Consider the following 111,503-nt stretch of genomic DNA (forward strand, 5'->3'; position numbering starts at 1 on the left):
TGGGAAAACGCTTGCGCAGCTGCGCCACCGGGGCGGGCAGCACGTAGCGCGCCTGGGTGTGGGTGGTCGCGATCGACAGCGTGCCGGCGTCCTGCTTGGAGAACTCCTCGCCGATGCGCTTGAGGTTGTTCACCTCGCGCATGATGATCTCGATGGACTTCAACACCTGCTCGCCGGGCTCGGTGACCCGTTTCAGGCGCTTGCCGTGGCGGGCGAAGATGTCGACGCCGAGTTCCTCCTCCAGCTCCAGGATGGCCTTGGAGATGCCGGGCTGGGAGGTGTAGAGCGCCTTGGCCGTCTCGGTGAGGTTCAGGTTGCGGCGCACCGCCTCCTGGACGAAACGGAACTGGTGCAGGTTCATATTTCGGCCTGATCTGAAATTGGCCGAAATTATGTCACCCGGCTATGTTGACGTGTGGCTGAGGGTGTATGCCGCGCGGGCCATCGCGTCGATCAGCGCCGCGGTCTCGCCGACGGCGGGCGTGAGCTGCCAGCGCACCTGCGGGTGGCGCCCGGCGAGCTGGGCGAGCAGCGCGGGCAGGTCCTTGCGCACGTGGCCCCCGGCACCGAGGAACAGCGGCACCACGCTGACGACGCTGCAGCCGGCTGCGGCCAGCCGGTCGCCGGCTTGCGCCAGGTCCGGCGCCATGAACTCCAGGAACGCCAGTTCCACCGCCGCCTGCGGCGCCAGCGCACGCAACCGCTCGGCGGTCGCCTCGAAGGGCCGCGCCCACTGCGGGTCGCGCGCACCGTGGGCGAACAGCAGGATGCCGAGGCGGTGCGGGGCGCTCATCGGTTGCGTACCAGCCAGTTGAAGGCCAGCAGCGACAGCACCAGGTAGACCGCGCTGGGCGTGGCCGCGGCGATCCAGGGCGTCCAGTTCTGCAGCAGCCCGATGTGGCCGAACACGTTGTTCAGCAGCACGAAGCTGATGCCCAGCATGATGCCGCCGAACACCTTCAGGCTGATGCCGCCGGAGCGCCCGTGCAGGTAGGCGAACGGCAGCGCCAGCGCCACCATCACCAGGCAGGCCAGGGGGTAGAGCGCCTTGCGCCAGAACTGCAGCTCGTAGCGCTGCGGCGACTGCTCGTTGTCGGCCAGGTGCGAGGCGTAGCGGTACAGGTCGATGGTGGACATGGTCTGGGGGGGTTGCACGGCCGCGGCCACCACCGAGGGCGACAGCGAGCTGGGCCAGTCGTAGATCGCGTAGACCTCGTCCACCAGTTCCAGCTCGCCGGGGCGCACGTCGGGGCCGGTCACCGGCTGCCAGTGGCTGCGCCGCAGCTCCTCGAGCCGCCACACCGGCCCGGGCATGATCTTGGCGCGCGGCGCGCTCATCCAGGACACCAGCCGGCCTTCGCCGTCGAATTCGTAGATGTGGACGTCGCGCAGGTCGCCGTCGGCCGAGATCGCGGTGAGCTGGATCGAGTAGCTGCGCTCGCCCTCCGGCGTGACGCGGTGGTCCTTCAGCCAGGCGCTGGCCTGTCCGAACGACGCGCTGCCGCGCGACTGGGCGCGTGCGGCCTCGGCGTGCTTGTCGCTCCACGGCGCGAGGTAGTCGCCGACCACGTAGGTCAGCACCGCGAACCCCATGCCCAGCCCCATCAGCAGTGCCAGCGCCGATCCCGGCCCCAGCCCGCTGGTGCGCAGGATCGTGAATTCCGACGACTGTGCCAGCCGCGCCATCGCGTAGATGGTGCCGATCAGCACCGCGATCGGCAGCAGCTCGTACAGGCGCCCGGGCATCTGCAGCAGGCAGTACAGCACCGCCGAACCGAGCGCATAGCCGCGCCGGCCGACCTTCTCCAGCTCGTCGATGAACTCGATGAAGAAGAACAGCGCGAGGAACGCCACCGTGACGAAGGCCACGGCGGTCAGCACGTCGGTGTAGATCAGTCTGCGGACGGTTTTCATGGCGATGCCGTCATGCCGCCGCGGTGCGCGGCCGGCCCAGGCCGAACAGTCCGGCGACGCCCCGTTCGCGCCAGCGCAGCACCAGCCAGCCGGCCAGGGCCGCGCCGCCGTGCACCAGCAGCAGGGCCTTGAGCGGGGTGAGCTTGCCGCCGGCCACCCAGCCCTGGGTGAGGTTCAGCAGGTTGAAGTAGACGATGAAGGTCAGCAGCGCGAACAGCAGGTTCCAGCTGCCTCCGCGCCGCGGGTTGGACGCCGACAGGCCGACGCCCAGCACCAGCAGGTTGAAGGCCGTCAGCGGCAGGCCGATGCGCCACACCAGTTCGCCCAGGTTCCGCGCGCTCGGGTGGCGCCACAGCTCCAGCGACGAGCGCGCCTTGGGTGGCAGGTTCTCGTTGCGTGCCACGGCCTTCTCGCCGGCCAGGATGCGGAAGGTCTCGAACTGCGCGATGTTCTTCTCGTCGGTCTCGAAGTCGCGGTCCACGCGCTGGCCCTGGCTCAGCACCAGGAAGCGGTCCTCGCCCTCGAGCTCGATGCGTCCCGTGGTGGCCGAGGTCACCGCCTCGCGGTTGTCGGCGCGGATCAGCACGAACACGTTGCGCCCGGTGCGCCCGTCCTCGGTGTTGCGCTCGATGAAGAACACCCGGTTGCCGTCGCGCGAGGACTGGAACTGCCCCGGCGCGACGCGCGACAGGTCGGAGCGTCGCTCGTACAGGTCGCGCAGGTCCGCGTTGCGCTGGTTGGCCCAGGGCCAGACCAGCAGCGCCAGCACCGCGATCACCGCCAGCACCGGCGCGGCCAGGCGCAGCACCGGGCGCAGGAAGCGGCCGAGCGGCACGCCGCTGGCGAACCAGATCGTCATCTCGCTGTCGCGGTACATGCGCGACAGGCAGCTGACCACGGCGACGAACAGCGACAGGCTCAGCAGGGTGGGCAGGTGACCGAGCACCGTGTAGCCCATGGCCAGCACCACGTGCTGCGGCGCGATCGAGCCGCTGGCGGCCTGGCCCAGCGTGCGGATCAGCATCATCGTCAGCACGATGGTCAGCAAGACCACCAGCGTCGCACCGAAACTGCGCGCCAGCTCTCGACGGACGGAGGAATCGAATAACATCGATGAATTCAGGTCAACGCGACATTATGGACTTCAGATTTCTCTCCCTGCCTGCTGCGGGCCTTGCCGACATCGCAGCCGACGCGCTGGTCGTGGTGGTCGCCGGTGACGTCAAGAAGCAACGCCTGGACGGTGCACTGGCTGCCCTGCTCAAGGAGGCCGTCGCGCAAGGCGATTTCGAGTCGAAACCCGGCCGCGTGCTGTGCCTGCACCGCCCGCAGGGCGTGCGCGCGCCGCGCCTGGTGTTCGCCGCTGCGGCCGATGCCAGTCCCAAGGCCTTCAGGAAGGCGGCGGCCGATGCGGTCAACGCGCTCAAGAGCGGCGGCACCCGCCATGCCGCCTTCGCCGCGGCCACCCCGGAGGGGCTGACGCCCGGGCATGCCGAGGCGCTGGTCACGGCGGTGTCGGAGGCGCTGTACGTCTACCGCCACACCAAGCCGAGCGCCCCGCCGGCGCCGCGCCTGAACAAGGTGTCCCTGGTGGGGGACAAGGCCGAGGCCAAGGCGCTGCAGCAGGGGCTGGCACGCGGCCAGGCCATCGCCGCCGGGGTCACGCTGGCGCGCGAGTGCGCGAACCGGCCGGCCAACCACGCCACGCCGACCTTCCTCGCCGAGCAGGCGAAGCAGCTGGCCAGGCAGTTCGGCCTGCGCGTCGAGGTGTACGACCGCAAGGGGGTCGAGAAGATCGGCATGGGCGCCTTCCTCGCGGTGGCGCAGGGCTCCGAGCAGCCGCTGCGCTTCATCGTGCTGCGCTACGAGGGGGCGGGCAAGACCAAGGCGCCGACCGTGCTGGTGGGCAAGGGCATCACCTTCGACACCGGCGGTATCTCGCTCAAGCCGGCCGCCGAGATGGACGAGATGAAGTTCGACATGGGCGGGGCGGCCAGCGTGCTGGGCACCTTCCGCGCCATTGCCGAGCTCAAGCCGCGCATCAACCTGGTCGGCCTGATCCCGGCGTGCGAGAACATGCCCGACGGCCGCTCGGTCAAGCCGGGCGACGTGGTCACCAGCCTGTCGGGCCAGACCATCGAGATCCTCAACACCGACGCCGAGGGGCGCCTGATCCTCTGCGACGCGCTGACCTATGCCGAGCGCTTCAAACCGGCCGCCGTGATCGACATCGCGACGTTGACCGGCGCCTGCGTGATCGCGCTGGGCCATCACCGCTCGGGCCTGTTCACTGCCGACGACGAGCTGGCGCACGCGCTGAGCGAGTCGGGCCAGCAGGCGCTCGATCCGTGCTGGCGCATGCCGCTGGACGAGGAGTACGACGAGGCGCTCAAGAGCAACTTCGCCGACGTCGGCAACGTGGGCGGGCGCGCCGGCGGCGCGATCACCGCGGCGATGTTCCTGCGCCGCTTCGCCGGCAAGTACCGCTGGGCCCACCTGGACATCGCCGGCACGGCCTGGAAGAGCGGGGCCGCCAAGGGCGCCACCGGTCGCCCGGTGCCCCTGCTGACCCACTTCCTGCTGCGCCAGTCCAGCTGAAGGAGCGTGCCCGGGTGACCGAGATCGCCTTCCACTTCAACGTGCCGGACAAGCTCGGCTACGCCTGCCGCCTGCTGCGCAAGGCGTACCGCAGCGCGGCGGAAGTCGGCGTGCTCGGTCCGGCACCGTTGCTGGCCGAACTCGACCGGGCGCTGTGGAGTTTCGACCAGCTCGAGTTCATTCCGCACGCCTCGACGAAGCAGTCCGGCGGCGTGGTCGGCCGCTACACGCGGGTCTGGCTGGCGCCTTCGGCGGCCGACGTGCCGCACCACGGCGTGCTGGTGAACCTGGGCGACGAGGTGCCCGAAGGCTTCGAGCGCTTCGCGCGGCTCATCGAGATCGTCTCCACCGACGAACGGGACCGCCAGGCCGCGCGACGCCGCTGGCGCCACTACGGGGATCGCGGCTACACGATCCAGCGACACGAGGTGGGGGCGGCGTCATGAATCGGCCGATGCTGTCGGACAGGAGGGGGGGGCGATGAACGCGGGCAGACCCGTGCCGCCCCGGCATGTGCCCACCCTCACCGAGGTGGTGCAGCCTGGTCCGGATCAGGGCGCGGCGCCGGCCGCGCCCGCACCGCAGCCGCAACCTGCGCTGCAAGCCGAGCCGCAACCGGCGGTCGCGCCGTTGTTGGAAGGGCCGCCCAAGCCACCGGCCTTCCTGCTTGCCGCCGAGGGCGAGGACGCGCTGACGCAGCGCGTGCTGGCAGACCTGCAACGCCAGATCGACCTGATGCTGGAATACCGCCTGCGCGAGACCCTCACGCCCGCGCTGGCACGCATGGCCGACCAGCTGATCCGCGACACCCGCGTCGAGCTCGCGGCCACCTTGCGCGAGGTGGTGGCCCGCGCCGTGGCCCAGGAGCTGGCCCGCCTGCGGCAGCGCTGAGGCGCCGCGGCGTTTTTCCCCCCTGCCTTGCACGTGCGGCCACGAGGTGGCCTGCCTCTTGCTTCAACGGCCCCCGAACCTCTCGGGTGGATCCGGTATTTGCCCGAAGGTTGACCCGCGAGGGACGGTTTCCTTAGAGGATTCCCGCAGGAAACCGGAAATCTTTTCGAGTATTGTTCCGGCCGTTGAGTAATCAAATCCGAGTCTCAACTTTTCCCACTAGGAGGCTTTTCATGCAATTCAAATACAACCTGGTCGTAGGCGCGGTCGCCCTGGGCCTGGCTGGCGTGGCGCTGGCCCAGGATGCGGTGGTGCGGATCGGTCACGTCGGTCCGACCAGCGGCAACATTGCGCACCTCGGCAAGGACAACGAGCTCGGTGCCCGCATGGCGATCGACGAACTCAATGCCAAGGGCGTGACGATCGGCGGCAAGAAGGTCAAGTTCGAATTGCTGGCGGAGGATGACGCGGCCGACCCGAAGCAGGGCACCGCCGCCGCCCAGAAGCTGGTGGACTCGGGTGTCCATGGCGTGGTGGGCCACCTGAACTCGGGTACCACGATTCCCGCCTCGAAGATCTACAGCGACGCCGGCATCCCGCAGATCTCGCCGTCGTCGACCAACCCGCGCTACACCCGCCAGGGCTTCAAGACCACCTTCCGCGTGGTGGCCGATGACGTGCACCTGGGCAACACGCTCGGCAAGTACGCCGTCAACACCCTCAAGGGCAAGGCGATCGCCGTCATCGACGACCGCACCGCCTACGGCCAGGGCGTGGCCGACGAGTTCGAGAAGGGCGTGAAGGCCGCCGGCGGCACCGTCGTGGCGCGCGAGTTCACCCATGAGAAGGCCACGGACTTCACCGCCATCCTGACCTCCATCAAGGCCAAGAAGGCCGACATCGTCTTCTACGGCGGCATGGACGCCGTGGGCGGCCCGATGCTGCGCCAGATGAAGTCGCTGGGCATCAACGCCAAGTTCATGGGCGGCGACGGCATCTGCACGGGTGAACTGCCGAAGCTGGCGGCCGGCACGCTGGCCGACGACCAGGTGGTCTGCGCCGAGGCCGGTGGCGTCGAAGGCGAAGAGAAGAAGGCGATGGACGACTTCAAGGCCGCCTTCAAGAAGAAGTTCGGCATCGACGTGCAGCTGTATGCCCCGTACGTCTATGACGCCGTGATGGTCATGGCCACCGCGATGCAGAAGGCCGACTCCTGGGACCCGGCCAAGTACCTGCCGGTGCTGGCCAAGACCGACGGCTACAAGGGCGTGACGGGCACCATCAGCTTCGACGAGAAGGGTGACCTGAAGAACGGTGCGCTGACGCTGTTCACCTATCGCGGTGGCAAGCGCGAGCAGATCGCCGTGGTCCGCTGATCAGGTTCCTGCCTGAAACCGGGAACGGGCGCCCCCTGCGGGGCGCCCGTTTTGTTTTGTCGTGCCCGCCGCCGCGGACCGCCATGGGGCGTCGCATGCGCCGCGATGGCGCGCCGTGGCGATGCGCGAACAAGTGTCCCGCCACGGGGCGGCACGCGACTCAGGTCGTGGCTGCGCAGTCCGTGCGTCCTGCCGCCTGCGGCCGCGATGCCACGGCACCCGCCAGCCGCTCGACCAGCGCGTCGACCTCGCGCTCGGCCTGGGCCAGGCTGGCCTGCAGGCGCTCGTCCGCGAACTCGTCGTACTCCACCGCGACCGTGTGCATCTCGGTGATGCCGATGTAGCCGAACGCGGTGCGGATCGACGGCTCGACATGGTTCATCGATTCGATGCGCCCGCCGGGCCCGTAGCCGTGGTCGCCGCGCGAGCTCAGCACCACCAGCCGCTTGCCGGCGTCGGCCAGCAACGGCCAGTAGGGATCGCCGCGGCGGCTGCGGTCGAAGCCGAAGGTGCGGCCGACCCGCACGATGTTGTCGATGTAGGCCTTGAAGCCGGCCGGCACGCCGAAGTTGTACATTGGCACGCCGGCGACGATCAGGTCGGCGCCCAGCAGTTCGTCGACCAGCGCGTCGCTGTCCTTCAGCACCTCGCGCATCCAGGGTTCACGCCGGTCCTCGGGCGTGAACGCCGCGTGGATCCAGCGCCCGGTGACCGGCGCGGGCGGGGCGGCGCCGACGTCGCGGTAGCGCACGCGGTCCTGGGGGCGCAGGGCCTGCCAGCGCGCCACGAAGCGGGCGCTCAGGCGCCGGGTGTGGGAGCCGTGGGGCTGCGCATTCGAACGCCCCGGGCGGGCGCTGGCGTCGATGTGAAGCAGGGTGAGCATGGAGACCTCCGTGAATGGGTGAATCAGATTGACCTGTCCAGGTCGTCAATCTCCCATCCAGGACAAGAGGCGACAACCGATAAGATCTTGCCCGTCGGATGAACGCGATTCACTCATGAACACCCCGCGTCGCCTGCCGCCGCTGTCGCAGCTGCGTGCGTTCGAGGCGGCTGCCCGGCTGGGCAGCTTCAAGCGTGCCGCGCAGGAGCTGTCGGTCACGCCGGCGGCCATCAGCCATCAGGTGAAGGCACTGGAAGAGCAGCTCGGCCTGGCGCTGTTCGAGCGGCGTACCCGGCAGGTCGTCCTCACCCCGCCGGGGCGGCAGCTGCTGCCGGCGCTGAGCGCCGGTTTCGACACCATGGCCGAGGCCGTGGCCGCGCTGCGGGCGCAGCGCCAGGCGGCCAGCGTCACGCTCTCGACCACGCGCGCCTTCATGGCGCAATGGCTGCTGCCGCGGCTGGCGGCGTTCCGTGCCCGGCACCCCCGGATCGAGCTGTACCTGCACGCCGACGAAGCGCCGGTGGACGTGGCGGCCGGGGAGGCCGACCTCGCCATCCGCTACGGCACCGGGCCGTGCCCCGGGCGGCGGTTGCAGGTTCAGCAGGCGGCAGGCGCCGCGAGGTTCAGGCGGCCTTCGTGCCGAGCTGGCCGAGCAGGTCCGGCTGGACGATCTCGATCCAGTAGCCGTCGGGGTCCTTGATGAAGGCGATGTCCTTCATCTTGCCGTCCTCGGGGCGCTTGACGAAGGCCACGCCGTTGGCGTCGAACCACTTCACTGCGGCGGCCAGGTCGGGCACCGAGATGCACAGGTGGCCGAAGCCCTGCGGCTGGGCGTTGCCGTTGTGGTAGGCGAAGTCGGGGTCGGACTCGGTGCCCCAGTTGTGGGTCAGCTCGAGCACGCCGGTCTGCGAGAACATCCACGTCGTGCGTTCGGCGTCGGAGGCGGGCAGGGCGTCCGCGTCCTCGACGAACTTGAGGAAGTACAGCGAGAACTTCATGTCTTCGAAGTCCAGGCGCCGCACCAGGGTCATGCCGAGCACCTGGGTGTAGAAGGCCACCGACACCGCGGGGTCCTTCACGCGGATCATCGAGTGGTTGAAGCGGAAACCGGCCGGACGGCCGCTGGGGGAAGAGCTCATCGGGATACTGCGTGAGGGAATGATGGACGGGGAGGGCGGGCCGAGCCCGGCGGGGCCGCGGCGCGCCGCAGGAAGAAGCGCGGCAGTATAGGCAGGCCTTCGCGTTCCGGCAGGGCCTCAGGCAGTACCGCTGCCGCAGGCGCGGGTTTGCGGGCGCGGCCCGCGAGGACCGGGTGGCTGCGTCAAGCCGCCGCGCCGGCGGCCGCGGCCGCGCGGGACTGCGCCAGCGCCACGCGCAGCTCCTGTTCGACCGCCCGGCGCCGCGCAGGCGTGGCCTGCGTCCCGACCTCGAGGACGCGCCCGCGTTCGCGCAGCACGATGGGTGCACCCGCATCGGTGGCACGGTCCAGCGTCACCCAGCGCAGGTCGAAGCGTTCGACCGACTCGGCGCCCCGCCAGCGGCGGTGCACCTCCAGCCCGTCGGGCGTCAGCGTGAGCGTCTCGCCGTCGCGTGCACGCCGGGCGTACTGCACCATGGCCACGGCGATCACCGCCACGTTGACGAGCGCGTACGGCGCGACCAGCGGGAAACCGGCACCCCACATCGCGAGGGCGAGGGCCAGCGTCATCGCCGCCAGCACGCCCAGCGCCAGGACGCACTGGCGCGGCGTGAGCGAGCAGTTGCGGCGCAGGTCCCAGTGCGGCAGGGGCGCTTGCGCCCAGCCGGCAGGCGGTGGGACGTCGGGCGGCACTGCAGGCGCAGGGGCGGCGGTGGCAGCAGGCGGCATGGCGTTCGGAAGGCGGCAGGTGCTGGGCCCGGCACCCGTCATCCGTGGCAAGGCGGCGGCAGCGGGCGAGCCCGATTGTGCCGCAGGGGCCGGAAGGCAGGGCGCTGCCGTGGAGACCCCGGCCCCCCGGGAGCGGCCGTCGTCCGGAAGGGGTGCCAAGGTGTCGACGGACATGGCGCATCCGCCGGACGGGCGCGGTGCCTGTGCTGCGGCGCATGCGCTTGCCGCCACGCGGCCCTTCCTGCGTCCCTGGACGTGTGCCGCGATCGGGCTGGGACTGCTCTGCTGACGGCCTGCGCCCACCCTGTTGCAGTCGCGGCCAGGCAGTCTCGCCGCGGAGCACCAGCTGCGTGCTGCACCCGCCCGCGTCGAGGCCGGCCAACAAAAAAGCCCCGGCAGGCGGGGCTTGGATGGGCTCTTGCGAACCCGGGGTGGCGCAGGCCGCGCATTTGTTGGCGGAGAGAGCGGGATTCGAACCCGCGGTGGGCTATTAACCCACACACGCTTTCCAGGCGTGCGACTTAAACCACTCATCCATCTCTCCGGGGTGACCGGACGCCGCAGCCGATGGGATGAGATGCCGCCGCGGCGAAGCCCGCTATTGTAGCGAAGAATCAGCGCGGTGCGCTGCCCTGGGCGTTGCGCATCAGGCTCATCGCCGTGCCGATCAGCGCGGAGACCTCGGTCATGTTGCCCGGCACGATCATGGTGTTGTTCTTCTGCGCCAGCTGGGCGTAGGCCTCGACGGCCTTTTCGGCCACCTTCAGGTTGACCGCGTCCATGCCGCCCGGCTCACGGATCGCCTCGGCGATGCGGCGGATCGCCTCGGCCGTGGCGGTCGCCACCGCGGTGATCGCGGCGGCCTCGCCCTGGGCCCGGTTGATCTCGGCCTGCTTCTCGCCCTCGGACTTGGCGATGAAGGCCTCGCGCTCGCCGGTGGCGATGTTGATCTGCTCCTGCTTGCGGCCCTCGGAGGCGGCGATCAGCGCGCGCTTCTCGCGCTCGGCGGTGATCTGCTGCTGCATCGCGCGCAGGATCTCGTTGGGCGGGGTCAGGTCCTTGATCTCGTAGCGCAGCACCTTCACGCCCCAGTTCAGCGCGGCCTCGTCCAGCGCCGAGACGACGGCAGCGTTGATCGCCTCGCGTTCCTCGAAGGTCTTGTCCAGCTCCATCTTGCCGATCACCGAGCGCAGCGTGGTCTGGGCCAGCTGGGTGATCGCGACGATGTAGTTGGACGAGCCGTAGCTGGCGCGCATCGGGTCGGTGACCTGGAAGTACAGGATGCCGTCGACCGTCAGCTGGGTGTTGTCCTTGGTGATGCAGACCTGGCTGGGCACGTCCAGCGGGATTTCCTTCAGCGAGTGCTTGTAGGCCACCCGGTCGATGAAGGGCACCAGGAAGTTCAGGCCCGGCGTCAGCGTGGCGTGGTAGCGCCCCAGGCGCTCGACCACCCAGGCGTGCTGCTGCGGCACGACCTTGATCGAGCGGATGATGAAGATGGCTGCGATGACCAGCAGCACGATGGCGACTTCCATGGGTTCCTCTCCTTCTTTGGTGCGGCAGTCGGTATCGTCGCGTTCACTCCGGCGGGCGCCGGACGATCAGGATGTTGCCCTCGACGGCACGGATCACGTGCTCGCCGGGCTGCGGCAGGTCGGCGTCGCCGTAGCGGGCGGTCCACTGCGCGCCGCGGTACATCACCCGGGCGGTGCGGTCCTCGCCCCACCGGGAGACGTGGACCCGCTGGCCGATGTCGAGGATCAGCTCGGGGTTGGCGGTGACCGGCGCGGGCGGCGGCTGCTTCTTGCGGTGCACCCGCCAGGCTGCCACCGCGCCCCCGCCGATGATGGCCGCGGCCGTGACCTGCAGCGGCAGGGACAGCCCGGCGTGGGCGGCCAGCGCGCCGCCGGCCAGGCCGAGCGCGAGCATCAGCAGGTAGAACGTCCCGGTGGCCAGTTCCGCCGCGACGGCGATGCCCGCCAGCACCCACCACCAGGTGGCTGAGCCGAAATCCATCGGTGTTCCCTCCTTCTCGTGTGTTCCCGGTCACGACCCGGGGGCAGTGTACGCCGTGGCCGGCGCGGCCAGGGGCGCGCACGGCGGCCGCCGGCGGCCTCGGGGATCGCCGGGGTCGGCCTTGCCCTAGTGCATCGCAGCCGGGCCCGCAAAGTTCTACACTTCGCGATTCGCCGTTTTCAGCCTGATTCCCGAGGCCGCCCCATGATGCGCTTTCGCTTTCCCATCGTGATCATCGACGAGGACTTCCGCTCGGAAAACGCCTCCGGCCTGGGCATCCGGGCGCTGGCCGAGGCGATCGAGAAGGAGGGCTTCGAGGTGCTGGGGGTGACCAGCTACGGCAACCTGTCGCAGTTCGCCCAGCAGCAAAGCCGTGCCAGCGCCTTCATCCTGTCGATCGACGACGAGGAGTTCGGCTCCGGCTCGAAGGAGGAAGTGGACGCGGCGCTGAAGAACCTGCGCGCCTTCGTCAGCGAGATCCGCTTCAAGAACGCCGAGATCCCGATCTACCTGTACGGCGAGACCCGCACCTCCGAGCACATCCCGAATGACGTGCTCAAGGAGCTGCACGGCTTCATCCACATGTTCGAGGACACGCCCGAGTTCGTGGCGCGCCACATCATCCGCGAGGCCCGCAGCTACCTGGATTCGCTGGCGCCGCCGTTCTTCCGTGCCCTGGTCGGCTACGCGCAGGACGGCTCCTACTCGTGGCACTGCCCGGGCCACTCCGGCGGCGTGGCCTTCCTGAAGAGCCCGATCGGCCAGATGTTCCACCAGTTCTTCGGCGAGAACATGCTGCGCGCCGACGTCTGCAACGCGGTGGAGGAGCTCGGCCAGCTGCTCGACCACACCGGCCCGGTGGCCGCGTCCGAGCGCAACGCCGCGCGCATCTTCAACGCCGACCACTGCTTCTTCGTCACCAACGGCACGTCGACGTCGAACAAGATGGTCTGGCACCACACGGTGGCGCCGGGCGACGTGGTGGTGGTGGACCGCAACTGCCACAAGTCCAACCTGCACGCGATCATCATGACCGGCGCGGTGCCGGTGTTCCTGACGCCCACGCGCAACCACTACGGCATCATCGGCCCGATCCCGCAGAGCGAGTTCAGCCGCGAGGCGATCGAGAAGAAGATCGCCGCCAACCCGCTGCTCAAGGGCGTGGACCCGAAGAAGGTCAAGCCGCGCATCCTGACGATCACGCAGAGCACCTACGACGGCGTGCTCTACAACACCGAGACCATCAAGTCGATGCTCGACGGCTACATCGACACCCTGCATTTCGACGAGGCCTGGCTGCCGCACGCCGCGTTCCACAAGTTCTACGAGGGCATGCACGCGATGGGCAAGGGCGCGGCCAAGACGCGCGACTCGCTGGTGTTCTCGACCCAGTCCACGCACAAGCTGCTGGCCGGCCTGAGCCAGGCGTCGCAGATCCTGGTGCAGGACTCGCAGAACCGCAAGCTGGACCGGCACCTGTTCAACGAGGCCTACCTGATGCACTCGTCCACCTCGCCTCAGTACGCGATCATCGCCTCGTGCGACGTCGCTGCGGCGATGATGGAAGCCCCCGGCGGCACCGCGCTGGTGGAGGAGAGCATCCGCGAGGCGATGGACTTCCGCCGCGCGATGCGCAAGGTCGAGAAGGAGTTCGGCAGCGACTGGTGGTTCAAGGTCTGGGGCCCGGACAAGCTCGCCACCGAAGGCATCGGCGAGCGCGAGGACTGGATCATCAAGGGCGCCGAGAAGTGGCACGGCTTCGGGGACCTGGCCGACGGCTTCAACATGCTGGACCCGATCAAGTCCACCATCGTGACCCCGGGCCTGGACCTGGACGGCCAGTTCGCCCGCACCGGCATCCCGGCGTCCATCGTCACCAAGTACCTGGCCGAGCACGGCGTGGTGGTCGAGAAGACCGGCCTGTACTCGTTCTTCATCATGTTCACCATCGGCATCACCAAGGGCCGCTGGAACACGCTGCTGACCGCGCTGCAGCAGTTCAAGGACGACTACGACAAGAACCAGCCGATGTGGCGCATCCTGCCGGAGTTCTGCGCCCAGCACCCGCGCTACGAGCAGATGGGCCTGCGCGACCTGTGCCAGGCGATCCACGAGATGTACGCCAAGAGCGACATCGCGCGCCTGACCACCGACATGTACCTGTCGGACCTGCAGCCGGCGATGAAGCCGAGCGACGCCTACGCGCGCATCGCGCACCGGGAGACCGACCGGGTCGAGATCGACCGGCTGGAAGGGCGGGTGACCACCTCGCTGCTGACGCCGTACCCCCCGGGCATCCCGCTGCTGATCCCGGGCGAGCGCTTCAACAAGAAGATCGTCGACTACCTGCGCTTCGTGCGCGAGTTCAACCGCAAGTTTCCCGGCTTCGACACCGACGTGCACGGCTTGGTGCAGGAGGTCGACGACGCAGGCAACGCGACCTACTACGTCGACTGCGTCAAGAGCGTCTGATGCCCCGGCCGGCAGGCCGTCGCCCCATGAAGAAAGGCCCGCATCGTGCGGGCCTTTTGCATGGAGCGGCGGAGGGCTCGGGTGCTCAGGCGGCCGGCGGCTCGGCGGCGCCGCCCATCACCTGGCTGAAGCCGGCATCCACGTAGGTGATCTCGGCGGTCACGCCCGAGGCCAGGTCCGACAGCAGGAAGGCGGCGACGTTGCCGACGTCCTCGATCGTCACGTTGCGGCGCAGCGGGGCGTTGGTCTCGACGATCTCCAGGATCTTGCTGAAGCCCTTGATGCCCGAGGCAGCCAGGGTCTTGATCGGGCCGGCCGAGATGCCGTTGACCCGGATGCCCTTGGGGCCGAGGCTGGCGGCCAGGTAGCGCACGCTGGCTTCCAGCGAGGCCTTGGCCAGGCCCATGGTGTTGTAGCTGGGCACGTAGCGCATCGCACCCAGGTAGCTCAGCGTCAGCAGCGCCGCGTTGGGGTTGAGCATCGGCGTGGCGGCCTTGGCCATCGCCGGGAAGCTGTAGGCCGAGATCTCGTGCGCCACCCGGAAGGCCTCGCGCGACAGGCCGTCCAGGAAGTCGCCGGCGATCGCCTCGCGGGGCGCAAAGCCGATCGAGTGCACGAAGCCGTCGAAGGTCGGCCAGGCCTGGCGCAGGTCGGCGAACAGCTTCTCGATCTGGGCGTCGTCGGCGACGTCGCACTCGAACACGAGTTCGGAGTCGAATTCACGGGCAAATTCGGTGATCCGGTCCTTGAAGCGCTCGCCGACATAGCTGAACGCCAGTTCGGCCCCCTCGCGCTTGCACGCTTTGGCAATGCCGTAGGCGATCGAGCGGTTGGACAGCAGGCCGGTGATCAGGAGGCGTTTGCCAGCGAGAAATCCCATGATGTCTCCAGAAGTGAAGAATCCGCGATTTTCGCATGGCCCCGGGGCGGGGGCCACGGGAAGCTGCAAGGGCGGCAGCGGAATCCCGGCTGCCACCCGGGGGATAAACCGGGCCCGGGTCTTGCTTTGCCCTGCAGGGCAACGTACAATCCAGGTTTCGCTAAGTCATGGTCAGTGGGCGGAGGAATCCAGCCCATTTTTTTTGCTCGGGCGGATTTTCCTTGGGGCTCAAGGCTTCGGGCGGGAGGCGGCATGCCTTTGCGCCCGTGCCGCGCAGCGGGGTTCAAGGCGGATTGGCCGGGTGTCTTGAGAGCTGGAGTACGGTCGGAAGTGGCAGGTCAGGCAGGTTGGCAGGCGCTCGTCGAGCGCACGGTCGTCGGGTTGGGCTACGAGGTCGTGGATCTCGAGCGCAACGCGCGGGGGCTGCTGCGCGTGTTCATCGACAAGGTCCCTGGCGACCCGACCGGCGAATTCATCACCGTCGATGACTGCGAGAAGGTCACCCGGCAGCTGCAATACCTGCTGGAAGTCGAGGGTGTGCCTTACGAGCGGCTCGAAGTATCCTCTCCCGGTCTGGATCGCCCGCTGCGCAAGCCCGCGGATTACCAGCGTTTTGCCGGCCAGGAGGTCGACATCACGCTGAAGGTCCCGTTCCAGAACCGCAAGAAGTATCGCGGCGTGCTGGAGGCCGAGGGGGACGGCTGGCGCCTCGTCTTCAACGACGGCAAGCAAGATCAAGCCCTGAGTTTTTCGATTGACGAGGTGCGCGAGGCCCGGCTGGTGCCGGTGGTGGACTTCAAAGGCCGCCGCGGCAGGAACGCAGCGCCGGCTGACGCGCCCTCAGCCAACGCACAAGAAGACGGAGGTCAAGTTTCATCATGAACCGCGAACTGTTGATGCTGGTCGATGCCATCTCGCGCGAGAAGAGCGTGGACCGCGAAGTGGTGTTCGGTGCCGTCGAGGCCGCGCTGGCGTCTGCGACCAAGAAGCTGTACGACGGCGAGGTGGACATCCGCGTCTCCATCGACCGCGAGACCGGCGACTACGAGACCTTCCGTCGTTGGCACGTGGTGCCTGACGAGGCCGGGCTGCAGCAGCCCGACTCGGAAATCCTGCTGTTCGAGGCCCGCGAGCAGATCCCGGACATCGAGGTCGACGACTACATCGAGGAGCCGGTGGAGTCGGTGCCGATCGGCCGCATCGGCGCGCAGGCCGCCAAGCAGGTGATCCTGCAGAAGATCCGCGACGCCGAGCGCGAGCAGCTGCTCAACGACTTCCTGGCGCGCGGCGACAAGATCTTCGTCGGCACGGTCAAGCGCATCGACAAGGGGGACCTGATCGTCGAGTCCGGCCGCGTGGAAGGCCGCCTGAAGCGCTCGGAGATGATCCCGAAGGAGAACCTGCGCACCGGCGACCGTGTGCGCGCGGTGATCCTGGAGGTCGACCGCACCGCGCGCGGCCCGCAGATCATGCTGTCGCGCAGCGCGCCGGCGTTCATGGTCGAGCTGTTCCGCCAGGAAGTGCCCGAGATCGAGCAGGGCCTGCTGGAGATCAAGAGCTGCGCCCGCGACCCCGGCTCGCGCGCCAAGATCGCCGTCGTCTCGCACGACAAGCGCGTCGACCCGATCGGCACCTGCGTGGGCGTGCGCGGCTCGCGCGTGAACGCCGTGACCAACGAGCTGGCCGGCGAGCGCGTGGACATCGTGCTGTGGTCCGAGGACCCGGCGCAGTTCGTGATCGGTGCGCTGGCGCCGGCGAACGTGCAGTCCATCGTGGTCGACGAGGAGCACCACTCGATGGACGTGGTGGTCGACGAGGAGAACCTCGCGATCGCCATCGGCCGTGGCGGCCAGAACGTGCGCCTGGCTTCGGAGCTGACCGGCTGGCGCATCAACATCATGACGGCGGAGGAATCCCAGGCCAAGCAGGCCGAGGAGACCCAGGCGATCCGCACGCTGTTCATGGAAAAGCTGGATGTGGACGAGGAAGTCGCCAACATCCTGATCGAGGAAGGCTTCACCAGCCTGGAGGAAGTGGCCTACGTGCCGATCCAGGAGATGCTGGAGATCGAGGCCTTCGATGAAGACACCGTCAACGAGCTGCGCAACCGTGCCAAGGACGTGCTCCTGACGATGGAGATTGCCAAGGAAGAGAAAGTCGAGGAAGTGTCGCAGGACCTGCGCGATCTGGAAGGCCTCGATGCCGAGACGATCGCCAAGCTTGCCGACGGGGGCATCCACACCCGCGACGACCTGGCCGATCTGGCCGTCGACGAACTGACCGAGCTCACGGGCATGGACGAGGCGCGTGCCAAGGCGCTGATCATGAAGGCCCGGGAGCACTGGTTCGCCGTCTGACGCCGTCCGTGCCCATCGCGCTGTCTGCCACCCACTGAACTCGCTCTGCCCAAGGACACACACAATGGCCGTTACCACAGTCGCACAGTTCGCCTCGGAGCTGAACCGCCCCGCGACGGCGCTGCTCGAGCAGCTCAAAGCCGCAGGGGTTGCGAAGGCTTCGCCGGAGGACTCGCTGACCGAGGCAGACAAGGAACGTCTGCTGGAGTTCCTGCGCTCGTCGCACGGCACTGCCGGTACCGAACGCAAGAAGATCACCCTGACCAAGAAATCCACCACCGAGATCAAACAGGCCGACTCCTCGGGCAAGGCACGCACGATCCAGGTTGAAGTCCGCAAGAAGCGGGTGTTCGTCAAGCGCGACGACCCGGTGCCTGCGCCGGCCGCGGCGGACGCGTCCGCGCCCAAGGCCCCGGTGGTCGACGCGGCCGAACTGCAGCGCCGCGAGGAAGAGGCCAATCGCCAGGCCGAGCTGCTGCGCCGCCAGGAGGCCGAACTGGCCGAGAAGCGTCGCGAGCGCGAGGAACAGGAACGCCGCGAGCGCGAGGCGGCCGAAGCCGCGGCCCGCGCCCGCGAGGAGCAGGAGCGCGCTGCCGCCGAAGCCGCCGCGCGTGCCGCCGAGGAAGCGCGCAAGGCCCAGGAGGCCGCTGCCGCCGCGCAACAGGCCGGATCCACGCCTGCCCCGGCGCCTGCGGCGGAAGCCGCGCCTGCCGCCCCGGCCCCCGCGCCTGCACCGGCCCCGGCGGCCGAGCCGGCCAAGCCCGGCGTGCGCGTGGTGCGCGCGGCCGACCTCGAGGCCGAGGAGAAGGCCCGCCTGGCGGACCTGGAGCGGCGCCGCAAGGCGGCCGAAGCCGAGGCCGCGGCGATCCGCGCGATGATGGCGGCGCCCCGCCGGGTGCTGACGGCCAAGAAGCCCGAGGAAGAGAAGCCGAAGACCGCCGATGCCGGCAAGAACGGCATCAAGGGCACCATCCACAAGCCCAAGGCGGGGGCCACCCCGGCCAGTGCGCCGGCGCCTGCGGGCGGCAAGCCGGGCGACAAGAAGTCGGTCAAGTCCGAGAAGCTGTCGTCCAGCTGGGCCGACGACGCGGCCAAGAAGCGTGCGCTCAAGACCCGTGGCGACGCCTCCGGCGGGCGCACCGGCTGGCGCGCACCGGTCAAGGGTGGCGGCCGCCGCGGCGAGCGTGGCGAGGGTTCGTCCAGCTTCACGCCGCCGGTCGAGCCGCAGGTGTACGAGGTGCACGTGCCCGAGACCATCAGCGTGGCCGATCTGGCGCACAAGATGTCGGTCAAGGCCTCCGAGGTCATCAAGCAGCTGATGAAGCTGGGCCAGATGGTCACCATCAACCAGCAGCTGGACCAGGAAACGGCCATGATCGTGGTCGAGGAAATGGGCCACAAGGCGTTTGCCGCCAAGCTGGACGATCCCGAGGCCTTCCTGCAGGAAGACGCCGCGGCGCAGCAGTACGAGCTGCTGCCGCGCGCCCCGGTGGTCACCGTCATGGGCCACGTCGACCACGGCAAGACCTCGCTGCTGGACTACATCCGCCGCTCGCGCGTGGCCGCGGGTGAAGCGGGCGGGATCACGCAGCACATCGGCGCCTATCACGTGAACACGCCGCGCGGCATGATCACCTTCCTCGACACCCCGGGTCACGAGGCCTTCACGGCCATGCGGGCGCGCGGTGCGAAGGCCACCGACATCGTCATCCTGGTGGTGGCGGCCGACGACGGCGTGATGCCGCAGACCAAGGAAGCCATCCACCACGCCAAGGCGGCGGGGGTGCCGATCGTGGTCGCGATCAACAAGATCGACAAGCCCGAGGCCAACCCCGATCGCGTCAAGCAGGAGCTGGTGGGCGAGGAAGTCGTGCCGGAAGAGTACGGTGGCGACTCGCCGTTCGTGCCCGTGTCGGCCAAGACCGGCGAAGGCATCGACGAGCTGCTCGAGAACGTGCTGCTGCAGGCCGAGATCCTGGAGCTGAAGGCGCCGAAGGACGCGCCGGCCAAGGGCCTGGTGATCGAGGCCAAGCTCGACAAGGGCCGCGGTCCGGTGGCGACCGTGCTGGTGCAGTCGGGCACGCTCAAGCGCGGCGACGTGGTGCTGGCCGGCTCGAGCTACGGCCGCGTGCGTGCGATGGTCGACGAGAACGGCAAGCCCACCCAGGAGGCGGGCCCGTCCATCCCGGTGGAGATCCAGGGCCTGACCGAGGTGCCGCAGGCCGGCGACGAGTTCATGGTGCTCAACGACGAGCGCCGCGCGCGCGAGATCGCGACCTTCCGCCAGGGCAAGTACCGCGACGTCAAGCTGGCCCGCCAGCAGGCCGCCAAGCTCGAGAACATGTTCGAGCAGATGGGCTCCGGCACGGTGCAGACCCTGCCGCTCATCATCAAGGCCGACGTGCAGGGCTCGCAGGAAGCGCTGGCGGCCTCGCTGCTCAAGCTGTCCACCGACGAGGTCAAGGTGCAGATCGTGCACGCGGCCGTGGGTGGCATCAGCGAGAGCGACGTCAACCTGGCGCTGGCGTCCAAGGCCGTGATCATCGGCTTCAACGTGCGTGCCGATGCCGGCGCGCGCAAGCTGGCCGAGCACAACGGCGTGGACATCCGCTACTACAACATCATCTACGACGCGGTGGATGAGATCAAGGCGGCGATGTCCGGCCTGCTGGCGCCCGAGCAGAAGGAAGAGATCATCGGTACCGCCGAGATCCGCCAGGTGTTCCGTGCCTCGAAGATCGGCGCGATCGCGGGCTGCATGGTCACTTCCGGCGTGATCCGCCGCAACGCGCGCCTGCGCGTGCTGCGCGACAACGTCGTGATCCACACCGGCGAGCTCGAGTCGCTCAAGCGCTTCAAGGACGACGTCAAGGAGGTCAAGGAAGGCTTCGAGTGCGGCCTGAACATCCGCAACTACAACGACATCGCCGAAGGCGACCAGCTGGAGTTCTTCGAGATCAAGGAAATCGCACGGACGCTGTGAGCATGAGGCTTCCGCGGTGCGCGCCGCCGTCCGTCACGACGGGGCCGGCGGCGCGACGATCCCGCGGCAGTCCGCGCCGGTCCTCGAGTTTGCGTGCGTCTCGCCTCGAAGCCCCGCCCGTGCGGGGCTTCACGTTTGGAGGTCCACGATGAGACACAGGAAATCCATCCCCAATCGCAGCTATCGCATCGCCGACCAGATCCAGCGCGACGTCTCCGAGCTGATCCGCGAGCTCAAGGACCCGCGCATCGGCATGGTCACGATCAACGCCGTCGAGGTCACGCCCGACTATGCACATGCGAAGGTGTACTTCTCCCTGCTGGTCGGCGACCCGCAGGAGTGCGAGCTGGCGCTGAACGAGGCGGCCGGCTACATCCGCAACGGCCTGTTCAAGCGGCTGCAGATCCACACCGTGCCGACGCTGCACTTCGTGTTCGACCGCACCACCGAGCGCGCCGCGGACCTCAACGCACTGATCAACCTTGCCAACTCCACCCGCGCGAAGGAATGAGGGCGCAGCGACCATGGACGCCACGACGACGACTGCCCAGGGCACGCGGCCACGACTGCCGCGCCGTGCCGTCCATGGCGTGCTGCTGCTCGACAAGCCGCTGGGCCTGAGCAGCAACGACGCGCTGCAGAAGGCCAGGCGGCTGTACCGTGCCGAGAAGGCCGGCCACACCGGCACGCTGGATCCGCTGGCCACCGGGCTGCTGCCGCTGTGCTTCGGCGCGGCGACCAAGTTCTCGCAGGTCAGCCTCGAGGCCGACAAGACCTACCGCGCGCGCCTGCGGCTGGGCGTGCGCACGACCACCGGCGATGCCGAAGGCGAGGTGCTGGCCGAGCGCCCCGTGCAGGTGACGCGCGAGCAGGTGCTCACCGCCTGCGCGCGCTTCACCGGCGAGATCGACCAGGTGCCGCCGATGTACTCGGCGCTCAAGCGCGACGGCAAGGCGCTGTACGAGTACGCGCGTGCCGGCATCGAGGTCGAGCGCGAGCCGCGGCGGGTCACGATCCACCGCATCGACGTGCTGGATTTCCGGGGCGACGAGGTGGAGATCGAGGTGCGCTGCAGCAAGGGCACCTACGTGCGCACGCTGGCCGAGGACATCGGCGAGGCGCTGGGCTGCGGCGCGCACCTCGTCGCGCTGCGGCGCACCGGCACCGGCCCGCTGACCCTGGAAGGCGCCGTCACGCTGGAGCAGCTGGAGGCGATGGACGAGGCCGGCCGCGACCGGCTGCTGCGTCCCGTCGACGAGCTGCTGGCCGACTGGCCCGTCGTGCGGCTGGAGGCCGAGGACGCCGGGCGCTTCCTCAGCGGCATGCGGCGACGCGTGGCGCTGCCCGATGCGCCGCAGGTGCGCGTCTACGGCCCGCAGCCGGGGGCCTTCCTCGGCAGCGCCCGCATCCGGGGCGGCGAACTGATTTCAACGCGGCTGTTGAGCCCGCTGGAGGTCGAAGGACTTCTGAACGCTCAAGCATCCAAGCATCGACACCCATCATGAGCAAGCAAATTCGCAACATCGCCATCATCGCCCACGTCGACCATGGCAAGACCACGCTGGTGGACCAGTTGCTGCGCCAGTCCGGCACCTTCCGCGAGAACCAGCAGGTCAGCGAACGTGTGATGGACAGCAACGATCTGGAGCGCGAGCGCGGGATCACCATCCTGGCCAAGAACTGCGCGGTCAGCTGGCAGGGCACCCACATCAACATCGTCGACACCCCGGGGCACGCCGACTTCGGCGGCGAGGTCGAGCGCGCGCTGTCCATGGTCGACGGCGTGGTGCTGCTGATCGATGCGCAGGAAGGCCCGATGCCGCAGACCCGCTTCGTGACCAAGAAGGCGCTGGCGCTGGGGCTCAAGCCCATCGTCGTGGTCAACAAGGTCGACAAGCCCGGCGCGCGCCCCGACTACGTGATCAACGCCGCGTTCGAGCTGTTCGACAAGCTCGGCGCCACCGAGGAGCAGCTGGACTTCCCGGTGGTCTACGCCTCGGGCCTGAACGGCTGGGCATCGCTGGAAGAGGGCGAGCCCGGCCAGCGCTGGGGCCAGGACCTCAGCCCGCTGTTCGACACGATCCTCAAGCACGTGCCGATCCACGAGGGCGATCCGGACGCGCCGCTGCAGCTGCAGATCTCCTCGCTGGACTACTCCACCTACGTCGGCCGCATCGGCGTGGGCCGCGTCAACTCGGGCACGATCCGCCCGGGCATGGAAGTGCTGGTGATGGAAGGCCCGGACGGCAAGTCCTACAAGGGCCGCATCAACCAGGTGCTCAAGTTCGAGGGCCTGGAGCGCCGCCAGGCCGAATCGGCCGGGCCGGGCGACATCGTCCTGATCAACGGCATCGAGGACATCGGCATCGGCGTGACCGTGACCGACCCGCAGAACCCGCAGCCGCTGCCGATGCTCAAGATCGACGAGCCGACGCTGACGATGAACTTCTGCGTCAACACCTCGCCGCTGGCCGGCCGCGAAGGCAAGTACGTCACCAGCCGCCAGATCTGGGATCGCCTGCAGAAGGAACTGCAGTCCAACGTCGCGCTGCGCGTGCGCGAGACGGCCGAGGACGGTGTGTTCGAGGTCTCGGGCCGTGGTGAACTGCACCTGACCATCCTGCTCGAGAACATGCGCCGCGAGGGCTACGAGCTGGCGGTCTCGAAGCCGCGCGTCGTGTTCCAGGAGATCGATGGCCAGCGCTGCGAGCCGATCGAGCTGCTGACGGTGGACATCGAGGAACAGCACCAGGGCGGCGTGATGCAGGCGCTGGGCCTGCGCCGCGGCGAGCTGGTCAACATGGAACCGGACGGCACCGGCCGCGTGCGGCTGGAATACCGCATACCGGCGCGCGGCCTGATCGGTTTCCAGAACGAGTTCCTGAACCTGACCCGCGGCACCGGCCTGATGAGCAACATCTTCGACGGCTACGAGCCCTACAAGGGCGAGATCGAGAGCCGCAAGAACGGCGTGCTGGTCAGCCAGGAAGACGGCGAGATCGTCACCTACGCGCTCGGCAAGCTGGACGACCGCGGCCGCATGTTCGTCAAGCCGGGCGACCCGGTCTACGAGGGCATGATCGTCGGCATCCACAGCCGCGAGAACGACCTGGTCGTCAACGCGGTGCGCACCAAGCAGCTGACCAACTTCCGGGCCTCCGGCAAGGACGAGGCGATCAAGCTGACCCCGCCGATCGAGCTGACGCTCGAATACGCGGTCGAGTTCATCGAGGACGACGAGCTGGTCGAGATCACGCCCAAGTCCATCCGCCTGCGCAAGCGTTTCCTGAAGGAGCACGAGCGCCGGCGCGCCCAGCGCGAAGCGGCCTGAGCAGGCCGCGTTTCCCGCGGTTCAACGGGGAAGGGGGCCCCGCCCCCTGGGGACACGCATGTCGCATACACGTGCTGCGGCGTTGATGGTGGTCGTCACGCTGATGTGGAGCATCGCCGGGGTGGTGACGCGCCACCTCGAGGCGGCGCGGGCCTTCGAAGTGACCTTCTGGCGCAGCGCCTTCAACGCCGCGTTCCTGACCCTGGCATTGAGCCTGTGGCGCGGTCGCGCGCTGTGGCAGGCGCTCGCGCAAGGCGGCTGGCCGCTGTGGGTCTCCGGCGTCATGTGGTCGATCATGTACACCTGCTTCATGGTCGCGCTGACGCTCACCACGGTGGCCAACGTGCTGGTGACGATGGCGCTGGCGCCGCTGGTCACCGCGCTGGTGGCGCGCCTGGCGCTGGGGCAGCGGCTGCCCTCGCGCACCTGGGTGGCCATCGCACTGGCCGGCACCGGCATCGCGTGGATGTACGGCAGCGAGGTCAGCGGTGCCGACGCGCGGCACCTGGCCGGCACCCTGGTGGCCCTGGGCGTGCCGCTGGCCGCGGCGGTCAACTGGACCGTGATCCAGCGCAGCGGCCAGCCCCGCACCGGCGCCGCTGCCCAGGACATGCTGCCTGCCGTGCTGATCGGCGCGCTGCTGTCGTCGCTGGTGTCGCTGCCGCTGGCCTGGCCGCTGCAGGCCTCGGGGCACGACCTCGGGTGGCTGGCCGTGCTGGGCGTGTTCCAGCTCGCCATCCCGTGCCTGCTGGCCGTGCGGCTGGCGCGGGTGCTGCCGGCCGCGGAGGTGGCACTGCTCGGGCTGCTCGAGGTGGTGTTCGGCGTGGCCTGGGCCTGGCTGGGTGCGGGCGAGGCGCCGAACGTGCACGTGCTCTGCGGTGGCGCGCTGGTGCTGCTGGCGCTGGCCGGCAACGAAGCCCTGGGCCTGCGCCGGGTGCGCCAGGGGCGCTAGCATCGCGGGATCAGGACATACCAGAGAAGGCGACCACACGATGAAGGAGACTTCCACGATCACGCTCCACTCCGGCGGCCACGTGCTGTACCACCTCGCGGGCGACGTCGGCGTCATCACCCTGAACCGGGCGCAGGCGCTGCACGCCCTGTCGCTGGCGATGATCCGCGACCTCACCGCGATCCTGCGCGCCTGGCGCGACGACCCGGCAGTCAAGGCCGTGTTCGTGCGCAGCGCGCTCCAGGAGGGCAAGAGCGTGGCGTTCTGCGCGGGCGGCGACATCCGCTTCTTCCACCAGGCGGCGCTGGCCGGCAACCCGCAGCTGGACGACTTCTTCACCGAGGAATACGCGCTCAACCACCTGATCCACACCTATCCCAAGCCCTACATCGCCTGGATGGACGGCATCGTGATGGGCGGCGGCATGGGCATCAGCCAGGGGGCGAGGCTGCGCATCGTCACCGAGCGCACGAAGATGGCCATGCCCGAGACCAACATCGGGCTGTTCCCCGACGTGGGCGGCGGCTGGTTCCTGTCGCGCTGCCCGGGGCACGTGGGCGAGTACCTGGCGCTGACCGGGCAGGTGATCGGCGCGGGCGACGCGATCGCCTGGGGGCTGGCCGACGGCTACGCGCCTTCGGACGCGCTCGGGTCCTTCGAGGCGGCCATCGCCGCCGGCCATGCCAGCGACGCCGACGTGCTGCGCGACCTGCGCGGGCGCCTGCAGTCTGCACCGGCGCCGGTGCTGGCCGCGCAGCGGGCCGCCATCGACCGCCATTTCGCCGCGCCCGACGTGGCCGCGATCATGGCCTCGCTGCAGCTGGACGACAGCGCCTGGGCGCAGGAGACGCTCGCCGCACTGCGCAAGCGCTCGCCGCTGATGATGTGCGTGACGCTGGAACAGGTCCGCCGCGCGCGCTCGATGAGCCTGGCAGACGACCTGCGCATGGAGCGCGACCTGGTGCGCAACTGCTTCGCGCTGCGCCCGGGGGCGGCCAGCGAGACGGTCGAGGGCATCCGTGCGCTGGCGGTCGACAAGGACCACCAGCCGCGCTGGAACCCGGCCAGCGTCGAGGCCGTGACGCCCGAGATGGTCCAGCAGTTCTTCCGCAGCCCCTGGCCGCGCCACGCCCATCCGCTGCGCGACCTGGCCTGACACTTCGATGACCCCGACCTCGTCTTCCCCGTGGCGCCTGTCCGTGGCCCCGATGCTGGACTGGACGGACCGGCACTGCCGCTACTTCCACCGGCTGCTGACCCGGCACACGCGCCTGTACACCGAGATGGTGACCACCGGCGCGCTGCTGCACGGGGACGTGGCGCGCCACCTCGACTTCAACGAGGAAGAACACCCGGTGGCGCTGCAGCTGGGCGGCAGCGAGCCCGAGGACCTGGCCGCCTGCGCGAAGCTGGCGCAGCAATGGGGCTACGACGAGGTCAACCTCAACTGTGGCTGCCCCAGCGAGCGGGTGCAGCGCGGCGCCTTCGGGGCCTGCCTGATGGCCGAGCCACGGCTGGTCGCGGACTGCGTCAAGGCGATGCGCGACGCGGTGGACCTCCCGGTGACGGTCAAGCACCGCATCGGCATCGACCGCATCGAAAGCTACGAGTTCGTGCGCGACTTCGTCGGCACGGTGGCCGAGGCCGGCTGCGAGGTGTTCATCGTGCACGCCCGCAACGCCTGGCTGCAGGGGCTGAGCCCGAAGGAAAACCGCGAGGTGCCGCCGCTGCGCTACGAGCTGGTGCATCGGCTCAAGCGCGAGTTCCCGCAGCTGACCATCGCGCTCAACGGCGGCATCACCGCCGACGCGCAGATCGAGGAGCAGCTGCAACTGCTCGACGGCGTGATGGTCGGCCGCGAGGCCTACCACAACCCTTACGCGATGGCCGGCTGGGACGCGCGCTTCTTCGGCGACGCGCACGCGGTGCCCGACCGCGACGCGGTGGAAGAGGCCATGGTGCGCTACTGCGAGCGCATGGCCGCGCAGGGCATCCCCTGGCCGCACGTGATGCGCCACGTGCTGGGCCTGCGCAACGGCCTGCCCGGCGCGCGCAAGTGGCGGCAGGTGTGGTCGGACCACCGGCTCAAGGGCGAGCCGCCGCGCAAGGTGCACGGCCTGGCGCTGCAGGCCCTGCGCCCGGCGCTGCACGCAGCGTGAGGTTCAGGCCCGCGGGCGCTCGGGCCACGTGGCCAGCATCACCCCGGTCAAGGCCAGCACGAAGGCGGCCGCGTGGGCGAGGCTGAACTGCTCGCCCAGGAAGATCACGCCCACCGCCGCGGCGCTGACCGGCAGCATCACGGTGAACACGCCGGCCCGGGCCGCGGGCACGTGGCGCAGCGCACTCATCCACAGCCAGACGGTGATCATGCTCGCGGCCAGCGAGTAGAACACCAGCAGGACCCAGTGCCCGGCACCGATGGCGGAGAAGTCGAACTGCGCGGCCAGGTACAGCCCGAACGGCGTCATCAGCACCCAGCCCCACAGGTTCACCAGCGCGCTGATGCGCTTGGCCGAGACGTTGGCGGTCAGCTTCTTGCCGATCACCACGTAGCTGGCTTCGCAGCAGACGGCGGCAAACAGCAGCAGGTTGCCGAGCAGGGCCTTCAGCCCGCCGGCGCTGCCGCTGTCGTCGTTCCAGGACTTGGCGGCCGACAGCAGCGCGATGCCGCCCACCGCGCAGGCGATGCCCAGCTTCACGCGCGGGGAGATGCGCTCGCGCAGCACCAGCCAGGACAGCACCGCCACGGCGGCAGGAATCGCGGCCATGATGACCCCGGCCGCGAGCGCGGAGGTGAGCGACACCCCGAACAGCATGCACACCGAGAACAGGAAGTTGCCGAAGAACGATTCCCAGAACAGCAGCCGGCGGTCGTGCGGGCGCAGCGGCGCCTCGCCCGGCTGGCGCCGGACCCAGCCGGCCATCGCGACGGCAGCGATGCCGAAGCGCAGCCAGCCGAGCAGCATCACGGGAAACAGTGCGACCAGCACCTTGGACAGCGCGACGTAGCTGCCGACCAGGGTCATGCTCAGGGCGAGGCAGGCGTAGGCGAGGGCGGGTGGACGGGACTGCAAGGGCTCGACTCGGGCAGACAATGAAACACGACGGCGGCACCCGGTGGGGGCCGCCGTGCATCATGCCGAAATTGCGCGGATCGTGCGGGACGCCGGCGCGGCGGCCGTCATCGCGGGGCCGCCGCACCGCGGGCGCGTGCCTGGGCTCAGGCGGCGCGCTTCAGCGCGTCGGCCAGGGTGCCGACGATCTGGTCGATGTGGCTCTTCTCGATGATCAGCGGCGGCGACAGCGCGATGATGTCGCCGGTGACGCGGATCAGCACGCCGCGCTCCCAGCAGTCGAGGAACACCGAGAACGCCCGCTTGCCCGGCTCGCCCGGCAGCGGCTCGAGCTCGATGCCGCCCACCAGGCCGATGTTGCGCACGTCGATCACGTGCGGCAGGCCCTTGAGCGAGTGCACCGCATCGGCGAAGTACTCGGCCAGCTCGCCCTGGCCGCGCGTGAGCAGCTGTTCTTCCTCGTAGGTGTCCAGCGTGCCGAGTGCCGCCGCGCAGGCCAGCGGGTGGGCCGAGTAGGTGTAGCCGTGGAAGAACTCGATCAGGTGCTCCGGCCCGTTCATGAAGGCGTCGTGGATCTCCTGCTTCACGAACACCGCGCCCATCGGCACGCAGCCGTTGGTGATGCCCTTGGCCACCGTCATCAGGTCCGGCGTCACGCCGAAGTGCGACGCGGCGAACGGCGCGCCGAGCCGCCCGAAGCCGGTGATGACCTCGTCGAAGATCAGCAGGATGCCGTGCTTGTCGCAGATCTCGCGCAGCCGCTGCAGGTAGCCCTTGGGCGGCACCAGCACGCCGGTGGAGCCCGCCACCGGCTCGACGATCACCGCGGCGATCGTCGAGGCGTCGTGCAGCGCGATGACGCGCTCGAGGTCGTCGGCGAACTCCGCGCCGTACTCCGGCTGGCCGCGCGAGAAGGCGTTGCGCTGCAGGTCGTGGGTGTGGCGGATGTGGTCGACGCCGGCCAGCAGCGTGCCGAACATCTTGCGGTTGGCGACGATGCCGCCGACCGAGATGCCACCGAAGTTGACCCCGTGGTAGCCGCGCTCGCGCCCGATCAGGCGGGTGCGCTGGCCCTCGCCGCGCACGCGGTGGTAGGCAATGGCCATCTTGAGCGCGGTCTCGACCGACTCGGAGCCCGAGTTCGTGTAGAAGACCTTGTCCAGCCCCGGCGGCGTCAGTTTCACCAGCCGCTCGGCCAGCTCGAAGGCCTTCGGGTGGCCCATCTGGAACGGCGGCGCGTAGTCCAGCTCGCCGGCCTGCTGGCGGATCGCCTCGACGATCTTCGGTCGCGCGTGGCCGGCGTTGACGCACCACAGCCCGGCGATGCCGTCGAGCACCTGCCGGCCGTCGGGCGTCCAGAAGTGCATGCCTTCGGCGCGCGCCAACAGGCGCGGCGACTTCTTGAACTGGCGGTTGGCCGTGAACGGCATCCAGTAGGCGTCGAGGTCTTGGTACATGGCGGGCTGGAGCGAGGAGTGGAAGGAAAGGACGCGGCCACGGGCCCGTCCCGCTGTGCAGGATCAGTCTAGACCTGCGGGGGCGCAATAGGGTTGCGCACTGATGGGGCAGCTGCCCGCATCATTGGCATAAGATGCGAAGCACAAGCTGGCAAAGAGAACGAAATGCGAAATCCGAAGGCCGACGTGGAGCTGGATGCGATCGACCGGGCGATCCTGAACGAGCTGCAGCAGGACGGGCGGCTGTCCAACGTCGAGCTGGCGCAGCGCGTGCACCTGTCCCCGTCGGCCTGCCTGCGGCGGGTCAAGCTGCTCGAGGACGGCGGCGTCATCGAGCGCTACGTGGCGCTGCTCAACGCCAAGTCCGTCGGCCAGCCCGGCGTCTCGTTCACCGTGGTGAACGTCGAGCGCACCACGCCCGAGGCCCTGCGCGCCTTCGAGCAGGCGGTGCGCGACGAGCCGCGCATCCTGGATTGCTATTACGTGGCCGGCGGCAACGACTACCTGCTGCGCTTCAGCTACCGCGACGCGGACGACCTGGAGCGCTTCCACGCCGAGGTGCTGTCGCGCCTGCCGGGCGTGGTGCGGCTGAATTCGATGCTGGTGCTGCGCGCGGTCAAGCGCACCACGGCCCTGCCGGTCTGAGGTCCCCTGGGGGCGTGAAGGCACGCCGGGACGGTGTTGCGGGGCCCTGCGAGGGCGGTTTTTCCGTATTTTGAAAGTTCGGTTCCGCATCGTGGAATCGCTTCATGCTGCGCCGCCGCAATTTCTTTCATTGTGGGAAAAAGCGTTGCGTATCGCGGAACGAGTGACTTAACCCATTGATTTTTCGGAGAAAATTTTTTGGTCTTGTATAAGACATAAGGCCGCCCAAAGCGGCGGTCGGTTCGTAAGCTTTGCTCCAACTTCACTGCGTTTTTCGTCTTGTCGATTGGAGGTCCCTGATGACGAACCTGACCCGCGAACAGCAAGCCGCTGCCCTCGAGAAGGACTGGGCCGAGAACCCCCGCTGGAAGGGGATCAAGCGCACCTACACCGCCGCCGACGTGGTGCGCCTGCGCGGTTCCATCCAGATCGAGCACACCCTGGCCCGGCGCGGCGCCGAGAAGCTGTGGAACCTGGTGAACACCGAACCCTTCGTCAACGCGCTGGGCGCGCTGACCGGCAACCAGGCCATGCAGCAGGTCAAGGCCGGCCTGAAGGCCATCTACCTGTCGGGCTGGCAGGTCGCCGGTGACGCCAACCTGGCCGGCGAGATGTACCCCGACCAGTCGCTGTACCCGGCCAACTCGGTGCCGGCCGTGGTGCGCCGCATCAACAACACCCTGATGCGCGCCGACCAGATCCAGTGGTCCGAAGGCAAGAACGACATCGACTTCTTCGCGCCCATCGTCGCGGACGCCGAGGCTGGCTTCGGCGGCGTGCTCAACGCCTTCGAGCTGATGAAGGCCATGATCGAGGCGGGTGCCGCGGGCGTGCACTTCGAGGACCAGCTGGCCTCCGTCAAGAAGTGCGGCCACATGGGCGGCAAGGTGCTGGTGCCCACCCGCGAGGCCGTGTCCAAGCTGATCGCCGCGCGCCTGGCGGCCGACGTGCTGGGCGTGCCCACCGTGCTGATCGCCCGTACCGATGCGGAGGCGGCCGACCTGATCACCAGCGACATCGACGACAACGACAAGCCGTTCTGCACCGGCGAGCGCACCGTGGAAGGCTTCTTCCGCACCAAGCCGGGCCTGGAGCAGGCCGTCAGCCGCGGCCTGGCCTACGCCCCGTACGCCGACATGATCTGGTGCGAGACCGGCAAGCCGGATCTGGTCTACGCGAAGAAGTTCGCCGAGGCCATCCACGCCAAGTTCCCGGGCAAGCTGCTGGCCTACAACTGCTCGCCGTCGTTCAACTGGAAGAAGAACCTGGACGACGCCACCATCGCCAAGTTCCAGCGCGAGCTGGGCGCGATGGGCTACAAGTTCCAGTTCATCACGCTGGCCGGCTTCCACAGCCTGAACTACTCGATGTTCGAGCTGGCCTACGGCTACGCCCGCAACCAGATGAGCGCCTTCGTCGAGCTGCAGGAGAAGGAGTTCGCCGCCGCCGAGAAGGGCTTCACCGCCGTGAAGCACCAGCGCGAGGTGGGCACCGGCTACTTCGACGCCGTCACCACGACGATCGAGCGCGAGGCGTCCACCGCGGCCCTGAAGGGTTCGACCGAAGACGAGCAGTTCTTCGACCAGAAGCACGGCTGACCGTCTCCGGGACGGGGTCGCGAGCCACGGCCCCGTCCAGGGTGTGTGAGTGAGTGTGAGGCTCCAACTGCATCGCGCGATGCTTTGGCCCGGCACCTGCCGGGCATTTTTGCTTGGGCTGCGGTAGAATCGGGCTGTCTTGAACCAGCAAGAGCGAGAAAGGCACGACGGGTTATGACACCGCGAACTACGACCACCACCTTCATCGAGGTCTAGTCGGTCGGCCGCGGCTTCCGCTTGTCTTTTCTCTCCCTGTACGACACAAGGCGCGGCGACCCCCGCGCTTTTTTGTTTTCTGCAGCCCGGCGGAGGCTGCTTCTGAGAGGTTCACATGGTTTCAGTTCAGTTGCCTGACGGATCCCGGCGGGAGTTCCCCGGTCCGGTGACGGTGGCGGAGGTCGCCGCCTCGATCGGCCCCGGCCTGGCCAAGGCCGCCATCGCAGGACGGGTGGGGCAGGGCGACCAGGCCCGGGTGGTCGACACCAGCTACCGCATCGAGCAGGACACGTCGCTGGCCATCCTGACCGACAGGGATCCGGAAGGGCTGGAGGTGATCCGCCACTCGACGGCCCACCTGCTGGCGTATGCGGTCAAGGAACTGTTCCCGGAGGCCCAGGTCACGATCGGCCCGGTGATCGAGAACGGCTTCTACTACGACTTCTCGTACAAGCGTCCCTTCACGCCGGAAGATCTCCAGGCCATCGAGAAGAAGATGGCCGAGCTGGCCAGGAAGGACGAGAAGGTCGAGCGCAAGGTCGTGCCGCGCGACGAGGCCGTCGCGTATTTCAAGAGCATCGGCGAACACTACAAGGCCGAGATCATCCAGAGCATCCCGGCCGACGAGGAGGTCTCGCTCTACAGCGAGGGCAACTTCACCGACCTGTGCCGTGGCCCGCACGTGCCGAGCACCGGCAAGCTCAAGCACTTCAAGCTGATGAAGGTGGCCGGCGCCTACTGGCGCGGCGACCACCGCAACGAACAGCTGCAGCGCATCTACGGCACGGCCTGGGCCACCAAGGACGAGCTGAACCAGTACCTGCACATGCTGGAAGAGGCCGAGAAGCGCGACCACCGCAAGCTCGGCCGCGAGCTGGGCCTGTTCCACATCGACGAGCATTCCCCGGGCACGGTGTTCTGGCATCCCAAAGGCTGGGCGGTCTGGCAGGTGGTCGAGCAGTACATGCGCGCGGTCTACCGCGACAACGGCTACCTGGAGGTCAAGGGCCCGCAGATCCTCGACAAGACCCTGTGGGAGAAGACCGGCCACTGGGACAAGTACCGGGAGAACATGTTCATCACCGAGAGCGAGAAGCGCGACTACGCGCTCAAGCCGATGAACTGCCCGGGGCACATCCTGATCTTCAAGCAGGGCATCAAGAGCTACCGCGACCTGCCGCTGCGCTACGGCGAGTTCGGCCAGTGCCACCGCAACGAGCCCACCGGCGGCCTGCACGGCATCATGCGGGTGCGCGGCTTCACGCAGGACGACGGCCACATCTTCTGCACCGAGGACCAGATCCTCGACGAGTGCGTGGCCTACACCGCGCTGCTGCAGAAGGTCTACCGGGACTTCGGCTTCAACGAGATCATCTACAAGGTCGCCACGCGCCCCGAGGCGCGCATTGGCTCCGACGAGATCTGGGACAAGGCCGAGCACGCGCTGATGGAGAGCCTGCGCCGCGCCGGTTGCGACTTCGTCATCGCCCCGGGCGACGGCGCCTTCTACGGGCCGAAGATCGAGTACACGCTCAAGGACGCGCTGGGCCGCCAGTGGCAGTGCGGCACGATCCAGGTCGATTTCTCGATGCCTCAGCGCCTGGAGGCCGAATACGTGGCCGAGGACGGCTCGCGCAAGACGCCCGTGATGCTGCACCGCGCCATCGTCGGCAGCCTGGAGCGCTTCATCGGCATCCTGATCGAGCAATACGCCGGCGCGCTGCCGGTCTGGCTCGCGCCGGTGCAGGCGGTGGTGCTCAATATCACCGATGCGCAGGCGGATTACGCCACGGACGTGGCCAAATCGCTGCAAAAACAAGGACTTAGAGTCGAATCCGATTTGCGCAACGAAAAAATCACGTATAAAATCCGCGAGCACTCGTTGCAGAAGGTTCCCTACATCCTTGTCGTTGGCGACAAGGAGAAGGCTGCGGGAGCCGTTGCGGTGCGCGCCCGGGGCAACCAAGACCTGGGTGTGATGTCACTCGACACCTTCTCCCAGAAGATTGCAGGCGACATTGCCCAGAAGGCTTGAGCGACGGCGGCCGGTCGGCCGCCAGGCCTCGGTCGTGGCGCGTGTGTTTGTGTGTTGGGGCAGGACCCCGGAAGGATCATAGCCATCGCTACTTTCATGGATCGGCGCACTCCGAACGTGGAGCGCAAGCATCGACTGAACCGGGAGATCACCGCGCCGGAAGTCCGGCTGAACGGTCCGGACAACGAGCCCCTCGGCATCGTGAGCCTGCAGGAGGCCTTGCGTCTGGCCGGCGAGTACGACGTGGATCTCGTCGAGATTGCGCCTACGGCCAATCCGCCGGTGTGCCGGTTGATGGACTATGGCAAGTTCAAGTACCAGGAGCAGAAGCGCGCTGCCGAAGCCAAGGCCAAGCAGCACGTCATCGACATCAAGGAAGTGAAGTTCCGTCCGGGCACGGACGAGGGCGACTACCAGATCAAGCTGCGCAACCTGCGCCGCTTCCTTGAGGATGGCGACAAGGGCAAGGTGACCCTGCGCTTCCGCGGCCGGGAAATCACCCACCAGGAGATCGGCATGCGCCTCCTGGAGCGGGTGCGCGATGACCTCGCCGACATCAGCGTGGTCGAGCACATGCCGAAACTCGAGGGCCGCCAGATGGTCATGGTGCTGGCGCCCAAGAAGAAGAAATAAGGCTCCTGCGGGAGCCGACACCTGCCGCCGGTCTGGTCGCCGACGGCGGGGCCAAGTGGCCCGGGGCCAGCAAGACCGCGAAAGGTTCGCGGCGCCTCACGGGCACAACGAAGAAGGAGCAGTCATGCCCAAAATGAAGACCAAGAAGAGCGCGGCCAAGCGGTTCCGCGTTCGTCCGGGTGGCACCGTCAAGCGCGGTCAGGCCTACAAGCGCCACATCCTCACCAAGAAGTCCACGACGCGCAAGCGCCACCTGCGGGGCGCGGCCAACGTGCATGACTCCAACCTGAACCAGATCGCCCAGATGATGCCCTTCGCGGGCCTGTAAGCATCGGTTCGAACGTCAACGGTTGAAGGAGAAAAGACATGCCTCGCGTCAAACGTGGTGTTACCGCCCGCGCCCGTCACAAGAAGGTGCTGGCCCTGGCCAAGGGTTTCCGCGGCCGCCGCAAGAACGTATTCCGCGTCGCCAAGCAGGCGGTGATGAAGGCGGGCCAGTACGCCTATCGTGACCGCCGTGCCAAGAAGCGTGAGTTCCGCCGTCTCTGGATCGCCCGTATCAACGCCGCGGTCCGTGAGCAGGGCATCACCTACAGCAAGTTCATGAACGGCCTGAAGAAGGCTGCCATCGCCATCGACCGCAAGGTGCTGGCGGACTTGGCCGTGAACGACCCGGCTGCCTTCGGCAGCATCGTTGCAAAGGTGAAGGCTCAACTCGCTGCTTGATCGTCGTGAGGGCGTCCGGGCCTGAACACCCGGCGCCCGACCCTCACAATGCCCCCGGGAGACCGGGGCAGCAGTCCAAGGCCGACACCTGGTGCGGCCTTTTTTATTTGATCGTTACCAGCGCGACCCCCGGGCCGCGCCGACCGAACAGCATGAACGAGCTCGACCAACTGGTCTCCCAGGCCGTTGCCGACTTCTCGCAGGCGCCGACCCCGGCCGACCTGGAGAACGCCAAGGCGCGCTATCTCGGCAAGGCCGGCCGCCTGACCGAACTTCTGAAAGGCCTGGCGGCCCTGCCGCCGGAGGAGAAGAAGGTCCGCGGGGCGGCGATCAACGAAGCCAAGCAGCGCGTCGAAGCGGCGCTGAACGAGCGCCGCCAGGCCCTGGCCGAGGCCGAGCTGCAGGCCCAGCTGAAGGCCGAGGCGCTGGACGTGACGCTGCCCGGGCGCACCCGCGGCACTGGCGGCCTGCACCCGGTGATCCGCACGATGGAGCGCATCGAGGCCATCTTCGGCTCGATGGGCTTCGACGTGGCCGACGGCCCGGAGATCGAGGCCGACTGGTTCAACTTCACCGCGCTGAACACCCCGGCCGACCACCCGGCGCGCTCGATGCACGACACCTTCTACGTCGAGGGCGGCCACTTGCTGCGCACGCACACCAGCCCGATGCAGATCCGCTACGCGGTGCAGCACGTCAAGCGCCACCGTGCGCTGCTCGACGCCGGCAAGCCGATGCCGGACATCCGCGTCATCGCCCCGGGCCGGACCTACCGCGTCGACAGCGACGCAACCCACTCGCCGATGTTCCACCAGGTCGAGGGCCTGTGGGTAGGCGAGAATGTCAGCTTCAAGGACCTGAAGGCGGTCTACGTGAGCTTCCTGCGGGAGTTCTTCGAGACCGACGACATGCAGATCCGTTTCCGGCCGAGCTATTTCCCGTTCACGGAACCCAGCGCCGAAATCGACATGATGTTCAACAGCGGCCCGCTCAAGGGCCGCTGGCTGGAAGTTTCGGGCTCCGGCCAGGTGCACCCGCAGGTGATCCGCAACATGGGGCTGGACCCCGAGCGCTACATCGGCTTTGCCTTCGGCTCCGGCATCGACCGGCTGGCCATGCTGCGCTATGGCGTCAATGACCTGCGCCTGTTCTTCGACGGTGACCTGCGCTTCCTGTCGCAGTTCAAGTAAGAAGCCCCGGAGTCGAAATGCAATTCCCAGAATCGTGGTTGCGTGAATTCTGCAATCCGCCGATCGGCACGCAGGAGCTGGCCGACGTCCTGACCATGGCAGGGCTGGAGGTCGAGGAGCTGCGCCCGGTCGCGCCGCCGTTCTCGCAGGTCGTCGTGGCGCAGGTGCTGGAAGTGGCCAAGCACCCGAACGCCGACCGCCTGAACGTCTGCCAGGTCGACGCCGGCACCGGCCAGACCCTCAACATCGTCTGCGGCGCGCCCAACGTGCGCCCGGGCATCAAGGTGCCGTGCGCGCTGGTGGGCGCGGAGCTGCCCCCCGGCGAGGACGGCAAGCCGTTCAGGATCAAGCTCGGCAAGCTGCGCGGCGTCGAAAGCCAGGGGATGCTGTGCTCGGCACGCGAGCTCAAGCTCTCCGACGACCACGGCGGCCTGCTGATCCTGGAGGACGACGCCCCCGTGGGGCGCGACCTGCGCGAGTACCTCAGGCTGGACGACGTGCTGTTCACGCTCAAGCTCACGCCCAACCTGGCGCACTGCCTGAGCGTCTACGGCGTCGCGCGCGAGGTGTCGGCGCTGACCGGCGCGCCGCTGAAGCAGCCGGCCTTCCCGCCGGTGCCGGTGAGCAACGACGCGCGCCTGCCGGTGCGCATCGAGGCGCCTGACCTGTGCGGGCGCTTCTCGGGCCGCGTGATCCGCAACGTCAACCCCAAGGCGCGCACCCCGGCCTGGATGGTCGAGCGCCTGGAGCGCTGCGGGCAGCGTTCGGTCTCGGCGCTGGTGGACATCTCGAACTACGTGATGTTCGAGCTGGGCCGCCCGTCGCACATCTTCGACTTCGACAAGATCCACGGCGGCCTGATCGTGCGCTGGGGCCGCGAGGGCGAGCGCCTGAAGCTGCTCAACGGCAACACCGTCGAGCTGGACGACAAGGTGGGCGTGATCGCCGACGAAAAGGAGGTCGAGTCGCTGGCCGGCATCATGGGGGGCGACGCGACCGCGGTGTCGGACGACACCCGCAACATCTACGTCGAGGCGGCGTTCTGGTGGCCGCAGGCCGTGGCCGGGCGCTCGCGCCGCTACAACTTCTCGACCGAGGCGGGCCACCGCTTCGAGCGCGGGGTGGACCCGGCGCTGACGGTCGAGCACATCGAGCGCATCTCCCAGCTGGTGCTGGAGATCTGCGGCGGCGAGGCCGGCCCGATGGACGACCAGGTCGTCAACGTGCCGCAGCGCCAGCCCGTGACGCTGCGCGTGGCGCGCGCCGCCAAGGTGATCGGCATGCCGGTCACCCAGGCGCAGTGCGCCGACGTGTTCCGCCGCTTGGGCCTGGAGTTCGCCGAGGGCGACGGCACGCTGACCGTCACGCCGCCCAGCTGGCGCTTCGACCTGCAGATCGAGGAAGACCTGATCGAGGAAGTGATCCGCATCATCGGCTACCAGCAGCTGCCGGACACGGCGCCGCTCGGGCCGATCCAGCCGCGCGTGCGCACCGAGTCGCAGCGCGGGCTGCACCTGGTGCGGCGGGCGCTCGCGGCGCTGGGCTACCAGGAGACGGTCAACTTCAGCTTCGTCGAGGAGCGCTGGGAGCGCGACTTCGCCGGCAACGACCACCCGATCCGCCTGCTCAACCCGATCGCCAGCTCGCTGAGCGTGATGCGCTCGTCGCTGATCGGCAGCCTGGTGCAGGTGCTGAAGTTCAACCTGGCGCGCAAGGCGAGCCGGGTGCGGGTGTTCGAGGCGGGCCGGGTGTTCCTGCGCGACGACAGCGTCGCCGACAGCGACACCACCGTGGCCGGCCTGCGCCAGCCGCTGCGCGTCTGCGGGCTGGCCTACGGGCCGGCGGCGCCGCTGCAGTGGGGCGTGGAGGACCGGCTGGTCGACTTCTACGACGTCAAGGGCGAGCTGGAGCAGCTGTTCGCGCCGCTGCAGCCGCGCTTCGTCGCCGCCGAGCACCCGGCCTTCCACCCGGGGCGCTGCGCCGCGATCGAGCTGGACGGCCAGGTGGTCGGCCATGTCGGCGAGCTGCACCCGCGCTGGCGCCAGGCCTACGAGCTGGCCCACGCGCCGGTGGTGTTCGAGGTGGACGCCGAGGCCCTGCAGCGGCGCCCGGTGCCGGCCTACCGGCCCATCCCGCGCCTGCAGGCGGTCACGCGCGACCTGGCCTTCATCGTCTCCGAGCGGGTGCGCCACGACGCGCTGATCGAGGCGGTGCAGGCCGCGCCGACCGGCGGGCTGGTGCGCAACGTCACCCTGTTCGACGTCTACAAGCCCAAGGCGGCGACCGCCGACATCGGGCTGGACGAGCGCAGCGTGGCGCTGCGGGTCGAGCTGCTGGACGAGAACGTGACGCTGACCGACGAGCGCATCGACGCCGCGATCCAGGCCATCGTCGATACACTGGTGTCCCGGCTGGGTGCCCGACTGCGTGGCTGAGCCTCGAGGAGCTGTGATGGACCGAGCAATACTCCCGTCGATCGAGACGCCGACCCTGACCAAGGCGGACCTGGCCGACCTGCTGTTCGAGCGACTGGGGCTGAACAAGCGCGAGTCGAAGGACATGGTCGAGGCGTTCTTCGAGATCATCCACACCAGCTTGGTCCAGGGCGAGGACGTGAAGCTGTCCGGGTTCGGCAACTTCCAGATCCGGCGCAAGGCGCCCCGGCCGGGGCGCAACCCCCGCACCGGGGAGGCGATCCCGATCAAGGCGCGCAACGTGGTCACCTTTCACGCCAGCCACAAGCTGAAGGCGGTCGTGCAAGGCGACATTCCCGCCGGTGACGACTTCGAGTAAAGTCTTAGCATCCTTGCTCGATCTCGTTGATTTCAGTGGAGAAAACGCTCCCCGCCATTCCTGCCAAACGCTACTTCACCATCGGTGAGGTCAGCGAGCTGTGTGGCGTCAAGCCGTACGTGCTTCGTTACTGGGAGCAGGAGTTCACGCAGCTCAAGCCGATGAAGCGCCGGGGCAACCGGCGCTACTACCAGCACCACGAGGTGCTGCTGATCCGGCGCATCCGCGAACTGCTCTACGAACAGGGCTTCACGATCAGCGGGGCCCGCAACCGGCTCGCGGAGATGGGGCTGCACCGGGCGGCCGCGGCGCAGGAGCTGCCGCGCGAGGCCCTGGTCCCGGAGGAACCCGTCCCGGGCATCGACGCCGCACCGGCTGGCGCCCCCGAGGAGCCGGCCGCCGCGGCCGCGCTGGCGGCCAACCCCACGGCCGCGCGCGCGGCCGTCGTGCCGTACTCGATGGAGCAGGTGCGACAGGAACTGCTCGCGATTCGCAGCCTGCTGGTCACGTGACGAAATTCATCTTATAATCTCGAGCTTCGTCGGGGTGTAGCGCAGCCTGGTAGCGCACTTGCATGGGGTGCAAGGGGTCGCGAGTTCGAATCCCGCCACCCCGACCATTCATTCGAGACGGGTCAGCAGTCACAAGCTGCTGACCCGTTGCCTTTTCCGGGGCGGCATTTCCCGCTGCGCCCCGCAGTTCGCCCCCGCCAGCCTCGTCCTTCGCCTTGCGCTTGGTGCCTTCCCCGGCACGAAGGAGGCTGGTGCGGCCTGTGCCGCCGCCTCGCCTGCGTCGGGCCGGATGTCCGGGCGGAATGGGCCGCTGGATGAATCTTCATGCCAGTCCTGCCGCGCTTGCGCCACAGTCACGCCAAGGAACGCAGGGACTCCTTGCGCCTGCCGGGACGCCTGCCGGCACGAACATGCTGCCTGGCAGGCCTGCCGCTCCCTGTGCCGAGGGCAGCGGCGCAGCGTCCCGGGAACGCCACCTGCCGTCCCGTCTTTCACCTTCAACGAGCTTCCCTGCCATGTCGATGCCGCCCGCCTTGTCCTTGCCGGATGCCTCGCCTCGTGACCGGACCCTCGGGTTCCTCGGGTGCGGCAGGGTGGGGCGCACGCTCGCGATGGCGTACTCGCGGGCGGGATTCAGGGTGCAGCTGGCGTGGAGTCGTTCGGCCGACACGTCGGCGCGGATGGCCGGGGAAGTGCCGGGGCTTCGCGTGCAAGCGCATCCCCAGGAGGTGGTCGACGGGGTGGACTTCGTCTGGGTCACGGTGTCCGACGACGCGATCGGGCCGCTCGCGTCGTCGCTGCAGTGGCGACCGGGCCAGTGGGTGGTGCACTGCAGCGGCGCAACCGAGGTGGCGGCGCTGCGCAAGGCGCGGGAGGCGGGAGGGCTCACCGGCGGGTTCCATCCGCTCCAGATGTTCGCGAATCCCCAGGTCGCGCTGCAGGGGCTGGCCGGCTGCGTGGTCGGCATCGAGGCCGAGGGCCCGCTGCTCGAGGCCCTGGAGGAGATGGCGCAGGCCATCGGCTGCCACCCGATCCGCGTCCCTGCGGGCGACCGGGCGCTCTACCACGCGTCCGCGTACTACGTGGGCCCGTTCCTCATCGCGCTGCTGGCCGAGGCGGTGGCGCTGTGGCAGCGCTTCGGCGCCTCGGCGGCCGAGGCATTGCGTGCGCTGTTGCCGCTGCTGCACGGGACCCTGTCGGCCGTCGGTGACGCCGGGCTGGCCGGAGGCATGGGCGGCTGCGTCGTGCGCGGGGACGCCGGCACGGTGCAGAAGCACCTCGACGCGCTTGGCGCCTTCGATCCCGAGGCGCAGGCCCTGTACCGGGCACTGGCGCTGCGCACCGTCCCGCTGGGCATCCAGCGCCGGACGTTGAGCGAGGAGCGCGCCGAGGTGATCCGTCGCTTGCTGCTCGGGCGTTGACCCGGGCGGGGGCCGCGGCTGGCGACGGCGCCCACGTCGCCCCGCGTCATGCGACGGCGGCGCGCACCTGCTCGATCAGCGCGGCCAGGTCGGCCCGCACCGGCATGGGCTGGAAGGCGCCGACCGTTGCGCGTCCCGGGTTGCCCAGGGGCAGGCGCCCGCTCAGGTGACCCAGCGGGGTGAGCAGCAGCCGCGCAAGCTGGCCGACGGCTTCGCGCCCGTCCCGGGTGCGCAGGGCCAGCACCAGCATCGCCCAGTGCGTCCGGACGTGCGGCACGAAGTGGCGCTGGCCGACCACGTGGGCGGCCTCCAGGAAGCGCCAGCGCAGCGCCGTCTCCGGGGCGGTGCGTGCGCCGTGCAGCAGCGCCTCGAAAACGGTTGCTTCGAAGGCAGACGGGGCAGGTCGTCGGGGTGCGCTCATCGGTGAACCTCCTGGGGCGGGCCGGAAACGATGCCGGGATTGCAAACCCTGTAGTCACTCCAGAGTCAAGCCGGTGGCTTGCCAGGGTTGCAGCCGCCATCCGTCGGCGCCGGCCTGCAGCCGGTCGGTCAGCGCCAGCCGGTCCAGGAACACGTCGTCGTGCGACACCGCGACCAGCGCCCCACGGTCGTGGCGCAGCAGGGCTTCGAGGGCCTCCAGGGTGGCAGGTCGAGGTGGTTGCCGGGCTCGTCCAGCAGCAACAGCTGCGGCGGCGGGTCGGCGTAGAGGATGCAGGCCAGCGCCGCCTTGAGGCGTTCGCCGCCGGCCAGGGCGCCGCTGGGGCGCGCGACCTGGCGGGCGTCCAGCCCCAGTTGCGCGAGGCGCATGCGCAGCTCCGCTTCGGACGCCGTGGGGCGGGCCTCCTGCAACTGCACGAGCACCGGGCGCCGTGGGTCCAGGGTGGCCAGCCGCTGGTCCAGGTGGACGCAGCGGGCCAGCGTCCTGCACGTGCCGCCCAGCGGGGCGAGATGGCCGGCGATGACCTGGAGCAGCGTCGACTTGCCGCGTAGGCGTGGCGGCACGCACGGACAGGGCGTCCCCAGGGGCCTTCGGGCACGCCGGTTGCCGAGCGGGTTCGATGCGCTGCCGGTACCGCCCGGCCGGGTCAGGGGCCGCGGCGGGTGTCGTGTCCGCAGCCCATCGGCGGCGGATCGGCAGGCGTTCACTCGGGGAGGGTCTGGGCATGAACTGGCTGGAGTCCATCGATCGCAACGTGGGGCGCTGGAAAACCGTCCCTGGCTTGAGGTCCGTGGCGAAGCGGCGCTACGTCTCGCGTTTCCTCAACAACGTCGACGACAACCTTTTTTTCGGCATTTTTGACAGCTTCGACGCCGCGGCGGCCAGCGCGCCGAAGTCGCGGCCGCTGGGCTACGACAACGACGATTCGGCCAACATCCCGTACGCCAGCACGATCACGCCGCACGACTACCCGGCGGTGTTCTGGCTCAACCAGTCGTTCCACGAAGGCTTGCAGTCGGTGCTGGACCTGGGTGGGCACCTGGGTGTCAAGTACTACGCGTTCCGCCGGGTGATCGGGTTCCCGCCCGGGCTGCGCTGGACGGTGTGCGACGTGCCGGCGGTGGTGCGCCGCGGCCGGGAGCTGGCGCGCGTGCGCGACCCGGACGGCCGGCTGCACTTCACCGAGGACTACGACGAGGCGGCGCGGCACGAGGTCCTGTTCGCCTCGGGCAGCCTGCAGTACCTGCCGCTCACGCTGGCGGAACTGCTCGATCGCCTGGCGACCAAGCCGCGGCGCATCGTCGTCAACCTCACGCCGATCCACGACTCGCGCGCGTTCTTCACGCTCAACAGCATCGGCACCGCGTTCTGCGCCTACCGCGTGCAGGCGCGCGAGCGCTTCATCGACGAGGTGCGCGCACGCGGCTACGTGAAGCGCGACGAATGGCAGAACCCGGGCAAGTCGCTGCACCTGCCGTGCGAGGACGGCTACGACGTCGAGCACTACAGCGGGTTCTGCTTCGACCGCGAGGGGTGAGGCAGAGAACGAAAGCGCCCCGCCCGGGGTCAGGGCCGGGACGCGTCGATGTCGGTGCCGTCCGAGCGCATGCCGTAGAGGGCGCCCGTGCCGCCGCCGGCCGCGCCGGCACCGCCACCCCCTCCACCGCCTCCAGCCCGTCCGCCGGGCGCGCCGCCACCGCCGCGGCTGCCGCCACCGGCGGGCCGCAGCGGGCCCTGAGGCGGCACGCTCACGTGCGCCGGGATGGGGTCGAGGTCCAGCACCTCGCGGATGAAGTCGCGCAGCGACACCACCAGCGCCGCGGTCTCGATGCGGCGACCGGCGACCATGTCCTGCGCGGCCTTGGCGGCCAGCTCGACCTGTTCCGCGGTGCCGAGCAGGATCACGTCGGACAGCGCCGCTTCCACCGCGTCGCGGGTGCGCCGGGTGCGCTCGGAGCTGTAGCTGGGGGTCGTCGCTTCGTCGGCGGCTTCGGCCGCTTCCAGGCGGCGCAGTTCGCGCAGGTGCTGCGGATCGACCGTCAGCTCGCCGGTGAACGAGCCGCCCAGCGTCTTGTAGGCGGCGATCAGCGTGCGCAGGCGTTCGTTGATCTGGCGGTTCTGCCGTTCGCGGCGCTGCTGCACCGTCTGCATCAGCACCAGGCGGATGCTGACCGCGATCAGCGAGAACAGCGCCAGTCCCAGCACCGTGGTCAGCAGGCCTTGCCAGGAAGTGAAGTCGATCAGGTCGCGCACGTCGTGCCCTCGGGAGGTCCGCGTCCCGGGGGACGCGAGGGGCCTATTGTGGCCCGGGTGCCAGGCGTGCGCCACGCGCGCGACCTGCTCAATTTGACGGCAGTCTGACGGGCGCCCGCGCCGTTGCTGGGGCCGCGCGCGGTGTCGACAAGTTCTCCACAGGCCCTTCCACAAACGCTGTGGATGCCGGGCTGTGCTGGGCTCAGCCGCGCGGGCCGGGTGGTGCGGCCAGCGCCTGCGCGCGTGCCAGCAGCAGCTCGCGTTCGCGCTGGTTGCGCGCCAGCGCGGCGGCCTGTTCGAACTCCGCGCGGGCCTCGTCGGTGCGGCCCAGCCGGGCCAGCAGGTCGCCGCGCACGCTGGGCAGCCACTGGTAGTTCTGCAGCGCGCGCTCGCCGCGCATGCGGTCGACGATCTCCAGGGCAGCGGCGGGGCCGAAGGCCATGCTCACGGCCACCGCGCGGTTGAGCTCGACCACCGGGGAGGGCGCCACCTGCGCGAGCGCGTCGTACAGCGCGACGATGGTGTGCCAGTCGGTCTCCTCGGGCGCCTGCGCGCGCGCATGGCAGGCGGCGATCGCGGCCTGCAGGCCGTAGGGGCCGAGCGGCCCGAGCGACTCGGCGCGTTCGAGCGCGGCCAGCCCGCGGCGGATCAGCAGGCGGTCCCAGCGGCTGCGGTCCTGCTCCAGCAACAGCACGGGCCGGCCGGCGGCATCGACGCGCGCCGCGTGCCGCGAGGCCTGCAGCTCCATCAGCGCGACCAGCCCGTGCACCTCGCCTTCCTCCGGGGCCAGCCCGGCCAGCACGCGGCCCAGCCGCAGCGCCTCGTTGCACAGGTCCAGGCGCATCCAGTCGTCGCCGGCGGTGGCGGTGTAGCCCTCGTTGAAGATCAGGTAGATCACCTCCAGCACCGACTCCAGCCGTTCGTGCAGCGCGGCGCCTTGCGGCAGCTCGAACGGCACGCGCGCGGCGGTGAGCGTGCGCTTGGCCCGCACGATGCGCTGCGCGACGGTGGGTTCCGGCACCAGGAAGGCGCGCGCGATCTCGGCGGTGGTCAGCCCGCCCAGCAGCCGCAGGGTCAGCGCCACGCGCGCGTCGGTCGACAGCACCGGATGGCAGGCGGTGAAGATCAGGCGCAGCAGGTCGTCGCCGATCTGGTCGGCACGGGCCTCGTCCAGCGCGTCGACGAAGTCGGGCACGACCAGGGCCTCCATCGCCTCCAGCTCATGGCCGATCTGCTGGTGCTTGTCGGCGAGCAGCTTGTCGCGCCGCAGGTGGTCGAGCGCGCGGTGCTTCGCGGTGGTCATCAGCCAGGCGCCGGGGTTGTCCGGCACGCCGGTGCGCGGCCAGTGCTCGAGCGCGGCCACCAGCGCATCCTGCGCCAGCTCCTCGGCCAGGCCGACGTCGCGCACCAGGCGCGCCACGCCGGCGATGATCTTCGCGGCCTCGATGCGCCAGACGGCTTCGATGGCGCGGTGGGTGGGGGTCGGCATGGGCTCAGCCTCCCACGCGGTGTGCGGCCGCCCCCGAGGCGTCCCGAGGGGGCGGGGGCACCGCCTCGTCAGGGTCGCACAGCTGGCGCACCTCGATCTCGGCGCTGCCGCCCGGAGCCGGGCAGCGCCGCGCCCATTCGAGTGCTTCCTCGCGCGAGCGCACCTGGATCAGGGCGTAGCGGGTGATGCGGGCTTCTGCGCCGGCCACGGGCCCGTCGATCACGGTGCGGTGCCCGTGCTCGTAGCGCAGCCGCCAGCCCGGGTCGCCCGGCTGCAGGGCGGAGGCGTCGAGCAGCACGCCGGCGCGGGTCAGTTCGGCGTGATAGCGGGCCATGGCGAGCTCCTCCTCGGGCGGCACCCCGGCGTCGCGTGCGGCATGGGCCCTGACGATGATGATGAAGCGCATCTCGTTCCCCTCGGTGTGGCGCCCCGCCCGGGTGGGCGGAGCCGTCAGGGAGACGACGAAGCAACGGGGCGGATTTCGACAGCCGCGACGGGGGTGGACGGCGCGCCTACATGTAGCAGGGCGCCACCTGCCGGACCTCGATGGTGCACCAGTGCACGGCCGGGCACTCGGCGGCGATGCGCAGCGCTTCCTCGCGAGTCTCGCAGTTCAGCAGGAAGAAGCCGCCGACCATCTCCTTGGCCTCGGCAAACGGGCCGTCCAGCGTCTGCGGCTTGCCGTTGCGCACGGTGATACGGGTCGACGCCGAGGCGAGCGACTCGCTGGCGACCAGCAGGCCGCGGCGCTGCAGGTCCTCGCCGAAGCGCCGCATCGCGGCATAGGTTTCGCGCCCTTCGGCCTCGGTCCTCGTGAGCCTCTGGCCGGGCGGCTCCATGATCAACAGCATGTAGGGCATGGGTCCTCCCTCTCGGGGCCGGTGGGTGTACCGGATGACGAAGGGCGATTACATCACGACGCGCGCCCCTGTGCGATTGGCGGGCGGACCACCGCCGCACCGGGGGAAACCCTTCTGCAAGCGCCAGTACCCCCACCCCTAGAATGGTCCATTGTGCTCTGCACAACGCCGATGTGACTGGAGATTCCCATGGCAAGAGCCAGACGCCCCGGGGCCGCCGCGCAAGCAGGTGCGGATTCCCAGGATGTGCGAACCCTGAAGAAGTACCCCAACCGCCGGCTCTACGACACCCAGACCAGCAGCTACATCACCCTGGCCGACGTCAAGCAGATGGTGCTGGACGGCCAGCCGTTCGTCGTGCGCGACGCCAAGACCAACGAGGACCTGACGCGCAGCATCCTGCTGCAGATCATCCTCGAGGAAGAGACCGGCGGCATGCCGATGTTCACCACGCCGATGCTGGCGCAGATCATCCGGTTCTACGGTCACACGATGCAGGGCCTGATGGGCACCTACCTCGAGAAGACCATCCAGGCCTTCATCGAGATGCAGTCGCGCTTTGCCGAGCAGTCCAAGGGCCTGTACGACCCCAAGGGGCTGAACCCCGAGATGTGGACGCAGTTCATGAGCGTGCAGGCGCCGATGATGCAGGGGCTGATGGCCAGCTACCTGGAGCAGTCCAAGAACATGTTCGTGCAGATGCAGGAGCAGATGCAGAAGCAGGCCGAATCGCTGATGCCCGGCTTCGGCGGCTTCCCGCCCGGCGGCAAGCGCTAGCGGCGGCCTCGTGCGCCATAGGGCGGGGCCGGATCGGCGAAAATCCCGCCCCATGACGCAAGACACCTCCACGGCGGCGCCCCAGGCGGGCACCGCTCCCAAGATCGGCTTCGTGAGCCTGGGCTGCCCCAAGGCGCTGACCGATTCCGAGCTGATCCTCACCCAGCTGAGCGCCGAGGGCTACCAGACCTCGCGCACCTTCGAGGGCGCCGACCTCGTCATCGTCAACACCTGCGGCTTCATCGACGACGCGGTCAAGGAAAGCCTGGACACCATCGGCGAGGCGCTGGCCGAGAACGGCAAGGTGATCGTCACCGGCTGCCTGGGCGCGCGCACCGGCGAGGGCGGCGAGAACCTGGTCCAGCAGGTCCATCCGAAGGTGCTTGCCGTCACCGGCCCGCACGCGACCCACGAGGTGATGGAGGCGGTGCACCGCCACGTGCCCAAGCCGCACGACCCGTTCGTCGACCTGGTGCCCCCGGCGGGCATCAAGCTCACCCCGAAGCACTACGCCTACCTGAAGATCAGCGAGGGCTGCAACCACCGCTGCACCTTCTGCATCATCCCCGGCATGCGCGGCGACCTGGTCTCGCGCCCCGTGGGCGACGTGCTCAACGAGGCGCAGCGGCTGTTCGAGTCGGGCGTCAAGGAGCTGCTGGTGATCAGCCAGGACACCAGTGCCTACGGCGTGGACGTCAAGTACCGCACCGGCTTCTGGAACGGGCGCCCGGTGCGCACCCGCATGCTGGACCTGGTGCAGGCGCTGGGCGATCTGGCCGAGCAGCACGGCGCCTGGGTGCGGCTGCACTACGTCTATCCCTATCCGCACGTCGACGAGGTGCTGCCGCTGATGGCCAGCGGCCGCATCCTGCCCTACCTGGACGTGCCGTTCCAGCACGCGCATCCGGACGTGCTCAAGCGCATGAAGCGCCCGGCCAGCGGCGAGAAGAACCTGGAGCGCATCCGCCGCTGGCGCGAGATCTGCCCGGAGCTGGTGATCCGCAGCACCTTCATCGCCGGCTTTCCGGGCGAGACCGAGGCCGAGTTCGAGTACCTGCTGGACTTCATCCGCGAGGCCGGCATCGACCGCGCCGGCTGCTTCGCCTACTCGCCGGTGGACGGCGCCGCGGCCAACGAGCTGCCCGGCGCGCTGCCCGACGAGGTGCGCGAGGAACGCCGCGCGCGCTTCATGGCGGTGGCCGAGGAGGTCTCGGTCGCGCGCCTGCAGCGCCGCGTGGGCTCGGTCATGCAGGTGCTGGTCGACGCCGCCCCCGCGATGGGCCGCAAGGGCGGGGTGGGGCGCAGCTACGCCGACGCGCCGGAGATCGACGGCACGGTGCGCCTGCTGCCGCCCGAGAAGCTGTCCAAGACGCTCAAGGTGGGCGAGTTCACCCGCGCGCGCATCGTCGCGGCCGAGGGGCATGACCTGGTGGGGGTGCCGGTATGACGCAGGACGACCGCGACCCGCGCACCGGGCTGATCCACCACCCGTACCGCGCGCCGGAGGGCTTCGAGTCGCCCGTGGTCGGCGTGCACAAGGGCTCGACCGTGTTCTTTCCCAACGTGGCCGCGATGCGCGCGCGCACCTGGAAGGACAAGTCCGGCTACACCTACGGCCTGCACGGCACGCCGACCACCTTCACGCTGGAAGAGCGCATCGCCACGCTGGAAGGCGGGCGCCACACGCTGCTGGTCAGCAGCGGGCTGGCCGCGATCATGCTGGTCAACCTGTCGCTGCTGCGCGCGGGCGACGAGGTGCTGCTGCCGGACAACGTCTACGGCCCGAGCCGCGACCTCGCGGTGCACGAGCTGGCGCAGTACGGCATCACGCACCGCATCTACGACCCGATGGGCGGGGCCGGGGCGCTGCGCGCGGCGATCGGCGAGCGCACCCGGCTGGTGTGGCTGGAGGCGGCCGGCTCGGTGACGCTGGAGTTCCCGGACCTGCGCGGCCTGGTGGCCGCAGCGCGCGAGCGCGGCGTGACGGTGGCTTTGGACAACACCTGGGGCGCGGGCATCGCGTTCCGCCCGTTCGACCTCGGCGAGGGGCTGGGCGTGGACGTGTCCATCCACGCGCTGACCAAGTACCCCTCGGGCGGCGGCGACGTGCTGATGGGGGCGGTCACCACGGTGGACCGCGCGCTGCACGAGCGCATCATGATGACGCACAGCCGCTTCGGCCTGGGCGTGGGCGCCAACGACGCGGAGCTGGTGCTGCGTTCGCTGCCCAGCCTGCACCTGCGCTACCACGCGCAGGACGCCTCGGCGCGCCGCATCGCGGCCTGGGCGCAACAGCGCCCCGAGGTCGCGCGCGTGCTGCACCCGGCGCTGCCCGGCTCGCCGGGGCACGAGCACTGGGCCGCGCAATGCAGCGCGGCGGCGGGGCTGCTGTCGATCGCGTTCCAGCCGCGCCACGACGCGGCGGCGGTGGACCGCTTCGTCGATGCGCTGCGGCTGTTCCGCATCGGGTATTCGTGGGGCGGGCCGGTGAGCCTGGTCGTGCCGTACCCGATCCAGGCGATGCGCGCCTTCGAGGCGCCGGTGGCCGGCACGCTGGTGCGCCTGTGCATCGGGCTGGAGCGCACCGAGGACCTGATCGCCGACCTGGAACAGGCCCTGGGCGCGCTCTGACCGTCCTTGGTTGACGGCGCCTCGTGGTCCACGGGGCGCGCCTGTCTGTTTCGCCGAAAGGACCGTTTCGACCTGCCGGCGCGGGTCACCCCTTCGGGTTCGATGAGACCTTGTGTCTCATCAGCCGACCTTTTTCCCGCTCCCAGTCGCGTTTCTTTTCGGTCTCGCGCTTGTCGTGCAGCTGCTTGCCCTTGGCGAGCGCGATCTCGACCTTCACGAGGCCGTTCTTGTAGTACATGCTCAGCGGCACCAGCGTGTAGCCGCGCTGCTCGACCTTGCCGATCAGCCGCCGGATCTCGTCCTTCTTCATCAGCAGCTTCTTGGTGCGGTCGGCCTCGGGACGCACGTGGGTCGAGGCGGTGCGCAGCGCGTTGATGCGGCAGCCGATCAGGTACAGCTCGCCGTCGCGGATCACCACGTAGCCGTCGGTGAGCTGGACCTGTCCGGCGCGGATGGCCTTGACCTCCCAACCTTCCAGCACGATGCCGGCTTCGAAGCGCTCTTCGATGTGGTACTCGAAACGCGCTCTTCTGTTTTCTGCAATGGACATGAGGTCGTCTTTGGTTGAGGCGGGCGCTTCGTGACGCGGCCCTAAAATCCCCGCATTCTATGAAGCACGTCAAGAAGTCGGTCCTGCTGTGGTATTCGGCCCAGGAGATGTACGAGCTGGTGACCCGGGTGCAGGACTATCCGCAATTCCTGCCCTGGTGCGACAAGGCCGAGGTGCTGGAGTCGAGCGAAGGGCAGATGACCGCCAGGTTGCACCTGTCCTACGCCGGCCTGCACCACGCCTTCACCACCCGTAACACCCACGTGCCCGGCGAGCTGGTCGTCGTCAAGCTGGTCGACGGCCCGTTCTCGCTGCTCGAGGGGGAATGGCGCTTCACGCCGATCGGCAGCGGCGTCTCCGGGCCGCCGGCCAGCAAGGTCGAGCTGGACCTGCGCTATGCGTTCTCCAGCGGCACGCTGCAGGCGCTGGTCAGCCCCGTGTTCGACCGCATCGCCAACACGCTGGTCGACTCCTTCGTCAAGCGTGCCGCACAGGTCTATGGCGAGCGCTGACACGCTGCGCGTCGAGGTGGCCTACGTGCCGCAGGGCGGGGCGCCGGACATCGTCGCGCTCGAGCTGGCCCCGGGCTCGACCATCCTGCACGCGGTGCGCGCCAGCGGGGTGCTCGGCCGCCATCCCGAGATCGACCTGGCGACGCAGCGCGTCGGGATCTGGGGCAAGGTCAAGCCACTGAGCCAGCCGCTGCGCGACCGCGACCGGGTCGAGATCTACCGGCCGCTGACGGTGGACCCCAAGGAGGCGCGCCGGCTGCGCTACCGCGACCACCGGCAGCGCAAGGCGGCCGCCGGCCGCGGCTGACGGTGCCTGACATGCAAACGGGCCAGCGTGCCGGCCCGTCGGGAAGCAAGCCGCAGGGCGCGGTGTTCAGTCGCAGTCGGCCTGGATGATCTCGCGCACGCGCGCCATTTCCTTGGCGCGTTCCTGGTCGTCCAGGATCTCGCGCTCGCCCTTCTGGTTGGTGCGGGCGATGCGCACGCCGCTGGCCAGCGTCTGCTCGTAGCTGCGGGCACGGGCGCAGTTCTCGGCGCGCGCCTGGGCCAGGCGTTCTTCCTCCGCCTTGCGCTTGGCCTGCTGCTCTTCCTCTTCCTTCTTGCGCCGGGCTTCCAGCTCCTTGTCCACCGTGGGGGCGGCGGGCTTGAGCGCGGCGTCCTCGGCCGCGGAGGCCGCAGCCGGCGGGGGCGGCGGCAGGGCGCGGCTGTGCGCCGGGCGCTGCAGGATGTCCTTGTCCGGCACGCTGGCGGGCGGCGGGCGGTCGCTGTACTGCACCTTGCCGGCAGCATCCTTCCATTTCCACTGCGCGGCGGCGGGCAGGGCGGCTGCCAGGCCCAGGGCAAGGCAGATCCCGGCGGGCAACAGGCGAAGTGACGCAAATTTCATGCGGCGCAGTGTAGCGGCCGCCTTGCGGCCTCACCAAGGGGGCGGCCCCGGCCCCGCGCGCCGGGTGTGACCGATCGCACGGTTTGCCGGCGGCCCGATAGGCCCGGCACGCGGTGCGGGCGAGCCCCCGGGCCGGCCGGCGGCTACATATAATCCGCTTTTGCGTCTGGAGCTTCTCGAATGCGCCTGCTCGGTAAAGCGCTCACCTTCGACGACGTGTTGTTGGTGCCGGCGTACTCCCAAGTGTTGCCCCGCGACACGTCCCTCGCCACCCGACTCACCCGCAACATCACGCTGAACCTGCCGCTGGTGTCCGCCGCCATGGACACCGTCACGGAATCCCGCCTGGCCATCACGATGGCCCAGGAAGGCGGCATCGGCATCATCCACAAGAACCTCAGCCCCAAGCAGCAGGCGGCCGAGGTCTCCAAGGTCAAGCGCTACGAGTCCGGCATCCTGCGCGACCCGATCACGGTCACGCCGGACATGCCCGTGCGCGCGGTCAAGGAGCTGTCGCAGGAACACGGCGTCTCGGGCTTCCCGGTGCTCGAGGGCAAGAAGGTGGTCGGCATCGTCACCGGCCGCGACCTGCGCTTCGAGACCCGCCTGGATCTGCCGATCCGCGAGATCATGACCCCGCGCGAGCGCCTGGTCACGGTCAAGGAAGGTGCCTCGCTGGAAGAGGGCAAGGCCCTGATGCACAAGCACCGCCTGGAGCGCGTGCTGGTCGTCAACGACGACTTCGAGCTGCGCGGCCTGATGACGGTCAAGGACATCACCAAGCAGACCAACTTCCCCAACGCCGCGCGCGATGCGCACGGCAAGCTGCGCGTCGGCGCCGCGGTGGGCGTCGGTGAAGGCACCGAGGAACGCATCGACCTGCTGGTCAAGGCCGGCGTCGACGTGATCGTGGTCGACACCGCCCACGGCCACAGCAAGGGCGTGCTCGAGCGCGTGCGCTGGGTCAAGCAGCACTACCCGCAGGTCGAGGTGATCGGCGGCAACATCGCCACCGGCGCGGCCGCGCTGGCCCTGGTGGAGGCGGGCGCCGACGCGGTCAAGGTCGGCATCGGCCCCGGCTCGATCTGCACTACCCGCATCGTCGCGGGCGTGGGCGTGCCGCAGATCACCGCGATCGACAACGTCGCCACCGCGCTGGCCGGCACCGGCGTGCCGCTGATCGCCGACGGCGGCATCCGCTACTCCGGCGACATCGCCAAGGCCATCGCGGCCGGCGCCCACACGGTGATGATGGGCGGCATGTTCGCCGGCACCGAGGAAGCCCCGGGCGAGGTCATCCTGTACCAGGGCCGCAGCTACAAGAGCTACCGCGGCATGGGCTCGATCGGCGCGATGAAGGCCGGCTCGGCCGACCGCTACTTCCAGGAAAACGACGAGTCCACCAACCCCAATGCCGACAAGCTGGTGCCCGAGGGCATCGAAGGCCGGGTGCCGTACAAGGGGGCGCTGGTCACCATCCTGTACCAGATGGCCGGCGGCCTGCGCGCGGCGATGGGCTACTGCGGCTGCGCCAGCATCGAGGAGATGCGCACCAAGGCCGAGTTCGTCCAGATCACCGCGGCCGGCATCCGCGAGAGCCACGTCCACGACGTGCAGATCGTCAAGGAAGCGCCGAACTACCGCGTGGAGTGATTCCGGCTTTCACCGACGCCCAGGCAGCACCTGCTCCGGTGCTGCCTTTTCCTTTTCCAGACTCAGGTGTACACCGTGCACGACAAGATCCTCATCCTCGACTTCGGCTCCCAGGTCACCCAGCTCATCGCGCGGCGCGTGCGCGAGGCCCACGTGTACTGCGAGGTGCACCCCTGCGACGTGACCGACGACTGGGTGCGCGACTACGCGCGTGACGGCCACCTGAAGGGCGTGATCCTTTCCGGCAGCCACGCCAGCGTCTACGAGGAAAGCACCGACCGTGCCCCGCAGGTGGTGTTCGAGCTGGGCGTGCCGGTGCTGGGCATCTGCTACGGCATGCAGACCATGGCGACCCAGCTGGGCGGCAAGGTCGAGGGCGGCCACAAGCGCGAGTTCGGCTATGCCGAGGTGCGCGCCCATGGCCACACCGCGCTGCTGAAGGACATTGCCGACTTCACCACGCCCGAAGGCCACGGCATGCTGAAGGTGTGGATGAGCCACGGCGACAAGGTCACCGAGCTGCCGCCGGGCTTCAAGCTGATGGCCAGCACCCCGAGCTGCCCCATCGCCGGCATGGCCGACGAGGCGCGCCGCTTCTACGGCGTGCAGTTCCACCCCGAGGTGACGCACACGGTCAAGGGCCGCGACATCCTCAACCGCTTCGTGCTGCAGATCTGCGGCGCCAAACCCGACTGGGTGATGGGCGACTACATCAGCGAGGCGGTGCAGAAGATCCGCGAGCAGGTGGGCGACGAGGAAGTGATCCTGGGCCTGTCCGGCGGCGTCGATTCCAGCGTCGCGGCGGCGTTGATCCACCGCGCCATCGGCGACCAGCTCACCTGCGTGTTCGTCGACCACGGCCTGCTGCGCCTCAACGAAGGCCAGATGGTGATGGACATGTTCGCGCGCAACCTGGGCGTGAAGGTGGTGCACGTCGATGCGAGCGAGCAGTTCACGGGCCACCTCAAGGGCGTGGCCGACCCCGAGGCCAAGCGCAAGATCATCGGCCGCGAGTTCGTCGAGGTGTTCCAGGCCGAGGCGCGCAAGCTCACCCGCGCCAAGTGGCTGGCGCAGGGCACGATCTACCCGGACGTGATCGAGTCCGCCGGCGCCAAGACCGGCAAGGCCACCACGATCAAGAGCCACCACAACGTCGGCGGCCTGCCCGAGACGCTGGGCCTGAAGCTGCTCGAGCCGCTGCGCGAGCTGTTCAAGGACGAGGTGCGCGAGCTGGGCGTGGCGCTCGGCCTGCCGCACGAGATGGTCTACCGCCACCCGTTCCCCGGCCCCGGCCTGGGCGTGCGCATCCTGGGCGAGGTCAAGCGCGAATACGCCGACCTGCTGCGCCGCGCCGACGCGATCTTCATCGAGGAACTGCGCAACACCGTCGACCCCGCCACCGGCAAGAGCTGGTACGACCTGACCAGCCAGGCGTTTGCCGTGTTCCTGCCGGTCAAGAGCGTGGGCGTGATGGGCGACGGCCGCACCTACGACTACGTCGTCGCCCTGCGCGCCGTGCAGACCAGCGACTTCATGACCGCCGACTGGGCCGAGCTGCCGTACAGCCTGCTCAAGAAGGTCTCCAGCCGCATCATCAACGAGGTGCGCGGCATCAACCGCGTGACCTACGACGTGTCGTCGAAGCCGCCGGCGACGATTGAGTGGGAGTGAATTACAGTCGGTTCCACATCGTTCAGAATGGTTCAAAGAAGCCGATGTTTCAGTAAGTAAATCAATGAGTTAGGCGACGATCTTGTGTCAGGATCGTTCAGACTGATTCATCGGGTGAAAAACTGGAATGTCGGTAGAAATGACGGCACATTCGCGGTGACTCGAATCCCTCCGAGCCGATACCGTCAAGCTGTTTTGACGGTATCGGGAGAGGCCCAAGGAACCGAAATGCCCCGACAAAGCCCCCCGCTTGCCCCTGCGCAGAAGCAGGCGGCCATGTTGACCTCCGCCCCCGACGGCGTGTTCGTGCCCGTCGAGGACGCGCAGACGGCGCACTTACCGTCAACCTTCAGCCCCGCTGACGGTACCGTTCTTCGCAACGCTGACGGTATTCGTCAGCGCAAGGGCGCAGCCCTGACCGATACCAGCCTCAAGGCGCTCAAGCCACAGGCCAAGGCGTACAAGGTGACCGACGGCGGCGGCATGTATGTGGTCGTGTCGCCTTCCGGTACCAAGACCTTCCGCTACGACTACCGCCTTGACGGTAAGCGCGAGACGCTGACCGTCGGGCGCTACGAGCCCGGCACGGCGAACCGCACCGACTCCGAACTCAAGGCGCTGGACTACGGCGCTGTCGTTTCCCTGAAGGACGCCAGAGCCCTGCGCGACCGTGCGCGGCGTAGCGTCGAGGCTGGCGTTTCTCCGTCCAAGGCCAAGGTCGAGAAGCGCATTGCCAGTGCCGACGCCGATACTTTCGGCGCGTGGGTGAAACGGTATTTCGAGCACAAGGCTGACCCCAAGAGCGGCAAGGAGCAACTGGCCGACTCGACCCTGGCCCTGCGCAAGTCGGTTTACCGTCGCATCCTTGAGGAGCCGCTGGGCAAGAAACGGCTGGACGAAATCAAACCGACGGCGCTGGCCGCGCTGCTGGACCAGGCGAAGGCCGAGCGCGGCCCTGGCCCTGCCGTCCATGCGCGCGAGTTGGTGCTTCTGGTGTACCGCTATGCCATCGGCAAAGGCGTCGAGGTGGACAACCCGGCCGAGAAGATCGCCCGCAAGACCATTGCCACCTTTCAGGCACGCGAGCGCAACCTGACCCGGCACGAGATCAAGACGTTCTTCGAGGCGCTGCAACACACCGCAACGGCCCCGACGCTGCGCCTGGCGGTCAAGTTCATGCTGCTGACGGGTGTGCGCAAGGGCGAGTTCATCGGCGCGACCTGGAAGGAGATCGACTGGGACCGAGCGACATGGACGATCCCGAAGGAGCGGATGAAGGCCGACCGCGAGCATGTGGTCTACCTGTCCGAGCAAGCGCTCGACATCCTGACCACGCTCAAGACCTGCTTCCCGTCGAGCAAGTTCCTGCACCCTGGCCGCTACGAGCGTGATGTGCCTATCAGCAACGCCACGCTGAACCGCACCATTGACGCGACGGTCAAGCTCATCAACGAGAAGCGCGACCCCGACGCTGAAGAGTTCGAGACGTTCAGCGTCCACGACCTGCGCCGCACGTTTTCAACCAGGCTCAACGATGCGCTGTTCCCCGAGGCCCTGATCGAGGCCTGCCTGGCCCACGCCAAGAAAGACCAAGTGGCGGCGGCCTACAACCACGCCAAGCACGCAGCTCCCCGCCGGGCGCTGATGCAGGGCTGGGCCGACATGATCGACTGCTGGATCAAGGGCGAGAGCGCCAAGGACGTCGTGGCTCAGACAAAGGCGAAAATCGACGAAGCGGCGCACGACGACTCGGAGCTCGATCTATGAACCGAACTGAAGCAAGGGGGATGTGGCAACGCATCGCCGATGGAGGGCTCACCGACCTGGACAGCCAGGACGCGGCGCACCTGCACGCCTGGATCCGGGGCGTCGCGTCCAGGATCCTGTCCGCTGACGATGGGTCTGACGCCGGCCAGCGCCCTGGCCGCGTCCTGGCGGCTGTCGGGCTCTCTGGCAAGCCCGACGGCTACGCCGCCCTGCGCGAGGTGGTCAACGACGTCGTGTGGGAGTTTCCGGTCATCACCGCCGACGGCGAGCTCGACGAGACCCGCGCCCAGCTCGTGCGCCAGATGGTGGAGATAGCCCGCCAGCGGGGCCTGCTCAAGGGCGTCTACGCGGTCGACGACAAGCAGGCCACCGACCTGATCAGGAAGATCCTGCGCAAGCAAATCTAGAGTTTCTTGGGTTAACGCGCCAGCCATCGGTGCATAAATTCCGTGTCGTTCACCCACTTTCAAAGGAACGACGATGGAACAGAAAACCAGGCGCACCCTTCGACGTGATGACGTGCTGCGCAAGACTGGGCTGAGCCGCACGAGCCAATACATGCTCGAACGTGCTGGTGACTTCCCGAAGCATTTCCTGCTGACGCCGCGCTGCGCTGTCTGGTTCGAGGACGAGGTGGACGCCTGGCTGGACGCACGGAGCAAGGCCGCCATCAAGGCAGCCACGGCCCCGGATCACACGCTGCGCCAAGCATTCGCCGGTCGCGGCAAGCAGAAGCTGACGCGCGAGGCGCTGGCCTGAAGGCCGCAGCCAAGATCGCCAAGCAAGGCCGCCGAGGATCGCTGATGCGGCAGCCACTCGTTGCGGTCAATGACCAGGGGCGGCGCATCGGCGAAGGCCATCCGCTGGCGCGGCTGTCCGACGCCGAGGTGGACCTGATCCACGAGCTGCGCGAGGCCGGCATGAGCTACGGCGAGCTGGCGGCGCGCTTCGGGGTGAGCAAGAGTTGCATCGCGCACATCCTAACGGGCCGTCGCCGTGGTGAAGTGCCAGCCGCCTGGGTGCCGCGGCCTGTCAAGCCCGCCAAGCCCGCCGCGCCGCGCAAGCGCACGCGCACCAACAAGAGGCCGAGCCAGCCAGCGGAGCAGGCCGCGGAGCCGCAAGGCGCTGTGCTGTTCCAGCAGCAGCTCAACGCCGCCTGGCGTTGAGGCAGCCCGACCAGGTGCGACCCCCGCCGGCCAAGGAAGGGGGCGCGCCGCCCCGGCCCCGACCGGCCCGCGCTGCCGGGCCGTATCCATGAAGCCGGAAACCTGCGCGAAGATGCACTCAACGGTTCGCCAACACGCACCGTTACCTGAAAGGAGCCCACCCATGAAACCGACCAACGACATCGACCCGTTTCTCACGCGCACCCAGGTGCGCGCCCTCTTCGGCGGCATCTCACGCAGCGCCCTTCGCAACTGGGAGCTCAGCGGCAAGCTGCCTCCGCCCGTGCGGCTGTCCGCCCGCGTCATCGGCTGGCGCCGGTCGACCATCGAGGCGCTGCTGGAAGGCCGCGGCGTGAAAGAAAGCGGAGGTGCCCGATGAGTAAGACGCAGACCTGGATGGATGTCTTCGGTCCAAAAGAAAACGCCCAGCTGGCGGGCCGGGCGCAATCAGTGGGCAAGAAAGGACACGTACAGACGAATGATGCAGCAACTGCGACAGCCACGCAAGTACACGGACACGAGCCGCTCATCGAGCCCGCGCGGCCAGAGGAGTTCGAGATCATCACCGAGGCTGCCGTGAAGCAGGCGGAGCAGGTGCTCCGCACCCTGCGGGAGCCGCTGGTGACGATCACCACGTTCGCTCGCGCTAAGGGTGCGGGTGCGACCACGGGCCGCCGCCATGATGTCACCTGGGACCGTCTATGCAAGGTGCTGAGCGCCCCGAAGGAGCACCCCAACAAGGACAGCCTGCCGTTGATCAAGTTCTCCCGCATGCCGGGCGATTCTCGCGCTGCGGGCACCATGCCGGAGAACATGACGGCGGTCGTCGGGGACTACGACGACGGCGAAGTGTCGGTCGACGAGGCCGTTGCCCGCCTGTCTGCAGCCGGCATCTCTGCCGTGGTCTACACCACCCGTCGCCACCGGCCCGAAGCGCCCCGCTGGCGCGTCATTGCGCAGCTGGCCAGCCCAGTCGCGGTTGCAGAGTACGCGGAGCACGTGGACCTACTCAACGGGGCCCTGGGCGGCATCCTGGCGCCCGAGAGCTGGGAGACCACGCGGTGCTACTTCTACGGCAAGGTCAATGGTGTCGAGTACCGCTGCGAGCAGGTGCCCGGCGCCCCGCTCGACATCAAGGCGGTCGCTGGCGTGGACTGGGAACCCATCGGCAAGCCCGGCGGAGCCAGCACAAAGCCCAGCAAGGCCGAGCCCGTCGCTGACGACGACAGGGCCTTTGAGCGCGCCATCACCCTCGGCAAGGTGACGGACAGGACCATGCACGATCTGGAGTTTGCGCTCGAGGCCATCAAGGACTTGGCGGACGATCGCGAGAAATGGGTCGACGTCTTCCTGGCCTTGGTTTCCCTGAAGGGCACCGAGCACGAGGACCATGCCCGGCAGCTGTACGAGAAGTGGAGCCGGAACAGCACGAAATGGTGTGCGGCGGAGGACGACGAGCACAAGTGGGACCGCGAGAGCGCCCGCGACATCACCTACGCGTCTATCTTCAAGTGGGCCGACGAGCACGAGGAGAAGCTCGGTGTGGCCAAGACGGAGAGCTGGCGGGCCAAGGCCAAGGCGGCGTGGGAGGGGAAGACCATCGCCGCGCTGGGCTCCAACGTCGTGCCCTACACCGAGTTCGCCGGGACGATGGAGCCGCCCAGCTACGTCTGGCACCGGGTCCTGCAGAAGGGGTGCCTGTACGCGCTGACGGCGAAGTGGGGGCACGGCAAGACTGCGGTGATGATCACCGTGGCCCTGCACGTCGCCACCGGCCGAGCGCTGGGCGGCCATCAGGTCAAGCGTGGGCGTGTGCTCTACCTCTGCGGGGAGAACCCCGCCGACGTGCGGTTGCGCGTCGCAGCTGCCGTTTTGAAGTTCGGCATTGGCCATGCGGAGCTCGCCGGGCAAATCTTCTTCACCCGCCGGCCGTTCGCCCTGGACAACGAGGTGGAGCTCAAGCGGTTCGTGCAGGAGGCCAGTGCATTCGGCCCGTTCGGCCTGGTCTTGATCGACACCGGCCCGGCGCACTCCTCGGCCGAGGAGGAGAACGACAACCGGGAGATGCACAAGCTGGCCATGGCCATGCGCGATCTGATGGGGCCGCTGGGCAACCCGGCCGCCGTCGCGCTGATGCACCCCACCAAGGAGGCGACCCGTGACAACCTGCAGCCGCGCGGCGGCGGTGCGTTTTCCGGGTCCATCGACGGCGAGCTGTGCGCCTGGCAGGAGCAGGGGCAGGTCGACTTCTTCCACCGCACAAAGTTCCGCGGCCCTGGGTTCGACCCCATCCGCTTCGTGCTCGAGCGGTTCGAGCTGCCTGGGATGGAGGACAACTTCGGCGAGCCCGTGGTGACTGTGGTTGCGGTCGAGTCGAGCAACGCGGAGGGCATGCCGATCTGTCGCAAGCCGCTGACGGGCGCCGCGGCGATCGCGCACCGCGCGCTCGAGACCGCGCTGGACGACATCGCGGTCCGCCGGGAGGTTGACGGCACCTTTGCCAGGGAGGCGTCCCGCGCGCTCAACTGTCCGGCACCCGAGGCCGCCGTTCACATCGACGACTGGCGGCGAGTGGCCTACGACATGGGCATCTCGGAGGGTGACGGCGAGGCCAAGAAAAAAGCGTTCAGGCGTGCGCGCGGTAAGCTGGTTGACGACGGCATCGTGAGGGTTTGGAAGGACCTGTACTGGCTGCCGGAGGCCGCATGAACGCCGCGGCGGTAGGGGGACAAGGGGACAACAGGGGGACATGTCCCCTCTATGTCCCCCTTACGCGGGGAGGAGGGGGACAAGGGGACAGCAGGGGGACATGTCCCCTTTTGTCCCGGCCAGTAGGGGGACGGACAGGGACAAAACCCTTAGGTTTGTCCCCTGTCCCCCTGGTTGTCCCTGTCCCTGGCCGCCCCCTCTCCGCAGTGGGCAAAGAGTGTTGTTCGGGGGGCGGTGCTCGAAATTGAGCCACCCCCGTGCTTGAAATTGAGCGCCCGCCGCAAAGCGCCCAACCTGAAGGATTCCACTACATGAAATCCATTCGCCTTGTGAAAACAACCGCCCGCGGCGTGCCGGTTGGCGACGACCACCCGAACACCCGCTGGCCCGATTCCATGGTCGCCAAAGCCCGGGCGCTGCGAGCCAAGGGCTGGACCATCCGCGCCATTGCCGGGCACCTGGGCGGCCCGCACTACACGACCGTGTGGCGCTGGCTCGCAGGCATAGACCGAAAGCCCCCGGCCAAGGTGGTCGCGCGTCTGGTTCATTCCGAATAGTTCAAGTTGAATCGCCAACAACCAAAGAAAGACAAACCGGGGCGACCACTTACGCACGCGCGCTGCTCTGCATACCGCCATGGAAACCGACAAAGCGCGTGAGTGGCCCCAGAAAGCACAGCCGTGACGACCACCCACGACCCCACACCCGCCGAGCTCGCCGACGGCCTGTGCCTGTTGCGGCAGTACGGCCTGCCCCAGGTGCGCGACCTTCTAATCCTCGCCCACGGCGCGGACCGCGGCCCGGCGCTGGTGCGCCGCATCGACATGCTGCTGCGACAAGCGGAAAACCTCTGCGCCGCCGAAGTCCTGTTCGAGCTGTACAGCGACGGCCGGCGCCTGCAATGTCGCGCCAACGGCCAGCACATCCCGTTCGACGGCGTGGGGCTCGCGCTGGCGTGGCTCATCTTCGCTGGCATCCAATGCCGCGAAGCGCCGCTGCGGCCCGACCTGGTGTTCCAAGGCAAGCGCTGGCGTGCAAGCACCAAGCAGGCGCTCGACCGGGCCGAGGCCGCTGCTGGGCGCGCCAGCCCCGCGCTGGCCCGTGCCATCAAGTCGCTGGGCATCGAGGGCGGGCTGTTGGTTCAGAAACACAATCCACAGGTGCACGTGCGCTGCACGCTCGGCGACGAGCTGGCCGAGCTGTTCCGAACGGTCGACGTGAACCAGGCGTGAACTATCAGCACGGCGCGCGCTGACACCGGCACCATGGGGGCACCTAGAGCAAGGAGCCCCCATGGCAACCGTAAAGCCCGACCGATTCAGCATCGACAACCAACTGCTCGCGCGCCTGAGTGACCTCAAGAGCGCGAAGCTCGCCTACCGCGAAGCCTGCCTGCTGCTGGCGCGGCAACCCGACGACGAGGAGCGCAAGCACGCCGTCGCCGTGCTTGAGGCCGAGATCAAAGTCCATGAGATGGCCATCGAGCGGCTGGAGGCGGCCAAGCTCGCGCAGGCCGAGGCCGATTCGGAGCAGGCCAAGGCCGACCGCATCAACACCGCCCGCGCCGCCGCCGAGGCCGCGGCCGCTGCCTCTGCCCGCATCCGCGCCACGCTGGACCGCCTGGTGGACGCGTTCGAGACGACCATCGGCCCCGCGCTGGCCGAGCTCGAGGCCCTGCACCGTGAACGCGCCTCCCAGGCGTGGGCCGTGGCAACCGGCACACTGGGCCGCGCGGCTGCCAGCCGCAGCGCAAACGCCATATCGCGCCTTGCCGGCCAAGACCCGGTGGCCTCGGCCCTTATCACCCTGCTCGTCCGCTCTGGCCTCGGCCGCGTCGGGCCGAGCCTTGCCCCGTATGTCTCCGTCGGGGCCCCGGCCGGTGGCGTTGGCACGCCCGCCGAGGCGCTCGAACGGTTCGACGCACAAGCCAAGAACCTCGACGCCTTCCTGGCCGAGACCATCGAGAGCGCGACCCGCCCGCAACCCGCAACGACGGAGGAATGAACACCATGAGCACGTTTGAAGACATGGCCGCCAAGATGTTCGGCAGCACGACACCAACCAGCCAACCGCCGGCACCGGCATCGGACAACAGCTACGGCGTCGACGACGAGCAGGCTGCCAAGATGTATCCCCACCTGAGCCGCGGCCAATCCCCCCAGGTCCAGGGCGACGGGCATGAGCCGATGTCCGACGAGAAAAAGGCAACGGTGATGTTCAGGGAGACCGATCCGGCGCTGACCTACCGCGACGCGGTCCAGGCCATCGTGAACTCGGCCATGGAGGATCACCTGCAGGACCGCGAGACCGCCGGCCAGATCGCTCGCGAGTGGGGCAAGGTCTTCGTGCGCCACGACCTGAACGCCACCGAGGCCAAGGAGCTCGCCGACATCGGCGCGTCGGCGCTGCGCACACCGCCTACGCCTGAGCTCGAGGCCACCTGGGCCGAGACTGCCATCACGCAGCTGAAGGCCGAGTACGGTGTGGAGGGCGCCGGCCAAGCCCTGCGGGATGCGCGCGCCTACATCGCATCCGTGCAGGGCGCCGCTGAGCTGCTCGACGCGCTGGGCCTGGGCTCGTATCCGAAGGTGGTGGCGATGGCCGCTGCTCGAGGCCGCGCGCTGCGCCTGGCCGGCAAGCTGAAGCGCTGAGGAGGCGGCCATGGACGGACACGCACACACCAAACAACCGCCGACGGTGCAGGCCACCTGGACCAGCGACGGCACCAGCTATCGCATCACGTGCCCGCACTGCTTCCGCGTGCACGTCCACGGGCCGCAACCTGGCCACCGCGCCGCGCACTGCGAGCCGGGCACACCCGGCAAGGTGCTGGGTTACTTCATCGAGCCGCCTGCGGACCAGGCGCCGGCAGACAAGGAGCGCTCAGCATGACCCGGCCCGCACCCACCACCCCGCTGCCAGCGCAAATCCTGGACCTGCTCGCCGCCCACTACGGTGAGCCAAGGTCCGCCCAGGCCGAGCAGCTGCGCGACGCTGTGGCCCAGCTCGTGGGCCTGGCGGCGCGTCAGCGGGCCATGCGCGAGCTCATCGCCCACGACGATGCTGTGTGGGATCGGTTGAAGGTGGCGCCGATGCAACGGAAGGGGCGCTGATGGCAGACAACGATCGCGACAACGCTGGCCGCTTCAAGCAGGGGCATTCGATCAAGAGCCCTGGGCGACCTGTGGGCCCGAGCCGCGCCGAGCGCCTGGCCGAGGCTATCGAGCCGCACATCCCGGAGATCGTGGCCAAGGCCATCGAGCTGGCCAAGCTGGGCGATCCTGCCAGCATGAAGCTGGTGCTCGAGCGCTACGCGCCCATCGCCAAGCAGGACGGCGAGCGCGTCATCGTGGAGGGTTTTGCATCGGCGCCCACGCTGGAGCTCAAGGCCCAGGCCGTGATGGTCGCGGTGGCCACCGGCCAAGTGACCGCCGAGGCCGGTGAGCGGCTGCTTCGCACGCTGGACGCCTATGCAAGGGTCGTGGTGGCCGACGACCACGAAAAGCGGCTGCAAGCCCTCGAGGCCATGCGCGGTGCGCCCAAGCCCATCACCCTGGACGCTGGCACCGGCCAGCCCATCGACCTGGAGGACCTCGCGTGAGCGCCAGCCGAACCAACGCCATCCAGCGGCGGCTGCGCCGGCTCGAGAGCAGCGCCATCACCGCCGCCACGGGCGACCTGCGCCAGCGCATCGTCCAGGCCAGACAGTCGGCACAGCCCACGCACAGCTACGACGAGCTGCTGGCGCTGGCCCAGGGCGATGACCTGCGTGCACACATCGCCCGCGGCATGCTGCGCATAGGCTTCTACACAGACGGCTCGCATCGCGCGGTGGCGCCTGACCTCGACCCCGAGCAGCTGCTGCCCGCGATGGCCGGCTACCTCTACGACAAGCCACTGGACTTCGTGCTATTCGCCTTCGACTGGGGTGTGGACCGCGCGCTGCGCCTGGTCAAGCTCCCAGACGAGTACCGCCTGCAGTACGACAGCGACCACGGCCCAGACCTGTGGGCGTGCGAGTTGTTGGACAGCATCGGGCGGGAGGTGCGCGCCCGTGCGTTCGACGGCGCCAGGGCCGTCGAGGCCGTCCGCGCCGCCGTCTCCAGTGGCCACGGCATCGGCAAGTCGGCCCTAACAAGCTGGCTGGTGCTGTGGATCATGACGACGCGGCCCAACGCGCGCGGTGTGGTGACGGCCAACACCAGCCCGCAGCTGGAGTCGAAAACCTGGGCCGAACTGGGCAAGTGGCTGCGGCGGTCGGTGTTCACAGAGTGGTTCGACATCACCGCCGGCAAGGGGAGCATGCGCATGATCGCCAGGGGGTTCGCCGAGTCCTGGCGCTGCGACGCGCAGACCTGCCGTGAGGAAAACTCGGAGTCGTTCGCCGGCCTGCACGCGGCCGACTCCACGCCGTTCTACATCTTCGACGAAGCCTCGGCGATCCCTGCCAAGATATGGGAAGTGGCCGAAGGCGGTATGACCGACGGTGAGCCCATGTGGTTCGCATTCGGCAACCCAACCCGCACTGGCACGCGTTTCCACGGCTGTTTCCACGGCCAGCGCCACCGCTGGATGACGCGCCGCGTCGACAGCCGCTCCTGCCAGATAACCAACAAGACCCAGATCGAGCAGTGGGCGCACGACTACGGCACCGAGTCCGACTTCTTCAAGGTGCGCGTGCTGGGCGACTTCCCCAGCCAGTCCAGCCTGCAGTTCATCGGGCGCGACCTGGCGCTGGCAGCGGCAACACGCGACCTGCCATCGGCTCGAGGCGAGGCCATCATCGTAGGATGCGACATCGCGCGATTCGGCGACGATTCAACGGTGCTCTACATCCGCCAAGGCCGCGACGGCCGCACCTACCCGCCGATCAAGCTCAAGGGCGCGGACACGATGCAAGTGGCCAGCCGCATCGCCGAGCAAGTCAACTTGTTCCGCAGTGCTGGGCATCACGTCCTTGTCGCCATCGACGGCGGTGGTGTGGGCGGTGGCGTGATCGACCGCCTGCGCTCCATCGGGTACGACGTAGACGAGGTGCAGTTCGGTGCTCGTGCGCTGGACCAGCGAAAGTACGCCCAGCGCCGCAGCGAGTTGTGGGGTCTGATGCGCGACTGGTTGAAGGTGGGCGCGATCCCCAACGACCAGGAGCTGCTGGACGACCTGACCGGCCCCGAGTACGGGTTCACCAGCACCGAGCAGGTGCAACTCGAGCGCAAGGCCGACATGAAAGCACGCGGGCTGTCATCGCCCGACGTGGCCGACGCGCTGGCCATCACCTTCGCTGTCGAGCCGCCGATGCCTGGCGAGCAGGACTTGCCCGGAGCCACGCACTCTGAGCGTGAGCGGCTGATTGTGCTCGACTTCAACCCCTATGCCGGCATGCGATGAGTCGACCCATCCACACCTGGCTGGTGGTCACCACGATGCCCGACGCGCAGGGCGTCGAGACCGTGCTGCTGGGCAAGGCCACCTACGACGATGAGGCTGACCTCTTGACGGTGTCGACGCTGGCCACGCCTAAGCGGCTGCACCAGACCACGCAGGGTGGGCACGGCGACCTGCAGGCGCTGGCCAAGCATCTGCTGCGTTCGCTCATTCGGGACGCATCGGCGCGGTCTTGAGGTGTTGCTGCTCGCGGGCCGTGGTGAAGGTCCGTGGGTTTTCCTTCTGCCACTCCCTGAATTTGGCCTTCGAGACGTTGCGGCGCACGAACCGCTCCACGTACAGGTCATTACGGGCCTGCAGCTCTTGCAGCAAGGATGCAGCTGACGTCGGTGTCCACGTTGCCTCCCATAGCTCCAGGTCGGCGTTGGTCTTGGCTGAGAGCAATGTGTCGGGGATCAGCACCCGGTCTGCAAGGGGCAAGCTGGACGTGGTCATGCCTTGTCGATTGTGCCGGGTACCTTGCAAACACGGTGGGCGACCTTGAGCAGCTGCTCAAGTCCAGGCGTGTTCTTCTCGAATCCAGGGTTCCAGTTGGGTGTGTAGACGTTCGCCCCGTTAGGGCCAATGCAGATGGTTACCCAGTTTCCATCATCGAAACCGTAGTAATGGTAGTAACAACCCCAGTCGTCAGCTTTTGTAGAAACGTCAGCTCCAAGTGAACGTGCGAGCGGATCGAGTTCCCTGCGGATATTTCTAAGCCGAAGGTGACCGCGAATCCAGTCTGCGATCAGCATCACAGTCTTTCTAGACTTAGGTGTTCTTTCGCCAAATCCCAAAGTAGGACCCGACGAAGATCAGAACACCCATCGGCAGTGAGCCGCCCAACATCAGTGCTACGAGGTTCACATGGCACCTATTTGAGACGATGCTTCACAAACACAGCACCAGCAAACATTGGCACGAGAAAACCTGCGACTGTTGTCTGAGTTTCTTCGTCCATCCCCAAGATGCTAGCCATCACATATGCGGAAACGGCTACCGCAGACACAAACACCCATGTGCTGAGAAAGAAGACGAGCTTCTCACCAGCTAAAACCGGAAAGATTGCCCCTTTGCCCGCAAGGAACTTGCCTGCAAGTAAAGCAACGATACATGGCACCAAAGAACCCAGCGCAATCAACCAGACTTCCCGCAGCATTTTTTCATCCATTCGGTATTTTGTAGAAAATAGTCCGTGGACTCTGAGTCTACTACGAGACGGCTCTTCGTCATTTCGTGTGGAACCCAACAGTCACAATGACTCCTGGTCGTCGAGCCCGGTGGGCATGTGTGCAGGCCGCTGGCCGGCCTGTGCACATGTCCACCGGGCGGGTTTGATCAGGAGGATGAGTCCATGGGCATTGCCGTGGAAGCTCTGTTCACCAGCGCGCTGGGCTTGCAGCCGCCGTAGGTCGTCGATGACGTCAGGCTCGACACCGCTAAGCGGCGTATCGACTTCGAGATCGGCTGCCACACCAGCAGGCTCGCCTGCCCGGCATGCGGCCACGCAACCGGTGCACGACCGGCTGCGCCGATCCTGGCGGCACCTGGACTTCTTCCAGTTCGAGGCCTGGCTGCACTGCGACGTGCCGCGCGTGGCCTGCGGTGCCTGCGGCAAGACCACGCAGGTGGCCGTGCCCTGGGCGCGTCCGGGCTCGGGCTTCACCGCGGCGTTCGAAGCGCTGGCGCTGACCTTGTGCCTGGACCTGCCGGTGCGCCAGGCCGCCGAGTTGCTGCGCTGCAAGGACAAGCGGCTGTGGCGGCGCATCGAGTTCTACGTCGCGCAGGCGCGTGCGCTGGAAGACTTCGCCGGCGTGCGCACGGTGGGCATCGACGAGACCAGCCTGCGGCGCGGGCAGCACTACATCACCGTCGTGCACGACCTGGATCGCAAGCGGCTGCTGTTCGCCACCGAGGGGCGCGAGCACCGCACGGTGGTGGAGTTCGCCGAGGATCTGAAGGCCCATGGCGGCGATCCCGCCCAGGTGCGGCACGTGTGCATGGACATGAGCGCAGCCTACGCCAAGGGCGTGGCGCTGGCGCTGCCCCAGGCGCAGATCAGCTACGACCGCTTTCACGTCGTCTCGATGGCCATCGATGCGATGGACCAGGTGCGCCGCGCGGAGATGGCCACCGACGCGCAGGCGGTGCGAGCCGCGCTGGGCGCTGGCGGCCGCAAGACGCTCAGGCAGCTGCTGTGGGGCATGCGGCGCAACCCCAGCACCTGGAGCGCCCGCCAGCTCGATGCCATGCACTGGCTGCAGCGCTCGACGCTCAAGAGCGCGCGGGCGTGGCGGCTGAAGATGGCGCTGCGCGAGGTGTACGCGCGGGCCACAGCGCACAACAGCATCGAACAGGCCGCATCCGACCTCAGGGCCTGGCTGAGCTGGGCGCGGCGCTGTCGGCTCGAGCCGTTCAAGAAGCTGGCCGCCACGCTCAAGGAGCGGTTCGACGCGGTGGTGCGCGGCATGGTCGATCACCGCAGCAACGCCTTCGTCGAGGCGATGAACGGGCTGCTGCAGCAGGCCAAGCGCGCCGCACGCGGCTTCAGGACGAGCCAGAACTTCATCGCCATCGCCTATCTACGCATGTCCAAGCTCAAGCACCTGCCGGCCAGCCCATTCGCGCCGGCGATGCCCCAGTGACAGTGTTGCTTTCCACACGAAACGACATGGAGCCCTGGAGACTCGTGCTCGTGAAAAGCACCGAGTTCCAGCGGCTTCAAAAGCGCCTGGCCGAACGGGTCAGGAGCTACCGCAAGCTGCGCAACATTTCCCAGGAAGATCTGGCCGATCTGGCTGAGATCGATCGCACCTACGTCTCGCAGAGCGAGCGTGCGGTGGGTAACCCTTCACTGGGTGTCATGGTGAAGGTCGCTGGTGCGCTCGACGTTCACGTCACTGATCTGCTTCAGCCCGCCACCTAGGTTGACCCTCGACGGCGGTAGACTTTCTGCATCGTGAGGTGCCAACTCGTTCGCGCACGCCGTGATGGCGTGCCTCTGACCAGCAAATCGACCCGGCCCAAGCCAGACGTGGGCCTGCTGGAGGTGCTGTCGTCCGTGCAGGACACGGTGCTGGGGCGCGCAGTTACCGTGGCCAGGTTCGCGGGCACACAGCATCACGAACTGATCAACGTTGAGATTGTGAAGCTCACCGGCAACGAGATGATCCTGTCGGGCCTCGAGCGCCGGTATTCTGAATTTGGTGGCCGGGCAGACTACGCCCAGACTTGGCTGCTGAAGTTGCTCCCCTGAATACGGGATGTGCAGCAGCGCTGGCTGCAACGATGATGCAGGTGCGCGTTCCTCCCTGAACCGCTGCCGGGTTAGGTGACACTGCCCGGGCTTGGCCCCCACCCTGGCGGTGGGGGTTCTTTTTTGGCCTCGACAGGTGGCGTAGGTGAAGCCGCCGCATCCTCCTGGGACGCTGGCGATTTTGCTGTGGAAGAGTCTCTGCGCTTCGGCCCGGGCATCACGAGCCCGGCACCGAAGAGGCGCGCAGCCTCTTCATCTGACATTTTGGTCACTGGCACAGTCGTTGACCCTCCTGGTCACCCCATAGGGTTCTGCCATTCTGGCTTGATCTTCCCGTCCTCGTCCCAGAAGCCACCGGTCTCACGCCGGCGCTGGTTGCGCTCGTGCATGGCGATCTGAGCACGCAGGCCCTGCAGCATGGGGTTGTCAGCCGGCACGCCCTCGGCTTCGAGCCGGGCCAAGGATTCGCGCAGCAGTTCAAGTTGGGTTGCCATGGTCACCCCCATAAGCTCGTTGGATCGTTGGCCTCATCGCGCACCAGCACGCTGGCGGCCAAGGGCATGCCGATGCGGCAGGTGGCCCTGACGAGCGCCAGCTTGCGCGCCAGCTTGCGCCCCATCTCGAGCACGCACACCCAGTCGGGCACGTTGCTGCCGAACCGCCGCCGGTATTCAGCGTTGGCCTGAAGCCAGGACATACCCTGGGCGAAGTTCATACGGCCTCCAGCGCCTGGTTGATGGCGTCACGCAGCCGGCGCAGTTCATCGGTGCTGAACGTGCCGCTGAACTTGACCTGGCGCTCAGGGCGGCGGGCGCTGGGCACGAACGAGCTGATGACCAGGTGGTGGCCATAGGGTGTCTGACCGATGCGGACATCGAGTTGCCAGCCCTGAGACTGTTGGAAGATGGTTGTGGACATTGCTGCTCCTGTGCACCCCGCAGACCTTGGACGTCTGCTGCTTGCGGGGGAGGAGCGGCTGGACGTTTTAGCGGTTGGTAACGCCCCCGCAATAGTCATAACTCGGGCGGTCGACGGTGAGGTCGACAGGTCAAATTCTATCAGCGCGCGAAGTAGGGTGGTGGTTTCCGCCCTGACGGTATCGACGTCGCCCGTACCGTCAGGCAGAGTTGAAGCGCCGCTGGCGATACCGTCATGTCACGCAGACCACAGGGCATCGCCTCTCTGTGCGTGACAACGACATTGTGGCGAGTACTTTGACACGGGCGGACGACCAACTCATGTGTGGTCAAATGACGGTAAAGCTGACGGTTAGAGGGGGTTTGCGCCTGTGTTCAGCATCGTTCAGCACCAGATAAAAGCGTTTTTTCTGGCCGACCTGTTGACAATTGAGTGGGAGTAGCACGCGGTGGCATGGCAGGGGAGCGGCGACCATGGGCCAACGAGCCGTCTTCCCCCATCGGGCGCCCGCCAGGGCGCTTTGCCAACGATGCTCGGGAAACCGTCTCAGAGCGATTCCATATGGCATCCACCGATAAGGGCAGTCAGCTCAGCGCTTCCTGCACGGCCTTGATGATTGGTGCGTCGTTCTTGTGGGTCAGGATTTCAGGCAGCCTGTCCGCCGGGATCAGCAGGACGGCCTGGCTTTCCCAGCCCATGTCGCCGGGGTGGCCGCCGATACGGCGGGCCAGGTAATAGCGGGTGTAGCTCGTTGATCGGGGCACATCCACCAGAAAACGGGTCAGCTGCACCCGAAGACCGGCTTCTTCGTAGGCTTCCCGGATCGCTGCGGCTTGCAGGCTCGTACCGGGGGTGCAGGTGCCCTTGGGGAAGGTTGCCTCGTAACCGCCATAGGCATTGCTGGGGGCCACTGCCCAGACACGCCCGTCGTCCTCAACGATGACCACACCGGCTGCGGCTTTCTTGCCTTTGGGAAGGTTGAAGTCGGGCTCTTCAACCGGATGTTGCTCAGCCACTCGCTGCCACCCGGCACGGTCGGTTGGCGCATCATCCCAAGAGTCAAAGGGTATCGTTGCCAGTTCTGACGGCATCGGGCCGTCCGGGATGACGATGGCGATGCTCTGGGGATCCCGCCAGGTCCACAAGGCGGTGGGCGTGCTGGGGTGGGCGAGCTTGACGAGATTACCGTTGTCATCGCGGCGAGGGTGTACCGGCGGGCCGGGCTGGAAAATTTCTTCCTCGTCCTCGAGTGCGTCGTCTTCCTCCAGTTCTGCGTCCAGGGCCTCCAGCTCGCGCAGCAATTTCTCGAAGCTGGACTGCTGACTGTCCTCAACAGGCACTTCGTCGAAATCCTCCGGGTTCTCCTCTGGCTCCAGGCGATTCTCAGCTTCTTCGTCCCCTTGCATGAAGCGCCAGCGGTTCGACCAAGTGAAGTCACTGAGCGTCACATCCGGAAAGTAAACCGTGTGAGTCCCCAGGATCACACTGGCGGTGAATTCGCGCAGAGCGCTGATAAACCTGAACAGGGCCTTCAGGTCATAGGGTGGCGGGTCATTCCGCCAGTCGGCGATGATCTTTGTAACTGCCGTCGACAGGCCGGCCAGGCCTTCGCTGAGGATGCAGTGCAGGTTCTCATCGGCGTACCAGTCCGGGTCCAGCTCCAGAGTCCGGATGATGGCTTTGCCCAATCCCTGCTCGGTGCGCCAGGCTTCCAGCCCGTGGAAACGCTCGTCCGCGCCGCTGAGCACCGATGCAATGCGTTCGTTGGCGCTCAGCACATCGGAGAAGCTGGTAGGTTCATATCCGGGCAGGGCATCCAGCCCGGAATAGTACTTGGGCAGTTCCTTGCAGACGATGCGCCAGAAATAGGGGGCAAGCAGCTCCATGACCACGGACGGAGAACCCAGATAGTTGGGTTGCGTCGCTTCCTTCAGGGCAGAGACGAGGCCCGGCTCGTCGGGGCGATGGGCCTCGTCGCTGGCGTAATAGGCCAGCACGTCGACCAATGTCTCCCACGCGTCATCGAGGGTGCCGCCATAGTCGGGCCCCAGGTTGATCCTTACCCTGCGCGCAACCCCGCCATCCTCGTCCTCGTCGAATACCACCTCGTACCGCTTGATGCCCGTCCAGCTGCGGTGGATATGCAGGATGTTGTCCTCAAAGTAGAGGAACCACTTCTCGTTCTGGTCGGACGGGACGAACCCGCGCCGGAGGTTGCGCATGTGCGCGGCGTTGAAATGCAGCTTGATCTTCATGTCCTCATACGAGGCAGGCATCGGCTTGAGGTCTGGCCAATCGCTCTTGGTGGCGATGTGCATGGTTGCGGCTCCGTTGCAAAAGGGCTTCACGCCCTCATTGAATCGGCCTGCAGGGCAGTCACAACCGGCAGGCCTTTGGTTCAAGAGGACAATCCGCGTGCAGGCTTTTCCTGTTCTCGATCATGACCGGGAAGTCTCATGCCGAGGCACGGCGGAGAGGAGGGCTGTGGCAGGCGCGGCCATCGCCGAGAGGGAGAGGGCGGCGGTAAGGTCAGTGGAGTATGGTATTGGGCGTGGTACTTGGCCACTTGGCGTTGTGATGAAATGTAGATTTGTAGGGTTTTTTAAGTGCTGACGATCGAGTGGGGGCGATAGCTGATCAATCCGATTCCGCTGGAACATCATCTTCTTCCTCCGCGCCCTCTAGCGACACAACGCGCAGGTACTCGGCGCGCACTTCATTTAGTGGCCGGCCCCCGCTTGGATCAAGTCGCCAGAAGTCCCAGCCATTTGTTGGCTTCTGGCGAATGTGCACGGCGGCGCTAGAAGGGCTTTCAAAAACTTTCCCTTCCACGTCGATTCGCCCGTTCGAAAGGATCCTGCCAGAGCGGCCCCCATACTTTCCGGGTTGGGAATAAAGAACTTGACCCGGCGCAAGCAGGCCTGCAGCGATCAGGTCGGCAATCTCCACCGTGATGGAAGTGTCTAGCTGCTCGTGCTCGATCTTGACCCTATGATCCGGCGGGACTGGCCAGATGGCGAGAATAGTATCGAACATCTGCTTCGTGCGTGTGTCGATACCGGCCTCATCCCATTGCTTCGATGCGTACTCCTTCAGCAGTTTGCTGTTCAGAAGAACCACATCCTTCTCCTGAAGGTGTCTAGCTTTGCCGGCAGCCCCCAACCACGGGCCGTTGGACACCGTGCTGTTCAGCTTCTTCGTCAGCAGGGTCAGGTTGCCGAGCCGATGGATGTGTGCGTCGCGGTCCGCCTCGGATCCACCGGGTGGCAGCGGCCAGTGTTTGTTCCAGGCCTGAGGCATCAGGTGTTCGATCGCATAACTCTCACGTCGGATGCGCATGCCGGCTGCCGACACCTGTCCGGGAATCCAGCCGCGCCAATGGTCTTCGATGGCCTCGAGCACCATGCGCAGGCGTGCCCTGCTTAGCTTCCGGTAGACGGGCGACGTCTCCAGTTCACGGCGTACCTCTTCGTCGTCGGGCCAATAGGCCACTTCGGACCGCTGTGAGGAGAAGAACCGCCGTACTGTTTCATCCATCTGATCGATGGGTGCATTGCGGATGACGGAGACAACTTCCGCCATGATCTTGTTGTAGGACTTCGCCGTTGCGCGGATCAGCATGCGGCGCGTCAGCCAACTCTCGAGTACGTCCAGAGTCGTGTCGATTTGTTTCTGAGGCAGCGGGCCCGACTTATGGTCCAGCAGCGCGAGCAAAACAGGCTTGATGACCTCGCTTTCCAGCGCCTTGACGCGATAGACAAACAGCCCGACGCGGTCGAGGGGGCCGTCCAGCACCTGGGCCTTTTCGGTGAACTCCCGATAGATCGTCGCGGCCCGGTGGATCTCTTTCAGGAGGTCGAGCATCGGGTGACCAGACTGGTGGTCGGCGTATTCCTTGAAGCGGGAGAAGACTTCGCGAGCAACCACTTCTTCACCCGTCCGGGCGACCAGCCAATGGTTCAGGAACACCGATGATCGAGGGATCCTGACGCGGCCGACGTTGACTTCTTCCTCCCAGAAAGCCGTTTCGAACTGCGCCCAGTACTTGTTGTACGCCTCTTCGACATTGGCTTTTTGCTCATGCAGACGCTGGAAGACGAAATTCTTGATCAGGTCGGCTGCAGTGAGGACGGCACCACGCGCATTAAGTGTTTCGAAAATCTCTTGGGCATTCTCCTGTGCAGAGAGATCGATGACAACAATCTGCAGAAGCTCGCGAGCACTGCGTTCGATGGCTTCTGCACGCGCAGCGATTTTGTCGGGGCCCTCGGCATGGAGCCAGGCGCGGCACTGCTGTGAGAAGTACTGGTGAGCCTTGACAATGCGGGAAGCGCGATATTCGAGCTTCTGATAATCGACGGGTGCGGATGCCCCCATCACCTCGTAGAACGCCGGGCGGTCGCGGTTGGTAGGCCAAACCTTGAAGCGATCTTCCTGGTTGCGACAGAACGCTTCATCGTTGGCGATGAGAAACTTCAGACGCGCGGCCTGCGTTGTGGCGCCAGCCGTGGCTATTTCGGTGTGGATAGCGTCAAGCAGAAGCTGCAGAGTCGTCAGTCGCTGTTGTCCGTCGATGACTGTGCGCTGCTGAAGATCGCTCGTGGAGCTGGGAAGTTGTTGCAGGACGATGGCACCGAGGAAATGTGGTGCTCGTGCTGTATTCGGTGACTGCAGCTGGCGGGTAGCAACGCGCACCAGGTCCTTCCAAAGAGGCTCCCATTGCAGCTCCTCGTTCCAGACGTATGGCCGCTGGAAGAGTGGAATAAGCAGCCGCTGAGGCTGCATGAAGATGGTTTGTGGAGTTCGGACTTGGGTATCCATAGGGATCGGGCTCTAGGAGACGGTGAGTTCGGGATAGGAAGCTTCTTCTGCTCGTCAATGTGGAGATGGCGATTGCCCGGTCACACAGACCACCTCCTTGTTCAGGAGCACGATCTGGTCCGCCACTTTCCGGGTGGACGGGTCAGTGTCCAGCCCGAGACGCTTGAGCGCGTAGTAGAGCAGGGCCTTGCGGACGGTGATGCTGGCCTTGCCTCCCCGCATCCCATAGTCGAGCGCCACCACCTTCTTCTGCGCGTCGGACAGGCCCGGGTGCGGACCGATTTTCAGCGTGACGTGTGTGTGCCAGTCGGCATCCTGGCTGGGGTCCGCGTCACTGGGGCGGCTGTCCCGGATGCCGAGGATGCGCGCCAGTAGGAAGTCCTTGAAGCAGCCGTCGGTGAAGCAGTACGCCCGGGCATGCCAGCGGAAGCCGTCGTAGGCAATGGCGTGCGGTGCGATCCAGCGCCAGCGTGGGGCCGGGCTGGAAAGCGACTGGTATTCGATTTCGATGGCCCGTTTGCTGTGAATGGCCTGGAGCACGGTGCGCAGGTGGCCGGCATCGATGCCCCGAGCGGGGTTGCGCACCGTATCGAAGGCCGGCATCTGGCCGATCCAAGTTTCCTCCTGCGTGACGATGCCGTCGGAGATCGACCGCAGCTGGGACAGGTAGCTGGCCGGGTCCGGTTTCAGAAACAGGGGCTCGAAGCGGTCGCCCCGGACGTAGGTGCGGGCGCTCTTGTCGTAGCGCATGTTGTCCGGCGCCATGCCGAGGTAGCGGTTCAGGTCGGTGGATGCCTGGTTGATCGAGATCCCGAAGGCGGCCATCAGGTCGCCGCGGTTGACATGGCCTTCCCAGAAGAGCCGGAACTCGATGAACTCGAGTCGGCGCTCAATGCCCCATCGAACGCTGCCTTGCGTTGTCCCCACCCTTGCGCCCCAGTATCATGACCCACATCGGAATTGTATTCGACCAGTTTCTGGTTGGTTTGTAAAGGGAGGATGGGTGCGGCGGGGGCCATCGCTGCGAGGGAGAGGGCGGTGGTGCGGTCAGCGGCTCATGGCATTTGGTGCTTTTCGCTGTGGTGACGCATTGATCTGCATGCGATTGAAGCTCCCATTGATGAATGATCCCACGTCCGGCAGAGCCCGGCAGGCACCAGACACACCCTCAGCCCGCGTCAAAGCGGGCTTGGGTGTGCGTTCGACTTGGCAGGACTGGCAGCCTGGGGTATGGCCAAGCACGAATTTTTCATGGCATCGCTACTTGTCGGGTCCCGGATGATTCCTAACCTGTTTTGAGAACAGATGCGGATGGGAGCGGCGCCATCGTTTCATGGCCTGGAGGGGCGTGAGGTGTTCTAGAGCCTTCTGGGGCAGGTGCTCGTTGTACAGCCACACGTAGCGGTGCAGCGTGGTGGCCAGGTCCTGGGCGCTGTTGAAGTGGTGCGAGCGCAGCACCTGCTCAAGCCGCCCGTTGAATCGCTCGACCATGCCGTTGGTCTGCGGCGACTTCGGCCGGGTCAAGCGATGCTCGATGCCCAGGGCTTCACACAGGGCGTCGAACGCATGCTGCCCCGAGGCGTCCTTGGCTTTGGAGCCGAACTGGCGGTCGGTGAACTCCTTGCCGTTGTCGGTGAGCAGGGTGTGTACACGAAACGGCGCGGCCTTGTGCAGCGCGTTGAGGAAGGCTTTGGCTGCCGCCGCCGTCTTGTGGCTCTTGATGGCGATGAACACCCAGCGTGTGGCCCGGTCGATGGCCACGAACACATAGCGCCGGGCCGTCTCGTCGGCCATCTGCGGCAGGTACTTCACGTCCAGGTGCACATAGCCCGGCTCGTAGGCCTTGAAGGGCTTGGGCGAGCGCGCAGGGACCTCCGGGGTCGGCAGGCGCGAATGGCCTCGTCGGCGCAGCAGGCGGTCCAGCGCCGAGCGGCTCATGCCAGGTTCGATGAACTCGCGCACCACCGCCAGCAGATCGTCCAGCGACAGCCGCAGTTGCGTGCGCAGGTAGATTACCAGCTCCTCCTGGGCGGCATTGAGTGTGGTCTGCAACCGGTGCGGGGTGTGGCTGGCGTCATGCACGCTGTCGCGCTTGCGCCAGCGCCGGATCGTCTGGCGGCTCACGCCGTATTGGCGAGCCAGCTCGTACTCACTGGCCGAGGACTGTTGGATGGCCGCGCGCACGGCCGGCGTGGTGGTGGCGTTCTTGTGCAAGGTGATCAGCATGCTACCCCTCCCCGGACGGATGATCCTGCCATCACGGCCCGCAGCGTAAGCTTCCCCGTCAAGCAGGCATTTCAAAAGTAGAACTTCCGGCGACGCGTTGGCGGTACTCGGCCGGGGTCAGATCGCCGAGCGAATCGTGGGGACGCTCCTCGTTGTACTCGAGCATCCACCAGTACGCGGCCTCGCGCACGTCGTCGAGGCGGGTGAACAGGTGCTGGTCCAGGACCTCCTCGCGGAAGGTCCGATTGAAGCGTTCGATGTAGGCGTTCTGGTTGGGCTTGCCGGGCTGGATGTACCGGATGGCCATGCCGTTGAGCTTGGCCCACTGCACGAAGGCCTCGCCCAGGAACTCCGGGCCGTTGTCGGTACGCAGGACCTGCGGCAGGCCGTGGTCGCGCTTGAGCTGCTCGAAGATGCGGACCAGGCGCGTGGACGAGATCGAGGTGTCGACCTCGATGTGCAGCGCCTCGCGGTTGAAGTCGTCGACCACGTTGAAGGTCCGGAAGCGGCGGCCACACGCCAGCGCGTCGGCCATGAAATCCGCTGACCAGACGGCATCGGGCAGCAGGGGAACGTAGAGCGGTACGCGTTCGCGCTTGGGCAGCCGCTGCTTGGCCTTGCGGCGCAGATTGAGCTTCATCGCCTTGTACACTCGGTAGATTCGCTTGTGGTTCCAGTCCGGACGCGCACGGCGCAGGACCTTGCAACACTTCCAGAAGCCGCGGCTCGGGCGATTCTCGACCACCTCGGCCAGGGCCGCGATGATCTCGGCATCCCGTACCGTCCAGTGCACCGGCGGCTGGTACCACGCTGCCCGCGACAACCCAACGCAATCACAGGACCGGCTCAGGGGCCGCGTGCGCACCTCGACCAGGTACCGCACGGCCTCGCGCTTCTGCTCCGGCCCTACAGTTTTTTTGCGATCAGATCCTTCATCGCGGCGTTGTCGAGCGCCAGCTCGGCGTACATCCGCTTGAGCCTGGCGTTCTCCGCTTCCAGGTCCTTGACACGCCGCAGCTCGGAGGCCTCCAGGCCGCCGTACTTCGACTTCCACTTGTAGTAGGTCGGAACGCTGATGCCGGCCTGCCGGCAGATGTCCTTGACCGGCACGCCGGCGTCGGCCTGCTTGAGGATCGAGACGATCTGGGTCTCGGTGAAACGGGACTTCTTGAATCGCCCCGTGTTTCGTAGACACCTTGCAGCCATAATCCACGGCAGCAGCAGGAGTGTCCATGAGCAGCAAGCGGTACACGGAAGAGTTCAAGGTTGAAGCGGTCAGGCAGGTGACGGACCGCGGCCACTCGGTGGCAGAGGTGGCCGATCGGCTGGGGGTGTCGATCCACAGCCTCTACACGTGGCGGAAGCAGTACGGTCGGTCCGGGCCCGAGCGGGCAGCGACGGCGGACCAGGCGGACGAGTTGCGCCGGCTCAAGTCGGAGCTTCGCCGGGTCACGGAGGAGCGCGACATTCTAAAAAAAGCCGCGGCGTACTTTGCCAAGCAGTCCGGGTGAAGTACGCCTTCATGCGCGACCACGAACGGGAGTTCCGGGTGCGCAGCATGTGCCGGGTGTTGGGCGTGCACCCCAGCGGCTACTACGCCTGGCGTCGGCTCTTCGTCATTTCGTGTGGAACCCAACAGTCACAATGACTCCTGGTCGTCGAGCCCGGTGGGCATGTGTGCAGGCCGCTGGCCGGCCTGTGCACATGTCCACGAGGCGTGTTTGATCAGGAGGATGAGTCCATGGGCATTGCCGTAGAAGCTCTGTTCACCAGCGCGCTGGGCTTGCAGCCGCCGTGGGTCGTCGATGACGTCAGGCTCGACACCGCTAAGCGGCGTATCGACTTCGAGATCGGCTGCCACACCAGCAGGCTCGCCTGCCCGGCATGCGGTGCGGCCACGCAACCGGTGCACGACCGGCTGCGCCGATCCTGGCGGCACCTGGACTTCTTCCAGTTCGAGGCCTGGCTGCACTGCGACGTGCCGCGCGTGGCCTGCGGTGCCTGCGGCAAGACCACGCAGGTGGCCGTGCCCTGGGCGCGTCCGGGCTCGGGCTTCACCGCGGCGTTCGAAGCGCTGGCGCTGACCTTGTGCCTGGACCTGCCGGTGCGCCAGGCCGCCGAGTTGCTGCGCTGCAAGGACAAGCGGCTGTGGCGGCGCATCGAGTTCTACGTCGCGCAGGCGCGTGCGCTGGAAGACTTCGCCGGCGTGCGCACGGTGGGCATCGACGAGACCAGCCTGCGGCGCGGGCAGCACTACATCACCGTCGTGCACGACCTGGATCGCAAGCGGCTGCTGTTCGCCACCGAGGGGCGCGAGCACCGCACGGTGGTGGAGTTCGCCGAGGATCTGAAGGCCCATGGCGGCGATCCCGCCCAGGTGCGGCACGTGTGCATGGACATGAGCGCAGCCTACGCCAAGGGCGTGGCGCTGGCGCTGCCCGAGGCGCAGATCAGCTACGACCGCTTTCACGTCGTCTCGATGGCCATCGAGACGATGGACCAGGTGCGCCGCGCGGAGATGGCCACCGACGCGCAGGCGGTGCGAGCCGCGCTGGGCACTGGCCAGCGTAAGACGCTCAGGCAGCTGCTGTGGGGCATGCGGCGCAACCCCAGCACCTGGAGCGCCCGCCAGCTCCAGGCGATGCACTGGCTGCAGCGCTCGACGCTCAAGAGCGCGCGGGCGTGGCGGCTGAAGATGGCGCTGCGCGAGGTGTACGCGCGGGCCACAGCGCACAACAGCATCGAACAGGCCGCTTCCGATCTCGGGGCCTGGCTGAGCTGGGCGCGGCGCTGCCGGCTCGAGCCGTTCAAGAAGCTGGCCGCCACGCTCAAGGAGCGGTTCGACGCGGTGGTGCGCGGCATGGTCGATCACCGCAGCAACGCCTTCGTCGAGGCGATGAACGGGCTGCTGCAACAGGCCAAGCGCGCCGCACGCGGCTTCAGGACGAGCCAGAACTTCATCGCCATCGCCTACCTACGCATGTCCAAGCTCAAGCACCTGCCGGCCAGCCCATTCGCGCCGGCGATGCCCCAGTGACAGCGTTGCTTTCCACACGAAACGACATGGAGCCCTGGCGTCGGGCGCCGCTGTCGGCACGGGCCAAGGACGATCGGCGCGTACTGGGCCTGATCAAGCAGTCCTGGCTGGAGAGCGGGAGCGTGTACGGCTACCGCAAGGTTGCCCGCGACTTGCGTGATCTGGGCGAACGCTGCGGCAAGCACCGGGTGGCCCGGCTGATGCGTGGCGAAGGCTTGCGGGCGCAAGTTGGTTATCGCCGCCGACCCGGCATGCGCGGAGGCAAGCCGGCCGTGGTCGCAGACAACCATCTGGCACGGCAGTTCGACCCCGTAGCCGCCAATCGTGCCTGGGTCACCGACATCACCTACATCCGCACCCACGAAGGCTGGCTGTACCTGGCGGCGGTCATGGACCTGTTCTCCCGGAAGATCGTCGGCTGGGCGATGGGATCGACCCTGCACACCGACCTGGTGCTGCAGGCGTTGATGATGGCGGTGTGGCGCCGCAAGCCGCCCGCCGGACTGCTCATTCACTCCGATCAGGGAACGCAATACACCGGCCACGATTGGCAGGATTTCCTGACAGCCCACGGCCTGGTCAGCAGCATGAGCCGCCGCGGCAACTGCCATGACAACGCGGTCGCCGAAAGCTTCTTCCAGCTCCTCAAGCGCGAGCGCATCAGGCGCCGGATCTACGCCACCCGGGACGAGGCCAAGGCCGACGTCTTCAACTACATCGAGATGTTCTACAACACCCGCAGGCAGCACGGACACAACGATGGCCTGCCTCCGGTAGAGTTCGAAAAGCGGCAATCAATTTGAGGCTTCGGGGTGTCTACAGAAGCCGGGGCGATTCATCTTCATGGAACCTCCTGGCTGGGGAAAACATGCCAGAAAGTTCTACTTATGGGGTGTCTGCGGATCGGGGAAGCTTACGGTAGTCCAGGCTGCAACCGAGAAAGAGAAAGCTGAAGCTGGTGTAGAGGCGTTCAAAAGTTTCGGAATGGGACGATCGTAGTAATCTTGCCGTCGTCGCCATAGGTATTGGCGTATTTGGCTTTCTCCAAGAATGAAATCATGTCCCTGTGAGAATGGCTTCAACCCAGTCCAGATGGCGGTGAAGTTTAAGGTAGAATCGTGCCGCTGTGCTGAAGGGAGCTGTCGGCGCGAGTCGCGCGGCAATACGATTCCGAATGATAGTTCTTTCCGGGGCTCCCGCGGGCAAAGCTTCGTGGGCTCTTACGTCGTCTTCCGTCGCGATGCGCAATTGCTCACGCTTTGAATTCAACTCCGGGTGGTCGAGGTTCAGAAGGATTTTGCTCTGTTCGACTCGTTGTCGGGCAACAGTGTCCCGTTCAAAAGCCGGGTTCAAAACCGGGCGCCCGTCGGCTTGGAAAGCCAACAACTCACAATCTGCGGCATTGCATGGGTCGAGAATTACCGGCCTTTCGATGCGCAGTTTGTTTTTTCCCTTGGCGCGAAGTCCGGGAGGGAGAAGAGGAAATCTATCCCCTTTGCCCCCTGCGCAGCCATGAAGCGGGTTATGTTCAGGACTGTTCGCCCAAGGACACGCGATTCGGTAGTTCTCGGCGTCATAAGCCAGCCACCAGTAATCACAAACCGGGCGATAGTGATCGACCGCCAACGGTGCGCCAAACAGTTCGACTTCTGTATACCAGCATTTCCTACCGACTATCGATACGGCGAGATCCTTAAACCCCCTCCAGTTACGGGATCCGTTTCTTTTGATGTGCGCTTTTCTAGTTTCCGGCTCCATCTTGGCGGACTTTTTGTGCGCCTCTCGTAGCCGCTTATTCACTTCCTTGCCGTCATCGCTGGTGAGCAGGATGTTGAGATCGATGTGCCTCATGGTCAGAGCTGATTCGTCGCGTGTCGCTGCCTCAAGAACGCTACGTATTCTGGGTCGCGCTCACTCACACCCGGCAGAATTTCCAACTGTTCGTTAAGTGTCTTGAGTCGTACCTTGTCCTCGGGGGTGAGTTCCGGCTTGATGCTGATCGCGAGTCGCTCATCGAGCAGTTTCTGGGTCTCCTTATCGAGACTTGAGGGGAGCCCGAAGAACTCACTGCTGCAGAGAAGATTCGCAACGCCCTGTCCTCTGGGATTGCGGTGCGGGCGGGAAAAGAGAGACCCCTCTGCGTTTTGCGTGTGCGCCAATAAGACTTGCTCCCGAGTCATACCCGAAATCGTCACGGGGTTGTGGGTCGTCATAAGGACCGTGGAGCCAGGTAACTGTTCTGCAGCGAAAGCCTCCGTCAACATGCTGGGATAATCCCAAGACCACTGTGGGTTGAGGTGAGTGTCTGGCTCATCGAGCAACACCAGATTGTCTTTCTGATTGGTGAGGGTAAGCGCGCCAATGACAGCCACGAGTTGCTTCTCCCCCTCACTGAGCTGATCAAATGGGAATGGCTCCTCTGCACTTCTTCCTCTTAGGAGAAAGGACACCGACTTCAACATTCCCCTCGCGCGGAGGGTCTCCAATGCCAGATAAACATTCTCGCCAGCCAGTTCTAATCGTCGCGCAAACGCGTAGAGCCCTTTTTCCGTAAGCCGGTAGCTACGAATTATTGGTTTGCTAGGGTGGCGGCGCAGAAGCCCGCCTTCCATTGCGCTTTCGGGTGGAATATCAAAAATGCCGGAAGCATCTTGAGTCGTGGAGGCTGCATCCAGCGCCGCCACGATTCGGCGAATTGCACCTGCAGTGTTCCAAAGCTTTGGTTCATGCAGTGTAGGGTCGAATCCATAAGGCGAGCGCAGGACGATCGTCACATCTACGACCTCTTCCAGCTTCAGATGATCCAGCAGGCATTTGTGACCGTGGGCAAAGAGAGCCAGAAGAATTAAGTGCGACTGCTCGTTACTGGATTGCACGAAGAGCGGACGAAAGCGATCGGTCTCCGGCTGTTGGGTTAGCTTCTGGAAATGTCGGCGATAGCGGGCAACGAGTTGCTGCACGCGACGACACTCTCCGGAGTAATAGACCAAGGTCAGCTCGGGGTAGAATACCTGAGCCGGGCCATCTCTAAGCCGTCTCGCGAAGTGATCCATTGGCATCCGGTAGCCGTCCACCGTGACTGAGGTTCGGCGCCCTTCGCCATGCAGGACGATTACCCTGTTCTGTGCTTCAAATTCGAACCTGAAATCAAAGGGTGGCACCTTTTTGAAATAGCAGCCGACCAAAATTTGGATGATCGCTTCAATTAAGTTCGACTTTCCGCTGCCGTTGCTGCCGATGACGGCGTTGATCAGCGGTGATTGGCTGAACTCGATGTCGCAGGACCTGAGGTTCTTGTAACCCTCGATTCGCAATCGTCTAAGTTTCACCGCTGACTCCTTTGCGAGAAGTGAGTTTGGCGACGAGGGCGGTCAGGAGCTTTTCGGCGGTCGCGCGGGAGGCGGCGAGCTGTTGCTCCAACTCGTCCACCAGGGCCATCAGTTGCTCCACTTTCGCCACGATCCGGCGCTGCTCGGCGAGGGGTGGGAGGGGGACCCAATACTTTTTGACGTTGCTTGCTGAGAGGTTTGGCTGCGCCGAGCCATTATCGAATCTATAGATTTGCTCTCGGCCTAGCGGACTGGTCAGAAATCGATAAGCGAAAGCGGGTGTGATTATCGGGGAGAGCCGTATGATCACGAGTGAAGATGCCACCGCTCCTTCTTCAAGTTGGGAAATGATCGCTGTCTTTCCAAGCGTCCCACGTAGGCAATAGACCAAGTCCCCGGGACGAATCTTTCCGCTGCGAAGTGAATCGAACTTCTTCCGTGTGATGTATTGCATCGACTCAAGGGAAAGCGTCCCATCTGGCTTGATGTGTCCGGCGTTAATCCACGCTACACCTTCTTGAACATACTCTGCCTTGTTCGGGTAGTTTTTGCTTCGATCACCATTGATCAGTTGGCTGATCTGTTCGAGATGCACCCATCGCCAGCTTGGAGGTAAACTGAATGGGTGTTCTTGTTCGTCTTTCGCCTTCGTGGCGCGCGATATTGCCGCTACCTCCACCGGTTCGTCATTGGGATCTTGAGGGACGAGTTTGCCCTGAACGGCGAGGGTAAGGATGGTTTTGCGGAGGTCGGCGGGCGAGACCTCGTAAGACGGGTGGAAAAGGAATTGGAGATTTGTGGGAGTGGGCGCCTCGGTGAAGCGGGCGAGCGACGCGCGAACGAGCGCGGCGTGCCGCGTGTCCCGTTCCTGTTGCTGCGCTTCCAGGCGGTCACACAAGGCCATCAACTCATCCACCTTCGCCACGATCCGCTTTTGCTCGGCGAGCGGAGGGAGAGGAACGGGACAGCTGCGAAATTCACCGTCGTTAATTGCGGGGTAAGCCACACCCTTCATGCGCTCAGCTACCTCCACCTCGAATGGTTTGGAACGGAGCCAGAAAAAAAGGAAACGAGAGTCCACAAATGGTCTCGGATGTAGAACGGCGAATGCCGTGCTAACGATTGCCGGTGGCGAGAACTCACGGTCAATAATCGCAATGTTTTTCAGGTATGGCCTAACCGTCGCGTAGATAACCGTGCCAAGTCGCACCAGTTTCCGCGCTCGCGACGGCGCGTTTTCCGGTGTCAGAACTTCGAGATCAGACTTGATGATGCCGCACTGGTTATCAATGGAGGCAACGTCGATGTAGGTAAACGGTTCGTCGGGCCTCTTTTGTCCACATGCATCTGCAACGTCATCAACACATACCCAGCGCCACTCGTTTGGGATATCGAAGGGCGGTCCGGGGTCAGTGCCGTGGATTCGATTGTCGAACTTCTCCAGAAAGACCTGCCAAGCGGGGTCGTTTTGGTCCTCGGGATTGCGTTCGCTGAGTTGCCCGCGCACAGCGAGTTCCAGCACGAGCGCGCGCATCTTCGCCACCGCGCCTGGCGCGTCGGCGAACAGCTCGAACTTCTCGAAGAACGTTTCCAGCTTCATTCGACACTCCCGGCGCTGGCGGTGAGGGCAGCGTGCAGTTCCTGTTTCAGCTTTGCACGCGTTTCGGCGATCTGCGCGAGGAGCTTTTCGTATTCCGGCAGGAGGTGCTCGACGTCGCCGGGACCCTCGTCGGTGCGGTGTGGGTTCTTCAGATCGAGGCTGTAGTTGCCGGCCTTGATCTGGTCGATGGATACGCGCCAGGCGTATTCGTTTTCAACGCGGGCCTTGAAGCCGTCGGCCTCATCGCCCCACCAGGCTTTCTCGGGCGCAAATTCCTCGATGCGGATGGGCTTGCTCTTGTTGTAGCTCTTCACGCCCGGCGGATAGGGGTGCTCGTAATACCAGATCTCCTTCGTCGGCGTGCCTTTCGTGAAGAAGAGAAGGTTGGTCCGGATGCCGGTATAGGGGTTGAAGACGCCATTGGGCAGGCGGACGATGGTGTGCAGGTTGCACTCGGCGAGGAGTGCTTCCTTGATGCGCGTCTTCACGCCCTCGCCGAAGAGGGTGCCATCGGGTAGGACGATGCCGGCGCGGCCGCCGGTCTTGAGCAGCTTCATGATGAGCACGAGGAAGAGGTCGGCGGTCTCGCGCGTGCGGAACTCGGCGGGGAAATTGGCTTCGATGCCGTCTTCCTCCATGCCCCCGAAGGGAGGGTTTGTCACGATCACGTCCACGCGATCCTTCGGCCCCCAGTCGCGCAGCGGACGGGCCAGGGTGTTGTCGTGGCGGACATTGGAGGGAACGTCGATGCCGTGCAGGAGAAGGTTGGTCATGCACAGCACGTGCGGCAGGTGCTTTTTCTCGATGCCGGAGAAGCACTCCTGAATGGTGCGCTCGTCGGCTTCAGTTCTTGCCTGCTTGCGCAGGTGTTCGATGGCGCACACCAGGAAGCCGCCGGTGCCACAGGCGGGGTCGAGGATGGTCTCTCCGAGGCGGGGATTGACCTGCTCGACGATAAACTGGGTGACGGCGCGCGGCGTGTAGAACTCGCCGGCATTGCCCGCGGACTGGAGATCCTTGAGCAGCTTCTCGTAGATGTCGCCGAACATGTGGCGGTCATCGGAGGCATTGAAGTCGATGCCGTTGATCTTGTTGATCACCTGCCGCATCAATGTGCCGTTCTTCATGTAGTTGTTGGCGTCGGCGAAGGTCGAGCGGATGAGTGCTGACATCGGGTCCGAACCGGGGAGCGATTCCAGCGCCGGAAGCAGCTCATCATCGACAAAATTCAGAAGCGCATCTCCGGTGATACCTTCCTCGTCAGCCGCCCAGTTGCGCCAGCGGAACTTCTCGGGGAGGGGCGATTTGTAGTCGTCCTGGAGAAGTTCGAGCTGGGTCTCGCGGTCGTCGAAGATCTTGAGGAAGAACATCCATGCCATTTGCTCGAGCCGCTGGGCGTCGCCGTAGGTGCCGGCGTCCTTGCGCATGATGTCCTGGATAGATTTGACGAGATTGGAGACGTTGGGCATGGGTCAGGCAGCTTCCTGGTACAGAGCGGTTTCGAGTTCGTTGACAGCCTTGAGGTAGGCGGCTTTTCCACCGAACAGATTGATAATTTCAACGGGGGTGCCGAGGGAACGGAACGGATCCAGCTTGAGGATCTCCAGCGATTCGACGCTCGCAATGCCGGCATCGGCATATTTCTCGAGGAGCGCCTCAAGGACCGCGCGGGCCTTCGCCTCGTACTTGCCGAAGATGTCGCGCTTCTTCACCCGCGCGGCGCGTTCCTTTCGGGTGAGCGGCGGGCGATCAAAGGCGATGTGGCAAATGAGGTCAAAGGGATCGAGATCCTTGCCGACCTGTTCGGCGAGTTCGTCGAGGAAGACGCCCTGCTTGGCCAGTTCCTCCATAATTGGCCGTTTGCGCTCGGCGCTGGTCCACTTGGTCAGGAACGCGTCGAGCGAAGCGTAGTGCTTCAGGACGGTCTTCCTCGTGTAGTCGGTAAGCGATTCGGTGATAAGCTTGCCGTTTTCATCCAGGTACTGGACTCGCTCCACAGAGACACTGACCTCGACATCGTCCACGAAGTAGCGTGTCGGAGGCGGCGTAGGTTCGCTGCCTCCAAGCCCCGGTCCGGGATCGGGCGGCAGGAACCCGGCGTCGGGCGAGTCCTCTCCAGGAGAAAAGGGAGACGGATCGTCAGGAGGGAGCGGAGGATCATCCGGACCGGGTTCGTAGACCTGCACGGGATCCCCATCGAAAGCGGGATCGGAAAACAGGGCGGTAGCCCCACGAAAATCCATGATGGTGAAGAAGAACTTGCCGTAGTCTTCGTTGATGCGCGTGCCTCGGCCGATGATCTGCTTGAACTCGGTCATGGAGCCAATACGCTTGTCGAGCACGATGAGCTGGCAGGTTTGGGCATCCACTCCGGTGCTCATGAGCCGAGACGTGCAGGCAATGACGGGATAGGTCGATTCCGGATCGATGAAGTTGTCGAGCTGGGCCTTTCCCTCGTCGTCATCACCGGTGATGCGCATGACGTATTTGCTGTTGGCGGCAGCAAGATCTGGATTCGCGTTGACCATTGCCTGCCGCATGCGCTCGGCGTGGTCTGTTCGTTCGCAAAAGATGATGGTCTTGGCGAAGCGGTTGGTGGCGCGCAGGTACTCGGTGACCTTGGCGGCGACCAGTTCGGTGCGCTTTTCGAGGATGAGGTTCCTGTCGTAATCGCTGAGGTTGTATTCGCGATCCTCGATGAGCTGACCGTATTTGTCCACCTGGCCGAGTGACGGGCGCCAGCCGAGAATGTCTTTGTCGAGTCCGATGCGAATGACCTTGTAGGGAGCCAGGAAGCCATCGCTAATGCCTTGGCGCAACGAGTAGGTGTAGATCGGTTCGCCAAAGTATTCGATGTTGGAGACGGTTTTCGTTTCTTTCGGCGTGGCAGTGAGGCCGATCTGGGTCGCGGAAGAGAAGTATTCGAGCACCTGTCGCCACGCCGCATCTTCGTCAGCGCTTCCTCGATGACACTCGTCCACGATGACGAGGTCGAAGAAGTCGGGCGAGAACTGCTTGTAGATGTTCTTTTCCTCTTCGAATCCGGTGACCGCCTGATAGAGGCTCAAGTAGATTTCGTAAGACTTGTCGACCGTTCGATTCGTGATCTTGGTCATCGCGTTGCCGAACGGCTTGAAGTCGTTTGTTTTCGTCTGATCGGCGAGAATGTTTCGGTCGACGAGAAAAAGGATGCGCTTCTTGAGGCCGGACTTCCACAAGCGCCAGATGATCTGAAAGGCGGTGTAGGTTTTTCCCGTGCCGGTGGCCATCACGAGCAGAATGCGGTTTTCGCCTCGGGCTATGGCCTCGACAGTGCGATTGATTGCGATGAGCTGGTAATAACGCGGGCTCTTCTTCGAACCGTCGTCGTAGTAGTCCTGTGTGGTGACGGCGATTTGCTGCGGCGTAAGGTTCTTGGCAGTGCAGTACCGGGACCAGAGTTCCTCGGGAGATGGAAACTGATCAAGCGGAATCTCCCGAGTTACTGTACCCGTGGTAGCGGTCCGATCGTGTTCGAGAAAGGCATCGCCGTTGCTGCTGTAGGCGAAAGGCACATCGAGAATCTCTGCATACTCAAGTGCCTGTTGCATGCCGTCGCCAACGGCGTGGTTGTTGTCCTTGGCCTCGATGACGGCGATGGGAAGGTTGGGTTTGTAGTAAAGGATGTAGTCAGCCTTCTTGGCCTCACCGCGTCGAACGGTCTTGCCGCGCACAATGACGCGACCTTTCGTGAAGTAGACTTCCTCCCGGACTTGAGTCATCAAGTCCCAGCCAGCTCCTCCAGGTCCACAGAGCGCCGGAGTAATGAACTTGGAACGGATGTCGGTTTCCGAGAGAGCTTTCTTGTTCATGCGGCAAAGATCTCTATTGTGAGGAGGTTGAAGGGCTGACCATGCAGTGCCACCATGCGATCTACGAGGTCGGCCCTACTCACGGGGCATGCCTGCGACGCCTGCCCCCACCACCTCCCGGTTCAGAAGTGCGATCTGCTGATCCGCCGGGTTCCGGGTGGACGGGTCAATGTCGAGCCCGAGACGCTTGAGCGTGTAGTAGAGCAGCGCCTTGCGGACGGTGACCCTGGCCTTGCCGTTGCGCAGTCCGTAGTCGAGGGCGATGATCTTCTTCTGCGTGTCGGACAAACCTGGGTGCGGGCCGATATCCAGCGTGATGTGCGTGTGCCAGTCGGCATCCTGGCTGTCGTCGATATCGCTGGGGCGGCTGTCCCGGGTGCCGAGGATGCGCGCCAACAGGAAGTCCTTGAAGCAGCCGTCGGTGAAGCAGTATGCCCGGGCATGCCAGCGGAAGCCGTCGAAGGCGATGGCGTGCGGTGCGATCCAGCGCCAGCGTGGGGCGGGGTTGGAAAGGGACCGGTACTCGACTTCAAGCGCTTGCCTGGTACGAATCGCTTCGATGACGCGGCGCAACGTGTGGGCATCGATGCCGCGAACGGGGCTGGGGACGATGTCGAAGGCAGGCATCTGGCCGATCCAGGTTTCCTCCTGCGTGGTGATGCCGTCGGAGATCGACCGCAGCTGGGACAGGTAGCTGGCCGGGTCCGGTTTCAGAAACAGGGGCTCGAAGCGGTCGCCCCGGACGTAGGTGCGGGCGCTCTTGTCATAGACCATGTTGCCCGGCGCCATGCCGAGGTAGCGGTTCAGGTCGGTGGATGCCTGGTTGATCGAGATCCCGAAGGCGGCCATTAGGTCGCCGCGGTTGACATGGCCTTCCCAGAACAGCCGGAACTCGATGAACTCGAGTCGGCGCTCGATGCCCCACCGAACGCGACGTTGCGCTGCCCCCACCCTTGCACCCCAGTATCATGACCCACATCGGAATTGTATTCGACCAGTTTCTGGTTGGTTTGTAAAGAGAGGAGGGCTGCGGGGGGTGGGCCATCGCCGCGAAGGAGAGGGCGGCGGCGCAGTCAGCGGCTCATGGTATTTTTCATGGCATTTGGTCCTTTCCGCCGTGATAACACATTGATCTATATGAGATTGCAGTTCCCATTGATGTTCGAGTGGGAGTGACCGGGCAATCGGCAATGTATGTCGCGATCAGGCGGTAAAACCATTTATTGCCACAGCATGGGGCTCCATGTCGTTTCGTGTGGAAAGCAACACTGTCACTGGGGGCCCGACGCACATCCATGTGGACTACGACCCGGCCGACCTGGGCCACCTGACCCAGGGCAACGGCATTGCCGTGGTGGAGGTGCGCGACGCGACGGCCTCGGCCGAGGGCGCCTTCGCGCTGGGCAGCCGCGTGGCCGCCGGGGCGTACGAGTACGAGCTGCACCAGGGCGGCGTCGACGGCGACGCGGCCGACGGCAACTGGTACCTGCGCAGCTACCTGCGCCTGGACGACGACACGCCGACGCCGCCGGTCGACAACGAGGTGCCCAACTACCGCGTCGAGGTGCCGGTCGACATGGTGCTGCCGGCGCTGGCGCACCGGCTGGGGCTGGACACGCTGGGCACCTACCACGACCGCGCCGGCGAGCACTACCTGCCGGCCGGCTTCCGCGCGACACCGGTGGATGCACGCGGCCGGCCGACCCAGGACGAGCAGCGCGGCTGGGCCCGCGTCTTCGGCCGCAGCGGCAAGGTCGGAGGCAGCACCGCCAGCGAGGCCAGCCGCTACCGCTGGTTCGAGAAGAACGGCCCGCGCTACGAGTTCGACCTCAGCGGCCTGCAGGTCGGGCTGGACGTGCATCGCGAGGTGGCCGGCGGTTACCTCGCGGTGACGCAGGCCTCGGCGCAGGTCGAGGCGGTGCTGGGCGGGCGTGCCGGCAAGGCGTCGATGAAGGGGTACTCGCTCGGCGGCTACTGGACGCGCATGGCTGCCTCCGGTGCGTACGTGGACGGTGTGCTGCAGTTCACCGACTACCAGGGCGTCAGCGCCCATTCCGTGCGGGGCGTGGAGATCTCGCCCGACGGCTGGGGCATCGCGGCGTCGCTGGAGGCCGGCCATGCGTTCGAGCCCGTGGCGCACTGGCACTTCGAGCCGCAGGTGCAGCTGGTGTACCAGGTCGTCTCGATGGGCGGCACGCGCGACGACTTCGGGCGCATCCGCTACGGCGACGCGGAAGCGGTCTACGGCCGCCTGGGCATGCGCCTGGTGCGCAACGGCGAAACCGACGAGGGGCAGCGCTACACCTTCTGGGGCCGCTTCAACGTCTGGCAGCAGTTCGGCGGCAAGGCGAAGACGAGCTTCGCGTCGCTGGGCGGGGGCAACCGCGTCGCGCTCGGGACCACGCTGGGCGGCACCTGGGCGCAGCTGGGCCTGGGGCTGAACGCGCAGCTGTCCAGGAGCGTCAACGGCTTCGTCTCGGCAGACTACGAGCAGAACCTGAGCTTCGACGCCTCGCGCAGCATCGGCGCGCGCGTGGGCGTGCAGGTCACCTGGTAAGGCGTGCGGCGGGCCGGTCCGCGGGCCCGTGCATGACGAAAAAGCCCGGCTGCTGCCGGGCTTTTTTCCTTGGGGAGGCCGCAGGGCGGGCGTCGCGCCCCGGCGCGGCTCAGGAGATGTCGCCGGTGTGCACGTCGAAATGGCCACGCGCCAGGTCAGCGAAGTAGTGCTGCAACGTGGCCTTGACGGTGCGGAAGGCCAGCTCGTCCCAGGGGATGTCCTGCTGGGTGAACAGGCGCGCCTCGATGGTCTCGGGGCCCGGGTCGAAGCGGTCGTTGAGCAGGCGGCCACGATAGAACAGGTGCACCTGCCCGGCGCGCACCACGTTCAGCACGGTGAACAGGCCGTCCAGCTCGATCGCGGCGCCGGCTTCTTCCTGGGTCTCGCGGATCGCGCCCTGCTCGGTGGTCTCGCCCAGCTCCAGGAAGCCCGCCGGCAGCGTCCAGTAGCCGTAGCGTGGCTCGATGTTGCGGCGGCACAGCAGCACCTTGCCCTCCCAGATCGGCACCGTGCCGACGACGTTCAGCGGGTTCTGGTAGTGGATCTCGCCGCAGGCGGGGCAGACGGCACGCTCGCGGTTGTCGTCGGCGGGGATGCGGTAGGTGACGGGGGAACCGCAGGCTCGGCAATGCTTGATCTGTCGGGCTTGTTGGAGCATGACAGGCAGTGTAGCTTGCGCCACCTGCCACGTGCGCCGGGTCGGGATCGCAGTAGCATGGCGGCTTGTCCGCAACAAGGAGGAGACCAGTGAGCGACGTCCTTCAGGCACCACCGGTGCCGCGCGTGCCCGTGGCCGGTGGCGGCAGTTTCCCGGTGCGCCGCATCTACTGCGTGGGTCGCAACTACGTGGAGCATGCGATCGAGATGGGCGACACCGGCCGCGAGCCGCCGTTCTTCTTCCTGAAGCCGGCCGACAGCGTCGTGCCGGTGGAGGCCGGCCAGACCGGGCGCATGCGCTACCCGAGCCTGACGCAGGACCTGCAGCACGAGGTCGAGCTGGTGGTGGCCATCGGACGCGGCGGCAGCCGGATCCCAGCCGCCGAGGCGCTCGGCCATGTCTGGGGCTATGCGGTCGGGCTGGACATGACCCGGCGCGACCTGCAGGGCGAGATGAAGAAGAAGGGGCGCCCGTGGTGCATCGGCAAGGGCTTCGATGCCTCCGCCCCGATCGGCCCGATCACGCCGGCCGCGCAGGCGCCCGGGGTGCTGGATGCGCCGATCACGCTGGCCGTCAACGGCGAGGTGCGCCAGCACAGCCGCACCGGCAAGCTGATCTGGAACGTGGCCGAGGTGATCGAGCACCTGTCGGCCGCGTGGACGCTGGCGCCGGGCGACCTGATCTACACCGGCACGCCCGAGGGCGTCGGCACGGTGGTCGCCGGCGACCTGCTCGAGGCCCGCATCGAGGGCCTGGAGCCGCTGCGCGTCAGCATCGTGGCCTGAACGGCAGGCGCTGCGCCGCGCGCGGCGAGAACAGCTCGACGATCACCAGCGGCGCGCCGTGCCGGCTGAAGCGCGAGCGCCGCGCCCACACGGTTCCCCGCGGCAGCGCCTCGCCGGTGGCGGCCTGCCAGAGGCGCTGCATCTGCCGGCGCCACGGGCTGCACGGCGGCACGCGGCGGTATTGCAGCGCCTGCCGGGCCAGCGCCTGGTCCTGGAACAGCATGTGGCCGAGCGGCCGCGTGCCCAGCCCGCGCAGCGCACGCCAGGGGCCGCGCACGTGGCGCGCGTCGACCACGGTGCGGGCATAGACCAGCGGTTCGCCGTCGCAGCGCAGCACGACCTCGCGGGCGTGCGTGCGGCCGCGGCAGGCGGGCAGGAGGCTTCGTTCGTTCCGACGCAGGGGGCTGCTGCCCTGGCGGACCGGCTGCACGGCGTAGTGCTCGCACACGGCTTGCAGCCGCGCGCTCAGGGACCCGGCCCCGGTCAGCCAGTGCCGCAGTCGGCACCAGGGCAGGGGACGGGCAAACCAGGATGGCATGGACGATGGGAACAGGATGGGGACCGTCAAAGGGGCGCCATCATAACGACGGGGTAGGGATCGGCGCGGCCGGCGAAGCTGGCTACACTGCCGCCACATGAAGCTGCACAACTACTTCCGGTCTTCCGCTTCGTTCCGCGTGCGCATCGCGCTGGCGCTCAAGGGCCTGGACTACGAGTACGTGCCCGTCCACCTGGTCAAGGGCGAGCAGCTGCAGGCGCCGTTTGCCCAGCTCTCCCCGGAGCGGCTGGTGCCGGTGCTGCAGGACGGCGACCAGACGCTCTCGCAGTCGCTGGCCATCATCGAGTACCTCGACGAAACCCACCCCGAGCCGCCGCTGCTGCCGGCCGACCCGCCGGGCCGCGCGCGGGTGCGGGCGCTGGCGCTGGACATCGCCTGCGAGATCCACCCGCTCAACAACCTGCGCGTGCTGCGCTACCTGGTGCGCCAGCTGGGCGTGAGCGACGAGGCCAAGAACGGCTGGTACCGGCACTGGGTGGAAACCGGCCTGGAGGCGGTGGAGCGCCAGCTGGCCGGGCACCCGGCCACCGGCCGCTACTGCCACGGCGACACCCCCACGCTCGCGGACTGCGTGCTGGTGCCGCAGATCTTCAACGCGCAGCGCTTCGACTGCCGGCTGGACCACGTGCCGACCGTCATGAAGGTGTTCGAGCACTGCATGCAGCACCCGGCCTTCATCGCCGCGCAGCCGTCGCGCTGCCCCGACGCCGAGGCCTGAGGCGGCGATGGGCGAGGTCGACGCCACGCGGCCGGACACGGCCTGGTTGCGCCCCGAGTGGCCGGCGCCGCCGGGCGTGCGGGCGCTGATGAGCACCCGACAGGGGGGCGTCAGCCGCCCGCCTTACGATGGGCTGAACCTGGGCGACCACGTCGGCGACGACGCCGAGGCGGTGCGGCGCAACCGCGAGCGCTTCGTCGCGGCGCTGCAGGCGCAGCCGGTGTTCCTGCAGCAGGTGCACGGCACCACCGTGGTGCGGCTGGGACCGGACGACCTGCGCCGTGCCCGGCCGCACGAGGCCGATGCGGCGATCACGACCGAGCCGGGCATCGCCTGCACGGTCATGGTGGCCGACTGCCTGCCGGTGCTGTTCGCCAGCGCCGACGGCCGCGCGGTGGGTGCCGCCCATGCAGGCTGGCGCGGGCTGTGCGCCGGCGTGCTGGAGCGCACCGTGCGCGCGCTGTGCGAGGCAGCCGGGTGCGAGCCGGCGCGGCTGCTCGCCTGGCTCGGACCTTGCATCGGAGCCGATCGGTTCGAGGTGGGCGACGAGGTGCGCCAGGCGTTCGTCGCGGTGCAGGACCGCGCCGGCGCCCGCTTCCGGCCGGGGGCGGTGGCGGGCAAGTGGTGGGCCGACCTGCCCGGGCTGGCGAGGGACCGCCTGGCGGCCGCGGGCGTGACCGCGGTCAGCGGCGGGCACTGGTGCACGGTGTCCGACCGCTCAAGGTTCTTTTCGTTCCGGCGCGACGGGGTCACGGGGCGCATGGCGGCTGCCGTCTGGCGGGTCGCCGGCGCCGGGGACTAGCGGGGACGCGGCGGCTTGCGCCTGCTCGGCGCGACGCCGGGCCTTGCGGCGCGCAGGTGTACCCAACAGATACAGCACCAGTGCGACGGGGCCGAGCCCGTACAGAATGAAGGTGAAGATCGCGCCGAGCACGGTTCCCTGGCTGCTGAAGGCCTCGGCCACGGCCATCATCAGCGCGACGTAGAGCCAGGTGATTGCGACGAGATAGAGCACGCGTGGTTCCAGCACCGGGCGGCAGGCCCGATTGACAACGATCAGAGAGGACCGAGCATTATGGGAGTCAGATGCAGGGCCGCGGGCAGCGCGGGCGCCAGAGGGAGGCAAACGCCCGGACACCCGGTTTCGGGCGGCCCGGCTCGCGTTCACTGACACGAGGAGAGGATGACACAACGCTCTGCACCCCGGCCTGCCCAGGACAAGCAGCCGCCCGCGGGTCCCACGGTCCAGGCCCTCGGCGAACACGTCAGCCAGGCGGTCAACGCGCTGATGCGCCTGAACCTGCCGCTCGAGCGCGTCTCGCAGCTGCAGAACGAATACCTGCAGGAAGCCGCGAAGATCTGGAACGCCGCGCTGGCGCAGCCCGGCCAGGCGCCGCGCATCGAGGACCGGCGCTTCAGCGGGCCGGGCTGGGCGGAAAACCCGGCCGCGTCGTACGTGGCGGCGATGTACCTGCTCAACGCCCGCACGATGCTGCAGCTGGCCGACGCCGTGCAGGGCGACGAGAAGACCCGCCAGCGCATCCGCTTCGCGGTGCAGCAGTGGATCGAGGCGAGCGCGCCGAGCAACTTCCTCGCCTTCAACCCGGAGGCGCAGCGCAAGGCGCTGGAGACCCAGGGCGAGAGCCTGACGCAGGGCATGCTGCGCCTGCTGCACGACCTCAGGCAAGGGCACCTGTCGCAGACCGACGAGAGCGTCTTCGAGGTGGGCCGCAACGTGGCCACCACCGAGGGCAGCGTGATCTACGAGAACCCGCTGTTCCAGCTGATCGAGTACAAGCCGCTGACGGCCAAGGTGTACGAGCGGCCGCTGCTGATCGTGCCGCCGTGCATCAACAAGTACTACATCCTCGACCTGCAGCCGGACAACTCCTTCGTGCGCCATGCGCTGGAGCAGGGGCTGCGGGTGTTCCTGGTCAGCTGGCGCAATGCCGACGAGAGCCTCGCGCAGGTCGGCTGGGACGAGTACATCGAGGACGGCGTGATCCGGGCCATCCGCGTCGTGCAGGAGGTGGCCAAAAGCCCGCAGCTGAACGCGCTCGGCTTCTGCATCGGCGGCACCCTGCTGGCCACCGCGCTGGCGGTGCTGGCCGCGCGCGGCGAGCAGCCGGCGGCCAGCCTGACGCTGCTGACCTCGTTCCTCGACTTCGGCCACACCGGGGTGATCGACGTGTTCGTCGACGAGGCCGCGGTGCAGATGCGCGAGATGACCATCGGCCCGAACAGCCCCACCGGCGGCGGGCTGATGCGCGGCCGCGAGCTGGCGGCGACCTTCTCGTTCCTGCGCCCGAACGACCTGGTGTGGAACTACGTGGTCGGCAACTACCTCAAGGGCGAGACGCCACCGCCGTTCGACCTGCTGTACTGGAACTCCGACAGCACCAACCTGCCCGGGCCGATGTTCTGCTGGTACCTGCGCAACACCTACCTGGAGAACAACCTCAAGGAGCCGGGCAAGCTGACGGTGTGCGGCGCGCCGGTGGACCTCGGCCGCATCCAGGCGCCGGCGTTCATCTACGGCTCGCGCGAGGACCACATCGTGCCCTGGGAGTCGGCCTACGCCTCGACGCGGCTGCTCAAGGGCAAGCTGCGCTTCGTGCTGGGGGCCTCGGGCCACATCGCCGGCGTGATCAACCCGCCGGCCAGGAAGAAGCGCAGCTACTGGGTCAACGCCAGGCTGCCCGCCTCGGCGCGCGACTGGCTGGCCGGTGCGACCGAGCACCCGGGCAGCTGGTGGCCGGAGTGGGCGGGCTGGATCCGCAGCCACGCCGGCAAGCAGGTCGCCGCGCCGCGCACGCCGGGCAACCGGACCTACCGGCCGATCGAGCCGGCGCCCGGGCGCTACGTCAAGGAACGGGCCTGAAGGCGCCTTCCGGCATGAACAGATACCCGAACCCTTCCAAGGAGCTTGAACATGTCTGACATCGTCATCGTTTCCGCCGCGCGAACGGCGGTCGGCAAGTTCGGCGGCACGCTGGCGAAGACGCCGGCTGCCGAGCTGGGGGCCACCGTGATCAAGGAGGTGCTGCGCCGCGCCGGCCTTTCGGGCGAGCAGGTCAGCGAGGTGATCATGGGCCAGGTGCTGCAGGCCGGCTGCGGGCAGAACCCGGCGCGACAGGCGGTCATCAAGGCCGGGTTGCCGGAAGGCGTGCCGGCGATGACCATCAACAAGGTGTGCGGCTCGGGCCTGAAGGCCGTGATGCTGGCGGCGCAGGCCATCCGCGACGGCGACGCCGACATCGTCGTGGCCGGCGGGCAGGAGAACATGAGCCTGGCGCCCCACGTGCTGCTCGGCTCGCGCGAGGGCCAGCGCATGGGTGACTGGAAGATGGTCGACTCGATGATCACCGACGGCCTGTGGGACGTCTACAACCAGTACCACATGGGCATCACCGCCGAGAACGTCGCGAAGAAGTACGGCATCAGCCGCGAGGAGCAGGACGCGCTGGCGCTGGCCTCGCAGCAGAAGGCCGCCGCCGCGCAGGACGCCGGGCGCTTCAAGGACGAGATCGTGCCGGTGGTGATCCCCCAGAGGAAGGGCGACCCGGTGGTGTTCGACACCGACGAGTTCATCAACCGCAAGACCAGCGCCGAGGCGCTGGCCGGGCTGCGCCCGGCCTTCGACAAGGCGGGCACGGTGACCGCGGGCAATGCCTCGGGCATCAACGACGGCGCGGCCGCGGTGGTGGTGATGAGCGCGAAGCGCGCCGAGCAGCTGGGCCTCAAGCCGCTGGCGCGCATCGCCTCCTATGCCAGCGCCGGCCTGGATCCGGCCTACATGGGCATGGGCCCGGTGCCGGCGGCGCGCAAGGCGCTGGACCGCGCCGGCTGGAAGCCGGCCGACCTCGACCTGCTCGAGATCAACGAGGCCTTCGCGGCGCAGGCCTGCGCGGTGCACAAGGAAATGGGCTGGGACACCAGCAAGGTCAACGTCAACGGCGGCGCGATCGCGATCGGGCACCCGATCGGCGCGTCCGGCTGCCGCATCCTGGTCACGCTGCTGCACGAGATGCAGCGGCGCGACGCCCGCAAGGGCATCGCCTCGCTGTGCATCGGCGGCGGCATGGGCGTGGCACTGACCGTCGAGCGCTGAACGTTGCGGCAATGGCCCGTCCGGTGACGGGGGAGGGGGAACCTGGGCTTGACCCGTGGGGCCTTTGCGGCAACCCTCGTCACCGGCACAGACGAAACAGATACATCAGGAGCAGAACATGGCACAGAAAGTTGCGTACGTCACCGGCGGCATGGGCGGTATCGGCACCGCGATCTGCCAGCGCCTGGCACGCGATGGGTTCAAGGTCATCGCCGGCTGCGGGCCGAACCGCGACTACCAGAAGTGGCTCGACCAGCAGAAGGAGCTGGGCTACACCTTCTACGCCTCGGTGGGCAACGTGGCCGACTGGGATTCGACGGTGGCCGCCTTCGCCAAGGCCAAGGCCGAGCACGGGCCGATCGACGTGCTGGTCAACAACGCCGGCATCACCCGCGACCGCATGTTCCTGAAGATGACGCCGGAGGACTGGCACGCGGTGATCAACACCAACCTCAACAGCATGTTCAACGTCACCAAGCAGGTGGTGCCGGACATGGTGGAGCGGGGCTGGGGCCGCATCATCCAGATCTCCTCGGTCAACGGCGAGAAGGGCCAGGCCGGGCAGACCAACTACTCGGCGGCCAAGGCCGGCATGCACGGCTTCACGATGGCGCTGGCGCAGGAGCTGGCCTCCAAGGGCGTGACGGTCAACACCGTGAGCCCCGGCTACATCGGCACCGACATGGTCCGCGCGATCAAGCCCGAGATCCTGGAGAAGATCATCGCCACGATCCCGGTGCGGCGCCTGGGCACGCCGGAGGAAATCGCCTCCATCGTGTCCTGGGTGGCGTCGGAGGAATCGGGCTTCGCGACCGGTGCCGATTTCTCGATCAACGGCGGCCTGCACATGGGCTGAAGCTCGCCAGCCCTGCCGATGCGAAGAAGCCGCCCTCGGGCGGCTTCTTGCCGGGGCGGCTCATTTCGCCGCGAGCATGCGGCGCAGCTCGGGCCAGACGTTGTCCAGCATCTTCGGCTGGGCCGCCTCGTTCGGGTGGATGCGGTCGGCCTGGAACCATTGCGCGGCGTCGGGCGCGTCCCCGATGCCCTGCAGCAGGAAGGGCACCAGCCGCGCACCGTGCGCCTTCGCCACGCGCGGGTAGAGGGCGGCGAACTGCTCGGCATAGGCGCGGCCGTAGTTGGGCGGCATCTGCATGCCCACCAGCAGCACCTGCGCGCCGGCGGCCTGCGCATCCTGCACCATGCGGGCGAGGTTGTCCTCGGTCATCGGAAGCGGCAGCCCGCGCAGCGCGTCGTTGCCGCCCAGCTCGATCACGACATGGGTGGGCTGATGGCGCTTCAGCAAGGCCGGCAGGCGCGAGCGGCCGCCCGAGGTGGTGTCGCCGCTGACGCTGGCATTGACCACGGTGGCCGGCAACTGCTGCTGCGCCAGGCGCTGCTCCAGCAGGGCGACCCAGCCGCTGCCGCGCCGCAGCCCGTACTCGGCCGACAGGCTGTCGCCGACCACCAGGATCTTCGCCGGCCCCGCGGCGAACGCGGGCAGCACGGCCGCACCCGCGAGCAGCGCGGCAAGCACGATACAGTTGCGACGTTGTCGAAAGGACGCCATGAGTTCAGCCATCATTGAAGTCGAACACGTCACCAAGCGCGTGCGCGATTCGACCGGAGAGCTGACGATTCTCCACGATATCAGCTTCACCCTCGAGCCCCGGGAGTCGGTCGCCATCGTGGGTGCGTCCGGCTCCGGCAAGTCCACGCTGCTGGGCATCATCGCCGGGCTGGACACGCCCACTTCGGGCACGGTGAAGCTGGCCGGGCATGACCTGTTCGCGCTGGACGAGGACGCGCGCGCACGGGTGCGCGCCGAGAAGATCGGCTTCGTGTTCCAGAGTTTCCAGCTGATGGGCAACCTGACCGCGCTGGAGAACGTGATGCTGCCGCTGGAGCTGCAGGGCCGCGGCGACGCGCGGCGCGCGGCCACCGAGATGCTCGCACGCGTGGGCCTGGGCGCGCGGCTGCACCACTATCCCCGCCTGCTGTCCGGCGGCGAGCAGCAGCGCGTCGCGCTGGCGCGCGCCTTCGTCGTGCAGCCGGCGGTGCTGCTGGCCGACGAGCCGACCGGCAGCCTGGACTTCGCCACCGGCGAGAAGGTCATGGAGCTGATGTTCGACCTGAACCGCGAGCGCGGCACGACCCTGGTGCTCGTGACCCATGACCGCGCGATCGCGCAGCGCTGCGACCGGCAGATCCGCATCGAGGCCGGCCGCATCGCGCCCGCTACCATAGCCGCATGACCGCAGCCCCCAAGATCCTGTTCGGCTTCCATGCCGTCACCGTGCGCCTGAAGACGGCGCCGCAATCCATCCACGAGATCTACGTCGACGCCTCGCGCCGCGACCAGCGCATGCGCCAGTTCGTCGCCCGTGCGCAGGAGGCGGGCGTGCGCCTGATCGACAGCGACGACGAGCGGCTGCACAAGCTGTGCGGCACGCACCGCCACCAGGGGGTGGTGGCGAAGGTGTCGCCGCTGGAGCAGGCGCGCTCGCTGGACGACCTGCTCGACGGCCTGAACGAGGCGCCACTGCTGCTGGTGCTCGACGGCGTGACCGACCCGCACAACCTGGGCGCCTGCCTGCGCGTGGCCGACGGGGCCGGCGCCCATGCGGTGATCGCGCCCAAGGACCACGCGGCCGGGATCAACGCGACGGTGGCCAAGGTCGCCAGCGGCGCGGCCGAGACCGTGCCGTACTTCATGGTGACCAACCTGGCGCGCACGCTCAACGAGCTGAAGGAACGCAACATCTGGGTCATCGGCACCTCCGACGATGCGCCCAAGACCCTGTACGAGGTCGACCTCAAGGGCCCGGTGGCCCTGGTGCTGGGGGCCGAGGGCGCCGGGATGCGGCAGCTGACCCGCAAGACCTGCGACGAGCTGGTCAGCCTGCCGATGCGCGGCGCCGTCGAGAGCCTGAATGTCTCCGTCGCCAGCGGCATCTGCCTGTACGAAGCCGTGCGCCAGCGCGGCGCCTGAACGCGCATCTTGGACACCGACACCGTCCGCCGCTGGATCGAGGAGGCGCAGCACCTGTGCGTGCTGACCGGCGCCGGCATGTCCGCCGAAAGCGGCGTGCCGACCTTCCGCGACGCACTGACCGGGCTGTGGGCCCGCTACGACGCGGCGGAGCTGGCCACCGAGCAGGGGTTCCGCGCCCAGCCGGCGCTGGTGTGGGACTGGTACCAGTCGCGCCGCGAGGGGGTCGCGCGCGCGCAGCCCAACGCCGGGCACCTGGCCATCGCGCGCTGGCAGGCGGACCACCCGGGGCGGTTGACGCTGGTGACGCAGAACGTCGACGACCTCCACCAGCGCGCCGGCAGCACCGGGGTGCTGTGCCTGCACGGCGCGCTGTTCGCCGACCGCTGGCTGGACGCCTGCCCGCGCCGTGCGCGCGGCGAGCCGGCCTGCGATCCCGGCTCGGCCGAACCGGGCCACCCGCCGCGCTGTCGCAGCTGCGGCAACCTGGTGCGCCCCGGGGTGGTGTGGTTCGGCGAGGACCTGCCGCCGGACGTGCTGGAGGCGGCCGAGCGCGCCGCCGAGGCCTGCGACCTGATGCTGGTGGTCGGCACCTCGGGGGTGGTCTACCCTGCGGCCGGGCTGCCGGCCGTCGCCCGGCGGTGCGGTGCGCGGGTGGTCGTCGTCAACCCCGAGCCGAGCGGCATCGACCCGCTCGCGCACGTGGTGTTGCGCGGCACGGCGGCCGGGCTGCTGCCCGTCCTGCTGCGCTGATCGCTACACTCAACGCACCTGCAAACGCCCGCCTCGCCGAGGTGAATTCATGCCCGTCATCGAAGTCAAGCATCCGCTCGTCAAGCACAAGGTCGGCCTCATGCGCGAGGCCGACATCTCCACCAAGAAGTTCCGCGAACTGACGGCCGAAGTGGCCCGCCTGATCGCCTACGAGGCGACCGCCGATTTCCCGCTGGAAAAGACCACCATCAACTGCTGGAGCGGACCGGCCGAGGTGGACCAGATCAAGGGCAAGAAGGTCACCGTGGTGCCCATCCTGCGCGCAGGGCTGGGCATGCTCGACGGCGTGCTCGACATGATCCCCAACGCCAAGATCAGCGTGGTGGGCCTGTCGCGCAACCATGACACGCTGCAGCCGGAACACTATTTCGAGAAGTTCGTCGGCGACCTGGCCGCGCGCACCGCGCTGATCATCGACCCGATGCTGGCCACGGCCGGCTCGATGATCGCCACCATCGACCTGCTCAAGCGCAAGGGCTGCAAGGACATCCGCGCGCTGGTGCTGGTCGCGGCCCCCGAAGGCGTGAAGGCGCTGGACGACGCGCACCCGGACGTGCGCTGCTGGACCGCCGCGATCGACAGCCACCTGGACGCCAACGGCTACATCATCCCGGGCCTGGGCGACGCAGGCGACAAGATCTTCGGCACCAAGCACGAGTAAGCCGCGCGTCCGGCCCCGGTCGCACCGCAGGGCCGGGGATACACGGCTTTACAGCTCCCGTTGAACATTGTCGGTGCGCCGCGATCCATGTGCGGTGCCACAAGACAACAGGGAGCCTGTCCGACCCATGAGCCACCTGCGTGCATGGATGACCGGGTGCCTGGCGGTGGTCATGGCCGCGATCAGCGGCGACCTCGCCCGGACCCCCTCGGAGCGCACCGCCAGCGCCCGCCACAGCCGCTACGACGCCGACGAGACGCTGCGCAAGATCGAGCACGCCGCGCGCCGGCACGGTTACACCGTGTTCGCGCGGGTCGCGATGCCCGCCGATGCGCCGCCCGCGAACCGCCCGGTGGTGCTGGTGCTCGGCACGCCCGAGGGCGTGACGCCGGTCGTCGTCGACGAGCGGGCCGCCTCGATCGAGGCGCCGCTTGCGCTGACCATCGTGCCGGCCGGCGACGGCCGTGCGCAGGTCCATGTGCCCGAGCCTGCGGCGCCCTGGACCGCGGCACTCACCCCGCTGGCACCGTTGGTGGAGCAGGCGCTGGCCTGAACGCGCCTCAGGCCCCGGCCGCGGCGGTGCGGCGCGCGACCCAGTGGCTTGCCACCACGGCCAGCAGCAGCCAGCCCAGGCCCATCCAGCTGAGCGGCCCGTAGCCGCCGTGCGCGATGATCCAGCCCCCGGAGCCTGCGCCGACGGCCTGGCCCAGGTAGATCGCCGAGGTGTTCAGCGCCATCAGCGCCGGGGCGAGCAGCGGCGCGGTCATCCCCAGGCGGGCCTGCTGCGCCGAGTTGGTCGCGAAGCAGCCCAGCCCCCAGGGCACCAGGATCAGCGCCAGCATGGCCGGCGTGGTCGCCAGCGGGAACAGCAGCAGGCTGCTGCCGATCAGCACCAGCGTGATCATCACGCCCTGTGCGGGCCCGATGCGGTCGATCCCGCGCGACAGCAGCACGTTGCCGACCAGGCCCCAGGCACCGAACCAGGCGAACGTCAGGCTGATCGCGGTCGGTCCCGCCTGCAGCTGCTGCCGCAGGTAGGGGGCGAAGTAGGAGAACACGGTGAACTGGCCGGCGGCCTGCAGCGCGGTGACCGCCACCATGGTCATCAGCATCGGGTTGGCGAACACGCCGCGCCAGGCGCGCAGGCTCATGCCGGGCGGGCACACGCCGTCGGGCAGGGTGCGCCACACCGCCGCGGCCGAGGCGAGCGACAGCACGGCCACGCCGCCCATGGCCCAGCGCCAGCCGAGGGTCTCGCCGACCCAGGCCGACATCGGCATGCCGGCCACCGAGGCGACCGACCAGCCGAGGAAGACAAAGGTGATGCTGCGCCCGCGCTTATCCGGCGGGGCCATGAAGCCGATCGCGGCGGCCGCCTGCGGCGTGAACACCGCGGCCGCCAGCACGGTCAGCGCGCGCACCACCAGCAGCGAGGCGTAGTTCGGCATCAGCGCGCAGGCCGCATGGCCGACCGCGTACCAGAGCATCGTCAGGCACAGCAGCCGGCGCCGGTCCCAGCCGGCCAGCAGGCCGCCCAGCACCGGGGCGAAGAAGCAGATCACCGCGGCGCCGACGGCCACCAGCTGGCCGGCCAGCGCCACCGGCACCTGCAGCGAGGCGGCGATGTCGTTGAGCGTGCCGCTGGCGGACATCACGCCGCTGCCGATCACGAAATTGCCGAACAGCAGCGCGCGGCACACCCGCGCGAGGGCGTCATCCCGGGCGGCGGCGCTCATCGGACCGGGCCCCGGAAGCAGGACAGGGACTTCATCCGCGGATCACCTTGAGCGCGTCGGGATTGACGATGTTGGTCGGTTGGCCGTTGATGAAGTTGATGACGTTGTCGAACGCCGCGTTGAAGTACATCTCGTAGCTATCCTGCTCGACGTAGCCGATGTGCGGCGTGCACACGGCGTTCTCCAGGCGCAGCAGCGGATGGCCCTGCAGGATGGGTTCGCTCTCGAACACGTCGACCGCGGCCATGCCGGGGCGGCCGCGGTTGAGCGCGCTGACCAGCGCGTTTTCCTCGATCAGCTCGGCGCGCGAGGTGTTGACGAACAGCGCGGTGGGCTTCATGCGCAGCAGGTCGTCCAGGCGCACGATGCCGCGCGTGGCGTCGACCAGGCGCAGGTGCAGGCTCAGCACGTCGCTCGCCTCGAACAGCGCCTCGCGGCTGAAGGCCGCGTCATGCCCGTCGGCCACCGCCTTGGCGCGCGAGGCCTCGCTGCCCCAGACCAGCACCTTCATCCCGAAGGCCCGGCCGTAGCCGGCGACCAGCTGGCCGATGCGTCCATAGCCCCACACCCCGAGCGTCTTGCCGCGCAGCACCATGCCGATGCCGAAGTTGGGCGGCATCGACGCGGCCTTCAGGCCCGACTGCTGCCAGGCGCCGTGCTTGAGGTTGCCGATGTACTGCGGCAGGCGGCGCATCGCGGCCATGATCAGCGCCCAGGTCAGCTCCGCCGGGGCCACCGGCGAGCCCACGCCTTCGGCCACCGCGATGCCCATGCGGGTGCAGGTCTCGAGGTCGATGTGCGGGCCGACCTTGCCGGTCTGCGAGATCAGCTTCAGGCGCGGCAGCTTCTCCAGCAGCTGGCGCGGGAAATGGGTGCGTTCACGGATGAGCACCAGCACGTCGGCGTCGCGCAGCCGCACCGACAACTGGCCGATGCCCTTGACCGTGTTGGTGTAGACCTTGGCGTTGTAAGGCTCGAGCTTGGCCGCGCACTTGAGCTTGCGTACGGCGTCCTGATAGTCGTCCAGGATGATGATGTTCATGAATGCTGCTGACGATGGGGCGCGCAACGGCGACGGCCGCCAGGATGAGACCCCGCAAGTTTCTCACGGGTGGGCCGGCTGATGGGACGCCGCGGGGCAGGGCAGGTCCGCTGGCGGCACGCGGGCGGGCCGGTTACCCTTGCCCGCGAAGGAGAGGTGACGATGAAGTGGTTGCGTCGCGTGCTGCTGGGGCTGGTGCTGCTGGTGGCGGTGGTGGTCGCCGGGGCGGCCTGGTACGTGCTGCGGGCCTTGCCGCAGGTCGAGGGCGAGCTGGTGGTGCAGGGCATCGAGGCGCCGGTGACCATCGTGCGCGACGAGCACGGCATCCCGACCATCCGCGGTGCCTCGCTGGCCGACGTGATGTGGGGCCTGGGCTTCGTGCATGCGCAGGACCGGCTGTGGCAGCTCGAGGTGCACAAGCGCGTCGGCGCGGGCCGCCTGGCCGAGGCCTTCGGGCCGGCCGCGCTGGCGAACGACCAGTTCCTGCGCGCGCTGGGCGTGCGCCGCACCGCGCAGCAGCAGTGGGCGGGCGTGGACGGCGAGACCCGCCGTGTGGTCGAGGCCTATGCGGCGGGCATCAATGCCTACGTGCGCCAGCACCTGCGTGCCCGGCCGCCGGAGTTCATCGTGCTGGGCCTGGAGCCCGAGGACTGGGAACCGGCCGACACCGTGGCCTGGACCACGATGATGGCGTGGGACCTGGGCGGCAACTGGAACAACGAGCTGCTGCGCATGGCGCTGTCGCTGAAGCTGCCCGTGGAGCGCATCAACGAGCTGCTGCCGCCGTACCCCGGCACCGCGCCGCTGCCCACCATCGACTACGCGCAGCTGTATCGCAGCCTGAGGCTGGACGGCACGCTGGGGCGCCAGGCGGAGCTCGCCGCGCCGCCCTCGGGGCTGGACGGCATCGGCTCGAACAACTGGGTGGTGGCCGGCTCGCACGCTGCCAGCGGCAAGCCGCTGGTGGCCAACGACCCGCACCTGCGCCTGAGCGCGCCGGCGCTGTGGTACTTCGCGCGGCTGGAGGCCCCCGGCTTCAAGGTGGCCGGCGCGACCATGCCCGGGTTGCCGGCCGTGGTGCTGGGGCAGAACGAGCACCTGGCCTGGGGCTTCACCAACACCGCACCGGACGTGCAGGACCTGTACCTCGAGGAACTTCACCCGGACGACCCGATGCTGTACCGCACGCCCGACGGTTGGGCCCGGTTCGAGACCCACGAGGAGGTGATCCGGGTCAGGGGCCAGCCCGAGGTGCGGATGACCGTGCGCGCGACGCGCCACGGCCCGGTGATCTCCGACGCACCCGGTCCGGCCAGCACGCTGACCGGACCGCAAGGCGCGCCGACTCATGTGCTGGCGATGCGCTGGACCGCGCTCGACACGGACTACACGACGCTGGACGCCGCACTGGGCATCAACCGGGCGCGCAACGTGGACGAGTTCGTCCAGGCCGCCCAGCGGCATGTGGCGCCGATGCAGAGCATGGTGGTCGCCGACGTGCACGGCCGCATCGCGATGGTGGCGGCCGGGCGCGTGCCGTTGCGGCAGCCCGGGCACGACCTGCATGGCCTGGTGCCGGCACCCGGCTGGGAGGCGAAGTACGACTGGGCCGGCTACCTGGACCCGGCGCTGACGCCGCGCGAGCTCGATCCCGCGCGCGGCTGGATCGCCACCGCCAACCACCGCATCCACGGGCCGGACTACCCGCATTTCCTGACCAGCGAATGGACCCTGCCGTACCGCCAGCAGCGCATCGAGCAGCTGATCGACACCGGAACCAGGCACACGGTGCAGACGATGGCCGCGATGCAGGCCGACGTGGTTTCGCTGGCCGCGCGCCGCCTGCTGCCCTGGCTGCGGCGCGCGCAGGCCTCGCACCCGCTGGCTGCCGCAGCGCACCGGCAGCTGGAGGGGTTCGATGGCGAGATGCACACCGACGCGGTCGGCCCGACCCTGTTGTGGGCCTGGCAACGGCACCTGGCCGAAGGGCTGTTCGCCGACGAGCTCGGCCCCGAGCTGTGGGAACGCATGGCCGCGCGCCATTTCCAGGACGCGATCGAAGGCGTGCTGGAGGGCGACCGCACCTGGTGGTGCGACGACAAGTCCACGCCGCAGGTCGAGACCTGCCAGGACGCGATCGATGCCGCCTTCGTGCGCGCGCTGGACGAGCTGCAGGCGCGGCTGGGCGACGACGTGGCGGCCTGGCAGTGGGGGCGGGTGCACCTGGCGCGCTCGGAACACCGTCCGTTCAGCCGGGTCAAGGCCTTGGCGCCCGCGTTCGAGCCGGACACCCCGACCGCCGGCGACAGCTTCACGCTCAATGCGACCCGCGTGAACCTGAAGGCCCACCCGCGCACCGGCGAGCGCTACTGGAGCGACCACGGCCCCAGCCTGCGTGCGGTGTACGACGTGGCGGACCCGGCGCAATCGCGCTTCATCCATTCCACCGGCCAGTCCGGACTGCCGTTCTCGCGCTGGTACCGCAGCTTCGTGCAGCGCTGGGCCGAAGGGCAGTCGGTGCCGGTGTGGGCCGAAGGCGAGACGGTGCTGAAGCTGGTGCCGCGCTGACGGGCGGCCTTCAGGGCTGCAGCAGCCAGCCGATGCCGGCCAGCAGCGCCCCGGCGGCGGCCAGGCACAGGCCCAGCAGCACCGGCCGCAGCCCGGCATGGTGGCCGAGGAAGCCGCCGAGCACGAACAGCTCGGCGATCGCGATGCCGTAGGCTAGGTGCAGGCCGTCGGCCGCCCACCACAGCGGCAACACCGCCGGCAGCAGCCCGGCCAGCACGATCAGCAGCACGGCGCCGGCGGCCTGCAGCTCGCCGGCAAGGCCCAGTTCTTCCTGCTCGGTGTCGCGCACGCGCGCCCTCATGCGGTGGAGGTCGTGCGGCGAGACCTGCTCGACCAGGCTGGGCGGCAGTTCGTGCCGCAATTCATCGACAAAGGCGTCGGGGGAGGTTGCGCCGAGCAGCTGCTGGCGCAGGCGCTGGCGCGCTTCGCGCGCGGCCAGGTTGCGCCGCAGGAAGACCACCGCGCAGACGCCGCTCCAGGCGAGTGCCGCGGCCAGCGCGCCTTTCGCCGTGGTCGACGCCGGGCCCCCCGCGATCGCGAAGGTGCCGGTGAACAGGATGGTGACCAGCAGCCCGCAGGCGATTTCGCCCGCCCGCTGGGCCCGGTCCAGCCAGTGACGGCGACGCGGGCGGCGTTCGTCGCGCGCGATGCCGAACAGCAGCCCGGCCAGCCGCGATACGGCGTTGGCCTTGCGTCCGACATCGTGTAGGTCACTGCCGTGCATCGCGCGCTTGCTCCTCGAGGTTCCTTCGGGCCGGTCCGGGCCTGCCGGGCGTCAGTATGAGGGGCTTCGCCTGCCTGCGAAAGCTGTCAGGTCTGCGAGAGCACGTCTTTTGCCGTCGGGCGTGTCGAAAGCGGCACGAACACAGCGAGCCGGTAGCGTTTGGTCACACCTGACGGACTGGTCCGGTGCCTGCGGGGTCGGTCGCGTCAGGCCATGCAAGACGGATGCCCGACCCTCACGCTGGCTGCTGCCGCTGCGCCCGCAGGGCCTGGGCTGCCTGCACCATGTGGCGCAGCGCCTGCCGAGCGGGGCGTCCAGAACGACGTCGACGACGAGTACGGGGCCGCCAAGCGCATCGGGGCAGGGGGCCGTGGCGCGAGCTGTACGCCACCAGGCCCCAGTCGATTGCGGGCCAACCCGAGGTCGCGGAGCTGGGCGAGATCATGCGCACCCGGTGCGCAAGGCTGCTGCCGGGCACCGAACTGCTGCCCCGAGCGGGCAGTCCTGCGCCCGGCCGTGGAATGCTTGACAAAAGGCCGCGGCGGCGTCTGATGGCAGGGGGGCGACCCGGATACCCGGTGCGCCGCTTCCACCCTATGATCTACTGCTTTGCCTCGTGGAGGGGGCGGGGCCTGGCTTGAGCCGGAAGGATCGAGGGAGCGAGATGTTTCGTCGAGCGATGCTGCTGCTGACCTGCTGGCTGCCCGCGGTGACGCTGGCGGCGGGGGCGGAGGCGGTCGTGACCATACAGGAGGGGGAGGCCAGCCTGGTGCGCGGCGTCAACCGCCTGGCGATCGCCGAAGGCGTGCGGCTGCACCGGCAGGACGTGGTCGAGACCGGGGCGTCCACCGGGCTGCTGCGCCTGGAGTTCGCCGACGGCACCATCGCCGACCTGGGCCCGGACACCGCGATCCTGCTCGCCCCGCGGCTGCGCGTCGCGCGCGGCGAACGACGTCCCGACCGGCTGTACCTGTTGCGTGGCTGGATCAAGCTGACGCCGGCGGCCGGCCAGCCCGCGGCCTTCGCGTCGCCACAGGTCGACCTGCAGGCCAGCGAAGGCGTCACCGTGTCGTACGTGAGCGCGGCCGAGAGCATCGTGTTTGCCGAGAGCGGCGGCGCGGCGCTGACGGTCCGGCAGGACGGCAAGGCGGCTGCGCGGGTGTCGCTGCGCAACGGCGAGGCCCACGCGCGGCGCGGTGCGGCGCCCGGGGACGTGCAGCCCCGCCCGCCGGCGGACATGCTGGAGCGCATGCCGCGCGCATTCCGCGATTCGCTGCCGGCGCGCATCGGTCGCTACCAGGACCAGGAGGTGCTGCCGCAGGAGCGGGGCACGGTGGATTACGACGCCATCCGCCCGTGGCTGCAGGCCGAGCGTGCGGTGCGCCTGCCGCTGGTCAACCGCTGGAAGCCGCTCGCCGAGGATGACGATGCGTTCCGGCGCCAGCTGGTCACGCACATGCGCGCCCACCCCGAATGGGACCGCGTGCTGTTCCCCGAGAAGTACCTGCCCAGGCCGCCGGTGGCGGCGTCCGGCCCGGTGGCCGTCCCGGCGTCGCGCTGACCGGCACGCTGCCCGACATCCCGATGCGCATCCGACCGTATGAGTGAGGCCGCGCCATGAAACTGCTGCTCAAGTTCAACCTGGTGTTCGTGCTCGTCTTTGCACTCGGCCTGGCAGGCGCCGGGTACGCCACGCGCGACCTGCTGCAGCGCCATGCCCAGGAGGAGGTGCTGGACAACGCGCGCATGCTGATGGAGAAGGCGCTTGCGGTGCGCGGCTACACCTCCAGGCAGATCGCGCCGTTGCTCGAGACGCAGATGAAGTACACCTTCCTGCCGCAGTCGGTGCCGGCCTATTCGGCCACCGAGGTGCTGGCCACGCTGCAGCAGAAGTACCCCGACTACGCCTACAAGGAAGCGACGCTCAACCCGACCAACCCGCGCGACCGGGCGGTCGAATGGGAGGTGGACATCGTCAACCAGTTCCGCAACACGCCGACGCTGCGCGAGTTCGTCGGCCAGCGCGACACGCCCGGCGGCCGCTCGCTCTACGTGGCACGCCCGATCCAGATCACCGATGCGGCCTGCCTGCGCTGCCACAGCACGGTGGAGGCCGCCCCGAAGCCGATGATCGACCGCTACGGGCCGGCCAACGGCTTCGGCTGGATGCACAACGAGATCGTGGGCGCGCAGATCGTCTCGGTGCCGATGGCCGTGCCGATGGAGCGGGCCGACCGCGAGCTGCGCCTGTTCATGATCCTGCTGACCGGCGTGTTCGTGCTGATCGGCCTGGCGCTGAACCTGATGCTGTGGAAGCTGGTGATCCAGCCGGTGAGCCGGCTGTCCAGGATCGCCGACCGCGTCAGCCTGGGCGAGCTCGATGCGCCCGAGTTCACGACGCGCAGCCGCGACGAGATCGGCACGCTGGCCGAGTCGTTCACGCGCATGCGCAAGAGCCTGGTCCAGGCGATGAAGATGCTCGACGGCTGAAGCCGGGGCGGGTGAGTGATGCCACATCCTGAGCGCCTGGGCAAGTACCCGATCACCGCCGTCCTCGGCGAGGGGGCGATGGGGGTCGTCTACAAGGCCTTCGACCCGCACATCAAGCGGCCGGTGGCGATCAAGACCATCCGGCGCCAGCTGATCGAGGACAGCGAGCTGGGCCAGTCGGCCGTGGCGCGCTTCCGCAACGAGGCCCAGGCGGCGGGGCGGCTGCTGCACCCCGGCATCGTGGCGGTCTACGAGTACGGCGAGGACCAGGAACAGGCCTACATCGCGATGGAGTACGTCGAGGGCCACAGCCTGGCGAAGTACCTCGCGCGCAAGGTGCGCTTCCCGGAAGCCGACATCCTGAGCATCATGTCGCAGCTGCTGCAGGCGCTGGACCATGCGCACGAGCAGGGCGTCTGGCACCGCGACATCAAGCCGGCCAACCTGATCATCACGCGCCAGGGGCGGGTGAAGATCGCCGACTTC

Annotated in this window: 112 protein-coding genes, 2 tRNA genes and 3 pseudogenes (2 of these 117 cut by a window edge); 72 read left to right on the forward strand and 45 right to left on the reverse strand. The window is 67.6% G+C overall.

Translation table 11 applies throughout. The features are described 5' to 3' along the window. The 4 genes in view from IS481_RS08125 to lptF are tightly spaced (at most 42 nt apart) and all read right to left on the reverse strand, a layout consistent with a single transcriptional unit that may run on beyond the window. Positions 1–361, reverse strand: the beginning of a protein-coding gene (locus tag IS481_RS08125) for a CysB family HTH-type transcriptional regulator (protein ID WP_104356565.1). It extends 593 nt beyond the left edge of the window; only the first 361 of its 954 coding nucleotides appear in the window; it begins with the start codon at positions 359–361; its stop codon lies beyond the left edge, outside the window. Between the two features lie 42 nt (positions 362–403). Continuing rightward, positions 404–793, reverse strand: a complete 390-nt coding sequence (locus tag IS481_RS08130; RefSeq protein WP_104356566.1) for a sirohydrochlorin chelatase — start codon at positions 791–793, stop codon at positions 404–406. Then, the gene (gene lptG / locus IS481_RS08135; protein WP_104356567.1) at positions 790–1,914 is read right to left on the reverse strand and encodes an LPS export ABC transporter permease LptG; all 1,125 of its coding nucleotides are present in this window, start codon (positions 1,912–1,914) and stop codon (positions 790–792) included. The genes IS481_RS08130 and lptG overlap by 4 nt, the downstream gene beginning before the upstream one ends. A 10-nt stretch (positions 1,915–1,924) precedes the next feature. After that, the gene (gene lptF, locus IS481_RS08140) at positions 1,925–3,025 is read right to left on the reverse strand and encodes an LPS export ABC transporter permease LptF (RefSeq protein ID WP_104356568.1); all 1,101 of its coding nucleotides are present in this window, start codon (positions 3,023–3,025) and stop codon (positions 1,925–1,927) included. A gap of 26 nt (positions 3,026–3,051) precedes the next feature. Between lptF and IS481_RS08145 the strand changes: the two genes are divergently transcribed. The 4 genes from IS481_RS08145 to IS481_RS08160 all read left to right on the forward strand — a co-directional run bounded on the left by IS481_RS08145 (position 3,052) and on the right by IS481_RS08160 (position 6,779). Further along, positions 3,052–4,512, forward strand: a complete 1,461-nt coding sequence (locus IS481_RS08145; protein WP_104356569.1) for a leucyl aminopeptidase — start codon at positions 3,052–3,054, stop codon at positions 4,510–4,512. 14 nt (positions 4,513–4,526) lie between these two features. After that, positions 4,527–4,958, forward strand: coding sequence for a DNA polymerase III subunit chi (locus IS481_RS08150; protein ID WP_104356570.1), 432 nt, complete (start codon positions 4,527–4,529; stop codon positions 4,956–4,958). Between the two features lie 34 nt (positions 4,959–4,992). Continuing rightward, positions 4,993–5,403 (forward strand): hypothetical protein, encoded by a 411-nt coding sequence (locus tag IS481_RS08155; RefSeq protein ID WP_132763237.1) that lies wholly within the window; start codon positions 4,993–4,995, stop codon positions 5,401–5,403. A gap of 233 nt (positions 5,404–5,636) precedes the next feature. After that, entirely contained in the window at positions 5,637–6,779 is a 1,143-nt protein-coding gene (locus IS481_RS08160; protein WP_104356572.1) for a branched-chain amino acid ABC transporter substrate-binding protein, read from the forward strand. Between the two features lie 160 nt (positions 6,780–6,939). Here IS481_RS08160 and IS481_RS08165 read toward each other — a convergent pair whose 3' ends face one another. After that, the gene (locus IS481_RS08165; protein ID WP_104356573.1) at positions 6,940–7,662 is read right to left on the reverse strand and encodes an FMN-dependent NADH-azoreductase; all 723 of its coding nucleotides are present in this window, start codon (positions 7,660–7,662) and stop codon (positions 6,940–6,942) included. 115 nt (positions 7,663–7,777) lie between these two features. On the opposite strand from IS481_RS08165, the gene IS481_RS08170 reads away from it, so the two are divergent. Continuing rightward, positions 7,778–8,362 (forward strand): LysR family transcriptional regulator, encoded by a 585-nt coding sequence (locus IS481_RS08170; protein ID WP_104356574.1) that lies wholly within the window; start codon positions 7,778–7,780, stop codon positions 8,360–8,362. Here the strand turns inward: IS481_RS08170 and gloA are convergent. From gloA to IS481_RS08195, 5 genes are all read right to left on the reverse strand, one after another. Further along, entirely contained in the window at positions 8,286–8,801 is a 516-nt protein-coding gene (gloA, locus tag IS481_RS08175; RefSeq protein WP_104356575.1) for a lactoylglutathione lyase, read from the reverse strand. The genes IS481_RS08170 and gloA overlap by 77 nt on opposite strands. Before the next feature lie 182 nt (positions 8,802–8,983). Next, on the reverse strand, positions 8,984–9,529 hold the full coding sequence (locus IS481_RS08180; RefSeq protein WP_165908607.1) for a DUF2244 domain-containing protein: 546 nt from the start codon (positions 9,527–9,529) through the stop codon (positions 8,984–8,986). Positions 9,530–9,982: 453 nt separating this feature from the next. Then, positions 9,983–10,073 (reverse strand) — tRNA-Ser (locus IS481_RS08185). Between the two features lie 70 nt (positions 10,074–10,143). Then, a complete protein-coding gene (locus IS481_RS08190; RefSeq protein WP_104356577.1) occupies positions 10,144–11,064 on the reverse strand; it encodes an SPFH domain-containing protein in 921 nt (306 codons plus the stop codon). A gap of 43 nt (positions 11,065–11,107) precedes the next feature. Continuing rightward, positions 11,108–11,545, reverse strand: a complete 438-nt coding sequence (locus tag IS481_RS08195) for an NfeD family protein (RefSeq protein ID WP_104356578.1) — start codon at positions 11,543–11,545, stop codon at positions 11,108–11,110. 204 nt (positions 11,546–11,749) lie between these two features. Between IS481_RS08195 and IS481_RS08200 the strand changes: the two genes are divergently transcribed. Continuing rightward, entirely contained in the window at positions 11,750–14,017 is a 2,268-nt protein-coding gene (locus tag IS481_RS08200) for an arginine/lysine/ornithine decarboxylase (protein ID WP_104356579.1), read from the forward strand. Positions 14,018–14,102: 85 nt separating this feature from the next. Here the strand turns inward: IS481_RS08200 and fabI are convergent, their stop codons facing one another. After that, positions 14,103–14,897, reverse strand: coding sequence for an enoyl-ACP reductase FabI (fabI, locus tag IS481_RS08205; RefSeq protein WP_104356580.1), 795 nt, complete (start codon positions 14,895–14,897; stop codon positions 14,103–14,105). Between the two features lie 330 nt (positions 14,898–15,227). On the opposite strand from fabI, the gene rimP reads away from it, so the two are divergent. From rimP to dusA, 9 genes are all read left to right on the forward strand, one after another. Then, the gene (rimP, locus tag IS481_RS08210) at positions 15,228–15,779 is read left to right on the forward strand and encodes a ribosome maturation factor RimP (protein WP_232529505.1); all 552 of its coding nucleotides are present in this window, start codon (positions 15,228–15,230) and stop codon (positions 15,777–15,779) included. After that, entirely contained in the window at positions 15,776–17,254 is a 1,479-nt protein-coding gene (gene nusA / locus IS481_RS08215) for a transcription termination factor NusA (protein ID WP_104356582.1), read from the forward strand. The genes rimP and nusA overlap by 4 nt, the downstream gene beginning before the upstream one ends. A gap of 64 nt (positions 17,255–17,318) precedes the next feature. Next, positions 17,319–20,237, forward strand: a complete 2,919-nt coding sequence (gene infB, locus IS481_RS08220; protein WP_104356583.1) for a translation initiation factor IF-2 — start codon at positions 17,319–17,321, stop codon at positions 20,235–20,237. Between the two features lie 148 nt (positions 20,238–20,385). Continuing rightward, the gene (gene rbfA, locus IS481_RS08225; protein ID WP_104356584.1) at positions 20,386–20,748 is read left to right on the forward strand and encodes a 30S ribosome-binding factor RbfA; all 363 of its coding nucleotides are present in this window, start codon (positions 20,386–20,388) and stop codon (positions 20,746–20,748) included. A gap of 13 nt (positions 20,749–20,761) precedes the next feature. Further along, positions 20,762–21,742, forward strand: a complete 981-nt coding sequence (gene truB / locus IS481_RS08230) for a tRNA pseudouridine(55) synthase TruB (protein ID WP_104356585.1) — start codon at positions 20,762–20,764, stop codon at positions 21,740–21,742. After that, on the forward strand, positions 21,739–23,568 hold the full coding sequence (typA, locus tag IS481_RS08235; protein ID WP_104356586.1) for a translational GTPase TypA: 1,830 nt from the start codon (positions 21,739–21,741) through the stop codon (positions 23,566–23,568). Before truB ends, typA begins: the two co-directional genes overlap by 4 nt. A gap of 58 nt (positions 23,569–23,626) precedes the next feature. Continuing rightward, positions 23,627–24,520 (forward strand): DMT family transporter, encoded by an 894-nt coding sequence (locus tag IS481_RS08240; protein ID WP_104356587.1) that lies wholly within the window; start codon positions 23,627–23,629, stop codon positions 24,518–24,520. 40 nt (positions 24,521–24,560) lie between these two features. Beyond that, positions 24,561–25,676, forward strand: coding sequence for an enoyl-CoA hydratase/isomerase family protein (locus tag IS481_RS08245; protein WP_104356588.1), 1,116 nt, complete (start codon positions 24,561–24,563; stop codon positions 25,674–25,676). A gap of 7 nt (positions 25,677–25,683) precedes the next feature. Further along, the gene (dusA, locus tag IS481_RS08250; protein ID WP_104356589.1) at positions 25,684–26,679 is read left to right on the forward strand and encodes a tRNA dihydrouridine(20/20a) synthase DusA; all 996 of its coding nucleotides are present in this window, start codon (positions 25,684–25,686) and stop codon (positions 26,677–26,679) included. A gap of 3 nt (positions 26,680–26,682) precedes the next feature. Here dusA and IS481_RS08255 read toward each other — a convergent pair whose 3' ends face one another. Next, entirely contained in the window at positions 26,683–27,594 is a 912-nt protein-coding gene (locus tag IS481_RS08255; protein ID WP_419186822.1) for a DMT family transporter, read from the reverse strand. Positions 27,595–27,740: 146 nt separating this feature from the next. After that, on the reverse strand, positions 27,741–29,051 hold the full coding sequence (gene aptA, locus IS481_RS08260) for an omega-aminotransferase AptA (protein WP_104356591.1): 1,311 nt from the start codon (positions 29,049–29,051) through the stop codon (positions 27,741–27,743). 165 nt (positions 29,052–29,216) lie between these two features. Between aptA and IS481_RS08265 the strand changes: the two genes are divergently transcribed. From IS481_RS08265 to IS481_RS08320, 12 genes are all read left to right on the forward strand, one after another. Beyond that, entirely contained in the window at positions 29,217–29,696 is a 480-nt protein-coding gene (locus tag IS481_RS08265) for an Lrp/AsnC family transcriptional regulator (RefSeq protein ID WP_104356592.1), read from the forward strand. A 308-nt stretch (positions 29,697–30,004) separates the two neighbouring features. Then, a complete protein-coding gene (gene aceA, locus IS481_RS08270) occupies positions 30,005–31,294 on the forward strand; it encodes an isocitrate lyase (protein ID WP_104356639.1) in 1,290 nt (429 codons plus the stop codon). A gap of 331 nt (positions 31,295–31,625) precedes the next feature. Then, positions 31,626–33,545, forward strand: a complete 1,920-nt coding sequence (gene thrS / locus IS481_RS08275; RefSeq protein WP_104356593.1) for a threonine--tRNA ligase — start codon at positions 31,626–31,628, stop codon at positions 33,543–33,545. Between the two features lie 96 nt (positions 33,546–33,641). Beyond that, positions 33,642–34,178: a translation initiation factor IF-3 gene (infC, locus tag IS481_RS08280; protein ID WP_104356594.1), complete on the forward strand. Its 537-nt coding sequence runs from the start codon at positions 33,642–33,644 to the stop codon at positions 34,176–34,178. A gap of 124 nt (positions 34,179–34,302) precedes the next feature. Beyond that, positions 34,303–34,506 carry a 50S ribosomal protein L35 gene (rpmI, locus tag IS481_RS08285; RefSeq protein ID WP_104356595.1) on the forward strand — a complete coding sequence of 68 codons (204 nt, stop codon included), beginning with the start codon at positions 34,303–34,305 and terminating at the stop codon, positions 34,504–34,506. A gap of 38 nt (positions 34,507–34,544) precedes the next feature. After that, entirely contained in the window at positions 34,545–34,904 is a 360-nt protein-coding gene (gene rplT, locus IS481_RS08290; protein WP_104356596.1) for a 50S ribosomal protein L20, read from the forward strand. Between the two features lie 152 nt (positions 34,905–35,056). Continuing rightward, positions 35,057–36,094: a phenylalanine--tRNA ligase subunit alpha gene (locus tag IS481_RS08295; protein WP_104356597.1), complete on the forward strand. Its 1,038-nt coding sequence runs from the start codon at positions 35,057–35,059 to the stop codon at positions 36,092–36,094. 17 nt (positions 36,095–36,111) lie between these two features. Beyond that, positions 36,112–38,529, forward strand: a complete 2,418-nt coding sequence (gene pheT / locus IS481_RS08300) for a phenylalanine--tRNA ligase subunit beta (RefSeq protein WP_104356598.1) — start codon at positions 36,112–36,114, stop codon at positions 38,527–38,529. A gap of 16 nt (positions 38,530–38,545) precedes the next feature. Beyond that, the gene (locus tag IS481_RS08305; RefSeq protein ID WP_104356599.1) at positions 38,546–38,887 is read left to right on the forward strand and encodes an integration host factor subunit alpha; all 342 of its coding nucleotides are present in this window, start codon (positions 38,546–38,548) and stop codon (positions 38,885–38,887) included. A 35-nt stretch (positions 38,888–38,922) separates the two neighbouring features. Beyond that, positions 38,923–39,399 carry a MerR family transcriptional regulator gene (locus IS481_RS08310; RefSeq protein ID WP_104356600.1) on the forward strand — a complete coding sequence of 159 codons (477 nt, stop codon included), beginning with the start codon at positions 38,923–38,925 and terminating at the stop codon, positions 39,397–39,399. Between the two features lie 30 nt (positions 39,400–39,429). Next, positions 39,430–39,506: transfer RNA gene (locus IS481_RS08315), tRNA-Pro, on the forward strand. Between the two features lie 414 nt (positions 39,507–39,920). Beyond that, positions 39,921–40,820: a Rossmann-like and DUF2520 domain-containing protein gene (locus tag IS481_RS08320; protein ID WP_104356640.1), complete on the forward strand. Its 900-nt coding sequence runs from the start codon at positions 39,921–39,923 to the stop codon at positions 40,818–40,820. Positions 40,821–40,866: 46 nt separating this feature from the next. Here the strand turns inward: IS481_RS08320 and IS481_RS08325 are convergent, their stop codons facing one another. Both IS481_RS08325 and IS481_RS08330 read right to left on the reverse strand, forming a co-directional pair. After that, entirely contained in the window at positions 40,867–41,241 is a 375-nt protein-coding gene (locus tag IS481_RS08325) for a DUF3703 domain-containing protein (protein WP_104356601.1), read from the reverse strand. A 128-nt stretch (positions 41,242–41,369) separates the two neighbouring features. Further along, a complete protein-coding gene (locus IS481_RS08330; RefSeq protein WP_419186823.1) occupies positions 41,370–41,822 on the reverse strand; it encodes an ATP-binding cassette domain-containing protein in 453 nt (150 codons plus the stop codon). 161 nt (positions 41,823–41,983) lie between these two features. Between IS481_RS08330 and IS481_RS08335 the strand changes: the two genes are divergently transcribed. Next, complete coding sequence (locus IS481_RS08335; protein WP_104356602.1) at positions 41,984–42,796, forward strand: TIGR04325 family methyltransferase; 813 nt, start codon at positions 41,984–41,986, stop codon at positions 42,794–42,796. Positions 42,797–42,825: 29 nt separating this feature from the next. Here the strand turns inward: IS481_RS08335 and IS481_RS08340 are convergent, their stop codons facing one another. The 4 genes from IS481_RS08340 to IS481_RS08355 form a co-directional block, all read right to left on the reverse strand. After that, positions 42,826–43,512 (reverse strand): hypothetical protein, encoded by a 687-nt coding sequence (locus IS481_RS08340; RefSeq protein ID WP_104356603.1) that lies wholly within the window; start codon positions 43,510–43,512, stop codon positions 42,826–42,828. A 202-nt stretch (positions 43,513–43,714) separates the two neighbouring features. After that, complete coding sequence (locus IS481_RS08345; RefSeq protein WP_104356604.1) at positions 43,715–45,001, reverse strand: RNA polymerase sigma factor; 1,287 nt, start codon at positions 44,999–45,001, stop codon at positions 43,715–43,717. A 4-nt stretch (positions 45,002–45,005) separates the two neighbouring features. Then, on the reverse strand, positions 45,006–45,407 hold the full coding sequence (locus IS481_RS08350; protein WP_104356605.1) for a YciI family protein: 402 nt from the start codon (positions 45,405–45,407) through the stop codon (positions 45,006–45,008). A 106-nt stretch (positions 45,408–45,513) separates the two neighbouring features. After that, a complete protein-coding gene (locus tag IS481_RS08355; RefSeq protein ID WP_104356606.1) occupies positions 45,514–45,861 on the reverse strand; it encodes a YciI family protein in 348 nt (115 codons plus the stop codon). A 189-nt stretch (positions 45,862–46,050) separates the two neighbouring features. Here IS481_RS08355 and phaR point away from each other — a divergent pair, with 189 nt between their 5' ends. The 3 genes from phaR to IS481_RS08370 are packed head-to-tail and all read left to right on the forward strand — an operon-like array spanning position 46,051 to position 49,269. Further along, positions 46,051–46,638, forward strand: coding sequence for a polyhydroxyalkanoate synthesis repressor PhaR (gene phaR / locus IS481_RS08360; protein ID WP_104356607.1), 588 nt, complete (start codon positions 46,051–46,053; stop codon positions 46,636–46,638). Positions 46,639–46,690: 52 nt separating this feature from the next. Next, a complete protein-coding gene (gene rimO / locus IS481_RS08365) occupies positions 46,691–48,085 on the forward strand; it encodes a 30S ribosomal protein S12 methylthiotransferase RimO (RefSeq protein ID WP_104356608.1) in 1,395 nt (464 codons plus the stop codon). Beyond that, complete coding sequence (locus IS481_RS08370; protein WP_104356609.1) at positions 48,082–49,269, forward strand: cystathionine beta-lyase; 1,188 nt, start codon at positions 48,082–48,084, stop codon at positions 49,267–49,269. Before rimO ends, IS481_RS08370 begins: the two co-directional genes overlap by 4 nt. Before the next feature lie 85 nt (positions 49,270–49,354). Here the strand turns inward: IS481_RS08370 and smpB are convergent, their stop codons facing one another. After that, positions 49,355–49,867, reverse strand: a complete 513-nt coding sequence (smpB, locus tag IS481_RS08375; protein WP_259371681.1) for an SsrA-binding protein SmpB — start codon at positions 49,865–49,867, stop codon at positions 49,355–49,357. 11 nt (positions 49,868–49,878) lie between these two features. On the opposite strand from smpB, the gene IS481_RS08380 reads away from it, so the two are divergent. Beyond that, positions 49,879–50,331, forward strand: a complete 453-nt coding sequence (locus IS481_RS08380) for a type II toxin-antitoxin system RatA family toxin (RefSeq protein WP_104356611.1) — start codon at positions 49,879–49,881, stop codon at positions 50,329–50,331. Next, on the forward strand, positions 50,318–50,638 hold the full coding sequence (locus IS481_RS08385) for an RnfH family protein (protein WP_104356612.1): 321 nt from the start codon (positions 50,318–50,320) through the stop codon (positions 50,636–50,638). The genes IS481_RS08380 and IS481_RS08385 overlap by 14 nt, the downstream gene beginning before the upstream one ends. A gap of 66 nt (positions 50,639–50,704) precedes the next feature. Here the strand turns inward: IS481_RS08385 and IS481_RS08390 are convergent, their stop codons facing one another. Further along, a complete protein-coding gene (locus IS481_RS08390) occupies positions 50,705–51,217 on the reverse strand; it encodes a DUF4124 domain-containing protein (protein WP_104356613.1) in 513 nt (170 codons plus the stop codon). A 180-nt stretch (positions 51,218–51,397) separates the two neighbouring features. On the opposite strand from IS481_RS08390, the gene guaB reads away from it, so the two are divergent. From guaB to IS481_RS08475, 17 genes are all read left to right on the forward strand, one after another. After that, positions 51,398–52,870: an IMP dehydrogenase gene (gene guaB / locus IS481_RS08395; RefSeq protein WP_104356614.1), complete on the forward strand. Its 1,473-nt coding sequence runs from the start codon at positions 51,398–51,400 to the stop codon at positions 52,868–52,870. 75 nt (positions 52,871–52,945) lie between these two features. Further along, positions 52,946–54,541: a glutamine-hydrolyzing GMP synthase gene (guaA, locus tag IS481_RS08400; RefSeq protein ID WP_104356641.1), complete on the forward strand. Its 1,596-nt coding sequence runs from the start codon at positions 52,946–52,948 to the stop codon at positions 54,539–54,541. A 276-nt stretch (positions 54,542–54,817) separates the two neighbouring features. Beyond that, positions 54,818–56,308 (forward strand): tyrosine-type recombinase/integrase, encoded by a 1,491-nt coding sequence (locus IS481_RS08405; RefSeq protein ID WP_104356615.1) that lies wholly within the window; start codon positions 54,818–54,820, stop codon positions 56,306–56,308. Between the two features lie 20 nt (positions 56,309–56,328). Further along, positions 56,329–56,715 (forward strand): hypothetical protein, encoded by a 387-nt coding sequence (locus IS481_RS08410; protein WP_104356616.1) that lies wholly within the window; start codon positions 56,329–56,331, stop codon positions 56,713–56,715. Between the two features lie 73 nt (positions 56,716–56,788). Further along, positions 56,789–57,067, forward strand: a complete 279-nt coding sequence (locus IS481_RS08415; RefSeq protein ID WP_104356617.1) for a helix-turn-helix transcriptional regulator — start codon at positions 56,789–56,791, stop codon at positions 57,065–57,067. 44 nt (positions 57,068–57,111) lie between these two features. After that, a complete protein-coding gene (locus IS481_RS08420) occupies positions 57,112–57,474 on the forward strand; it encodes a helix-turn-helix domain-containing protein (RefSeq protein WP_194963347.1) in 363 nt (120 codons plus the stop codon). 163 nt (positions 57,475–57,637) lie between these two features. Beyond that, positions 57,638–57,853: a helix-turn-helix transcriptional regulator gene (locus IS481_RS08425; RefSeq protein ID WP_170067444.1), complete on the forward strand. Its 216-nt coding sequence runs from the start codon at positions 57,638–57,640 to the stop codon at positions 57,851–57,853. Beyond that, positions 57,850–60,183, forward strand: a complete 2,334-nt coding sequence (locus IS481_RS08430; protein WP_104356619.1) for an AAA family ATPase — start codon at positions 57,850–57,852, stop codon at positions 60,181–60,183. Before IS481_RS08425 ends, IS481_RS08430 begins: the two co-directional genes overlap by 4 nt. Positions 60,184–60,494: 311 nt before the next feature. Beyond that, on the forward strand, positions 60,495–60,740 hold the full coding sequence (locus IS481_RS08435; protein WP_146079514.1) for a hypothetical protein: 246 nt from the start codon (positions 60,495–60,497) through the stop codon (positions 60,738–60,740). Between the two features lie 123 nt (positions 60,741–60,863). After that, positions 60,864–61,415, forward strand: a complete 552-nt coding sequence (locus IS481_RS08440; RefSeq protein WP_104356620.1) for a hypothetical protein — start codon at positions 60,864–60,866, stop codon at positions 61,413–61,415. Between the two features lie 61 nt (positions 61,416–61,476). Further along, positions 61,477–62,187: a hypothetical protein gene (locus tag IS481_RS08445; RefSeq protein WP_104356621.1), complete on the forward strand. Its 711-nt coding sequence runs from the start codon at positions 61,477–61,479 to the stop codon at positions 62,185–62,187. A 5-nt stretch (positions 62,188–62,192) separates the two neighbouring features. Beyond that, entirely contained in the window at positions 62,193–62,834 is a 642-nt protein-coding gene (locus tag IS481_RS08450; RefSeq protein ID WP_146079515.1) for a hypothetical protein, read from the forward strand. A gap of 10 nt (positions 62,835–62,844) precedes the next feature. Next, the gene (locus IS481_RS08455) at positions 62,845–63,075 is read left to right on the forward strand and encodes a hypothetical protein (protein ID WP_104356623.1); all 231 of its coding nucleotides are present in this window, start codon (positions 62,845–62,847) and stop codon (positions 63,073–63,075) included. Then, the gene (locus IS481_RS08460) at positions 63,072–63,296 is read left to right on the forward strand and encodes a hypothetical protein (RefSeq protein ID WP_104356624.1); all 225 of its coding nucleotides are present in this window, start codon (positions 63,072–63,074) and stop codon (positions 63,294–63,296) included. Before IS481_RS08455 ends, IS481_RS08460 begins: the two co-directional genes overlap by 4 nt. After that, the gene (locus IS481_RS08465) at positions 63,296–63,784 is read left to right on the forward strand and encodes a hypothetical protein (protein ID WP_104356625.1); all 489 of its coding nucleotides are present in this window, start codon (positions 63,296–63,298) and stop codon (positions 63,782–63,784) included. The genes IS481_RS08460 and IS481_RS08465 overlap by 1 nt, the downstream gene beginning before the upstream one ends. Continuing rightward, positions 63,781–65,571 (forward strand): terminase, encoded by a 1,791-nt coding sequence (locus IS481_RS08470; protein ID WP_104356626.1) that lies wholly within the window; start codon positions 63,781–63,783, stop codon positions 65,569–65,571. Before IS481_RS08465 ends, IS481_RS08470 begins: the two co-directional genes overlap by 4 nt. Beyond that, positions 65,568–65,804 (forward strand): hypothetical protein, encoded by a 237-nt coding sequence (locus tag IS481_RS08475; RefSeq protein WP_104356627.1) that lies wholly within the window; start codon positions 65,568–65,570, stop codon positions 65,802–65,804. The genes IS481_RS08470 and IS481_RS08475 overlap by 4 nt, the downstream gene beginning before the upstream one ends. Here IS481_RS08475 and IS481_RS08480 read toward each other — a convergent pair. The 3 genes from IS481_RS08480 to IS481_RS08490 all read right to left on the reverse strand — a co-directional run bounded on the left by IS481_RS08480 (position 65,776) and on the right by IS481_RS08490 (position 66,778). Next, positions 65,776–66,063 carry a hypothetical protein gene (locus IS481_RS08480; protein WP_146079516.1) on the reverse strand — a complete coding sequence of 96 codons (288 nt, stop codon included), beginning with the start codon at positions 66,061–66,063 and terminating at the stop codon, positions 65,776–65,778. The two genes, IS481_RS08475 and IS481_RS08480, sit on opposite strands and share 29 nt — an antisense overlap. Then, positions 66,060–66,362, reverse strand: a complete 303-nt coding sequence (locus IS481_RS08485; protein WP_146079517.1) for a hypothetical protein — start codon at positions 66,360–66,362, stop codon at positions 66,060–66,062. Before IS481_RS08485 ends, IS481_RS08480 begins: the two co-directional genes overlap by 4 nt. Before the next feature lie 119 nt (positions 66,363–66,481). Next, complete coding sequence (locus IS481_RS08490) at positions 66,482–66,778, reverse strand: hypothetical protein (RefSeq protein WP_146079518.1); 297 nt, start codon at positions 66,776–66,778, stop codon at positions 66,482–66,484. 183 nt (positions 66,779–66,961) lie between these two features. On the opposite strand from IS481_RS08490, the pseudogene IS481_RS08495 reads away from it, so the two are divergent. From IS481_RS08495 to IS481_RS08505, 3 genes and pseudogenes are all read left to right on the forward strand, one after another. Beyond that, positions 66,962–68,252, forward strand: a pseudogene (locus IS481_RS08495) (ISL3 family transposase). 50 nt (positions 68,253–68,302) lie between these two features. Continuing rightward, on the forward strand, positions 68,303–68,533 hold the full coding sequence (locus IS481_RS08500) for a helix-turn-helix domain-containing protein (RefSeq protein ID WP_232529506.1): 231 nt from the start codon (positions 68,303–68,305) through the stop codon (positions 68,531–68,533). A 108-nt stretch (positions 68,534–68,641) separates the two neighbouring features. Next, complete coding sequence (locus IS481_RS08505) at positions 68,642–68,863, forward strand: hypothetical protein (RefSeq protein WP_104359104.1); 222 nt, start codon at positions 68,642–68,644, stop codon at positions 68,861–68,863. Positions 68,864–69,159: 296 nt separating this feature from the next. Here the strand turns inward: IS481_RS08505 and IS481_RS08510 are convergent, their stop codons facing one another. From IS481_RS08510 to IS481_RS08545, 8 genes are all read right to left on the reverse strand, one after another. Continuing rightward, the gene (locus IS481_RS08510) at positions 69,160–69,357 is read right to left on the reverse strand and encodes a hypothetical protein (protein ID WP_146079570.1); all 198 of its coding nucleotides are present in this window, start codon (positions 69,355–69,357) and stop codon (positions 69,160–69,162) included. A 2-nt stretch (positions 69,358–69,359) separates the two neighbouring features. After that, positions 69,360–69,578 carry a hypothetical protein gene (locus IS481_RS08515; RefSeq protein ID WP_104359102.1) on the reverse strand — a complete coding sequence of 73 codons (219 nt, stop codon included), beginning with the start codon at positions 69,576–69,578 and terminating at the stop codon, positions 69,360–69,362. Then, positions 69,575–69,781, reverse strand: a complete 207-nt coding sequence (locus IS481_RS08520; RefSeq protein WP_104359101.1) for a hypothetical protein — start codon at positions 69,779–69,781, stop codon at positions 69,575–69,577. Before IS481_RS08520 ends, IS481_RS08515 begins: the two co-directional genes overlap by 4 nt. A 584-nt stretch (positions 69,782–70,365) precedes the next feature. After that, positions 70,366–72,099, reverse strand: coding sequence for an NUDIX hydrolase (locus IS481_RS18350; RefSeq protein ID WP_232529507.1), 1,734 nt, complete (start codon positions 72,097–72,099; stop codon positions 70,366–70,368). 319 nt (positions 72,100–72,418) lie between these two features. Further along, complete coding sequence (locus tag IS481_RS08530) at positions 72,419–74,602, reverse strand: GmrSD restriction endonuclease domain-containing protein (protein ID WP_104359100.1); 2,184 nt, start codon at positions 74,600–74,602, stop codon at positions 72,419–72,421. 54 nt (positions 74,603–74,656) lie between these two features. Continuing rightward, complete coding sequence (locus tag IS481_RS08535) at positions 74,657–75,529, reverse strand: helix-turn-helix transcriptional regulator (protein ID WP_114699348.1); 873 nt, start codon at positions 75,527–75,529, stop codon at positions 74,657–74,659. Between the two features lie 333 nt (positions 75,530–75,862). After that, the gene (locus IS481_RS08540; RefSeq protein WP_104359099.1) at positions 75,863–76,828 is read right to left on the reverse strand and encodes an IS481 family transposase; all 966 of its coding nucleotides are present in this window, start codon (positions 76,826–76,828) and stop codon (positions 75,863–75,865) included. A gap of 58 nt (positions 76,829–76,886) precedes the next feature. After that, a protein-coding gene (locus IS481_RS08545) for an IS3 family transposase (protein WP_194963348.1) occupies positions 76,887–78,034 on the reverse strand; the annotation gives its coding sequence in 2 pieces (ribosomal slippage) (positions 76,887–77,749 and positions 77,749–78,034; 1,149 coding nt in all). Positions 78,035–78,060: 26 nt separating this feature from the next. On the opposite strand from IS481_RS08545, the pseudogene IS481_RS08550 reads away from it, so the two are divergent. The 3 genes and pseudogenes from IS481_RS08550 to IS481_RS08560 all read left to right on the forward strand — a co-directional run. After that, positions 78,061–78,431 (forward strand): annotated as a pseudogene (locus tag IS481_RS08550) (transposase); the annotation flags it as partial. Between the two features lie 138 nt (positions 78,432–78,569). Continuing rightward, positions 78,570–79,865: an ISL3 family transposase gene (locus IS481_RS08555; RefSeq protein WP_194963286.1), complete on the forward strand. Its 1,296-nt coding sequence runs from the start codon at positions 78,570–78,572 to the stop codon at positions 79,863–79,865. Positions 79,866–79,882: 17 nt separating this feature from the next. Next, positions 79,883–80,668, forward strand: a pseudogene (locus tag IS481_RS08560) (IS3 family transposase); the annotation flags it as partial. A 253-nt stretch (positions 80,669–80,921) separates the two neighbouring features. On the opposite strand, the gene IS481_RS08565 reads toward IS481_RS08560, so the two are convergent. From IS481_RS08565 to IS481_RS08590, 6 genes are all read right to left on the reverse strand, one after another. Further along, the gene (locus IS481_RS08565; RefSeq protein WP_146079523.1) at positions 80,922–81,716 is read right to left on the reverse strand and encodes an HNH endonuclease family protein; all 795 of its coding nucleotides are present in this window, start codon (positions 81,714–81,716) and stop codon (positions 80,922–80,924) included. Positions 81,717–81,718: 2 nt separating this feature from the next. Further along, positions 81,719–83,194 carry an AAA family ATPase gene (locus IS481_RS08570; RefSeq protein ID WP_104356824.1) on the reverse strand — a complete coding sequence of 492 codons (1,476 nt, stop codon included), beginning with the start codon at positions 83,192–83,194 and terminating at the stop codon, positions 81,719–81,721. Continuing rightward, complete coding sequence (locus IS481_RS08575) at positions 83,184–84,794, reverse strand: restriction endonuclease subunit S (protein ID WP_104356823.1); 1,611 nt, start codon at positions 84,792–84,794, stop codon at positions 83,184–83,186. Before IS481_RS08575 ends, IS481_RS08570 begins: the two co-directional genes overlap by 11 nt. Next, entirely contained in the window at positions 84,791–86,263 is a 1,473-nt protein-coding gene (locus IS481_RS08580; protein WP_104356822.1) for a type I restriction-modification system subunit M, read from the reverse strand. Before IS481_RS08580 ends, IS481_RS08575 begins: the two co-directional genes overlap by 4 nt. A gap of 3 nt (positions 86,264–86,266) precedes the next feature. Then, positions 86,267–88,645: an EcoAI/FtnUII family type I restriction enzme subunit R gene (gene hsdR, locus IS481_RS08585; protein ID WP_104356821.1), complete on the reverse strand. Its 2,379-nt coding sequence runs from the start codon at positions 88,643–88,645 to the stop codon at positions 86,267–86,269. Between the two features lie 75 nt (positions 88,646–88,720). Beyond that, a complete protein-coding gene (locus tag IS481_RS08590) occupies positions 88,721–89,596 on the reverse strand; it encodes a BrxR family helix-turn-helix transcriptional regulator (protein ID WP_114699328.1) in 876 nt (291 codons plus the stop codon). 292 nt (positions 89,597–89,888) lie between these two features. Here IS481_RS08590 and IS481_RS08595 point away from each other — a divergent pair, with 292 nt between their 5' ends. Further along, the gene (locus tag IS481_RS08595; RefSeq protein ID WP_104356820.1) at positions 89,889–91,202 is read left to right on the forward strand and encodes an autotransporter family protein; all 1,314 of its coding nucleotides are present in this window, start codon (positions 89,889–89,891) and stop codon (positions 91,200–91,202) included. Between the two features lie 109 nt (positions 91,203–91,311). On the opposite strand, the gene IS481_RS08600 is transcribed toward IS481_RS08595, so the two are convergent. Further along, complete coding sequence (locus tag IS481_RS08600) at positions 91,312–91,860, reverse strand: NUDIX hydrolase (RefSeq protein WP_104356819.1); 549 nt, start codon at positions 91,858–91,860, stop codon at positions 91,312–91,314. Between the two features lie 89 nt (positions 91,861–91,949). On the opposite strand from IS481_RS08600, the gene IS481_RS08605 reads away from it, so the two are divergent. Continuing rightward, entirely contained in the window at positions 91,950–92,645 is a 696-nt protein-coding gene (locus IS481_RS08605) for a fumarylacetoacetate hydrolase family protein (RefSeq protein ID WP_104356818.1), read from the forward strand. Here the strand turns inward: IS481_RS08605 and IS481_RS08610 are convergent. Then, on the reverse strand, positions 92,629–93,183 hold the full coding sequence (locus tag IS481_RS08610; protein ID WP_165908608.1) for a chorismate--pyruvate lyase family protein: 555 nt from the start codon (positions 93,181–93,183) through the stop codon (positions 92,629–92,631). The two genes, IS481_RS08605 and IS481_RS08610, sit on opposite strands and share 17 nt — an antisense overlap. 97 nt (positions 93,184–93,280) lie before the next feature. Here IS481_RS08610 and maiA point away from each other — a divergent pair, with 97 nt between their 5' ends. Both maiA and pgeF read left to right on the forward strand, forming a co-directional pair. Next, on the forward strand, positions 93,281–93,922 hold the full coding sequence (maiA, locus tag IS481_RS08615; protein ID WP_104356816.1) for a maleylacetoacetate isomerase: 642 nt from the start codon (positions 93,281–93,283) through the stop codon (positions 93,920–93,922). A gap of 7 nt (positions 93,923–93,929) precedes the next feature. Further along, a complete protein-coding gene (pgeF, locus tag IS481_RS08620; RefSeq protein WP_104356815.1) occupies positions 93,930–94,724 on the forward strand; it encodes a peptidoglycan editing factor PgeF in 795 nt (264 codons plus the stop codon). Here the strand turns inward: pgeF and IS481_RS08625 are convergent. After that, positions 94,641–94,937, reverse strand: coding sequence for a hypothetical protein (locus tag IS481_RS08625; RefSeq protein WP_419186852.1), 297 nt, complete (start codon positions 94,935–94,937; stop codon positions 94,641–94,643). The genes pgeF and IS481_RS08625 overlap by 84 nt on opposite strands. A 168-nt stretch (positions 94,938–95,105) precedes the next feature. Between IS481_RS08625 and phaC the strand changes: the two genes are divergently transcribed. From phaC to phbB, 3 genes are all read left to right on the forward strand, one after another. Continuing rightward, positions 95,106–96,803 (forward strand): class I poly(R)-hydroxyalkanoic acid synthase, encoded by a 1,698-nt coding sequence (gene phaC, locus IS481_RS08630; RefSeq protein WP_104356814.1) that lies wholly within the window; start codon positions 95,106–95,108, stop codon positions 96,801–96,803. Positions 96,804–96,854: 51 nt separating this feature from the next. Beyond that, on the forward strand, positions 96,855–98,033 hold the full coding sequence (locus IS481_RS08635) for an acetyl-CoA C-acetyltransferase (protein WP_104356813.1): 1,179 nt from the start codon (positions 96,855–96,857) through the stop codon (positions 98,031–98,033). Positions 98,034–98,151: 118 nt separating this feature from the next. Beyond that, positions 98,152–98,889 (forward strand): acetoacetyl-CoA reductase, encoded by a 738-nt coding sequence (gene phbB, locus IS481_RS08640; protein ID WP_104356812.1) that lies wholly within the window; start codon positions 98,152–98,154, stop codon positions 98,887–98,889. Between the two features lie 60 nt (positions 98,890–98,949). Here phbB and IS481_RS08645 read toward each other — a convergent pair whose 3' ends face one another. Further along, positions 98,950–99,600, reverse strand: a complete 651-nt coding sequence (locus IS481_RS08645; RefSeq protein WP_272867896.1) for an arylesterase — start codon at positions 99,598–99,600, stop codon at positions 98,950–98,952. Between IS481_RS08645 and IS481_RS08650 the strand changes: the two genes are divergently transcribed. The 5 genes from IS481_RS08650 (at position 99,599) to IS481_RS08670 (ending at position 103,010) form a co-directional block, all read left to right on the forward strand. Further along, positions 99,599–100,285 carry an ABC transporter ATP-binding protein gene (locus tag IS481_RS08650; protein ID WP_104356811.1) on the forward strand — a complete coding sequence of 229 codons (687 nt, stop codon included), beginning with the start codon at positions 99,599–99,601 and terminating at the stop codon, positions 100,283–100,285. The two genes, IS481_RS08645 and IS481_RS08650, sit on opposite strands and share 2 nt — an antisense overlap. Then, a complete protein-coding gene (gene rlmB / locus IS481_RS08655) occupies positions 100,282–101,022 on the forward strand; it encodes a 23S rRNA (guanosine(2251)-2'-O)-methyltransferase RlmB (protein ID WP_104356810.1) in 741 nt (246 codons plus the stop codon). The genes IS481_RS08650 and rlmB overlap by 4 nt, the downstream gene beginning before the upstream one ends. A gap of 9 nt (positions 101,023–101,031) precedes the next feature. After that, the gene (locus IS481_RS08660) at positions 101,032–101,775 is read left to right on the forward strand and encodes an SIR2 family NAD-dependent protein deacylase (protein ID WP_194963349.1); all 744 of its coding nucleotides are present in this window, start codon (positions 101,032–101,034) and stop codon (positions 101,773–101,775) included. Positions 101,776–101,824: 49 nt separating this feature from the next. Continuing rightward, on the forward strand, positions 101,825–102,457 hold the full coding sequence (gene upp / locus IS481_RS08665) for a uracil phosphoribosyltransferase (RefSeq protein WP_104356808.1): 633 nt from the start codon (positions 101,825–101,827) through the stop codon (positions 102,455–102,457). A gap of 127 nt (positions 102,458–102,584) precedes the next feature. Continuing rightward, complete coding sequence (locus IS481_RS08670) at positions 102,585–103,010, forward strand: hypothetical protein (RefSeq protein ID WP_132763297.1); 426 nt, start codon at positions 102,585–102,587, stop codon at positions 103,008–103,010. A 7-nt stretch (positions 103,011–103,017) separates the two neighbouring features. On the opposite strand, the gene IS481_RS08675 is transcribed toward IS481_RS08670, so the two are convergent. Together IS481_RS08675 and IS481_RS08680 are read right to left on the reverse strand one after the other, a co-directional pair. Continuing rightward, positions 103,018–104,193, reverse strand: a complete 1,176-nt coding sequence (locus tag IS481_RS08675) for an MFS transporter (protein ID WP_104356806.1) — start codon at positions 104,191–104,193, stop codon at positions 103,018–103,020. Between the two features lie 31 nt (positions 104,194–104,224). Further along, positions 104,225–105,235: a D-2-hydroxyacid dehydrogenase family protein gene (locus IS481_RS08680; protein ID WP_104356805.1), complete on the reverse strand. Its 1,011-nt coding sequence runs from the start codon at positions 105,233–105,235 to the stop codon at positions 104,225–104,227. Between the two features lie 162 nt (positions 105,236–105,397). On the opposite strand from IS481_RS08680, the gene IS481_RS08685 reads away from it, so the two are divergent. Next, complete coding sequence (locus tag IS481_RS08685; RefSeq protein ID WP_165908609.1) at positions 105,398–107,803, forward strand: penicillin acylase family protein; 2,406 nt, start codon at positions 105,398–105,400, stop codon at positions 107,801–107,803. A 10-nt stretch (positions 107,804–107,813) separates the two neighbouring features. Here the strand turns inward: IS481_RS08685 and IS481_RS08690 are convergent, their stop codons facing one another. Then, complete coding sequence (locus tag IS481_RS08690) at positions 107,814–108,527, reverse strand: hypothetical protein (protein ID WP_104356804.1); 714 nt, start codon at positions 108,525–108,527, stop codon at positions 107,814–107,816. A gap of 664 nt (positions 108,528–109,191) precedes the next feature. Here IS481_RS08690 and IS481_RS08695 point away from each other — a divergent pair. The 3 genes in view from IS481_RS08695 to IS481_RS08705 are tightly spaced (at most 56 nt apart) and all read left to right on the forward strand, a layout consistent with a single transcriptional unit that may run on beyond the window. Further along, on the forward strand, positions 109,192–110,088 hold the full coding sequence (locus IS481_RS08695; protein ID WP_132763300.1) for a FecR family protein: 897 nt from the start codon (positions 109,192–109,194) through the stop codon (positions 110,086–110,088). Positions 110,089–110,144: 56 nt separating this feature from the next. Beyond that, positions 110,145–111,017 carry a c-type heme family protein gene (locus IS481_RS08700; protein ID WP_104356802.1) on the forward strand — a complete coding sequence of 291 codons (873 nt, stop codon included), beginning with the start codon at positions 110,145–110,147 and terminating at the stop codon, positions 111,015–111,017. Between the two features lie 18 nt (positions 111,018–111,035). Then, on the forward strand, positions 111,036–111,503 hold the start of the coding sequence (locus IS481_RS08705) for a serine/threonine-protein kinase (protein WP_104356801.1). The gene runs 933 nt beyond the window's last position; 468 of the gene's 1,401 nt are visible here — the first part of the coding sequence; it begins with the start codon at positions 111,036–111,038; the stop codon falls past the right edge of the window.

This window comes from Caldimonas thermodepolymerans, assembly GCF_015476235.1.
In the GTDB taxonomy this organism is placed as follows: Bacteria; Pseudomonadota; Gammaproteobacteria; order Burkholderiales; family Burkholderiaceae_C; genus Caldimonas; species Caldimonas thermodepolymerans.

Bases quoted from the DNA above. Each gene is read 5' to 3' on its own strand.
- IS481_RS08130 (WP_104356566.1), bottom strand. From the start codon at position 793: ATGAGCGCCCCGCACCGCCTCGGCATCCTGCTGTTCGCCCACGGTGCG.
- lptG (WP_104356567.1), bottom strand. From the start codon at position 1,914: ATGAAAACCGTCCGCAGACTGATCTACACCGACGTGCTGACCGCCGTG.
- lptF (WP_104356568.1), bottom strand. From the start codon at position 3,025: ATGTTATTCGATTCCTCCGTCCGTCGAGAGCTGGCGCGCAGTTTCGGT.
- IS481_RS08145 (WP_104356569.1), top strand. From the start codon at position 3,052: ATGGACTTCAGATTTCTCTCCCTGCCTGCTGCGGGCCTTGCCGACATC.
- IS481_RS08155 (WP_132763237.1), top strand. From the start codon at position 4,993: ATGAACGCGGGCAGACCCGTGCCGCCCCGGCATGTGCCCACCCTCACC.
- IS481_RS08160 (WP_104356572.1), top strand. From the start codon at position 5,637: ATGCAATTCAAATACAACCTGGTCGTAGGCGCGGTCGCCCTGGGCCTG.
- IS481_RS08165 (WP_104356573.1), bottom strand. From the start codon at position 7,662: ATGCTCACCCTGCTTCACATCGACGCCAGCGCCCGCCCGGGGCGTTCG.
- IS481_RS08170 (WP_104356574.1), top strand. From the start codon at position 7,778: ATGAACACCCCGCGTCGCCTGCCGCCGCTGTCGCAGCTGCGTGCGTTC.
- gloA (WP_104356575.1), bottom strand. From the start codon at position 8,801: ATGAGCTCTTCCCCCAGCGGCCGTCCGGCCGGTTTCCGCTTCAACCAC.
- IS481_RS08180 (WP_165908607.1), bottom strand. From the start codon at position 9,529: ATGCCGCCTGCTGCCACCGCCGCCCCTGCGCCTGCAGTGCCGCCCGAC.
- IS481_RS08190 (WP_104356577.1), bottom strand. From the start codon at position 11,064: ATGGAAGTCGCCATCGTGCTGCTGGTCATCGCAGCCATCTTCATCATC.
- IS481_RS08195 (WP_104356578.1), bottom strand. From the start codon at position 11,545: ATGGATTTCGGCTCAGCCACCTGGTGGTGGGTGCTGGCGGGCATCGCC.
- IS481_RS08200 (WP_104356579.1), top strand. From the start codon at position 11,750: ATGATGCGCTTTCGCTTTCCCATCGTGATCATCGACGAGGACTTCCGC.
- fabI (WP_104356580.1), bottom strand. From the start codon at position 14,897: ATGGGATTTCTCGCTGGCAAACGCCTCCTGATCACCGGCCTGCTGTCC.
- nusA (WP_104356582.1), top strand. From the start codon at position 15,776: ATGAACCGCGAACTGTTGATGCTGGTCGATGCCATCTCGCGCGAGAAG.
- infB (WP_104356583.1), top strand. From the start codon at position 17,319: ATGGCCGTTACCACAGTCGCACAGTTCGCCTCGGAGCTGAACCGCCCC.
- rbfA (WP_104356584.1), top strand. From the start codon at position 20,386: ATGAGACACAGGAAATCCATCCCCAATCGCAGCTATCGCATCGCCGAC.
- truB (WP_104356585.1), top strand. From the start codon at position 20,762: ATGGACGCCACGACGACGACTGCCCAGGGCACGCGGCCACGACTGCCG.
- typA (WP_104356586.1), top strand. From the start codon at position 21,739: ATGAGCAAGCAAATTCGCAACATCGCCATCATCGCCCACGTCGACCAT.
- IS481_RS08240 (WP_104356587.1), top strand. From the start codon at position 23,627: ATGTCGCATACACGTGCTGCGGCGTTGATGGTGGTCGTCACGCTGATG.
- IS481_RS08245 (WP_104356588.1), top strand. From the start codon at position 24,561: ATGAAGGAGACTTCCACGATCACGCTCCACTCCGGCGGCCACGTGCTG.
- dusA (WP_104356589.1), top strand. From the start codon at position 25,684: ATGACCCCGACCTCGTCTTCCCCGTGGCGCCTGTCCGTGGCCCCGATG.
- aptA (WP_104356591.1), bottom strand. From the start codon at position 29,051: ATGTACCAAGACCTCGACGCCTACTGGATGCCGTTCACGGCCAACCGC.
- IS481_RS08265 (WP_104356592.1), top strand. From the start codon at position 29,217: ATGCGAAATCCGAAGGCCGACGTGGAGCTGGATGCGATCGACCGGGCG.
- thrS (WP_104356593.1), top strand. From the start codon at position 31,626: ATGGTTTCAGTTCAGTTGCCTGACGGATCCCGGCGGGAGTTCCCCGGT.
- infC (WP_104356594.1), top strand. From the start codon at position 33,642: ATGGATCGGCGCACTCCGAACGTGGAGCGCAAGCATCGACTGAACCGG.
- rpmI (WP_104356595.1), top strand. From the start codon at position 34,303: ATGCCCAAAATGAAGACCAAGAAGAGCGCGGCCAAGCGGTTCCGCGTT.
- rplT (WP_104356596.1), top strand. From the start codon at position 34,545: ATGCCTCGCGTCAAACGTGGTGTTACCGCCCGCGCCCGTCACAAGAAG.
- IS481_RS08295 (WP_104356597.1), top strand. From the start codon at position 35,057: ATGAACGAGCTCGACCAACTGGTCTCCCAGGCCGTTGCCGACTTCTCG.
- pheT (WP_104356598.1), top strand. From the start codon at position 36,112: ATGCAATTCCCAGAATCGTGGTTGCGTGAATTCTGCAATCCGCCGATC.
- IS481_RS08305 (WP_104356599.1), top strand. From the start codon at position 38,546: ATGGACCGAGCAATACTCCCGTCGATCGAGACGCCGACCCTGACCAAG.
- IS481_RS08320 (WP_104356640.1), top strand. From the start codon at position 39,921: ATGCCGCCCGCCTTGTCCTTGCCGGATGCCTCGCCTCGTGACCGGACC.
- IS481_RS08325 (WP_104356601.1), bottom strand. From the start codon at position 41,241: ATGAGCGCACCCCGACGACCTGCCCCGTCTGCCTTCGAAGCAACCGTT.
- IS481_RS08335 (WP_104356602.1), top strand. From the start codon at position 41,984: ATGAACTGGCTGGAGTCCATCGATCGCAACGTGGGGCGCTGGAAAACC.
- IS481_RS08345 (WP_104356604.1), bottom strand. From the start codon at position 45,001: ATGCCGACCCCCACCCACCGCGCCATCGAAGCCGTCTGGCGCATCGAG.
- IS481_RS08350 (WP_104356605.1), bottom strand. From the start codon at position 45,407: ATGCGCTTCATCATCATCGTCAGGGCCCATGCCGCACGCGACGCCGGG.
- IS481_RS08355 (WP_104356606.1), bottom strand. From the start codon at position 45,861: ATGCCCTACATGCTGTTGATCATGGAGCCGCCCGGCCAGAGGCTCACG.
- phaR (WP_104356607.1), top strand. From the start codon at position 46,051: ATGGCAAGAGCCAGACGCCCCGGGGCCGCCGCGCAAGCAGGTGCGGAT.
- rimO (WP_104356608.1), top strand. From the start codon at position 46,691: ATGACGCAAGACACCTCCACGGCGGCGCCCCAGGCGGGCACCGCTCCC.
- IS481_RS08370 (WP_104356609.1), top strand. From the start codon at position 48,082: ATGACGCAGGACGACCGCGACCCGCGCACCGGGCTGATCCACCACCCG.
- IS481_RS08380 (WP_104356611.1), top strand. From the start codon at position 49,879: ATGAAGCACGTCAAGAAGTCGGTCCTGCTGTGGTATTCGGCCCAGGAG.
- IS481_RS08385 (WP_104356612.1), top strand. From the start codon at position 50,318: ATGGCGAGCGCTGACACGCTGCGCGTCGAGGTGGCCTACGTGCCGCAG.
- IS481_RS08390 (WP_104356613.1), bottom strand. From the start codon at position 51,217: ATGAAATTTGCGTCACTTCGCCTGTTGCCCGCCGGGATCTGCCTTGCC.
- guaB (WP_104356614.1), top strand. From the start codon at position 51,398: ATGCGCCTGCTCGGTAAAGCGCTCACCTTCGACGACGTGTTGTTGGTG.
- IS481_RS08405 (WP_104356615.1), top strand. From the start codon at position 54,818: ATGTTGACCTCCGCCCCCGACGGCGTGTTCGTGCCCGTCGAGGACGCG.
- IS481_RS08410 (WP_104356616.1), top strand. From the start codon at position 56,329: ATGTGGCAACGCATCGCCGATGGAGGGCTCACCGACCTGGACAGCCAG.
- IS481_RS08415 (WP_104356617.1), top strand. From the start codon at position 56,789: ATGGAACAGAAAACCAGGCGCACCCTTCGACGTGATGACGTGCTGCGC.
- IS481_RS08420 (WP_194963347.1), top strand. From the start codon at position 57,112: ATGCGGCAGCCACTCGTTGCGGTCAATGACCAGGGGCGGCGCATCGGC.
- IS481_RS08425 (WP_170067444.1), top strand. From the start codon at position 57,638: ATGAAACCGACCAACGACATCGACCCGTTTCTCACGCGCACCCAGGTG.
- IS481_RS08430 (WP_104356619.1), top strand. From the start codon at position 57,850: ATGAGTAAGACGCAGACCTGGATGGATGTCTTCGGTCCAAAAGAAAAC.
- IS481_RS08435 (WP_146079514.1), top strand. From the start codon at position 60,495: ATGAAATCCATTCGCCTTGTGAAAACAACCGCCCGCGGCGTGCCGGTT.
- IS481_RS08445 (WP_104356621.1), top strand. From the start codon at position 61,477: ATGGCAACCGTAAAGCCCGACCGATTCAGCATCGACAACCAACTGCTC.
- IS481_RS08450 (WP_146079515.1), top strand. From the start codon at position 62,193: ATGAGCACGTTTGAAGACATGGCCGCCAAGATGTTCGGCAGCACGACA.
- IS481_RS08455 (WP_104356623.1), top strand. From the start codon at position 62,845: ATGGACGGACACGCACACACCAAACAACCGCCGACGGTGCAGGCCACC.
- IS481_RS08460 (WP_104356624.1), top strand. From the start codon at position 63,072: ATGACCCGGCCCGCACCCACCACCCCGCTGCCAGCGCAAATCCTGGAC.
- IS481_RS08465 (WP_104356625.1), top strand. From the start codon at position 63,296: ATGGCAGACAACGATCGCGACAACGCTGGCCGCTTCAAGCAGGGGCAT.
- IS481_RS08475 (WP_104356627.1), top strand. From the start codon at position 65,568: ATGAGTCGACCCATCCACACCTGGCTGGTGGTCACCACGATGCCCGAC.
- IS481_RS08480 (WP_146079516.1), bottom strand. From the start codon at position 66,063: ATGACCACGTCCAGCTTGCCCCTTGCAGACCGGGTGCTGATCCCCGAC.
- IS481_RS08485 (WP_146079517.1), bottom strand. From the start codon at position 66,362: ATGCTGATCGCAGACTGGATTCGCGGTCACCTTCGGCTTAGAAATATC.
- IS481_RS08490 (WP_146079518.1), bottom strand. From the start codon at position 66,778: ATGGATGAAAAAATGCTGCGGGAAGTCTGGTTGATTGCGCTGGGTTCT.
- IS481_RS08510 (WP_146079570.1), bottom strand. From the start codon at position 69,357: ATGGCAACCCAACTTGAACTGCTGCGCGAATCCTTGGCCCGGCTCGAA.
- IS481_RS08515 (WP_104359102.1), bottom strand. From the start codon at position 69,578: ATGAACTTCGCCCAGGGTATGTCCTGGCTTCAGGCCAACGCTGAATAC.
- IS481_RS08520 (WP_104359101.1), bottom strand. From the start codon at position 69,781: ATGTCCACAACCATCTTCCAACAGTCTCAGGGCTGGCAACTCGATGTC.
- IS481_RS18350 (WP_232529507.1), bottom strand. From the start codon at position 72,099: ATGCACATCGCCACCAAGAGCGATTGGCCAGACCTCAAGCCGATGCCT.
- IS481_RS08530 (WP_104359100.1), bottom strand. From the start codon at position 74,602: ATGGATACCCAAGTCCGAACTCCACAAACCATCTTCATGCAGCCTCAG.
- IS481_RS08540 (WP_104359099.1), bottom strand. From the start codon at position 76,828: ATGCTGATCACCTTGCACAAGAACGCCACCACCACGCCGGCCGTGCGC.
- IS481_RS08555 (WP_194963286.1), top strand. From the start codon at position 78,570: ATGGGCATTGCCGTAGAAGCTCTGTTCACCAGCGCGCTGGGCTTGCAG.
- IS481_RS08565 (WP_146079523.1), bottom strand. From the start codon at position 81,716: ATGAGGCACATCGATCTCAACATCCTGCTCACCAGCGATGACGGCAAG.
- IS481_RS08575 (WP_104356823.1), bottom strand. From the start codon at position 84,794: ATGAAGCTGGAAACGTTCTTCGAGAAGTTCGAGCTGTTCGCCGACGCG.
- IS481_RS08580 (WP_104356822.1), bottom strand. From the start codon at position 86,263: ATGCCCAACGTCTCCAATCTCGTCAAATCTATCCAGGACATCATGCGC.
- hsdR (WP_104356821.1), bottom strand. From the start codon at position 88,645: ATGAACAAGAAAGCTCTCTCGGAAACCGACATCCGTTCCAAGTTCATT.
- IS481_RS08595 (WP_104356820.1), top strand. From the start codon at position 89,889: ATGTCGTTTCGTGTGGAAAGCAACACTGTCACTGGGGGCCCGACGCAC.
- IS481_RS08600 (WP_104356819.1), bottom strand. From the start codon at position 91,860: ATGCTCCAACAAGCCCGACAGATCAAGCATTGCCGAGCCTGCGGTTCC.
- IS481_RS08610 (WP_165908608.1), bottom strand. From the start codon at position 93,183: ATGCCATCCTGGTTTGCCCGTCCCCTGCCCTGGTGCCGACTGCGGCAC.
- maiA (WP_104356816.1), top strand. From the start codon at position 93,281: ATGAAGCTGCACAACTACTTCCGGTCTTCCGCTTCGTTCCGCGTGCGC.
- pgeF (WP_104356815.1), top strand. From the start codon at position 93,930: ATGGGCGAGGTCGACGCCACGCGGCCGGACACGGCCTGGTTGCGCCCC.
- phaC (WP_104356814.1), top strand. From the start codon at position 95,106: ATGACACAACGCTCTGCACCCCGGCCTGCCCAGGACAAGCAGCCGCCC.
- IS481_RS08635 (WP_104356813.1), top strand. From the start codon at position 96,855: ATGTCTGACATCGTCATCGTTTCCGCCGCGCGAACGGCGGTCGGCAAG.
- phbB (WP_104356812.1), top strand. From the start codon at position 98,152: ATGGCACAGAAAGTTGCGTACGTCACCGGCGGCATGGGCGGTATCGGC.
- IS481_RS08650 (WP_104356811.1), top strand. From the start codon at position 99,599: ATGAGTTCAGCCATCATTGAAGTCGAACACGTCACCAAGCGCGTGCGC.
- IS481_RS08645 (WP_272867896.1), bottom strand. From the start codon at position 99,600: ATGGCGTCCTTTCGACAACGTCGCAACTGTATCGTGCTTGCCGCGCTG.
- rlmB (WP_104356810.1), top strand. From the start codon at position 100,282: ATGACCGCAGCCCCCAAGATCCTGTTCGGCTTCCATGCCGTCACCGTG.
- upp (WP_104356808.1), top strand. From the start codon at position 101,825: ATGCCCGTCATCGAAGTCAAGCATCCGCTCGTCAAGCACAAGGTCGGC.
- IS481_RS08670 (WP_132763297.1), top strand. From the start codon at position 102,585: ATGAGCCACCTGCGTGCATGGATGACCGGGTGCCTGGCGGTGGTCATG.
- IS481_RS08675 (WP_104356806.1), bottom strand. From the start codon at position 104,193: ATGAGCGCCGCCGCCCGGGATGACGCCCTCGCGCGGGTGTGCCGCGCG.
- IS481_RS08680 (WP_104356805.1), bottom strand. From the start codon at position 105,235: ATGAACATCATCATCCTGGACGACTATCAGGACGCCGTACGCAAGCTC.
- IS481_RS08685 (WP_165908609.1), top strand. From the start codon at position 105,398: ATGAAGTGGTTGCGTCGCGTGCTGCTGGGGCTGGTGCTGCTGGTGGCG.
- IS481_RS08690 (WP_104356804.1), bottom strand. From the start codon at position 108,527: ATGCACGGCAGTGACCTACACGATGTCGGACGCAAGGCCAACGCCGTA.
- IS481_RS08695 (WP_132763300.1), top strand. From the start codon at position 109,192: ATGTTTCGTCGAGCGATGCTGCTGCTGACCTGCTGGCTGCCCGCGGTG.
- IS481_RS08700 (WP_104356802.1), top strand. From the start codon at position 110,145: ATGAAACTGCTGCTCAAGTTCAACCTGGTGTTCGTGCTCGTCTTTGCA.